The following is a 115,343-nucleotide window of genomic DNA, read 5'->3' as shown; positions in this document are numbered from 1 at the left end:
GGAGTCGATGTATTCCAGACGGAGGCCGACGACACTGCCACCCAGGACAGGAGATTCTCCCGGAAGAGATTCGAGAAAGTCCGTAGGCCAGGAGAGTTCCGCCGGCATGCACGTGCCGGGGTAGTCCTGCCCTACCGCGTCGGGCGCATCAGGAACCGTGGCACACCCCGTGAGCGTCACAGCTGCCGCGACGACGAGCAGACCGGCCGACGCACGCCGCCTCATCTGCAACCCCCTCGCCCACACTCGACACAGGAGCTTATCCCCGTCCTGATCTCCCGTCAGCGGGGACGCCAGGACCGGACGAGCGCACCGAACGCGTCCGGGCGTTCGAGAGGGAGAAGGTGCCCGCCTTCGAGCGTGACCATCCTCGCCCCGGGCACGGCGGCGGCGATCTCGGTGTGGAAGGAGGGAGGGCAGATCGCGTCGTCCGCGCCCGATACGACCAGCGTCGGCGCGGCGACGCGCGCGAGGCCGGGTCGGAGGTCGACCCGGGTGGTCTGCATCTGCAGCTGTGCGCGCAGCGCTGAGGCGCCGGTTTCGTCGCCCATCCTCAGCGTGCGCTCCACGAGGTCCGGCCGGGAGGCCGCGACGGCGGGCGTCAGGAGCGAGCCGATGATCTGCTTCTGGAGGTCGCGCGGTGCGGCGCCGCCGTCGAGCTGATCGAGCCACCCGTGCCACGATTCCTGCTGCAGGGCGGTGGGCGCCTTCGCATTCGTCGAGACGACGCAGAGGCCCGAGACCCGCTCCGGCGCCCGGGCGATGATGGCCATGGCGACGATGGCGCCGAGGGAAAGGCCACCGAGGACGAAGGTCGGCGGCAGCTCGGACAGCAGAAGGTCGACCTGCGCGTCGACGGATCTTGCGGTGAGCTGCGGGGTGATCGCATCGTCCACCCCGCAGCCCGCCCAGAGATCCGCCGTGCAGTTCATCCCGGCGAGGAGGACGAGCGGCTGCACCTCAGCCCTTCACGGCTCCGTCGCTGAGTCCCGCCACCAAGTACTTCTGCGCGATGAACGCGATCACCACCACGGGGATCGTCAGCAGCATCGATGCGGCGCCCGCCTGCTGCAGCATAGGCAGAGTCTGGCCCAGCTGGGTGGCGATGAACACCGGCACGGTTTTGGACGAGGTGTCCGTCAGCACCAGGGCGGTCAGGTACTCCTGGAAGGCGAAGAGGAAGACGAAGATTCCCGCGGTCAGGATGCCCGGCCCCATCAAGGGGATCATGACCCGGCGCAGCATCCCGATGCGGGTGCAGCCGTCGATCATCGCTGCTTCGTCGAGCTCCCGTGGGATCTCGGCGAAGAAATTGCGCAGCAGCCAGATCGTGAACGGCTGATTGATTGCGACGAGCGCGATCGCGAGGGCGAAAGTGGTGTCGTAGATCCCCAGAGCGCGACTGATGTCGTACATGGGCAGCACGACCGCGAATCGGGGGAGGGCGCGGAAGACGAGTGCGAGGACGAGCAGGAGTGCGGAGATATAGCTCGGGAAGCGGGACAGTGCATACGCCGCGGGGATCCCGATGATGAGCGCGAGGATCGTCGAGATCACCGCGACAGCAAGCGTGTTGACGACGTAATCCGAGAAGTAGGTGGTCTGCCACAGATCGACGAACGCCTGGAACGTCGGCTCATAGCCCCAGAGCACCGGGGGGTTGGCGAACGCGACATCCGTCGGCTTCGTGACGGACAGCGTCATCCAGATGAACGGGCTGAGCATCAGCAGGCACAGGAGCGTCAGCAGGATCCCGATGACGAGAGGCGCGCGGCGCCGGCTGCGCGTGCGGGGGTTCTTCCCCTCGATGTCACCCGTGGTGATGGCGCGGGTGGAGAGCTCGCCGCTGGTGAGGGTCATCGCAAGGCCTTCGCTTCCTTGAAGATCCCTCGGATGAAGGGAATGAGCATGATGAGGATGAGGATGATCGTGAGGACGTTGATGGCGCTGCCGAGCCCCAGCTCCTGGGCCCCGTTGGCGAAGGCGACCGAGTAGACGTACAGCATGATCGACTCGTTGCCGATGGACTCGGCCTGCGGTGACAACGGGATGAGGGCGTCGAAGATCCGGAGCACGTCCATGATCGAGATCAGGGTGACGAACCCGAGGACGCCCCGGATGGTCGGAATGATCACGCTGATGTGGGTCTGCCAAGCGTTCGCGCCATCGATGCGGGACGCTTCCCTCAACTCGACGGGCACGCCTTGCAGGCCGGCGAGGATGATCAGCATCGCGAACGGCAGCATCTGCCAGACGGTGTTGGCGATCACGAGGATCGCGTTGGGCACCTGGTCGGTGAACCACAAGACCTGGGTTCCTCCCAGGAGGCCGATCAGGCGGTTGACGACGCCGCCGAAGTTGTCGTCGAAGAGCCAGGAGAACGCCACTGCGCCGACCAGGCTCGGCAGCACGTAGGAAATGAGCATGATGCCCAGGACCAAGGGTCGCGACAAGCGCAACGTGTTGACGGCGGTGGCGATCAGATAGCCGAAGACGATCAGGATCGCGGTCGTGACCACCGTCACGATGACCGTGAACATGACGGCTCTGTGGAACCGGGGGTCGCTCAGAGCATCGGCGAAGTTCGCCAACCCGACGAAGGTGCCGGGGCTTCCGTAGCGGACGTTCTCAAAGCTCCACTGCACGGTCCTCGCCAGCGGGAGGACGAGCAGTGCGCTCATGACGAGCAGACTCGGTGCGAAAAGCAACCAGAATTCGCGTGCCTTCATCGTGGCGACTCCCTCTGATCGACTGTGGCCTGCACCACCGGGGCACAGGCCACAGTCGATCGGTTCACGGTGTGATGGGGTTGTGGCGGGCGTCAGCCCGCGATCTTCTCCGCGGCCGCCTGCATCTGAGCGAGACCGTCGTCGATCGAGACGTTGCCCGCGAGCACCTGCGCGAGGATCGGCGTGATCTCGTTGCTCACGGGGGCGAGTACCGGAGAGACGACGGGCGGCATGGCGCCGGCGATCGAGTCGTTCGCCGCCTGTCCGTAGGGCGAGTTCTCCGCCGTCATCATTCCCTCGCGGGCCGGGTACGCCGCCGGCACGGATGCCTTCGAGGCGTCCTCGCTGACAGCCGATGCCATCATCACGAAGAGCATGTCCGGGTCGAGCTTGGTGTTGAACGGAATGGACCAACCGTCGATCGAGAGCCGGTCGTAGAGGTACTCGGCATCGGCGGAGGCCTTCGGAGGTGCGGCGAACCCGAACGAATCCGAGAGCTTGCTGTTGGCTGCGTCGGTGAGGTCGCTCATCCGGCCGGAGAACATGATCGACATCGCGGCAGTGTTGTTGTACATCTGCTGCTGCACCTTGGGCTGATCGAACGTCGTGACCTGCGGGTCCATATACGGCTGGAGCTTCTGCATGGCCTCGAGAGCCTTCTTACCCTCCGGGGTGTCGATCGTGACCGTTCCGTCGTCGGTCGTGAAGTCCGCGCCGAACGAGTTCATGACCGCCTGGAAGCTCGTCGTGACGTCCGACGTCGCGAGCCACGGGAGCGCGATCGGGTAGTCCATCTTGCCGGCCGCTTTGATGGCCTCGGCGGCGGTGATCATGTCGTCGAACGTCTTCGGCACCTCGAGGCCCAGCTCGTCGAAGATGTCGGTGCGGTAGGCCATGACGAACATCTGCGCCTGCATCGGCAGCGCGTAGAGCTTGCCGTCGTACGACATGCCCTGGCGCATCGATTCGCTGATCGCGTTCAGGTCGTAGTCGTCGGCGTACTTCGCGAACAGGTCGTCCAGCGGCATGAGCTTCTCGTCGCTGGCCAGGCTCGGGATGATGTAGCCGTACGTCTCGACGATGTCGTAGCTGCCCGAATCGCCTGCGAGGGTCGCGGTGGTCTTGGTGACCTGGCCGCCGAAGTCGATCGGGTCGTGCTTGACGGTGACATCATCCTTCGTGCAGCTCTTCACCATCGTGTCGGTGAAGGGGTCGATCGCGGAGGAGTTGTAGGCGAGCACGTTCACTGTGGTCGCGGAGTCGGGGGCGGTGTAATCGCAGGTGACGTCGGTGGCATTCGCGTTGCCGGTGCGGCTTCCTGCGCCGCAACCGGAGAGAGCGAGTACACCGACGACAACGGCAGCCGCAAGGGCAAAGGCACGCTTCTTGGTGGTTGACATGGTCAGAGAGTATACGTATGCATGTCACTTAGGAAAGCCTAAGAAACCGACCAATATTGTTACACACGCGCAACATGAATACGTATACTGTGGAGTGCTGGCCCGATTGTATTCGCGCTGCGGTTATGCTCTCTCGATTCTCCCGCAGGTCGGGGCGATGCGCCAGGATGAGGGAGTGAGCACCCCCGACGCCGGCGAGTTCGTGCAGTCCTTCGCCCGCGGCCTCGCGGTGATCCGCTGCTTCGATGCCCAGCACCCGGAACTCACCCTCAGCGAGGTCGCCCGTCGGGCCGACATGACGCGCGCCGCCGCCCGCCGGTTCCTCCTCACGCTGGAGCACCTGGGCTACGTGCGCTCCGACGGCAGATCGTTCCGCCTCACGCCGCGCGTGCTCGAACTCGGCTTCTCCTACCTCTCCGCGCTCTCGCTCCCCGAGATCGCGCAGCCGCACCTGGAACGCCTCTCCCACGAGATCGGCGAGTCGGTGTCGGCGGCCATCCTCGACGGGCCCGATATCGTCTACGTGGCCCGCGTCCCCACGCGCCGCATCATGAGCGTGCGCATCACGATCGGCACGCGGTTCCCGGCCTACGCGACCAGCATGGGCCGCGTGCTGCTGGCGGGGATGACGGATGCCGCGGCGCAGGCCGTGCTCGCAGCATCCGCCCCCGCATCCTTGACCGAGCGCACCCTGACCGACCTCGACGACCTCGCCGCCGAACTCGCTCGGGTGCGCGCGCAGGGCTGGGCGCTCGTGGACGGGGAGCTCGAGCCGGGGCTGCGTTCCGTGGCCGCGCCCGTCCATGGCCGCGACGGCGGGGTCATCGCCGCGGTGAATGTGTCGACGAGCGCCACGCGCGACTCCGCCGAGCATGTGGAGAAGGCGTACCTCCCCGCGCTGCTGAGCATCGCCGACGCCATCGACCGCGAGCTGCGCCTGCTGTGATGCGGCGGGGCGGCCGCCGGTCACTCTCGCGCGAGGGACGGTGTCCGCGCATAGATGCGCTCGATGGGCGGCATCACCGATCGCCGCTGTACTGATGCGCGCGAGGGGTCTCTACTGGAAGTGTCCCGTCGACGACGGGGTCGTGCGCGCTTCCCGAGGAACGCGACACGCTCAGGCGATCTCGAGGGCGACGATGCCCTGAGGAGGTTCGATGACGAACGTCACCACTCACCACGACCAGACATCCATGCGCAGAGCCGGCGCATGGCAGGCGGCGCTGCTGCTCGCGGGCAGCTGTCTGCCTGTGCTCGGTTCCGTCCTGATCACCCCGGTCCTCCCTCAGCTCTCCGAGCATTTCGCCGACGTGGCGGGCTCCGAGGTGCTGGTGCCGATGATCGTGGCGATACCGGCCCTGATGATCGCGATCTTCGCGCCTTTCGCGGGACAGATCGTCGACCGCCTGGGACGCAAGCGGCTGCTCATCATCGCCATGTTCGCGTACGCCGTCGTCGGCACGGCCCCCGCATGGCTCGAGGGACTGACCGAGATCCTGGTCAGCCGGGTGCTCGTCGGCATCTGCGAAGCCGCCATCATGACGGTCTGCACGACGCTGATCATCGACTACTTCCACGAAGAGCACCGGCGGAACAAGTACCTCGGTCTGCAGACCGTGGCCACGACCCTCGCCGCCACGGTGTTCATCATCCTGGGCGGCGCACTCGGGGTCGGGGGCTGGCACGTGCCGTTCTGGGTCTACGCCGTCAGCATCGTCGTCGCAGTGCCGATGATCTTCTCGCTGTGGGAGCCCTCGGCCGCCGAGTCCGGCGGTCGACGGGATGCTTCGGCGGCGAAGGTGCCCATCCCGTGGCGGCGCATCGGGGTGCGACTGCTGGTCAGCCTGTTCGGCGGCTTCACGTTCTACGTGATCATCATCGAGGCGAGCTATCTCGTGGTGGGCACCGGCATCGCCGCCACCGACACGGCCACCATCGGACTCGTCGCCGCGGTCGCCTCCCTGGCCACCGCGATCGCCGGCTTCACCTTCGCCCGGCTCGCCAAGGGCCGCGCGGGCCGTCTGCTGCCGATCGCCTTCGGGCTGCAGGCCGTCGGGATGCTGGTCATCTGGGTGGTTCCGGGTCTCCCCGGCGTCATCGCGGGCGCGGTCATCGCCTCGTTCGGCTCGGGCCTGCTGCTGCCCTCGCTGGTCACGTGGGTCGTCGCGTCCACGCAGTTCGAGGAGCGCGGACGCGTCACCGGCTGGTGGACGGCCGCGTTCTTCCTCGGGCAGTTCCTCACGCCGATCCTGATGGGGATCATCGGAGCGGCAGCCGGAGGGCTGGCGACCGCTGTCGGCATCGTGGGTATCGCCTCCGCGGTGGTCGCCGTGCTGGTCGGCGTCGCGCTGCGACGGTCGGCTGCTCGTGAGAGCGCGTCGCCGGCGGCGTACTCGCGCTGAATCACGACGACGATGGCCGGGGCCCGATCGGGCCCCGGCCATCGTCGTGTCACCGCACCCGTACGGGTCCGTCGCACTTATGCGCAGATCAGTCTTACTTATGAATAAACAAGACCTAAGGCTGATAGCCTGAAGATGGCCACCGCCGCTGCACACGACGCTCGTGCACATGGGCGGCGGGGGCCCTGACAGAGGGTGAGCAACGATGCTTCTCGAGAGAGATCTGATCCAGGCCGTGGGTTTTCGCAACGTGGGAGACGGCGATGACGTCACCGGCTTCCAGCTGCGCGTGCGCATGCCGTCGTATCGGGGGATGGCGGCATCCCTCATCGACGGGATCGCCGTGCGTGTCGACGACCTCGTCGATGTCGGGCACGACGTTCCGCTCTGGACGTTCTCGGGCCGCACCTACACGCTGGCGCAGCTGTGGGACAGCGACGGCGTGCGCTGGCAGCTCGAGGATGCCGCGGTCATCACGGTGCCCTACCCCGGCGGACTGCCGGAAGGCGTGCACGAGGTCTCGATCGAGCTGCGGCTGCGCATGTCGTATGTGCCGGTCGAGCACCAGCCCTCGACCTACTCCGAGACCCGGCACATCACCCTCTCTTCCGGAGTGGACGGCGGCCCCTTCCAGTACGGCGTCTCGCTCTACAGCTTCATGACCGACTACGGCACGGTGCTCGATCTCGAGACCGCGCTGGCGGCCGTCGCCGACGTCGGAGCGACGGGCGTCGAGATCCTCGGCGAAGGTCACGTCGAGAACTACCCTTCGCCTTCGACCGCCTGGATCGACCGGTGGTTCGCTCTTCTGGAGAAGTACTCGCTCGAGCCGACCAACTACGGATCGTGGATCGACACGCGCCTGCACTCCAGCGGGGTGAACGCCCGCGATCTGACCGCCCTCGAAGGAGCGGCGATGCTGCAGCGCGACCTCCGGCTGGCAGCGACGCTCGGCTTCCGCTTCGTGCGCCCGAAGATCGGGGTGGTCACGAGCGACCTCGTGCCGCACCCCACGTGGACCGAGGCCGTCGAACGCAGTCTCGACCTCGCCGCCGACCTCGATGTCATCATCTGCCCCGAGATTCACTCGCCGACGCCGATCAAGCACGAGGTCGTCGACGACTACATCGGGCTCATCCAGCGCACGGGCACGAAGCACTTCGGCCTGCTGCTGGACACCGGCATCTTCCAGGACCGCCCCATCCCGCTGCGACCGGGTGAGCTGCCCGGTCGTCGGCCCGCGTTCCTCGACGGCATCGGCGTCGACCCGGCCGACATCGCCGGCATCGCGGAATACGTCGTCTTCATCCAGGCGAAGTTCCATGACATCGACGAGAACCTCGAAGACCAGCAGATCCCCTGGGTTCCCGTGCTGCGCGCACTTAAGGACTCCGGATACACCGGGTACCTCTCCAGCGAGTACGAGGGTGAACGCACACCCTGGCGCTCGATCGAGCAGGTGCGCCGCCAGCACTCCCTCATGAGACGGGTCGTCGGCGAGCTCGCCTGAGCCGCCGCATCCGCCCCCCATCGACGCACACGTCACCGAGAAGGACACGAAATGCCCAACGGCCTGATTCACCGAGACAGTCTCCGCAGCCACCCGGACGGACTTGCGCTCGTCCTCACGATCCCGTGGTACCGCAGCCTCTGGCTCTCGTCGGTGACCTCGCTCGAGCTCACGATCGACGGACACGCGGTCGACCAGGCCGATCTGCGGTTCGAGCTCGACGGCACCGCCTATGCGCTCGATGCGCTGCCCGAGCAGAGCGAGACGCTGTGGTTCCTGCAGCAGCACCCCTCACTGATCATCCGACGTGACGAGCCCGGGCCGCTGGGCGAGACCCATGACGTCCTACTGGTGGGGCAGCTCCGTCTGCCCTACATGCAGATCGCGCCCGGCGCCGACGGAGGACCGGGCATGTACGTGCCCAACTTCGTGCGCGACGCTCAGACACTGACGGTGACGGATCGGGATGCCGCGGCCCCCGCCCTCGTCTCGGATGTGCCTCCGCCCCCCGTCGCGACGGACGCCGATCCCTTCCAGCTCGGTCTCACCCTCTATTCGGCCAGCGCGGAGTTCCGCGCCGGATGGTTCGACTTCGACGGACTGCTCGATCGGGTCGCCGAGCTCGGAATCGGCCCGGGAATCGAGATCGTCGCCTCCCAGATGGTGCCGACCTACCCCGTCGTCTCGGACGAATTCGCACGCACGTGGCGCGACGCGTTCGACACGCACGGCTTCGACGCGAGCTCGTTCGGCGCCAACCTCGACATGGGTCGGCGCCGCGATCGCGACATGACGCCCGACGAGGAGTTCGAGTTCAGCGAGCTGATGTTCCGGGGTGCGAAGAAGCTCGGCTTCCCGCTCGTGCGCATCCAGTCGGCCAAGCCCGAGCTGCTGCGCCGTCTGCTGCCGATCGCCGAAGACCTCGAGCTGAAGCTCGCCTACGAGATCCATGCGCCGATGGGCCCCAACGCCGAGCCCATCCTCATGGTGCGCGACACCTACGCCGAGCTGGACTCGCCGCTCCTGGGCTTCGTCGCGGACTTCTCCTCGACGATGCACGCCATGTCGCCGACGCTGCTGCGCGCGGTGTCGCGGGCGGGCCTCGACACCGAGTCCGTCGAGCGTCTGCAGGCGATCTGGGCCACCGACGCGACGATGCAGGAGCGACAGCAGGAGTTCATCGGCTACCTGAAGGGCCGGGACTTCGATCCTGGTCGGCTCGGCTCGTTCGCGCACCTCGCCTTCAACATGCACGGGCATGTCGCCCCGCAGGAGTGGGCCGACATCATGCCGCAAATCCTGCACGTGCATGCGAAGTTCTACGACATCGACGAGAACGGCCAGGAGCCGGCCATCGACTACCCCGAGCTCGTGCGCGTCTTCGTCGAGGGCGGCTACCGGGGCTACTGGTCGAGCGAATGGGAGGGTCACGCCTTCGCCGAGCTCGGCGAGGTCGACCCGCTGCTGCTCGTGCGCAAGCAGCACGACCTCATCCGTCGCAGCATGCGGGCGCTGCAGCCCGCCTGACCGCTCAGACGGCGACGTGGGCGCCGGCGTCGACGAGCCGGCCTGCTTCCTCGAAGAGTGCGCGCATCCACGCGTGCTCGGGATCGCGATTGTGCACCGGATGCCACCACAGCGCGTTGCTGAGGGGGGTGGCGTCGAACGGCAGCTGTACGACACGGATCCCGCCGAGGCGCAGCGCGGCGGGGGCCAGAGCCTCCTGGATGAGACCGATGCGGTTGGAGCCGGCGACGAAGTGCGGGATGGAGAGGAAGCTCTCCACGACGACTTCGACGTGCGGCTCGACGCCGAGCTGCTGGATCTGACGAGCCGCCGAGGTGTACGCCGATCGCGACTGGTACGTCATCACCCACGGCAGCTCGGCAACGTCCTCCATGGTCAGGTCGTCTCCCACCGCGTCGTTGGACTCCGACACGACCGCGACCCAGCTGTCGTGCCAGAGATCGACGTACGGCAGGTCCGACATCGGACCGTGCGGAATCACCATGCCGTCGGCTGAACGCAGCCGATTCGCGGCATCCTCCACGATCCCCGGGTTGTGCAGCATGAAACGGAAGCGGACACCCGGCGCCCTCTCGGCGGCGATCTCCGAGACGATCTTGCCGACGGTGACGAACCCGTAGTCGCTGCCGTAGATCGCGAACTCGCGGACGGACTCCGTGGGCGCCCACGTGGCCTGGCTCTCGAACACCCGCCGGGTGGCCTCCAGTGCGGTCGTGGTGTGCTCGGCCAAGCGGAGGGCGAAGGGCGTCAGCTCGTAGGTGTTGCCACGACGGGCGAGGATCTGATCGTTGAAATGCGTCCGCAGACGGGCGAGCGAGGCGCTGAGCGCCGGCTGGCTCAAGTGCAGCCGCTCGGCCGCTCGGGTGACGCTGCGCTCCGTGAGGAGGGCGTCGAGCGCGACGAGCAGATTGAGATCGAGGCGCGAGAGCAGGGCGTGATCGGTCACGACGATGTGATCCTTCGGACGAGCGGCGGGTGGTGCCGACTCTATCAGCGCAATCTATGCAATTGCAGAACTTCATAGGTTGGCGCGATGACGTTCCACGGGGTGTTGGTGGGCGGGGACGTCGCCGCGGGGTGGCTTATGCCGTATATCGAAACTACTTATGTGCGTTTCCGGCACATCCCGGGGATACTGAGAACACAGCAGGCCGCTCGAGGAACGAGTGGCCGACAACGAAGTCAGAAAGGCTGGACATGACACAGCACCGTGGCTCTCGCGCAGCGCGGATCGGCCTCATCGCCGTCCCCATCGCGGGCGTTCTCATCCTCGCCGGTTGCAGCGGCAGCTCGTCGGGCGACAGCTCGTCGAGCGCCGACACCAAAGAGTTCTCGCTCACCTTCGCCACCTCCAACAACATCGAGAGCCCGTTCGAGGTGCTCGCGAAGAAGTACATGGAGGCGAACCCCGACATCAAGGTCACCCTCAACCCGCAGCCCAACGACACCTACGGCGACACCGTACGCACGCAGCTGCAGGCCGGCAACGCGTCCGACGTCATCGAGACCGAGGCGGGCAGCGGCCAGACGCGCAGCATCATCCCCCTCGCTGAAGCAGGCTTCCTCACGGCGCTCGACGATTCCGTGGCCGCGGGTATCCCCGCCGGCAGCGAGGCGCTCTTCGAGGTCGACGGCAAGGCCTACGGCCTGCCCCTGACGATCTCGTACGCCGGCATCGTCTACAACGAGACCGCCGCCGAGGCGGCAGGCATCACGGAGTTCGCCACCGACGCGAAGACGCTGGCCGAGCAGTGCAAGGCAGCGGCCGACAAGGGCAAGACCCTCTTCGTCCTGGCGGGCTCGACGGTGCCGAACGCCGGGATCACCGCCTCGGTCATCGCCGCGACGCGTGTCTACGCAGAGACGCCGGACTGGAACCAGCAGCGCCTCGACAAGAAGGTGACCTTCGCGGACAGCGACGGGTGGAAGGACACCCTGCAGACCGTCAAGGACCTCTACGACGAGGGCTGCTTCCAGGCCGGTGCCGAGGGCGCAGGCTTCGATGCCATCACCACCGGGATGAGCTCGGGCTCGACCGTGGGCTTCTTCGGTCCGCTGGGATCGGCAGCCGAGCTGCAGAAGGCCGCGCCCGACCAGAAGTTCGTGGCACAGGCGTTCCCGCCGGCGACCTCGAGCGACAAGCCGTTCGGCGTCGCCAGCCCGACGTATTCGCTGTCGATCAACAAGGCCTCGAAGAACAGTGCCGCAGCGAAGGCGTTCCTCGACTGGATCGCCGAGCCTGCGCAGGCCAGTATCTTCGCCGACGCCGCCGGCAGCCTGCCGATCGCGGGACTGGCCGACCTCGACCTGTCCGACACGATCTACTCGGCCGTCGCGGATCAGCTCAACAGTGGAGACTACGTGCCGCTCGCGAACTCGACCTGGCCGAACGCCTCGGTCTACGACGCGCTCGCGACCGGCGTGCAGGGTCTGCTGACCGGTCAGTCGACCGTCGACAGCGTCCTGACCGCGATGGACACCGCCTGGGATCAGTGAGTCCGTTCGGCGGCCACCGGATGCCCCTGGCTCCGGTGGCCGCCGAACCCTATCGAAGGATCGCAACACGATGACTGCAACGATGCATCAATCCGAGACCGAGCTGGTGGTCGTCCCCAAGAAGCGGGGTCCCCGGCAGCGCGCGGGACGTCGCCCCGGAGTTCTGAAGTTCGGCCACTGGTGGTGGGCGCTCCCCGGCATCGTCTTCGTCATCGCGATCCACTACGTCGCCACGGCGGCGGGCGGCATGTTCGCCTTCACGAACTGGAGCGGCATCGGGTCGTTCGACTGGGTCGGCTTCGACAACTTCCGCCGGATCTTCGCCGACCCGACGAAGATCGCGGCCCTGGCCAACACGCTCTTCCTGGCGTTCGGATCAGTCATCCTCTCGAACATCGCGGGCCTCGCGCTCGCGGTGGGACTCAACCGCATCCTCAAGACCCGCTACATCCTGCGGACGCTCTTCTTCATGCCGGTCGTGCTCAGTCCGCTCGCCACGTCGTACATCTGGAAGTTCATCTTCCAGTTCGACGGTCCCCTCAACACGATCCTCGGAGCCGTCGGCCTCGGCGGTCTCGCCCGCCCCTGGCTGGCGGACCCCACCTGGGCGATCTGGACCGTGCTCATCGTCGTGGTCTGGCAGTCCACCGGCTTCGCCATGGTGATCTACATGGCCGGGCTCGCCGGCGTGCCGGTCGAGATCGAAGAGGCGGCAGCGATCGACGGCTCCAACCTGTGGCAGCGCTTCTGGCACGTCACGCTGCCTTCCATCCGGCCCGCCGTCGCGATCGCGACCACTCTCGGACTCGTGCAGGGTCTGCGCATCTTCGACCAGATCATGGCGCTCACCGGCGGCGGCCCCGCGAATGCGACGGCCACCCTCGCCACCGAGGTCTACAAGCAGGCCTTCTCACTCGGCAACTTCGGATTCGGCGCCGCCCTGGCGCTGGTGCTGACCCTCATCATCCTGGTCTTCGCGCTCGTGCAGCAGCGCGTCACCCAGGGTCGGACCACGGGAGACTGACATGTTCCGCTACACGAAACTCAGCGCTCTCCGCGAGGTCATCTTCTGGATCGTGGCGCTCGTATACCTGGCGCCGTTCTACTTCCTCATCACCATCGCCCTCAAGGACGACACCGAGGTCTTCTCGACATCGAAGCTGGCGCTGCCCACGACGCCGACGCTCGACAACTTCGCCAAGGTGCTCACAGCCACCGGCCAGTCCAACGTGCTGCTGGGGCTGCTCAACAGCGTGCTGATCACCGGCGGCAGCATCGTCATGATGGTGCTGCTCGGCTCGCTCACCGGGTACGTCCTGGCCCGCAGCACACGGCGGTGGAGCACCGTCGTGTACTACCTCTTCCTCGTCGCGATCGTGCTGCCGACACAGCTCGGCACCGTCCCCCTCTACATCGGTGCGCGCGCCACGGGCCTCACCGGTTCGGTCTGGGGCATGATCATCCTCTTCAGCGGCATGCTCATGCCGTTGGCGATCTTCCTCTACGCCGGATTCTTCCGTGGGCTCGGCACCGAGTACGAAGAGGCCGCCGCGATCGACGGCGCCACGCGCACGCAGATCTTCTTCCGCATCGTCTTCCCCCTCATGGCGCCGGCCACGGGCACCGTCGCGATCCTCGCCGGGCTGATCGTCTGGAACGACTTCTTCACGTCGCTGATCTTCCTCGGCGGCTCGACCTCGCAGACGCTGCCGGTCGCGATGTACTACTACATCGGCTCCCTCGTGTCGGCGTGGAATCAGATCTTCGCGATCGTCATCATCTCGATGATTCCGATCCTGGCCTTCTACCTGTTCGCGCAGAAGCGCTTCATCCAGGGCTTCGCCGGCGGACTGAAGGGCTGAGCGATGACAGACAATCGTGCGGCATTCGAGCATTTCTGCGACCTGTTCTACACGCAGAAGCGCGTGGCGGATGCGTTCGCCTCGCTGGTCTCGGACGACTATCGCCAGCACAACCCGAACGTGCCCGATGGGCCCGACGCCGCGGTCGAGATGCTCACCCCGAAGTTCGACGGATCCCCGGATGCGCGCTTCGAGATCCAGCGCATGATCGTCGACGGCGACCTGGCGATGGTGCACGTGAAAGCCTCGCGACCCGGCGCACCCGATGCCGCCGTCGCGGACATCTACCGATTCGAGGACGGCCGGATCGTCGAGCACTGGGACGTGCTTCAGCAGGTCCCCGCGCATGCCGCCCACGACCATCCGATGTTCTGAACACGAAAGACGATCCATGTACCAGCTCGCACCCAATATCGAACTCCTCTTCACCGAAGCCGGCGACTACCACGACCGCGTGCGCGCGGCCGCGGCGGCCGGGTTCACGGCCGTCGAGATGTGGGGCCCGACCGGAGTCGACGCACCCGCCACCCCGAAGGACCTGCCGGCGCTGAAGGCCGCGCTCGATGAGACCGGCACGCAGATGACCGCGCAGCTCGGCGAGCCCCGCACGCAGTTCATGATCCCGCCGTGGGATCACTCCGAGTTCTTCCGCAAGCTCGATGAGGGCGTGGAGATCGCTCAGATGCTGGGGACGCCCCGGATCGTCGTGGGCAGCGGTACCGGCTTCGGCGGCTGGAAGCGCCAAGTGCAGCTCGACAAGCTCGTCGAGATCTACCAGAAGGCCATCGCGCAGATCGACGGCTCCGGCATCACGCTGGTGCTCGAGCCGGTCAACGTGCGCGTCGACCACCCGGGCTCGCTCCTGGATCGCACGAGCGAAGGCGTCTACGTCGCACGCGGCGTGGACTCCCCGTACTTCGGTGTCCTCTACGACATCTACCACTCAGCCGTGGAAGGCGAGGACATGCAGGCCGAGCTCGCGAACGGCGGTGACCTCATCCGCTACGTGCAGCTCGCGGATGCGCCCGGTCGCGGTGAACCCGGCGCCGGCGAGCTCGACTGGCCCGAACGCCTCGGATGGCTGCGCGCGTCCGGCTACGACGGCCCGATCGGCCTCGAGTACTACCCGACGGTCGAGTCGGCGCAGTCCGTCGAGTTCATCCGCAAGGTCGCCGCAGACGCATGAACGCCCGTTCCTACCCGGCATCCGTCGATGTCGCGATCGTCGGCAGCGGCCCGGCGGGGGCCGCGTACGCGCGCGTACTGAGCGAACGGGCACCGGATGCCACGATCGCCATGTTCGAGGTCGGGCCGACGGTGTCGCAGCCGCCCGGCGCGCACGTGAAGAACATCGCCGATGCTGATGAGCGCGCCCGCGCGCAGATGCAGTCGGAGGGGCCGACTCCCCGAGAGGCGGGCGACCGGGTCGGAGGCATCGTCAAGACGGCCGAGCGGCGGTCACGGCCCGGCACGTTCCTCCTGGAGGCGGGCTACCGGGTCGAGGGGGAGGACGGACTGCCTGTCGCCGCGATGTCGAGCAACGTCGGCGGGATGGCGGCGCACTGGACGGGTGCCTGTCCGCGCCCGAACGACGGTGAACGCATCGGGTTCCTCGACGACAGCGGCGAGCTCGACGAGCTGCTGACGGAAGGGGAGCGCCTGCTCGGTGTCACGAGCGATGCCTTCGACGCCTCACCCCACGCGCCACTCGTGCGGGGGCGCCTGGCCGCGGCCGTCGACGCCGGACGCGCCGAGCACGCCCGGGTCCAGCGGATGCCGCTGGCCGTGCACCGCCGTGACGACGGACGCCTGGTGTGGTCGGGGTCGGACGTGGTGCTCGGTGACGAGACGCGCGGCAACGAGAACTTCGCGCTGTACGACGAGTCGCTCGTCACACGCGTGCTGGTCGAAGACGGGCGTGCCGCCGGCGTCGTGGTCACCGACGTCCGGACGGGCGAGCGCCACGAAGTGAGAGCTCGTTTCGTCGTGGTGGCTGCCGACGCGCTGCGGACACCGCAGGTGCTCTGGGCCTCCGGCATTCGTCCCGACGCCCTGGGCCGGTACCTCAACGACCAGGCGCAGATCGTGTTCGCGGTCCGCATCCGGGATTTCGTCCCCAGCGAGGGGGCGGAGGGTGCGGCCAAGACCGGACTGAGCGAATACAGCGGGGTCACCTGGGTGCCCTACGTCGACGAGATGCCGTTCCACGGGCAGGTCATGCAGCTGGATGCGTCACCCGTGAAGCTCGCCGAGGACGATCCGGCGGCGCCGGGGTCGATCGTGGGGCTGGGGCTCTTCTGCGCGAAGGACTTGCAGGGTTCGGATCGGGTGGCGTTCTCCGACGACGAGGTCGACGGATACGGGATGCCCGCGATGACGCTCCATTACACTCTGAGCCCGCTCGACCACGAGGTGATCGACCGGGCGAAGGCGGAGATCGTGCGCCTCGGCGCGGCGATCGGGGAACCCCTCGACGACCGTCCGTTCATGATGCCGCTCGGCGCTTCCCTTCATTACCAGGGGAGCACTCGCATGGGTCAGGTCGACGACGGCGCCAGCGTGTGCTCGCCCGAGAGCGAGGTGTGGTCGGCGCCGGGCGTGTACGTCGCAGGCAACGGCGTCATCCCGGCCTCGACGGCCTGCAACCCCACGCTCACGAGCGTGGCGCTCGCGGTGAAAGGCGCGCGCCACATCGCCGAGCAGCTTGCCGGGTAGCCCATCCCGCTTGCTTATGTCGAAATCAGACATTAGACTGTAGAAAGAATGACAAAGACGTCCGGCCGACACCGTCGGCCACGAACCTGGAGGTTCTCGTGATCCCCGATCGCATCATCGAGCAGGGAACGCTCACGACCCACGGCCCTCGCGCCTCGGTCGAAGTCCGACTGCCGTGGTACCGCGCCCTGCCCGGGTCGTGCATCGCCGGAGCGAAGCTGAGCATCGACGGCGTAGAGGCGCCGGCCGAGTCGCTGCGCTGGGGGATGAACGGCCGCGAGTTCCGCTTCGACGAGCTCGTCGACGAGACGAGCGAGTGGTGGTTCCCGGTCGACTCCGCTGTGCTCTCGGGCGAGCTGCCGGTCGACGCGGACGGTGAACACGACGTGCGTGTCGACCTCACGCTGTACATCCCGTACATCATCATCTCGGACTCCGAGACGCTGCACATCGAAGAACACGACACCAAGAAGATGAAGGCGGTAGCGGCATGAGTGGTCTCGGCACGCCGATCCAGGGCGTCACGCTCTACAGCTTCACGCGGGCGTTCCACGGCCGCGAGTACGACCTCGAGCAGCTCATCCGCAAGGTCGCCGCCGAGGGCTACGGTCCGGGCCTGGAGATCATCGGGTTCTCGAGCTTCCGCGGGTTCCCGGCGATCGAGGATTCGTTCGCCGGCTGGTTCCGCGATCTCGTCGACGAGGTCGGTCTGGTCACGACATCCCTCGCCGTGAACGCTGACATAGGCATCCATCGCGATCGCCTTCTCACGCAGGACGAGCTCGTCGACTACATGACGTTGCAGATCAAGGCGGCGGCGAAGCTCGGCTTCCCCATCGCCCGCGTGCAGATCTCGATCGAGCCCGACTCGATGGAGCGGCTCGCTCCGATCGCCGAAGACCACGGCGTGACCCTTGCGCTCGAAGTGCACGCCGACCAGTACGCGTCGCACCCGCGGATCCTCGCGCTCCGCGACCGGTATGAGAAGGTCGCGTCCCCTTACCTCGGCTTCACGATGGACTGGGGCGCGACCGTGAGCGGCTTCGCACCGTCGCTCATCGAGGCCTATCGCCGCCGCGGTGCGTCGGAGGAGCTGCTCGCCAAGGTGGTCGACCTCTGGAACACGTACTACCAGGAAGGCCCTCCCGCCGATCAGGCCGTCCATGGTCGGCGCTTCGGTTCGTTCATCGGCCTGGCTGCGCAGAACGGCCGCCCCGACCTGGGCATCGACTTCGGCATCAACGGCACGGGACTGTTCGGTCCCGCCCGGGTCGATGACTGGCTCGAGATCATGCCGTGGGTGCGCCACGTGCACGGCAAGTTCTTCGGCATCGACGAGAACGGCGAAGAGCCGTCCGTGCCCGTCCGCGATCTCATCCGTCTCCTCGTCGAGAACGGCTACTCCGGAGCGGTCTCGAGCGAGTACGAGGGTTGGCACTGGAACCACTGGCAGAGCCCGTTCGAGATCATCGCCGGTGAGCAGGCCGTCCAGCGCTCCGCCGCGCAGGATGCCGGATCACGCATGATCACGGATGCCGCGGAGGCGCGAAGCATCTTCTCCACCCACCTCGCACAGCCCGTCCACGGCTGACTCGGAAGGATCGACATGACTGAAGACAACGGCATCGCCGGCACCGGCATCAAGCTCGGGACCACCCTCTACTCCATGACGAGCGAGTTCGCCGCGGGGCTCTACACGCCCGAGACGCTCATCAAGGCCGTCGCCGACGAGGGCATCGGTCCCGGCGTCGAGTTCAACATCGCGCAGCTGCTGCGGACCTATCCCGATGTCGATTCCGACTTCGTCAAGCTCTGGTTCGACAGCCTGGAGAAGTACGGGCTGGAAGCCAGCGCGGTCGGCACGAACCTCGACATGGGGCGCCGCAAGGACCGTGACATGACGCCCGACGAGGAGCACGACTTCCTCGCCCGCCAGCTGAAGACCGCTCACACGCTCGGCTTCAAGAGGGTCGTCATCCGCTCGCACGGCAAGGAGCTGCTGCGCAGCCTCCTCCCGCTCGCGGAGAAGTACGACCAGAAGCTGGGCTACGAGATCCACGCGCCGTCGGGCCCGAATGACCCCCAGGTGCTGCAGATGCGGGAGATGTACGACGAGCTGCAGTCCGATCGGCTCGGCTTCACCGCGGACTTCTCCTCGACGATGCACAGCCTGTCGCCCACTCTCATGCGCACCCTCGGGCAGATGGGCATGGACGAGAAGCACTTCCCCGTCATGGACGAGATCTGGCACGAGCCGACACCGATGTACGTGCGCAACCAGAAGTTCGAGGACTACCTGTCCGGCGAGGGTGTCGACTTCCTCCGCTTCGGACCGTTCACCCGCCTGGCATTCAACATGCACGGATTGGTGCCGCCGGAGGAGTGGCTGGATATCATGCCGCAGATCTTCCACGTGCACGCGAAGTTCTACGACATCGGCGCCGACGGCGAAGAACCCGCGATGGACATCCCGCGGATCGTCGAGCAGTTCGTCAAGGGCGGATACCAGGGCTACCTCTCGAGCGAGTGGGAGGGTCACGCGTTCTCCGACCTCGGCGAGTCCGACCCGATCGACCTCGTCAAGAAGCAGCACACGCTGATGCGTCGTGCGATCGAAGACACCGTCGCGCAGCGCCAGTCGGCCTGAGGGCCGCGAACCTTTTCACGATCATCGCCTGACCAAGGAGCCCGCAATGGCCACACACAATTCACTCTTCGCCGAGAAGGACGTCCGCCGGACGGATGACGGACTCGCCGTCTCCCTGCAGATCCCCTGGTACCGCAGCCTCTGGCTGTCCGCGGTCGACGGGGTCGCGGCATCCGTCAACGGCATCCCGGTGCCGGAGGAGAACCTCCGCTTCGTGCTCGAGGGCCACTCGTACGAGATCAGCGAGCTCCCCGAGCAGTCCGACACGCTCTGGTTCGTCGCGGAACGTCCCGATGTGGTGATCTCCCTCGAGAATCCACCGGCGCCCGGGGAGAAGTTCACCGTCGAGGTGGTGCTGACGATGCGGCTGCTCTACATGCAGATCATGCCCGGCACCGATGGCGGACCCGGGCGATATGTGACGAACCGCGTTCCCGTCGAGCGCGAAGTCGTCCTGGCATGACGCAGGACCGCCGCCCGCTGCGGGTGGCCATGATCGGCTACGGATTCATGGGTGCCACCCACTCCGTGGGGTGGCGTCAGGCGCCGCGGATGTTCGTGCTGCCCGCCGAGGTCGAGATGGCGGTCGTGGTCGGGCGCAACGCCGATGCGGTGGCGGATGCCGCAGCCACGTGGGGCTGGGCGGAATCGTCAACCGACTGGCGTGAAGTGATCGCGCGCGACGACATCGACGTCGTCGACATCGTGACGCCCGGCGATTCGCACGCCGAGATCGCGATCGCGGCGCTCGCCGCCGGCAAGCACGTCCTGTGCGAGAAGCCCCTGGCGAACACGGTCGCCGAGGCGGAGGCCATGGCGGACGCCGCCGCGAGGGCGGAGGCGAAGGGTGTGCGGTCGATGGTGGGCTTCACCTACCGCCGCGTTCCCGCCGTGACACTTTTGCGCGACCTGATCGCCGAGGGCGTCGTCGGCACCGTCCAGCAGGTGCGCGCGGCGTACCGGCAGGACTGGCTGGTCGACCCCGGCATGCCGCTCGCCTGGCGCCTGCAGAAGGAGCACGCGGGTTCAGGTGCCCTGGGCGACATCGGCGCGCACATCATCGACATGACCCAGTTCGTCACGGGCCAGAAGGTCGAGGCCGTCACCGGCGTGCTCGACACGATCGTGACGCAGCGTCCGCTGCAGGGGGCGGGATCCGGTCTCTCCGGCACTGCCGGGGAGGGTGTCGGCGACGTGACGGTCGACGATGTGGCGATCTTCACCGGTCGCCTGGCGGGCGGTGCGCTGGCCTCGTTCGAGGCGACACGATTCGCGACCGGCAGGAAGAACGCTCTCACCATCGAGGTCTCGGGCTCCGCGGGTGCACTGGCGTTCGACCTCGAAGACCTCAACAGTCTGCAGTTCTACGACCGGACGACGCCCGAGGACCGGCAGGGCTTCACGAAGATCCTCGTCACGGAGCCCGTGCACCCGTACGTCTCGGCATGGTGGCCGGCGGGTCACATGCTCGGGTACGAGCACGGGTTCACGCACCAGGTCGTCGACCTGGTGACCGCGATCGTCGACGGGACGTCGCCACATCCTTCCTTCGAAGATGGCCTGTCGGTGCAGCGTGTGCTGGCCGCGGTGGAAGAGTCGTCCGAGAATGATTCCACGTGGGTGCGCACCGAAGCCCCCGCGAAAGTCCGTTAGGAGAAACGACCATGGCGCGTCCGATCACTCTGTTCACCGGTCAATGGGCCGACCTCCCGTTCGAAGAAGTCGCACGGCTCGCCGGCGAGTGGGGCTACGACGGTCTCGAGATCGCCTGCTGGGGCGACCACATCGACGTCTCCCGCTGGGATGACGCCGACTACGTTCAGAGCAGGCTCGACATCCTCGAGCGCAACGGGCTGAAGGTCTATGCGATCTCGAACCACCTCACGGGGCAGGCGGTCTGCGACGACCCGATCGACGAGCGTCACCGCGACATCCTGTCCGACCGTGTGTGGGGCGACGGCGACCCCGAAGGTGTGCGTCAGCGCGCTGCGCAGGACCTCAAGGACACGGCCCGTTTCGCGGCGAAGCTCGGAGTCACCACCGTGAACGGTTTCAGCGGGTCATCGATCTGGAAGGCCGTCGCGATGTTCCCGCCGGCTTCCGACGAGTTCATCGCCCGTGGCTACCAGGACTTCGCCGATCGCTTCAACCCGATCCTCGACGTCTTCGAAGAGGTCGGCGTACGCTTCGCGCTCGAGGTGCACCCCAGCGAGATCGCCTACGACTACTGGACGGCGAAGGACACGCTCGCCGCGATCGGGCACCGCAAGAGCTTCGGATTCAACTTCGACCCATCGCACTTCGTCTGGCAGCAGCTCGACTACGTCGCATTCGTGCTGGACTTCGCCGACCACATCTTCCACGTGCACGTGAAGGAATCGATCACCAACCTCGACGGACGCAACGGCGTCCTGGGATCGCATCGACCGTGGGCGGACCCGCGCCGCGGGTGGACGTTCGTCTCGACCGGGCATGGTGCGGTCCGCTGGGAACCGCTGTTCCGTGCGCTCAATTCGATCGGCTACGAGGGTCCCACCAGCGTCGAATGGGAAGACGCGGGCATGGATCGCCTCGTGGGCGCACCGGAGGCGCTCGCCTTCGTACGCCGCCTGAACGAGATCACGCCGCCGGCGGCAGCATTCGACGCGGCTTTCAGCAGCAAGTGAGGCGTCTCAGCCCTCGTGGTTGTAGTACGGCCACGGGAGGAAGCGACGCTCGCCGCGGCGGTCGGGACCCCCGAGCGAGACCTCCCCGGTCGCAGCCCACTCGACACCGCGGGGGAACATCCGGATGAACTCGATGCGGCGGAACGTGTCGATGTCATGACCGATCGTGATGGTGAACGATCTGCCGGCCCCGTACTCGTTGACCCAGGCGATCGGCTGGTCGGTGTTCACGCCGGGCATCCCCGCCTTGCCCTCGTCGGGGATCATCACCGGGTAGTGCGACATCGGCCACACGGGTGCCGTCTCGTAGGACTCGAGATCGTCGAACGTCGTCAGCAGCAACTGTGCACCGGGGTACAGCTCGACGCCGACCAGGATGTCGTCGCCCGTCACCGTCCACGGCTTGGCGATGCCGTCGGTGATCGGATGGCCGGGCGCCGCGATGCTCAGCAGCGCTTCACCCCACGGCCGGGGACGCAGTCCCGTGGGCACGCTCAACTTCGCGCCACGCATGATGTTGTACTCCTCGGGGTAGCCCCAGTCGTCCTCCTGAACGGCCGACCCGTGGAACCAGACGATGCCCTTGCCCTCGTCGTGCACGAAGCGCAGCAGCGCGGCGTCGGTCTCGGCTCCGAACCCGGTGCCCTTCTCGTGGTAGCCGTCGCGGCCTTCGAAGACCACGACGATCGCGTCGTACTTGTCGATGATGTCGGCGGTGAGTCCGCGGGGATCCTCGGTGACGCGCACGCGGAACCGCCCGGTGTCTTCCAGAAGCGTTGTGAGCCACTGGTTGTGCTGGCGGAAGCTGCGGTGCTCGTTGTCGTGCTCCCGGGTCATGTGGCCCGAGAGGATGAGCACGTTCAGGACGTCGGTCATGGTCTTCCTGTCTGTGTGAGGGGGGTCATGCGAGAGGGCGTGAGCCCGCGGCGAGTGCTCCGCGAGCGAGGGCGAGATGTGCCCGCGTCATCTCCGAGGGGTCGGCATCGAGCCATTCGTGGCCGCCCCACTCGCTCGTGAGGGTTCCGGCGAACGCGGTCGGAGCGAGCAGCGCGCCCAGATCGCGGATGGGCTCGGAAACGCGGCCGTCCGCGTCGTCGAGATCCCAGAACTTCAGATGGAATGCCCCCACGAGCGGCAGGATGCTGCGCAGCACCGTGGCGTCGGATCGTCCGAACCGCACCAGCATGTCCATGTAGAGCGTGTGGATCTGCGGAGGAACGCCGCCGGAGCGGAGGAGGTCGACGATCGCCTCGACCGTCGCGGGGTCGCGCCACTCGTTCCGCAGCCGGGTGATCAGCTCGAGGGCCACGCCACCACGCTGCAGCTGCTCCAGGTAGCTCTCGGGCACGGACGGCATGAGCATGCTGACGTCGACGAGGAGCCTGATGTGCGGGTCGTCGATGAGTCCGATCGTGTCGATGGCCATGCCCGCGGACGCGCTCCCCGGCGTCTGCTGACCCTGGATCTCCTCGAAGAGCACCAGGTCGAGATCGTGCAGCAGGGGCCGCACCTTCCGCAGGAGAGGTTCGCCGGCCTGCCCGATCGGCAGGCGCACTCCGAGGGCTCCCATGCGTCTGGCGTCCTTCAGCTGCGGAACGAGGAACGCCAGCCGCTCCTCCTCATCGCGCCTCCGGCCACCGGGCAGCCAGTCGTCCAGGCTCGCCCCGACGATGCTCACCCGCCCGCCGAGGGCTTCGAGGGTTTCGCGCAGCGCCTCCACCTCGGCGGCGTCGGGCTCGGGGAACGACCGCCACAGCTGGCCCGGTTCGACCTCGATGGCCTCGGCGATGCCGTCCGCGACGATCCCCGCCGCGATGTCCGTGGCGGCGCGTTCGGCGAGGATCACCTCGGGCGTCCAGTTGAAGGCGCTCGCCGTCAAGGACCACGCAGCGGGCAGGTCCGGAGGGGTCGTGTCGTCTCGCGCAGACCCCCGCGGAGCGAGCACCGGCGGGCCGATGTGCCGGTCGACGACGGGGGAGAGCGGCGCAGCGGGCGCAGCATCCGTCACCAGCGTCCGCTCGACGCGGAAGGGCAGTGTCAGCGGGCCGTCCGGGCGGATCTGCAGGTAGGGGATGACGAGGTCGAACGACACGATGACCCGGTGCGCGCCCGCGCCGACCCCCCGGTCGCCGCGGACGATCAGGCGATCCTGCAGGAACCACCATGCGGCCTCGTCGGCGAGAGCGGATGCCTCGACCTGCCGCCCGTCGACGTCCACCTGCAGTGGCGTCACGGTATCGCCGTCGATCTCGACGTGGAGGCCCGCCAGTGATGCGATCGGGAGGGAGCGGATCCACGGGAGACCCAGACGCAGTGCGAATCCGTCGGCTGTCGCCGCGAGCGCGTCGTCGCGCAACGCCGTCAGTGTCATGGCACATCCTCGTGTCTCGATCACCGGTCGGTTCCGGCTTACGAGGAGAACCTACACGCTTAAGTAGGAATCAGGAAGAAGTATCCGTCGGACAGACGCTACGGCGCCGTCACACCGGCCTCCATGAGCCGGGGGTGCCCCTCGGCGAACCACCTCGGGAAGGTCGCCTCGAACAGCTGCTCGCGGGCGAGCTCGGCTCCGCCGCGCAGCGGCTCGCGAGGATCGTCGACGGACTGCACGATGCGGAGATCACGGGTGGCGAGCGGGAGCGAGAGCTCGTAGACGCGCTGACGCACCTCGGCGAGGAACACTTCGCCGGCGGAGACGACGGCACCGCCGAGGACGATGACGCCGGGGTTGAACATGTTGACCAACGCCGAGATCGCCTCACCGACGAGTCGTGCCGATCGCTGGATGAGGGTGATGGCCAGCGCATCGCCGTCCTCCGCGGAGCGCGCGATGCTCTCGGGGGTGGGTGCGATGCCCTCAGCGGCTTCGGCGGCCAGATAGCCCTGTGCGCCCTCGGCGATCGCGGCTTCCGCATCGCGTACCAGCGCCCACCCGCCGGCGACTGCTTCGAGGCATCCGGTCTTGCCGCAGCGGCACTGCGCGGTGGAATCGCCGACGCGAACGTGCCCGATGTCTCCGGCCGACCCGTTGGCTCCACGGTGGATGCGACCCTGCGAGAGCAGGCCGGCACCGATCCCCGACCCGATCTTGCAGTAGATGAGATCCGTGTGGGCGTCAGCGCGACGAGCACGTTCCCCGAGAGCGAGGAGGTTCACGTCGTTGTCGACCCAGACCGGCGCCTGGAACCGCTGTTCGAAGCGTCGGCGGACGTCGAAGCCGTTCCATCCCGGCATGATCGGCGGCGCGACGGGTCGACCCGAGGCGAAGTCGACGGGGCCGGGCACGCCGACGACGATCGCCCAGATGGGCACGTCTTCTCGGCGGCCGAGGACCTCGTCGATCATCTCCATGACGGCGTCGATCGTCTCCGCGGGTCCGCGCGAGATCTCCCACGCGCGATGGGTCTGATCGAGGATGTCGCCCTCGAGGGCCGCGACACCCACATGGATGTGCAGCGCGCCCAGCGCGCACACGATGATGTGCCCGCGCTCCGACCGGAAGCGGAGTGTGCGCGGGGCCCGGCCGCCGGATGAGGGGCCGTAGTCGGCGTCATCGAGGTACCCCATCGCGATCGCCTGGTCGACGCGCTGGGTCACGACGCCGCGCCCGAGTCCGGTGACCCGGCCGATCTCGGGCCGCGTCACCGCTTCGCCGGTACGCACCATGTTCACGATGCGCAGGAGACTTGTGACCTCGTCGGTCTGCGCGCCGAAGCGAAGCGTTGATTCGGTTGCCATGGTTGATTTTGACACAAGGTGCCGCACGAACGATGAATTCATCGCGGAGTATCGCCCTCCCGTCACTCACTTCAGTATGCTTTCGACGTAAGTGACACGAGGGAGTGATCGGATGCCACGAGGCGTAGGCGTCATCGGCGCAGGACCGGGGGTGTCCGCTCTGCACCTGCCCACCCTCGCGCGGCTCCCCGATCACTTCCGCGTGGTGCACGTCTCGGACGGCGGCAGCGGGCGGGCGGCCGACCTCGCGGCGCGGACGGCGGCGCGGTCCTCGTCGCACACCGCCGAGCTGCTGGCAGACCCCGAGGTCGAGGTCGTCGCCCTTTGCAGCCCTCCGGCCGGGCACGCGGAGATCATTCGGGCAGCGGTGGCCGCCGGCAAGCGCGCGATCCTCTGCGAGAAGCCGATCGCCACCACCCGCCCTGACGCCGACGCCGTGATCGAGGCCTGCCGCGCCGCCGGCACGACCCTCGTGGTCGGCACCAATCACCTCTACGACGCTGCGTGGGGCCGTGCGAAGCACTACCTGACCGCGATGGGCGGGCGGGTGCACACCGTATCGGTGACGGTCTCCCTTCCGCCGAATGGTCGCTACCACGAACTGGTGACGGATGCGGCGACGACGGGCGCGGCCCGGCCGCCGGGGCCGGGACCCGACTTCGGCAACCCCGAGGTCGCGGCATCCGTCGTGCGTCAGCTGCTGACCGGACTCGCGATCCACGACATCCCGCTCCTGCGCGACGTGGCCCCGAGATTCGACCGTGTCGAGTTCGCCCGCGCCATCCCGCCGATCGGATACCTCGTCGGCTACAGCGCGGGCGACGTGCTCGTGCGCCTCGCCGCGGTCATGCACGGCGGGGGAGCCGACACCCTGTGGCGCCTCTCGATCTCGACGGACAACGACCGGGTCGACGTCGACTTCCCCCCGCCTTTCGTGCATGCCGGCAGCGCCTCGGTGCGCGTCCGCGCCGACGAAGGACGATGGACCACCCACGCGGGCGAGGCATCGGATGGTTACGAGGACGAGTGGCGATCACTGGCCGCGATCCTCGACGACGGCGTACCCACGGAGTACGACGAGCTGCTCGCCGATGCGCACTATGCGATCGATATCGCGGATGCCGCGGCGGCACTGATCCGGACGGGGGAGGGGTCGTGACCCCGGGACGCACTCCGGCCGCCGTCCGCACCGACCGCGGCGACTACCGCGCTGCGCTGGCAGAGCTCACGAACGCCGCTGTCCGCACGGATTCCCCGTCGGGGGCGATCGTGGTGGTCGACGGGACGGGGCGATGGACCGAACGCGCGCTCAGTGCGGCGACGTCCGGCGCGGCCGCGCTGGTCGTCGCGGAGCCCGCTCCCGTGCCGGCCGCGGCGCTCGACGATCTCCGAGCGCAGGTCGGTGGGCTCCCGGTGATCGTGAGCCGCAGCGCCCTCCGCCCCGATGTCATCGAGGACGCCCTGCGCGGCCGCCGCGACGCCGGCGCGCTCGACATCCTCCTCGTCGATGCGATGTGCACGGTGACCACGCGGCCCGACGTCGTGCGCGACGCGATCGGATGGATGCGCGCCGTCGGCGGAGGCGGCGTCCGGATGCTCTCTTCGGCCGTCCAGCGCGGCAGCGTGCTCGCCCATCTCGAATCGGTCCCCCCGTCGGGCCGGGCCCTCCCGTGCAGTCTCTCGCTCGCCGTGGCGGCCGGCGGCTGGCGGGGATCGCTCCTGCGGGTGTCGGGGCTCGGGGCGGTGCGCACGGAGGTGCTCATCGATTCCGAGGCGCGCATCCGCACGGTCGACACGCTCGACGAGCGCGGCTCGCTGCGCGCACCCGACAGGTTCGAGGAGACGGCGCGCGGGGCACTGCGGCGGGCGCTGGATGTGCTCGCCGGCGACAGCTCCGCCACTGATCTGGCCGACCTCGCAGCGGACGCCCGCGTTGCGGACGCTGTTCTGCAGGCAGTGCCTGCGCATAAATGAACCCGATGACGGGGATAGGCGATATGCCGTTGCCTGATATGTCGATGGCAGGCGAAAGTGGTCTTGGGACCACCCGCACGCTCCACCGAAAGGATCGAAGATGATCAAACTGCTCTCCCACCTGTCCTACGTTGCCATCACGTCTCCCGACGTCGAGGCATCCGTGAAGTTCTATGAGGACAAGGTCGGCCTCACCGTCGTCGATCGCGTCGACGGGGCCGTCTACCTGCGCTGCTGGGGCGACTACTACGCGTATTCGCTGGTCGTCCTGCCCGGAGACGAGCCGACGCTCGCCACCATGGCGTGGCGCACCTCCAGCGCCGAGGCGCTCGAGGCCGCGGCGAAGGCCGTGCAGGACGCGGGCATCGAGGGCGAGTGGCTCGACGATGTGCCGCATATCGGCCGCGCCTACCGCTTCATCGGCCCGTGGGGCCACAGCATGACGCTGCACTGGGACGTCACCCGCCATCAGGCCGCCGGACACGTCGCGTCGATCTATCCCGATCGCCCCGAGAAGCGCAGCACGGTCGCCGGAGCTCCGCGCCAGCTCGACCACGTCACGATCGCCACCAGCGATGTCGACGCGTTCGCCGCCTGGTACAACGAGGTGCTCGGCTTCCGCATCATGGCCAAGACGGTGCTCGACGAGGCGCCCATCTCGGTGTTCTCCGTCCTCACCACGAACGAGAAGTCGCACGACCTCGGTGTCGTGCTCGACGGCTCGACCCGCGCCGGGCGCGTGAACCATTACGCCTTCTGGGTCGACACCCGCGAAGAGCTGCTGATCGCGGCCGACGTGCTCATGGAGCAGGGCTACCCGATCGAGTACGGCCCGTCGATCCACGGCATCGGCGAGCAGACGTTCCTCTACTACCGCGAGCCCTCGAGCATGCGCATCGAGCTGAACACCGGCGGGTACCGCAACTACGTGCCTGACTGGGAACCCAACACCTGGAAGCCGTCGCTCGGCTCGAGCAACTTCTACCGCAACGGCGCCATGCCGATGTCGATGACGGAGTCGTTCCCTGCGGCCGACGGCCCGAGCGCGACCGAAGAGGGTGTTCCCGACGAGATTAAGGAAGCGCTCTTCAACCCCTACACCAAGCACGGATAGGGCTGACAGCCTTACGGGGGTCGCCTACGCGGCCCCCGGACGAGGCATCCTGAATCCACCACCGCAACGACGCGAGGAGATCGCACCCCCATGACTTCGACCGGACTGACCGCCCCCTTCGCGCTCGCCCGATTCCGGGAGGGCGCCGACGTGCGCCTCGGCCTGGTCGCCGGCGACCGCATCCGCCCGCTCGGTGCCGACGACCTCGGCGCCGCGGACCTCAACGCATTCCTCGCCGCACCCGACTGGGATCGTCTGGGCGAGCTCGCGGACGCCGGCGACGACGAATGGATGCCGCTGGCCGACGTCGTGCTGACGGCTCCGGTGCAGCCGCGGCAGGTGCTCCAGGCGGGCGCGAACTACCGCACCCACGTCATCGACCTCGTCGTGGCCGGCCGGCAGAAGACCGATCCCCGCCCCGTCGAGGAGCTGCGCGAGTGGGCGGGCAAGATGATGGACGAGCGCCAGGCGAACGGCGAGCCGTACTTCTTCATCGGGCTGCCGGCGGCCGTCGTCGGCGATGACGTCGAACTCGTGCTGCCGTCGTACAGCGACCAGCACGATTGGGAGCTCGAGCTGGCCGTCGTGATCGGTCGCGAAGCCTTCCAGGTCGGTCGCGACGAGGCCATGGACCACGTGGCGGGGTACACGATCGTGAACGACATCACGACGCGCGACCTCGTCTTCCGTCAGGACATGAAGGAGATCGGCACCGACTGGTACCGGGGCAAGAACGCGCCGGGCTTCCTCCCCACCGGGCCCTTCCTCGTGCCGGCATCGTTCGTCGACCCGCATCGACTCGAGGTGCGCCTCGAGCTCGGCGACCAGGTCATGCAGGACGCCTCGACGGACGACCTGCTGTTCGACATCCCCGCACTGGTCTCCACGGCGTCCCAGAACATGCCCCTCCTGCCCGGGGACCTGCTCCTCACCGGCAGCCCCGCCGGGAACGGTGCCCATTGGGGCCGGCTTCTGCGCGACGGCGACGTCATGACGGGAACGATCGAGGGACTCGGCACCCAGGTGGTGCGCTGCGTCGCGCCGGAGGCCGTGCGTTGAGCGGGCCCTCGGAGAACCCGGCCGACCTCGACCGGGCGAACCCCGAAGCGGAGATCGGCGCCCGCGCGGAGGCGTTCCGCAACTGGGGCCGCTGGGGTGAGGACGACGTGCTGGGCACGCTCAACTTCATCGATGCGGCCAAACGTGTCGAAGCGGCGTCCCTCGTCCATGACGGCACGGTCATCTCGCTCGCCCAGGCGTTCGACACCGACGGGCCCCAGAAGGGCTGGCGTCGACGCACGAACCCCGTGCACACCATGACCGACACCGGCGTCGACGCCGAGCGGGGCAACCAGGGCTTCCCCCACGGGATCGGCGGCGCCGATGACGTCATCGCCATGCCGCTCCAGTGCTCCACGCAGTGGGACGGCCTGGGCCACATCTTCGACCACGGCTTCGCCTGGAACGGCAGACGCGCCGGAGACGTCGTGACGAGCGAGGGCGATCTCGTGACGGGCATCGAGCACGCGGCATCCGTCGTCGTCTCCCGCGGAGTGCTGCTCGACATCGGCCGCCACCGGCAGCCCGACACCGGCGAGCTCGCCGACGGCTACGCGATCACGACGGCCGACCTCGAGTCCTGCGCCGCGGCGCAGGACGTCACGGTCGGTCGGGGCGACATCGTTCTGGTGCGCACGGGACAGTACGCCCGCACACGCCGCAACGGGTGGGGCGACTACGCCGGCGGGCCCGCCCCCGGCCTCTCGCTCACCACGGCGGCGTGGCTGCATCGCACCGAGATCGCCGCGATCGCCACCGACACCTGGGGCTTCGAGGTGCGGCCTAACGAATTCGATGCGGCCGCCTTCCAGCCGCTGCATCAGGTCGTCATCCCCAACATGGGCCTCACGATCGGTGAGATGTGGAACCTGGACGCACTCGCCGAGGCGTGTGCGACCCGCGGACGCTGGGACTTCCTGCTCTCGGCTCCGCCGCTTCCGATCACCGGAGCCGTCGGCTCGCCCATCAACCCCGTCGCGATCTTCTGACGCGCATCCCCTGGAACAGAGAGGTTCTGACATGACCGCAGTGAACAAGGTCGCCATCGCCGGCAGCGGGGTCGCGGGTCTCGCGTCCGCCATCCAGCTCGCCAAGGCGGGCGTCGCCGTCGACGTCTTCGAGCTCAAGCCCGCGCTGAGCACGCGTGGCTCCGGCATCTCGCTGCAGGGCAACGCGCTGCGGGTGTTCGACGCGCTCGGCGCGTGGGACGACATCCGCGCCGCCGGCTACCCGTTCGAGGGACTGAACCTGCGCGCACCGGGGCCCGATGCGCCGATCGTCGCCGAGCTGCCCGACGTCAAGACCGGCGGTCCGGACTACCCCGCCGCGATGGGGATGCCGCGTGTCGAACTCGCCACCATCCTGCTGGAGCATGCCCGCGCGGCGGGAGCCCGCGTGCACTTCGACTCGAAGGTGACGAGCATCGATGCCCGCGCGGACGACGGCGTCGAGGTCTTCGTGAACGGTGACAGCGCAGGTGTGTACGACCTGCTGATCGGCGCGGACGGCCTCAACTCGGGTGTGCGCGACCTCATCGGCATCGACACCAAGCCCGAGCGGAACGGCATGGGCATCTGGCGCACGTTCGTCTCCCGCCCCGCCGATGTCGTGCGCAGCGAGCTCTACTACGGCGGTCCCGTCTACATCGCCGGCTACACGCCGACCGGTGAGGACTCGATGTACGCGTTCCTCGTCGAGAAGGCCGAGGACCGCATCGGCATCAGCGACGAAGAGGCCACCCGCATCATGCTCGACGAGTCGCGCGCGTACGGCGGACCGTGGAACGACATCCGCGCCGACCTCGAAGCGGGCGCGCACGCGAACTACACGTGGTTCACGAAGCACGTCGTTCCGGCGCCCTGGAACCGCGGCCGGGTCGTCATCATCGGCGACGCCGCGCACTCCTGCCCTCCGACGATCGCCCAGGGCGCCGCCCAGGGGCTGGAGGACGCTTTCGTGCTGACCGAGCTCCTCACCACGCGCGACCACGTCGATGAGAGTCTGTGGGAGGAGTTCCACGCGCGTCGGCTGCCCCGAGCGCAGGCGGTGGTCGAGGCATCCAGCCAGCTGGCGCAGTGGCAGATCGACGGCAACCGCGAGGCCGACGCCGGCGGGCTCATCTTCGGCATCGCACAGAAGATGGCGCAGCCGGCATGAGTGGGAACGACGAGCGGATGCCGGTGACCGACGTCCACGCCCATCTGCTGCTGCCCGCGATGCACGCCGAGGTCGAGCGCCGCGCGCCCGAGCTCGTCGCCGAGGCCGCCGACCTGGAGCGACGCCGCAACGGCGTTCCGAGCCTCCAGGCCTCGGGGGCGATGGTCGGTGCCCGCATCCCGAAGCTCACCGACGTCTCGGTGCGCCTGGCCGCGATGGACGCGCAGGGTGTGGATCGCCAGTGGGTCAGCGTCTCGCCCAACCACTTCTACCCGTGGGCGCCGGAGGGACTCGCCGTCTGGGTCGCCGGCGAGACGAACCGCCTCGTCGCCGAGCACGTCGCGCAGGCTCCTGATCGTCTGACCGGGCTCGGAGTCGTTCCGCTGCAGCATCCGGAGCGCATCGTCGAGTACCTCGACGACGCCGTCCTCGGTCGCGGACTCGCCGGCGTCGAGATCTCCTCCTTCGCCGGGGACGTCGAGCTGTCCGATCCCCGCCTCGAACCCTTCTGGGCGCGCGCGGCGGAATTGGGCTGCGTCGTGTTCCTGCACCCGTTCGGGTGCAGCCTCGACGAGCGGCTCGACCGGTTCTACCTCTCGAACACGGTGGGTCAGCCCGCGGAGAACGCCGTCGCGCTGTCGCACGTGATCTTCGCCGGTGTCCTGGACCGGCATCCGGGGCTGAAGCTGCTCGCCGCGCACGGTGGGGGCTACCTGCCGTTCGCGATCGGGCGCTCCGACCGCGCGTGGCGCGTGCGCCCCGAGGCGCACGGATGCGCCCACGAGCCGTCGAGCTATCTGCGCAAGCTGTGGTTCGACACGGTCGTGCACGACGAGGCGGCGGTGCGCCACCTCGTCGCGGTGGCAGGGCCGGAGCGGGTGCTGCTGGGCAGCGACTTCCCGTTCGACATGGGGCTGGACGATCCGGTCGGCGAGATCCGCGCGGCCGGTCTCTCCGAAGACATCACCGACGTCATCCTCGGCGGCAACGCCGCGGAGCTGCTGCGCACCCGGGTGCGCACGTGAGGATCGCGCGGTGGGCGGACGGCGCCGACGTCGGTGAAGGCTTCGTCGTCGACGATCTCGTCGTGCCGTTCCCCGACGGGCTGACGGTCGCGCAGGTTCTGCATCAGGGACTGGATGCCGCGCACGCCCTCTATGCCCGGACGGACGGCGACACGGGTGTCGCCCTGTCCGACGTGCGCCTCCTGACGCCCGTCGTGCCGGCATCGGTGCGCGACTTCGTGGCTTTCGAGGAGCACGTCGAGGGTGTTTCGGCGGGAGTGGAGGGCAAGAGCGAGGTGGTGCCGGAGTGGTACCAGGCTCCGACGTTCTACTTCACGAATCCGCACACGATCCTCGGTCCCGGTGATCCGGTCGCGCCCCCCGAGACCGCTCGGCTCGACTTCGAACTCGAGGTCGCCGTGGTCATCGGAGCGGTGGCGGGATCGGACGGAACGAACCTCCCGGCCGATGCCGCGGCATCCCACATCTTCGGCTACACCGTGATGAACGACTGGTCGGCCCGCGACCTGCAGGCGCGCGAGATGAAGGTGCGGTTGGGGCCGGCGAAGGGCAAGGACTTCGGCATGTCGTTGGGACCGTGGATCGTCACCGCCGACGAGCTCGAGCCCTTTCTCGATGACGACGGGTTCCTGGCCGTGCGCGCCGAGGTCTTCGTGAACGGCGAGCTGATCGGGCACGACCTGGTCTCGAACATGGGCTGGCCCTTCGGCGAGCTCGTCGCCTACGCGTCCCGCAATTCCCGGGTCGTGCCGGGCGACGTCCTCGGATCGGGCACAGTCGGCAACGGCGGATGCCTCGGCGAGCTGTGGGGCCGCAACGGCGGACTGACCCCGCCGCCGCTGGCTGAGGGCGACGAGGTGCGCATGGTCGTCGAGGGCATCGGCGAGCTCGTGGGCAGCGTCGGTGCGATCGTGCCGGCTCCCGCCCTGCCGGCGGCGCGCACGCGGTCCCGGGCGCGCGCGCGGGCGTGAACGGTTGAGCCGTCGCACTTATGTTGCTTTGATACTAAAGACCGACTAGAATAGACCTGACGCCGGGATCCCCGGATCCGTTCCTGCGCGTGATGTTGCGCACAGGGCACACACCGTCGCGTCGACGGCCCGATCTTTCGGGTGGACCGCCACCATGCCGCTCACTCCTTGGAGACTCCGTCTCCTCATCATCTCGCTGCTGACCGTCTCCTTCCTCGGAGCCCTCGACCACACGATCGTGGCCACATCGCTGGCGACCATCACGGGAGAGCTCGGCGCCGTCGAGCAGATGAGCTGGGTCATCGTGTCGTACACGCTCGCCAGCACCGTGCTGCTGCCCGTGCTCGGAAAACTCGCCGATCTCATCGGAGCGCGCTTCGTGTTCCTCGCGAGCATGGCGCTGTTCATCGTCGCCTCGCTCTTCTGCGGGGTGGCACAGGACATCGGGCAGCTCGCGATCGCCCGTGTTGCGCAGGGCATGGCGTCGGCGGGCCTCCACCTCATGCCGCAGACGATCGTCGGCGAGGTCACCTCACCCCGCGAACGTCCCCGGGTGCTCTCGCTCATCGGCGCGGCGTTCCCCATCGCGATCCTCGTCGGCCCGCTGGCCGGTGGACTCATCACCGACGCCTGGGGATGGCGGTGGGTGTTCTGGATCAACATCCCCGTGGGCCTCGTGGCACTCGCGCTCGCCGCGATCGCAGTACCGCACATCGCCGGGCGGGCCGCACGACGGTTCGACATCGCCGGTGCGGTGGTGCTGGGCATCACGGTCACGGCTCTCGTCCTGGCCGCGAGCTGGGCCAGCACGCACGAACCGGGAAGCGGCATCCCGCTCCTCATCGCGGCGCTCGTGGCCGTCGTCGGACTCGTGTCGTTCGTGGTGATCGAGCTGCGCGCCCCCGAACCCCTCGTGCCGCTGCGCCTGCTCGGCAACCGCACGATCCTCATCAGCATCGTGCTCTCGGCGGTCATCGGCATGGGCCTCTTCTCGGTCGTGTCCTACGTGCCGACCTACATCCAGATGGCCTACCGCACATCGGCGACCGTCTCGGGGCTCGTGCCCATCGCGACCGTGTTCGGGATGCTGGTCAGCACGCTGGTCACCGGATCCCTCGCGAGCCGCACCGGGCGGTACCGCGTCTTCCCGATCTTCGGCACCGCGACCGCCGCCGTCGGACTGCTGGTGATGGCGCTGCTGCCGGCGGGGATGCCCCTCTGGGTGCCGATGCTGGCGATGGGCCTGGTCGGGATCGGCACCGGCTCTTTCATGAACATCATCGTCGCGATCGCGCAGAGCGCCGCGACCCGGGCCGACACCGGCAGCGTCACCGCCACGGTGAGCCTCGTCCGTCAGGTCGGGTCGACCACGGCCACGGCGATCGTGGGCGGACTGATCGGCGCGGGGGTCGCGGCGGGACTGCCGTCGACGCTGGATGCCGCCACTCTGACGCCGCAGATCGTGCACGGCGCGTCCGCCGCCGTCCAGGCCCAGGTCGCGGCGCTCTACTCCGGCATCATGGCGCCGATCTTCGTCGGGCTGGCGATCGTCTACGCGATCGGGATCGTAGCGGCGATCCTGCTGCCGAACGGACGACTGTCGGACGAGCGCGCGACGGCCGCCGCGGCCGTCAGCGAGGCGGCGACGGCATGAGCGCGGGCTCAGGGCGCAGCATCCGTCCGTTGTCCGTCCCCCGGCGCCGCGACCGTCACGCCCGTACCCGTACCCGTCCGACCCGCACCTGCACTCGCACTCGAAGGAGAGTCTCATGACCACCGAATCCTCCGCCCACGCCGGCCCCACGATCGCGGTCGTCGGCAGCGGGCCGATCGGCGCGACGTATGCGCGCACGCTGCTCGAGGAGCTCCCCGACGTCCGGGTGATCATGTTCGAGGCAGGTCCGCAGATCACGGAGCGGCCGGGACAGAGCGTCCGCAACATCGAAGACCCCGACGAGAAGGCCCGCGCGCGGGAGATGTCGCAGGGTCCGCAGGCCGGCGACCTGCGCGAGTCGCTCGGCATCCCGTCGGCGACGGTCGTGGAAGGCATGTTCACCGCCCGGCAGGGCACGCATCTGTTCGACTTCGGCGGCGAAGGGTCCGCGCACGCGCCGACGTTCGCCGCGGCCGCCGGCGCCACCAACGTCGGGGGGCAGGGGTCGCATTGGACGGCCGCGACGCCGTCGCCCTCGTTCAGCGAGCGGCTGCCCTTCATCGGCGACGCCGAGTGGGACGAGCTCCTGGCCACGGCGAAGGATCTGCTGCACGTGCAGGACGCGGCCTTCGCGGACTCCGCCGTCGGCGGCGCGATCCGGTCGCTGCTGGCGGAGAAGTTCGCCGGTCAGCTCCCGGACGGCTACGGCGTCAGCACGCTGCCCGTCTCGGGGGAGCCGCAGCCGGACGGCTCGATGCGCTGGGGCGGCACCGACCTCGTGCTCGGCCCGCTCATCGACGACGGCGATCCGCTGGCGGAGCGGTTCGAACTCCGCGATCTGTCGCTCGTGCGTCGCGTGGAGCGCGACGGCGATCGGGTGACCGGCGTCACGGTCGAAGACCTGCGCACGCGCCGGACGTCCTTCGTGGCGGCCGACCTCGTGGTGGTCGCCGCGGACGCGTTCCGGTCTCCGCAACTGCTGTGGGCGTCGGGCATCCGTCCCGCGGCGCTCGGCCGTTACCTCACGGAGCATCCGGTCGTCATCACGACGGTCGCCCTCGAGGCCGACAAGATGAGCCGCTTCGCCACCGAGGAGCAGCTGGACGCCGAACTCGCCCAGCGCGCGAAGCACGCCGCCGATCCGGTTGCCGCGGTCAACCGCATCCCGTTCTCCGAGCCGGGCCACCCGTTCTCGCTGCAGGTGATGTATTCCGAGAGCACGCCGTTCCCGCTGCCCGAAGACAGCCCGTTCCTCGGAAACCGGTGGGGATTCGTCAACATGGGCAACGGGCTGCGCAAGCGCCCGCGCGTCGAGGACGGCTTGACGTTCACCGACGACGAGCTGGACTACCGGGGATTCCCGAACTTCACGGTCGACTACGAGCTGACCGATGCCGAGCTCGGCGAGATCGAGGCGGCCACCGCCGATCTGCGCCAGGTCGGCGAGGCGCTGGGAGTGTTCGTCGCCGAACCGCGGCTCATGCCGAACGGATCGAGCCTGCACTACATGGGCACGACCCGCATCGGCGAGACCGACGACGGCACCTCGGTCGCCGACCCCTGGTCGCGCGTGTGGGGAGTCGATGGGCTGCTCATCGGCGGCAACGGGACCATCCCGACGGCGAACACGATGAACCCGACGCTCACGAGCGTGGCGATCGCGGTACGCGGCGCCCGCAAGGCGGCCGAGAGGCTCCGCGCGGAGCGCTGATCGCGGGAGGTGCGGGGGTCCGGTGCCGTTACCCGCGGGCGATGCGGTCCGACATCACCTTGACGCCGGCCGAGGATGTCGATCCTCCGTCGACGGGGATCTCGGCGCCCGAGACGTAGGCCGCAGCATCCGAGAGCAGGAAGACGACCACCCGGGCGACCTCATCGGCGTTCCCGAAACGCTCGAGGGGGGTCAGGTCGAGCTGCGCCTCACGCATCGCGGCAGGTGCGTTCGCGGTCATCGGGGTCTCGATGAAACCGGGGTGGACGATGTTGACCCGGATGCCGCGCGGTCCGTATTCCGTCGCGGCGACGTGCGTCAGCCCGCGAAGCCCCCACTTGCTCGACGTGTACGCGACCGGGTAGTGCGCGGTGAGCGCCGCCGACGAGCCGACGTTCACGATCGACGAGTCCCTGGCCATCAGTGGGGCGAGAGCCTGGATGCCGAGCATCGGGCCGGTCAGGTTGACCGCGAGGACGCGATCCCAGTCGGTGCGCGCGGTCTGACCGAGCCGTGTGCGGTGAGTGATCCCGGCGTTGTTGACCAGGCCGCGCAGAGGCGTACCCGCCAGATCGGTCGCGAGGAACTCGGCCAGCGCCTCCCACCCCGCCTCGTCGGAGACGTCCAGCTGCCGGTACACGACGCGCGTGTCCGCCAGCGCCGGAGCAGCGTCGACGATGTCGGTGGCGATCACCCGCGCACCCGCCTCATCCAGCAGGAGCGCGGCAGCCAGTCCCTGACCTCCGGCGGCGCCGGTGACGACGATCGTGCGGCCGTCGAGTCCTTCGTTCGTCATGACGACTCCCTGCATCGGCGGCGACGTCTTCGCGCACGCTTCGACGCTAGCCGCGGCAGCCGCTCGGGGGAACTCCGGTTCGGTGATGACGGGCATCACGTCTGCCGAGGGCGATCGACGTGGTCGCGCGGGAGGATGGAGCCATGGATCTCGCGCCCTCGGCTCTCTTCTCGTGTGCGGGACAGGTCGCCATCGTCACCGGGGCGGGCACCGGAATCGGCCGCGCGTGCGCCGAGGCGCTCGCGTGGGCGGGATCGCGAGTGGTACTCGCGGGGCTGCCCGCTTCGCAGCCCGCGGTCGCCGCGGCCGAGTTGGTCGGGCGGGGTCTCGAGGCCATCGGCGTCGACTGCGATGTGACGGATGCCGCGGACCTCCGCGACCTCGTCGACACCACCGTGCAGCGGTGGGGGCGCATGGACACGGTCGTCGCGAATGCGGGAGCGGCGCTGGACGGCTTTTCGGGGGATGAGGATGAGGCCCTGGATCGGATGCTGTCGCTGCACGTGCGCTCCGTCTCGCGGCTCGCCGAGCTCGCGCTGCCCGTGATGGCGTCGGCGGGAGGCGGTTCGTTCATCGTGATGTCGAGCATCGCCGGGCTGCGTGGCAATCGGGTGATCTCGGGATACGGCGTCACGAAGGCGGCGAACGCTCAGATCGCTCGAAACATCGCGGTGCAGTGGGGCGGTCGCGGGGTGCGGGCGAACGCGATCTCGCCGGGTGTGATCGCGACTGATTTCGCCGCGCCGATCACGGCCGATCCCGAAACCGCCGCCGCGCGTCTGGCCCGGACTCCCCTCGGACGCTTCGGACGACCGGAGGAGGTCGCCGGGGCGGTGGTGTGGCTCGCGTCGCGTGCCGGCGCGTTCGTCAGCGGCCAGAACATCGTGATCGACGGCGGGACGATGATCTCGGACTGAGGTCATCGTGCGGGTGGGCTGCCGGGGGTGGGCTGTCGGGCGGCCTGGCTGTGGGGCTGTCTGGCTCGGTCTGTGTTTCCGGCTGTAGCGCTCCGCTCCTCCACAGGCGGGCGGATGGGGGTGGATCCGACAGAGATTAAAAAGCGACTGACCTGGGATGTTTCCGCTCGCGGCAATGTCGGGGGTCACCCCTCGGGTACTCCGCGTGGAGCGCGGAGTACCCGAGGTGCGCGGCCCCCACTGGTGGAACCCTCACCCCACCTGGCGACCCGTCACGAAATCGCCGGTGCGCATGCGCGAGCGACTGGCTTCTTCGCGGACCTGATGCCGTCTATGCCACGCCGCAAAGAGGAGGGGATGATGGTCGCCCCGGGGCGGCGTGTGGCGCCGCCTCACGACTCAGAGTCCGCGCGCGTCGCGCACCAGTCCGGCGTACACGCCCGCGCTGGGCTTCGCCGTGCGCTCGAAGGTCTCGCGATCCACCTCGTGCAGTCCCAGCTTCGGCGTGTAGCCGAAGATCCACTCGAAGTTGTCCATCAGCGTCCAGTGGCAGTAGCCGAGCACCGGAACCCCACCGGCGATCGCCTGCGCGAGGCCGTCGAGCGACGGTGACAGGAAGTCCGCGCGAATGCTGTCATCCGGCGTGCTCACCCCGTGCTCGCTGACCAGGATCGGCACTCCGCTGATCTCGTATGCGTACTCGACCGCACCGCGCAGGGACGCCGGATCGACGGCGGTACCCATGCCGTTCACCACCGCGCCCGGCTCCGCGGGCAGCAGACCGTCCGGACCGTAGTAAAGCCGCTCGTAGTTCTGCACGCCGACGAAGTCGTCCTCGCGAGCCAGCCGCAGCCAGTAGTCGTAGACCTCCGCGCGCTTGCGGTCCCGCACCTCCTCGCCACCGGGCGCCGCGACGTCGTCGCACATCGCGAGGGACAGGCCCACGCGAAGGTCCGCGCGGCGGTCCTTGATCGCGGCCTTCCCGGCGGTGTGAGCAGCCGTCATTCCCGCGCGCATCCCGGCGAAGTCTTCGTGCAGCATCACGTTGCCCGCGCGATAGCGCTCGGCACCCGTCGCGAGCTCGGCCGCCTCGAGGGTCTGACGCTCGAGGTCGGCGATGAAGTCGGGCAGCTCCGCCCACGTCAGCATCTCGGGCAGATCGGGTTCATTGAATGTCACGGCGAGGGCGATCCGATCGCCGAAGCGATCCATCACCACTCCGCAGTATCGCGCGAACAGCGACGCGGACTCGGGGTTCAGCCAGGCGCCTCGCGCGGCGAACCAGTGCGGCGACGTGAAGTGGTTGAACGTCACGATCGGCGCGAGACCGCGGGCGAGGCATCCGTCCACCAGCGCCTCGTAGTGCGCGAGGGCCTCCTCCGAGAACTGGCCCTCGACGGGCTCGATGCGCGCCCATTCGACCGAGAAGCGATAGGCGTTGAGGTCCATTCCTGCGACCAGATCCAGGTCGGACTCCCACAGCTCCCATCCGTTGGCGGCCTTGCCCGAGCGGTCTTGGAAGATCGTCGGCGTCACGTTCTCGAGGAACCAGGTGTCGCTGTCGACATTGTCTCCCTCGTTCTGGTGTCCGGCGGTGGCGACCCCCCAGAGGAAGTCGGCGGGGAAGGATGCTGCGGGCATGAGTGGTCCTCTCTGAACTCTCCTTCATCCTCGCATACTTGTTCATTCTATGAAAGCGTGTTTCACTGTGAGCAGTGAGGCGAATGACCATCGTTAGGCGCTCGCTAACAAAGGACCGAGCGAATCCGAATGGCCAAACCCGGCCGGGGCGGGTCACTCTGTACCAAAGGTCGCCCCCGATGCGACCGCCGACACCGAAGTCCGCAGTACACCGATCACAGGAGATCTGATGTCTCGCCTCACCACAGCACGCGGAGCCGCCGTCATTGCGGCGATCGCCGCATCCGCCCTCGCCCTCACCGCCTGCACCGGTTCGGGAGGAGGCTCCAGCAGCGGAGGTGGCGCCGACACCTCGAAGCTGGTCATCGGACTCGATGCCGACCAGGCCCCGCTCGGGTACGACCCGCTCCGATACTCCTCCGGTCAGCGGATGTTCTTCGAGGGCATCTACGACGCGCTGTTCGTCCTGGACAAGGATGGCAACGTCGCTCCCGACCTCGCGACCACGGCGACGTACAGTGCCGACCAGACCCAGCTGACCCTCGACCTCGACACCAGTAAGACGTTCGCGGACGGCTCGACGGTGAGCGCCGCGCTCGTCAAGGAGAACCTCGACGATCGGCAGGACGCCGACCTGTCCGCCTACAGCGGCTTCGCCACCGGTGGCGAGAACGAGATCACCGACGTGACGGTCGTCGACGAGGACACGGTGACGCTGACATTCGCTGCGGCCAAACCGGGGTTCGAAGCCAACCTGGTGTTCCCCGCCGGCGCGATCGTGGGCCCGACGGGGATCGCAGACCGCTCGAGCCTCGACTCGGCTGCCGACGGCTCCGGTCCCCTTGAGGTCGACGAGTCGGCGACGGTGAAGGGCAACTCCTACCTTCTGGTGAAGAAGGCCGATGCCGCCGCCGCGAAGGACTATCCCTTCGACTCGTACGAGTTCAAGCCGATCCTCGATCCGCAGGCACGCGTGAACGCGGCGATCTCGGGCGAGGTCGACATGGCGATCATCACCGCGGACACGCAGGCGCAGGTCGAATCCTCCGGCACGGGTCTCGTGGCGAACGGCGGCACGATCCAGAACATCATCGCGTTCGACAAGGCGGGCGCGACGGCGCCGCAGTGGAGCGACCCCCGTGTCTTCCAGGCGCTGTCGATGGCAATCGACCGCAAGACCTTCGTGAGCGCCGTGCACGCAGGTGAGGTGCCGACCGCCAACGCCCTCCCCGCCGACAGCCCGGGATACCTGCCCGAGCTCGAGACGCAGTACGCCTATGACCCGGATGCGGCGAAGGCGCTCCTAGCCGAGGCCGGCTACCCCGACGGATTCTCGTTCGACTTCACCATCACGGCGCAGAGCCAGCGCGACCTCGAGGCGCTGCAGCCGTACTGGGCGGCGATCGGCGTCACGGTCAACCTGAAGAACGCGTCCTCGACGGAGGAGGCCTTCGCGGTGGTGCAGACCGAGCCGCTCGGCGGACCGATCGCGCTCACCTGGACGAACCCGCTCGGCAACGTGTTCGGCGTCCTCTTCGGTTTCGCGAACTTCCACAAGGCCGAGAACGCAGACATCCAGGCCGCAGCCGGCGCGATCGGGGCCGCTCAGGGCGACGAGGAAGCGCAGGCCACGGCGCTCCAGGACCTCAACCGCTCGATCGTGGACGCGGGATGGCTCATCCCGCTGTTCGAGCAGCTGGCGCCGTGGGCGTACAACACGGCGAAGGTGGCCACGCCCACTTTCCCGGGTGCCGAGCCGTTCCCCCTCCTCGCGTCGGTCACGCCCGCGTCCTGAACACCTTGCCGGTGCCACCGGGAGTGACGATGCTCATCTTCATACTCAAGCGGGTCGCTTTCGCGGTCCTCACCCTGCTCGTCGCGTCGTGGATCGCCTTCATGCTCGTGCACCTCTCGGGTTCCACCCCCGGCGGAGTGGCCCTCGGCCAGTCCGCCACGCCGGAGCAGGTCACCGCCTACAACACGGAGATCGGCTGGTACGACCCCTGGGTCGCCCAGTTCGCAAACTGGGTGGGCCAGGTGCTGCAGGGCAACCTCGGGGTCTCCCTCATCGACGGCCGAGAGATCGGACCGGACATCGCCAAGCGACTGCCCGTCACCGCGGCCCTGGCACTCGGCGGCACCGTCCTGAGCGCCGTGATCGGCATCGCCCTCGGCGTCGCGGCCGCGGTCCGCGGCGGAACAGTGGACCGGGTGATCACCGCCGTCACCGGCATTCTGCTCTCCCTCCCCGCCTTCTGGGTCGGCGTGCTCCTCGTCTACTTCCTCGCGGTGCAGCTACGGCTCCTTCCGGCAACCGGTTTCGTTCCGTTCGAGGTGAGTCCCGACAAGTGGTTCCGATCGCTCGTCCTGCCCGTCCTCACGATCGCGATCACGTCGGCCGGCTTCATCGCGCGGCAGACGCGCGCGTCGATGGCCGAAGCGCTCGCACAGGAGCACATCCGCACCCTCCGCGCCGTCGGCACCCCGACCTGGCGCATCGTCTACGTGCACGCCCTGCGCAGCGCCAGCCTTCCGATCCTTGCGAGCGTCGCCGTGCAGTTCATCGTGCTCTTCGGCGGATCCGTGATGATCGAGCTCCTTTTCGCCCTGCCGGGCATCGGTCAGGCCATGCAGGCGGCGGTCGGATCCGCCGATCTCCCGTTCGTGCAGGCGCTCGTCCTCGTCGCCACGCTCGTGGTGGTCATCGTCAATCTCCTGCTGGAAACCCTCAACCGCACCCTCGACCCGAAACTGCGCACATCATGACGGTCTCCACCACCGCGATCCTCACGATCCGCCGCGCCGAACGCAAGCGCAGCTTCCGGATCCTCCGTTCACCTCTCGCAGTCATCTCCCTGATCTGGCTGATCGGCCTGATCGTGGCATCCGTCACGTCACCGCTGTGGCTGCGCTACGGGCCTCTCGAGCAGGACCTCACCGCGGTCCTCCAGGGCCCGACCACCGCGCACCTCCTCGGCACCGACGAGCTCGGTCGCGATCTGCTCTCCCGCATCGTGGCGGCCGCCGCGTCGACACTCGCACTGGCCTGCGTCACGCCCATCGTCGCCGTGGCGATCACTGTGCCGGTCACCCTGTGGGCCGTGCGCTCGTCGCGCGGAGAGGCGGTCATGAACCGCGTGAGCGAGATCGTGATGTCGCTGCCTGGAACGGTGATCATCCTCGCCTTCATCGCCGCGGTCGGCACCAACATGCCACTCGTCATGGTGCTCTTCGGCGTGCTGCTCTTCGGTGCGCTCTACCGCATCCTGTTCGGCCAGGCGAAGTCGCTCCAGAAGCAGCTCTTCGTCGAAGCGGCCACGGTGGACGGCGTGCGCCCGTTCGTCACCAGCTTCCGCCACGTGCTTCCGAACATGTCCACCACCGTGATCGTTCAGTTCGTCCTGTTCTTCGGGGTCGGGATCATGCTGCAGGCCGGTCTCGCGTTCATCGGCCTCGGCCCGCAGCCCCCCGAGCCGACGTGGGGTGGCATGATCCAGACCGCCTCGCGCTTCATCTTCCAACAGCCCTGGATGATGGTGCCCACCGGCGTCGTCCTCGCGCTCACGATCATCGCGGCGAACTCCATCGCCGACGTGCTCGCCGGCGGAGCCGCCACTCCTCCGCCGCTCGTCGCCCTGAGGCGGACGCGCGCGAAGAAGAAGCAGGCTCCGGATGCTGCGACCCTGCGCGTCTCGACGACCGCGCCGGTCGCGGAGCAGGCGCGCGCTGCCGCATCCGTTCCGCTCGAGGCGACCGCCCTGATCCCCGCGGAGCCGGTCGAGGAGGCCGGAGAGCTCGTCGCGATCCCGGGCGATTCACCGACGACCTTCGGCGCCGACCGCACCGGCCTGGCCGCCCGTGGCGCGTCGGCAGCCGACGGCGAGCTCATCGTCGAAGATCTGGTGCTGGGCGTCGACGGGGGGCCGGCGCTGGTCACCGGAGTGTCGATGCGCGTGCGGCCGGGGCGGGTGATGGGACTCGTGGGCGAGTCCGGCTGCGGCAAGAGTGTGACGTCGTACGCGTTCCTGGGCCTTCTCTCGCCCGGACTGTCGGTGCGATCGGGTCGCATCCAGTGGGGCGACGTGGACTTGGCGCAGGCCGACGAGCAAATACTCGCGAAGGTGCGTGGCCACGACATCGCCTTCATCTCCCAGGAGCCGAGTCGTGCGCTCGATCCGATGTTCACGATCGGCTGGCAGTTGGCGGCGACCGTCAAGCGCCTCCGCCGTGTCGGCGCGGGGGAGGCCAAGCGCATCTCCCGGCAGCTGCTCGTCGACGTCGGCATCGTCGACGCTCCGCGTGTGCTGAAGAGCTATCCGCACCAGATCTCGGGGGGTATGGCGCAGCGCGTCGCGATCGCCCTCGCCCTCGCGGGGTCGCCGCGCCTCCTCGTCGCCGATGAACCGACGACCGCGCTGGACGTCACGATCCAGGCCGAGATCCTGGGTCTGCTGCGCGGATTGATCGCGGAGCGGGGCATGTCGATCATCCTCGTGACCCATGACCTCGGTGTCGTCGCCGATCTGTGCGATGACGTGTCGGTGATGTACGCGGGGCAGATCGTCGAGACGGGCACGGTGCGCGACGTGCTCGTGCGGCCGGAGCATCCGTACACGATGGCCCTCCTGGCGGCAGACCCGCACGCGATCATCGATTTCGAGGGGACGAGCCGTCTGGCCTCGATCCCCGGCCAGGTGCCGCTGCCTGGTTCGTGGACGAGCGGATGCCGGTTCGCGCAGCGATGCCGGTTCGCGACGCAGGCGTGCCTGACCACGATCCCCCTCGATCCCCGCGCCGAGGGCGTCGGGGGAGTGCGATGCGTCCGCCGCGACGAGGTGCGCGGGCGGCAAGAGGAGTGGCGGCAGCCCGTCGCCGTCGGAGGAGACCTGTGATGAGCCAGCCCACGAGCCGGGAGCCGGATGCCTCCACCCCGCTGCTGGAGGTGCGCAACCTCGTCGTTCGCTTCGGAAAGAAGGCCGCGGTCGATGATGTGTCCTTCACGATCGGCCGCGGGGAGACTCTGGGCCTGGTCGGAGAGTCCGGTTCGGGCAAGACGACCATCGGCCGGGCGATCCTCGGCCTGCAGCCGGTCACGAGCGGTCAGATCCTGTTCGAAGGGCGCGACATCACGAAGGCCGGTCCCCGCGCGCGCCGCTCCCTCCAGGGCGATCTGCGCGCGGTGTTCCAGGACCCCTTCTCGTCGCTCAACCCCCGCCGCCCGATCGGCGACGCGATCACCGAGCCGCTGCGGGTGGCCGGAGTCTCCCGCTCCGACCGCGATCGGCGCGCGCAGGAGGTGCTCGCTGCCGTGGGCCTCGCCCCCGGTTCCGAGAACCGCTTCCCGCGGCAGTTCTCCGGCGGCCAGCGCCAGCGCATCGCCATCGCCCGCGCCCTGGTCACCGACCCGCGTCTGGTGGTCTGCGACGAAGCGGTGAGCGCGCTGGACCTCTCGACGCAGGCGCAGGTGCTGAACCTCCTCGCCGACCTTCGGGTGGGCAAGGATCTCGGGTACCTCTTCATCGCCCACGACATGGCTGTCGTGGAGTTCCTCGCGCAACGTGTGGTCGTCCTCAACCGTGGCAAGATCGTCGAGGTCGGCGAGACCGCCGAGGTGATGCGCAACCCGCAGGCGCACTACACGCAGGTGCTGATGGCCGCGTCGCCGGTACCCGATCCTGATGAGCAGGCGGCACGGCGCGAAGCATGGAAGGCGCTGAAGGCGGCTGCCCCCACGGCGTGAAGGCTCCTCCCGGCGCACGCGCGCGAGGAGCATCGGCCTTAGTCGGTTCCTATCGTCCCGGGTGCTCAGTGGAAGGTGGCGTCCACGAGCGGGGACAGCGCCTGCGCCGTCTCGCGGAACGCGTGGACCATCGGGTTGCGGGCATCGCTCAGGCTGCACAGGAGGATCGTCGCGGGCTCGATGTCGAACACGGGGATGAACGCGAGCTCGTCGCGACGGTACTGACGGGAGGCCGACTGGCCCGCGATGTTGACGCCCGCACCCGCGGCCACGAGTTCGAAGAGTCCGTCGACGCTGTCAGCCGTCGGTCCGCGCTTCGGCCGCGTACCGTCGGGGCGGGGGTCGACGATCCACCAGTCGACGACTTCGGGCACGCCGCCTGCGACCGCGACGAACACCTCGTCGTTGGTCTCGACGATCGACACCGACTCTCGGTCGGCGAGCGGGTGGCCGGCCGGAACGACGAGCACGCGCGGTTCGCGCCAGAGCGGTTCGAGGCGTACGCGCGCCGGGAGAGGCATCGGCGCGGGGGCGAAGACCACGTCGACACGACCGGACTCGAGTTCAGCAGCGACGTCGAAGAATCCGAGACGGCGCATCTCGATCCGCGCGTCGGGCATCGCCTGCATCGTCGAGGCGATCGCCGCCGTCGTCAGAGCCCCCGCCCCGGCCGCGACCACGCCGACCCGGAGCACCGGCGCGTCGCGGTCCCGCTGCATGGACCGTCCCCAGCTCAGAAGCTGATCGTGGTCGTCCTGCACGCGGCGGGCCAGGGGGAGCAGTTCGCGTCCGTAGACGGTGAGTTCGACTTTGCGAGGGCTCCGGTCGAAGAGCTTCAGGTCGAGCTGCTGCTCGAGCCGACTGATCTGCTGGCTGAGCGAGGGGGGCGTGATGCTCAGCCGCTGGGCGGCGCGACCGAAGTGCAGCTCTTCGGCGAGAACGCAGAAATAGCGAATGACGTGGATCGGCACATCCATGCGCCGATCTTAGCCTGAGGCTAACGCCGCGTAGGGAGCTCGAACTTCCTTCGCCGGCGACTTGTCATGAGACTGGACACAGCCGGAGCGAGCGGTCGGAATGAGCCGACCGTTCTTCAGTGCTCCGCCGCCGCGCACTTACAAGGAGGTAAGCATGACCACTTTTCCCGTAGACGACGCTGACAAGGTCGCGTTCACCGGCATCCTCCCCGGTGCTCCGAAGCCGTTCGTGCTGGGCAACGGCGAGGGCGAGAAGTCGCTCGTGTTCGACCAGCTCTTCACGGTGCTGCTCTCAGCGGATGAAACCGACGACCAGTACGGCGCGTTCACGATGCAGGGGAGAGCAGGCGACCGCATCCCCGGCCACAAGCACCTGAAGACCCATGAGATCTTCTACGTCGTGGACGGCGAGATCTCGGTGTGGATGGATGACGAGGCCGACTATCACAGCAAGACGACCCTCGTGACGGGAGACTTCGCGTTTGTTCCGGCGGGCATCGTTCACGCCTTCCAGATCCACAACTCGACCAAGGTGTTCGGCACCGGTACGGCGGGATTCGAGCGGTTCTTCCATGCGATCGGCGAGAAGACGGAGGCCACCGAGCCGCAGGGCGTCTACGTGCCCGACTTCTCGGTCATGCGCGCCGCCGGCGAGAAGTACGCCACGGTGTTCATGCCCCAGTTCACGTTCCGCGACTGACACGGCCACGCCATGTCAGCGATCCTCGAGATCGACGTCGCGCAGCCGATCGGATTCCGCCCGTTGTCGATGGATCTTCGGGTCCCGGATGCCGCGACCCACGATCACCCGCCCGTCGTGGTGTTCCTGCACGGCGGGGGATGGATGCGCGGCAGCCGCCGGGTCTTCACGCCCGGCATCAGTGACGAGAGATCCTTCGACCGGATCGTGGCGGCCGGCTTCGCCGTGGCCTCCTGCGAGTATCGGCTGAGCGGCGAGGCCACTTTCCCCGCGCAACTCAGCGATGTGGACGCGTCCATCGACTGGCTGCATGAACACGGTCACGAGTACGGGGTGGATGCCTCGCGGATCGCACTCTGGGGGGTTTCGGCCGGAGCGACACTCGCGGCGCTGACGGGACTGCAGCGCCGCGACGTGCGCGGAGTCGTCGACTGGTTCGGCCCTGCCGACCTCTTCGCGATGGCCGCGCACGAGACGGGAGAGCCGCCCGAAGAGACCCGGGAGGCCCGGTGGATCGGCGCGCCCGCAGCCGAGCGGCCGGACAGCGCACGCGCCGCCAGTCCGGTCCATCAGGTGCACCCGGGTGCTCCTCCGTTCCACATCTCGCACGGTACAGCCGACTCCCACGTGCCGATCACCCAGAGCGAGGCGCTCGCCGATGCGCTCCGTGCCGCCGGCGGCGAGGTCGAGTTCCACCGGGTTCCGGGCGGCGAGCATTTCTGGCGAGGGCTCGAGGACACCGCGACGGTGTTCGACCGGGCGATCGATTTCCTGCAGCGCGTCTCCGGCTCCATGGCTGGGCGCGTCACCGGCTCGACGACACACAGAACGAACGGACCGACATCGTGACAGTCACATCCTTCACCGCGGGTTGGACGCACCGCGCCCCTACGGGGCCCTTCGCGAGCGCCGACCGCGAGCAGGTTCCCCCCGTCGTCGTGCGCCTGCCTCATGATGCGCTGCGGGACGAGTCTCGCCGACCGGACGTTCCAGGGAGAGGGGCCGGCGCCTACTACCCACCGATCGCACGAACGTACTCGAAGACGTTCGACGTGCCCGCGGGGTGGGAGGGGCGCATCGTCCGGCTCGAGGTGCAGGGCGCCTACCGTCGCGCCCAGGTCTTCGTGAACAACGAATTCGCGGGCAATCGTGCCGACGGTTACGCGCGGTTCTTCGTCGACATGACGCCGTTCCTGCGCTTCGGCCAGCCGAACGAAGTGCGCATCGAGGTACGCGCCGGCGAGGACTCCCGCTGGTACGCGGGCGCCGGCATCCACCGCCCCGTCCTTCTGCACGTCGACGAACCCGTACACATCGCGCCGGACGGGGTCACCGTCACCACGGTGCGGATCGAGCACGATCAAGCTGTCGTGGATGTCGTGACGAAGATAGCGAACCGCGGGCTGATCACGCGGACGGTGAGGGTGGCCACGCGAATCTCGGATGAGCACGGAGCACAGGTCGAAGGCGATGAGAGCCCCGCGACGGTGCCGCCCGGCGACGTCATCCTCGTCCGCCAGCGGCTTTACATCCCGCAACCCGCGCTGTGGTCGCCGAGCTCGCCCGCGCTGCACACGGCCGACGTCTCGCTCGCGGGTTCGGATGACGTGACCGTCACCTTCGGCATCCGCACCGTCACCGTCGATCCGCGCAAGGGACTGCGTATCAATGGCGAAGCCGTTCTGCTTCGAGGCGCGTGCATCCACTCCGACAACGGTCCGCTCGGCGCCGCGGCCATCGGCCGCGCGGACGAGCGACGCATCGAGTTGCTCAAGGCTGCCGGGTTCAACGCGATTCGCGCTGCCCACAACCCCGCCTCCATCGCCCTCCTGGATGCATGCGACAAGCACGGGATGCTGGTGATGGACGAGGCGTTCGATATGTGGACCCGTTTCAAGACTGCGAACGATTACGCGGCGGACTTCCCGCAGTGGTGGGCAGCTGATCTCGCATCCATGGTGACGAAGGACCGCAATCACCCCAGCGTCATCATGTACTCCCTCGGCAACGAGATCGTCGAGGTGGGCAGCGGGCACGGAGCTGGTTGGGCCCGCCGGATGGCCGAGCATGTGCGCGACCTCGACCCGACCCGCTTGATCACGAACGGAATCAACACGTTCCTGGCCGTCGTCGATGAGCTCCCGTCGATCCTCGAGGCGGGAGGTGGCGCGCTGAATGAGGCGATGGCGAACCCCGAGGAGGGCTTCAACGCGATCTCCGTCAGCGATGCCGTGACCACCCGCATCGAGGAGTCCAGTGCCACGCTGGACGTCCTCGGCCTGAACTACGCGGATGCGCGCTATGCGGTCGACCGTGAGCAGCTCCCGCATCGGATCATCGTCGGGTCGGAGACGATGCCGTCGGCCATCGGCCGGCTCTGGCCCATGGTCATCGAGAACCCCCACGTCATCGGGGACTTCACCTGGACCGGCTGGGATTACCTGGGCGAGGTCGGGATCGGCGCGACGGCGTACGCAGAAGACCCGGACGCGGTGCCCGGGCTCGAGCGCGAGTACCCGTATCTCACGGCATGGTGCGGTGACCTCGACATCACAGGCTGGCGCCGGCCGCTGTCCTTCTATCGCGAGATCGTGTTCGGATTGCGCGCCGAGCCGTACATCGCGGTGCAGCGTCCGGAGCATCATGACCACACGATCGCGGGCCGCGCGCCGTGGGGGTGGAGCGACAGCATTTCGTCGTGGGCGTGGCCCGGCTACGAGGGGCGTCCCGTCACCGTGGAGGTCTACGCGGACGCCGACCTGGTCGCGCTGCTGCTCGACGGGGACGAGATCGCCCGGGCTCAGATCGGAACGGATCGGCCGATGATCGCCGTGCTCGAAACGGAGTATCGACCGGGTGTGCTCGAGGCCGTCGCCTTCACGGATGGTGTCGAAACCGCCCGCACGACGTTGGCCACTCCGGCTGAGGGTGTCGCGCTCAGCGCCCGCGTCGATCGATCGGTGATCCGCGACACGGACGCCGATCTCGCCTATGTCGAAATCGAGCTGCACGATCCCGCGGACCGACTCGTCACCTCCGCCGACCGAGCCGTGACCGTCGAGGTGAGCGGCGCGGGACAGCTCGTGGGCATGTGCAGCGCGAATCCCCGAACCGAGGAGCGTTTCGACTCGTCGACCTGGCGCACTTTCGACGGCCGCGCGCTCGCGGTCGTGCGTCCGACCGGCGTCGGTGCGATCACGGTGGCAGTGTCCGCGGATGGTCTCGCAGGACTGTCGCTCCACATCGATGTCGCCGCGCAATGAACACCCCACCGGCGAAGATGATCGCGCCCGTCCACCCCACCGAGGCGGCCCCGCTCCTACGCCACGAGTTCGCGCTCGACGAGGGGCACGGGATGGTGACCCGAGCGATCCTGCGCACGAGCGCATTGGGCGTCGTCGAAGCGTGGATCAACGGCGTTCCGAGCTCCGACGAGCTGCTGGCACCGGGATGGACCACCTATGAGTGTCGCGTGCGCCTCATCGAGCACGACGTCACCGATGCGGTGGCTCCGTCCTCGACGGCAGTGATCGGGCTCCGTCTCGGGAACGGGTGGTACCGCGGCCACCTCGGGTTCACGGGTGCGCGCGCGGTCTACGGAGACGAGCGTGCCGGCTACGCGGAGTTGGACATCCACTTCGCCGACGGACACGTCCAGCGTGCGGTCTCCGACGGGTCGTGGCGCGCAGCATCCGGAGCAGTGCTCGCCGATGACCTCTACAACGGCGAGACGATCGATGCCCGCCTCCGCGACGACTCATGGCTTCGCCCGGGGTTCGACGAATCCGGGTGGGGCGACGTGCGGGTCGTCGAGTTCGATCTCGACCTGCTCGTGCCCCGAGTGTCGCCGCCGGTACGCCGGCTGTCCGAGCGAGCCGTCGAGCATGTGTGGAGCTCACCGTCGGGTAAGACCCTCGTGGACTTCGGGCAGAACCTCGTCGGTTTCGTGCGTGTACAGGTCAGCGGCCCCGCGGGCACCGAGATCGTCCTCCGGCACGCCGAAGTGCTCGAGCATGCGGAGCTGGGGGTGCGGCCTCTCCGGCGTGCCGAGGCGACCGACCGGTTCATCCTGAGCGGCGGCGATGACGTGTTCGAGCCGACGCTGACCTTCCACGGGTTCCGTTACGCCGAAGTCAGTGGCTGGCCGGGGGAACTGGATCCTGCCGCGCTGACCGCGGTCGTCGTGGGTTCCGACATCCGCCCCATCGGTTCGTTCGCCTGTTCCGATCCGCTGCTGAACCGGCTGCACAGCAACGTGGTGTGGGGGATGCGCGGGAACTTCCTCAGTGTGCCGACCGACTGTCCGCAACGGGACGAACGCCTCGGCTGGACCGGCGACCTCGCGGTCTTCGCACCCACTGCGGCCTTCCTGGGCGATGTCGAGCCGTTCCTGGCCGATTGGCTGACCGATGTCGAGCTCGAGCGGCAGGGCACCCCGCACGGCTCCGTCCCGGTCGTCGTCCCCAACGTCATGAAGTACCTCGACACCGGGTTCCCCGAGCCTGGGGCGACAGCGATCTGGGGTGACGCGGCTGTGTGGGTGCCCTGGGCGCTGTGGACCGCGTACGGGAACGAGCAGACGCTGCGCGACGCGTATCCCCTGATGACGGCGCACACCCGATCGGTCGCGGCGCTCCTCTCGCCCGACGGGCTGTGGGACAGCGGGTTCCAGTTCGGGGACTGGCTCGATCCGGATGCCCCGGCCGACGATCCCGGCAAGTCCAAGGCCCCGGCGGCCGTCGTGGCGACGGCATCCGCCTACCGCACGGCCGCGCTCGCAACCGAGGCCGCGCGGGTGCTGGGGGAGCGGGACGACGCGGAGGAGTTCGCGCATCTCCGCGACGCCATCGGCGAGGGTTTCCGCGCGCGGTACGTCGAGGGCGGACGTATCCTCAGCGACAGCGCCACCGTCTACGCCCTCGCGATCGCCTTCGACGTGCTCGGCGGCGACGATCGGCAGCGCGCGGGAGACCGGCTCGCCGAGGTGGTGCGCGAGGCCGAGTACCGGATCAGCACGGGCTTCGCCGGCACACCGTTCGTGACCGATGCGCTCACCGCGACCGGTCACATCGACGACGCGTACGCCCTGCTCCTGCGGCGAGAAGCGCCCTCATGGCTGTACGCGGTCACGATGGGCGCGACCACCGTGTGGGAGCGCTGGGATTCGATGCTCCCGGACGGATCCATCAATCCCGGTGAGATGACGTCGTTCAATCACTATGCGCTCGGTGCGGTCGCCGACTGGATGCACCGCACGGTCGCGGGCCTGGCGCCGCTCGCGGCAGGGTATCGCCGCATCCTCATCGCCCCGCAGCCCGGCGGAGGGCTGACGTGGGCGCGGGCCTCGCTCGAGACGCCGCAAGGACGGGCGTCGGTCCGGTGGGACCTCGAGGGCACCGATCTTCGTGTCGAGGTCACCGTGCCCGCCGGGACCGAAGCCGTGCTGCGGCTCCCCGGCCGCGAGGAGGAGACGGTCGGTGAGGGCACGCACGTCCGATGACGCGAGCCCCACACAGGGATCAGGTCGCGCGCAGCAGCCGGGAGATGTCGTCCGCCGTCTTCTGCAGCCGCGTCAAGAGCGGCCCGCGCAGGGCGGCGACGTCGTGACGGGACGAGGCGACGGCGATGTTGATCGCCGCCGCGGGCCGGTACGGATCGCGTCCGAAGACGGGCACCGACACCGACCGCAGCCCCGCCGCGACCTCCTGGTCCTGCAGCGAGTACCCCTGTTCGCGGATCAGCGCCAGTCTCTCGCGCAGTTCGTCGAGCGAACGGGCCGCGTTGGGTCCGGCATCCGTCGCGAAGTCATGACCTGCCAGGGCCGCGGCGAGTCCCGCGTCGGGCAGGTAGGCCAGCAGCAGCTTGCCCATCGACGTGTAGGCGGCCGGCAGCGTCGAGCCCACCTGGATGTTCGCGGTCACGAGGTCGGAGTTGCGCAGGCGCGCGAGATAGAGCACCTGATCGCCCACCAGCACACCGAGGTTGACGGTTTCGCCCGACTCCTCCGCGAGATGGCGCAGGGGCTGCTCGCTCAGCTGCACGATGCTCGATCCGCGCAGTGCCGCCGAACCGAGAAGCAGCACGGCGACACCGGGACGGATGCTCCCATCGGGCAGGCGCTCGAGATAGCCCCCCTCCTCGAGGGTGGCGACGACGCGGAACGCGGTCGGCATCGGGATGCCCGTGCGGTCGCAGATCTCCCGGAGCTTCAGCGACGTGACCGATTCGTCGAACAGGCGCAGGACGTCGAGCCCCTTGGCGAGCGCCTCGATGCGGTACCGGCTGCCGGTCTTCGCGGAATCGGCGGGCGCAGCCTCTTCGTCAGCTTTCATGGAGTGAAACCGTATCTCCTGACGACAACAGGTGCAATCTCACCGGACACGGAACACCCGCAGCTGCAGCGCCAGTGTCGCGTAGTAGCCCACGAGGGCCGTCAGCTCGAACACCCCGTCGACGCCGAGAAGAGCGGATGCCGCATCCCACTCGTCGTCGGAGAGGTCTCCGTCCAGCAATGCGACGACGGCTCTCCCGACCACCGCCTCACGACCGGCGAACGCCGAGACATCGAACGACCGGATAGCGGAGAGCTCGTCGTCCTCGAACCCGAGAGCCCGCGCGACCGCTTCGTGCGACTCCCGTTCGAAGTCGCTGTCCTCGTGGGCGGCGACCAGCAGGATCGCGAGTTCCCGCTCACGGTCGGCGAGCTTCGTCCGGTAGCGAATGGATGCACCGAGCTCCTGCTGCGCCGTTCCGAGGGCAGGCGAGCGCAGCATGATGTCGAACGGTCCCCGGAGCGACCCATCTGCTGCGGTGAGCGCGAAATGCTGCGGCCCCTGCGCCCGGGGCCCACCCACGATCGCGGCGTAGAGCAGGGCCTGGTCGGCGTCGAGCTCGGCGGGTGTGAGTGGTCTGATGCGGGGCGCCATCGATCCCGTCTCCTTCGTCGTCGTGAGTCCTGCGCTCGCCGGCGGTGTGGCTCGAGTTCAGCTGGCAAAAGTAGCTTTCTTTCAGTAAACCACGCCACAATGATCCGTACATGCGGAGTTCGAAGGAGATCTCATGTCGAAGACGACCGACCACACACTGCACGCCCATGGTTTCGACTTCGGGGTGCGGGTCTACCCGGCCACCGAGCCGAACGGCTCGGTGCTGGTCTGGCTGCACGGCGGAGCCTTCATGTTCGGCACGATCGACATGCCTGAAGCCGACGAAGTGGGCCGCCGGTTGAGTGCGGAGGGGACGACCGTGGTCTCGGTCGACTACACGCTCGCTCCCCTCGATGGCCTCGCGGGGCTGCCTGCGCCCGGCGAGAACACACCCGGCCCGAGCTCGGAGGAATTCGCCGCCGAGATCGCGGCGGCGGGTCTGCGCTCGCCCTACCCGACGGCGTCGCTGCAGACGGCCGCCGCGTTCACCTGGGCCCGCGACCACGCGACGCAATGGGGAGGCGACCCGGATCGGGTGTCGCTGGGGGGTGCCAGTGCGGGAGGAAACCTCTCGGCGGGCGCCGCCGTCAGGTTGCGGGATGCTGCGGGACCGGCGCCCGCCGCGCTGATGCTCGTCTACCCGGTGCTGCACTCTCCGCTACCGGAGGCCGACGTCGAGCTGCTCTCCCTCATGGAGGGGCTGCCGGCCGCGCTCACCTTCCCGCCCGAAGCGACCCGCGCGATCAACTCGGGCTACCTCGGCGGCGCCTCCGCCGACGAGGTGTACGCGTTTCCCGGCGGACACGACATGCGAGGGATGCCCCGCACGCTCATCGTCACCGCCGAACGCGACCGGCTGCGCACGTCGGGAGAAGCGTTCGCCGCCGATCTCGCGCTCGCCGGGGTCGACGTCACCCTCGTGAAGGAGCGCGGGGCGCTGCACGGATATCTTAACGAGATCGGCGACCCCGCCGCGGAGCACACACTTGCTCTGATGGCAGCCGGCCTCTCGGATTGACATCCCCGATCCGCTGCCGATAGATTCATACAGCGAAAGCAACTTTTGCTGGATGAAGACCAAGCGAATGGCAAGGAGGCGTCGATGTCGATCACGCCTGTGACCTCGGGCACTCCCGAGACCGGCTCCGCTGCGCTCGTGTCGGACGACTGGCTCGGGCTGCGCGGCGCGCGTGTGCTGATCGCCGGCGCCGGCGGCATCGGTGGCGCCTGCGCTCTCGCGTATGCCGGAGCCGGGGCATCCGTCGCCGTCGTCGATCGCGACCAGCGGGCCCTGGACGCCCTCGGTGCACAGTTCGAGGCGCTCGGCACGCGCCACGCGCTGATACCGGCCGACCTCACCGAGCACGGCTCGGGCCCGCGCGTCGTCGCCGAAGCGGTCGCCCAGCTCGGGGGCCTCGATGTGCTGCTGCACGCGGTGGGCATCAACGACCGGCGCCCCATCCTCGAATTCACCGAGGAGGAGTGGGACCACATCCTGCGGGTGAACCTCTCGACGCTCTTCGGTCTCGCCCAGGCGGCGGGTCGTCACATGGTCGCGCAGGGGTCGGGCCGAGTGCTCGCGCTCTCCAGCGTGTCAGGCCTGCTCGCACATCATTCCCATGGTCCGTACGCGGCGTCCAAGGGCGGCATCAATCAGCTGCTGCGCGTGATGGCCCGGGAATGGGCGGCGTCGGGAGTGACCGTCAATGCTCTGGCCCCCGGTTACATCGAGACACCGCTCACCGCCGGCGAGCTCGCCAAGCCGGGTAAGCGCGAGAACCTCGAGAGTCTCGTGCCGGCCGGACGACTCGGCACCCCCGACGAACTGACCGGACCGGCGCTGTTCCTGTCGTCACGTCACGCCGGCTTCATCACCGGCCACGTGATGTACATCGACGGCGGACGCACGCTGGTCTGAAACCACGCACCACAGAAGGAGAGCACGCATGACTCAGATCTTTCCCCGGTTCGCCGGCAAGACCGTCCTCGTCACCGGTGCCGGCACCGGGTTCGGCGCCGAGATCGCGGTCCGCGCCGCGCAGGAGGGTGCCACCGTGGCGGTGCACTACCGCTCGTCGAAGGCCGGCGCCGAGGCCACGCTCGAGCGCATCCGCGAGGCGGGCAGCGACGGCATCCTCGTGCAGGCCGACATCGGTTCGTGGGAGGCGATAAAGAGAATGGCCGACGAGGTTTTCGCGGCTTTCGGGACGCTCGACGTGCTGGTCAATAACGTCGGCGACGTCTCGAGCGAGCAGATGGCCTGGGACCAGCTGACCCAGGAGGCGCTCGATGCGGTGATCGACATCGACGTGAAGGGCACCCTGCTCATGACGCACGAGTTCGGCGAGCGGATGCTCGCTCAGGGGCACGGCAACATCGTCCAGGTGGGCTCGACCGTCATCGTCCGAGGGTCTGCCCGCGCTCCGCAGTACGCCGCCGCCAAGTACGCGATCCTCGGGATAACGAAGTCCTACGCCAAGGCCTTCGCACCGGCCGTGCGGGTCAACACCTTCGCCCCCGGCTTCATGGAGACCGAGCGGCTGCTGAACCGCGAGGACTGGAAGGGCGGCCGCCGCGAAGTGCTGCTCTCACAGACGCCGATGGGCGTCATCCCGCCCCCCGAGTTCGTCGCCGGCGCCTGCCTGTGGCTCGCCACCGACGAGGCCGCACATCTGACGGGCGGATACATGCTGGCCGATGGCGGCTTCAACATGGTCGGCGCTTAAGCGCTCATCACACCCCCGAACCAAGGAGAATCATGAAACTCATCACCTTCGACGGCGGCCGCGTGGGCCGCCTGGAACTCGAAGAGAACACCGTCATCGAACTCGACGTGCCCTCTACTCGCGAGTACTTCGAGCGTGGAGGCGACGTGCGGGAGACGGGCGAGCGTCTGCGGTACGCGGACGTCACTCTCGAGGCGCCCATCCGCCCCAAGAAGTTCTTCCACACGGCGGGCAACTTCGCCGACCACCACAAGGAGCTCACGGCGGTCGACTGGTCGCACCCGGTGCACAAAGGCATCGTGTTCTTCCAGAACGTCGACGCGATCATCGGCCCCGAAGACGAGATCGTCTACCCCGAGGGGCTGACGAAGGAGCTCGACTACGAGCTGGAGCTCGCGATCATCATCGGAAAGTCGGGCAAGTTCTCGGACCCGACGAAGCCGATGACTACATCGCCGGATTCACGGTGTTCAACGACATCACCGCCCGCGACATCCAGCGCAAGGAGATGGAGTCGGGGGTGTTCTCCTTCAGCAAGGGCATCGACACCTTCAACCCGATCGGTCCGTGGATCGTCACACGCGACGAAGTTCCCGACATGCACGAGCTTCCGATGCAGCTGCGCGTGAACGGCGAAGTCCGTCAGCAGGGCAACACGAATCAGACGCGCATCAGATTCCCCCACCTGGTCGCGTATCACTCGCCGCAGATCTACAGCGCAGGCGACATCATCACCACCGGAACGATCTCCGGCGTGGCCGCCGTTCAGCCCGACCCGTTCGAGTTCTACCTGAAACCCGGCGATCAGATCGAGGCCGAGATCACGGGCATCGGCACGCTGCGCAACAAGGTCATCGGCTGGGAGGAGCGCTACGGCGAGCCCGCCCCGCAGCGCGTGGACTGGTAGGACGACATCGTGAAGATCGCGAATCTGGATGGTCGGGCCCTCCTGATCCCGAAGGGCGCGGCGACGCATACCGGTGCCGTCGACGTGCAGCAGGCCTCCGACGGGCGCTTCGGTCCCGATCCGCAGACGCTCTTCGATGACTGGCCCGCGTTCTCACGGTGGGCGCAGGAATTCGAGGCGACGGATGCCGCAGCATCCGTCGCCCGGGTGCCGTTTGACGTCGAGGCGCTCGACGCGCCCGTCCCGCGCCCGCGCCAGGTGTTCGCGATCGGCCTCAACTACGCCGAGCATGCGGCGGAGGCGGGCTATCCGCCGGACGGCATGCCCGTGACCTTCACCAAGTTCCCGTCGTCGATCGTCGGCCCCCGCGCGGTCGTCGAACTGCCGGAGGGTCACGTCGACTGGGAGGTCGAGCTCGTCGTGGTCATCGGCCGCGAAGCGTTCCACCTCGATCGCGAGAGCGCGTGGGAACACGTCGCGGGTCTCACGATCGGTCAGGACCTCTCGGAGCGCATCACGCAGATGCAGGGCGCGGCTCCGCAGTTCAGCCTGGCCAAGTCGTTCCCCGGCTTCGGCCCGACCGGCCCGTGGCTGGTGACGCCCGACGAGGTGCACGGAAAAGACGACCTTTCGATCGCCTGCAGCCTGTCGGACGAGGGGATGCAGTCCTCGCGCACGTCGATGATGCTCTACGACGTGCCGGAGCTGCTGGTGCGCCTCTCGGCCGTCTGCACTCTGCTGCCGGGCGACATGATCTTCTCGGGGACACCGTCGGGCATCGGCAACCGGCGCACCCCGCAGCGGTTCATCGGCCCCGACGACGTGCTCGTCAGCGAGATCGAGGGTCTCGGCACCCTCACGACCCGGTTCACCGCCGCGCGCTGAGACGGTCGCACCATGATGAACCCGCGCACTGCGCGCGATCTGCGCGTCGAGTACCTGAGCCGGCCGATCGCCGTGGCGACGCGTGTGCCGCGGTTCTCGTGGATCGTCGATCACGCGCAAGAAGCGTTCGAACTCGAGGTGGCGACCGTCACCGGCCGTATCGTCTGGGCCTCCGGCCATCGGTACAGCGCCGAGACGTCGCTCCTCGAGTACGGCGGCGAACCGCTGCGTTCCGACACCGACTACACCTGGCGTGTGCGCAGCTGCGCCGAGGGCGCGTGGACGCCGTGGGCGTCGTCCTCCTTCGGCACGGGACTGTGGGATGCCGCGGACTGGGTCGCCTCCTGGGTCGAACCGGTCCAGCAGGATGCGGTGGTCGAGCGATGGAGCATCGTCGACTGGATCCGCGGAGGTGGTCCGGAGTCGCCGCCTGAGGACCGACTTCGCCCGCCACAGCTGCTGCGACAGCCCTTCGTCGTGCGGGAAGAGCTGGTGCGCGCGCGCCTCTACGCGACGGCACGGGGTGTCTACTCGGCTTCCGTGAACGGCCGCCGCGCCGACGACCAGGTGCTCGCGCCCGGGGCCGACGCGTACGAGCGTCGCATCTCCGTGCAGGCGTACGACATCTCCGCCGCCCTCGTCGAAGGCGAGAACGTCCTCGGCATCGCGTTGGCCGACGGCTGGTGGGCCGGACGCCTCGGCCTCACCGGATCGAGCGCCCAGTTCGGCACCCGGGTCTCGGCGATCTGGCAGCTGCATCTCGAATACGTCGACGGCACCACCGAGGTCGTGGCATCGGGACCCGACGTCCGCAGCGCACCCGGCCCGTGGGCGTACGCCGACCTCTTCGTCGGCGAGCGCTACGACCGCCGACGGGTGCCGGCGGGGTGGGATCTCGCGGGTTTCGACGATGGGGGATGGATGCCGGTGGCCGCGCTCGACGGCGATCATGACGTCCTCCGTCCCTTCGCGGGCGAACCGATGAGGCGCGTGCTCGAACTCCCCGCCGTGAGCGCCGACGACACGGCGGACGGGACGATCGTCGACTTCGGCCAGGTGATCGCCGGCCGGGTACGACTGCGCGTGCAGGGCGCCGAGCCGGGGCAGCAGATCACGATCGAGCACACCGAGACGCTCGCCGCCGAAGGGACGTGGTTCACGAACATCGCGGGCATCAACAAAGAGCAGACGGACGTGTTCATCGCGGCCGGTGGGGACGAGCAGTGGGAGCCGGAGTTCACGTTCCACGGATTCCGCTACGCCCGGGTGAGCGGTCTGCGGGGGCCTCTCGTGCTCGCAGACATCGTGGCGGTGGTGATCGCGAGCGATCTTGCGCAGACCGGGTCGTTCGCGGCATCCGATGCCCGCCTCGACCGACTGCATCAGAACGTGGTGTGGAGCCAGCGCGGCAACTTCCTCTCCGTGCCGATGGACTGCCCGCAACGTGAACGCGCCGGCTGGACGGGGGACATCCAGGCGTTCGCCGGAGCCGCGACCAACAACGCGCAGATCGCTCCTTTCCTCTCGCGCTGGCTCGAGAACCTGCGCGCCGACCAGCTGGACGACGGCCGGGTGCCGATCTTCTCCCCCCGGTCGCCCTTCGATGCCGAGGCGGCCGCGAACGCGCAGGGGATCGGCGCGATCGTGGCCGCCGCGGGCTGGAGCGACGCGATCGCCTTCGTGCCGTGGACGCTCTACGAGCGGTACGGCGACCGGCGGGTGCTCGAGGAGAACGTCGACGCGATGCTGCGGTGGATCGGATTCCAGCGTGCGGTGGCCGCGGCGGAGCTTCCCGCACGGCTCGCCGACGAAGAACTCGAGGACGACCGACGCCGTGCACAGGCCCTGCTCTTCAACACCGGCGACCACTTCGGCGACTGGCTCACCCCGTCCACGATGGCAGGGCGCCCGATCCACGAGGCCATCGGCATCGCCCCGGCCCTGACGAGCGAGTACGTGGCCCCGATGTTCCAGGCGCAGACCCTCACGGTCGCCGCGTCTGTGGCGACCGTCCTCGATCGCCACGCGCATGCCGCGGAGCTGCGCGACGATGCGGCGGCCGTGCGCGCGGCCTTCGCCGCCGAATACGTCGACGCGGAGGGCGATCTGCCCGTGCGACTGCAGGGCGTGTACGTGCTGGCGCTGGCGTTCGACATGGTGCCGCCGGCCCTGCGCCCCCGCACGGCGGCGCGTCTCGCGCAGCTCGTCCGCGAGAACGGCCACCGCCTGGACACGGGGTTCCTCTCCACCCCGTACCTGCTGGACGTGCTCTGGGAGGCCGGATACGCAGACCTCGCCCGCTCGATACTGTGGCAGCGCGAGATGCCGTCCTGGCTCTACGAAGTGGACCACGGTGCGACGACCATCTGGGAGGCATGGGATGCGATCGGCCCGGACGGCGAGATCCGGGCGATGTCCTTCAACCACTACGCGCCGGGCAGCGTCGACGACTGGCTCTACCGTCGGGTCGCCGGCATCCGCTCGACCTCGCCGGGATTCCGCTCCGCCGTCATCGAGCCCGACTTCGCGTGCGGGGTCGACGACGTGCGCGCGCACGTCGGCACACCGTACGGCGAACTGGCCGTGCACTGGCATCGGACGGCGGATGCGGCATCGGTCGTCGTCGCCGTGCCTTTCGGTGTTGCGGCATCACTCGTCACGGCATTCGGGACCGTGGACCTCGCTCCCGGGCGCTCCACGCACGAGGTGGATCTCAGCTGAGCACCTGGGGTGCTACCGCACCCCACTCACCGGGGCTCCGCCCCAGACCCCCTGGGGTGCTACCGCACCCCACTCACCGGGGCTCCGCCCCAGACCCCCTGGGGTGCTACCGCACCCCACTCACCGGGGCTCCGCCCCAGACCCCCTGGGGTGCTACCGCACCCCACGCATCAGGGCCAGCACCGGCTTCGTCGCCAGCAGCAGCGCGATGCCGATCCCGATGGCGATGAACCCGAGCACCGTGAAGTAGGGCACCTCGTTCTCGGTGTCGTAGAACTGCGCGAGCCAGCCCGCGATGCTCGTGCCGAGGGCCACGGACAGGAAGAACAGCGCCACCATCTGCGTGTGGAAGTGCGCCGGGGCGAGCTTCGTCGTCACCGACAGACCGACCGGCGAGACGAGCAGTTCGGCGATCGTGAAGACGAACAGGATGCCGACGATCGCCAGCAGCGGAGTCGAGTTGGGTCCGCCGCCCGCCCAGGGCAGGAACAGCAGGAACGCGAGACCCATGATGATCGTCCCGACGCCGAACTTGACGGGCGTCGAGGGCTGACGCGAGCTCATCTTGGTCCAGACGGCGGCGAACACCCCCGACAGGATGATGATGAAGACGGGGTTGATCGACTGCACCCAGGAGACCGGCATCTCCCACCCGAACAGCGAGCGGTCCAGCTTCTTGTCGGAGTAGATCGTCAGCACCGTGAACTGCTGCTGGTACAGCGACCAGAAGCCGACGCTCACGATGAACAGCGGGATGAATCCCAGCACCCGCGAGCGCTCGGTACCGGTGATCTGCCGCGACGCGATGATCACGATGAAGTAGGCGATCGCCGCACCGAGCGTGAAGAGGATGACGACGCCCGCCAGGTTGTCGGCTCGGATCACGCCGACGAGGACCAGCACCACGATCAAGGCGATACCGGCGAGCCCGATCCCGATCATGAGCGGATAGCGGCTCCGCGGCAACGGGTTCGGGATGATGCGCGACGTCGAAGGCAGCGACCGCCGCCCGAACGAGTACTGCACCAGTCCGATCGCCATGCCCACGGCGGCCAGGCCGAAGCCCCAGTGGAAGCCGACGGTGGTCTGCAGCAGCCCGGTCAGCAGCGGCCCGAAGAACGCCCCGAGGTTGATGCCCAGGTAGAAGAGCGAGAAGCCCGCATCACGGCGGGGGTCCTCGGGCGAATAGAGCGTGCCGACCACCGAGGTCGCGTTGGCCTTGAGTCCCCCCGAGCCGATCGCGATCAGCACGAGCCCGACCCCCACGCCGCCGACCCCGGGAATGAGGGCGAGCGCGAGGTGCCCTGCCATGATCACGATCGCGCTGAAGAACAGCACGCGCTCCGACCCGAGCAGCCGGTCGGCCAGCCACGCTCCGAGGATTGTGGCGAGGTAGACCGCTCCGCCGTATGCGCCGACGATCCCGGTGGCGACCCCTTCGTCGATGCCGAGACCGCCCTCGGCGGCGGAGTAGTAGAGGTAGATGAGCAGGATGCCCTGCATGCCGTAGAAGCTGAATCGCTCCCACATCTCCACGCCGAACACATGGGCGAGCGCGAACGGCTGACCGAAGAACCGCGTGTCGGAGTCGCCCTTGTTCTCGGCGTAGAGCGTGGCCGAATCGGTGCTCACGGCCGCGGCATCCTTCCCGCTCGCTGCCGACACGTCGCGTGGGTCGTCGTGGCTCATGGCGTCAGAGTAGCGCTCCGCGCCCACCGGGTGGGGTGACACGAGACGCCGGATGCCGCGGCATCCGGTGTCTCAGCGCGTCGGCGGATCCCGCCTGCTGTCTTCGGGCAGGGACGGGTGCCGCTCGTGCGGATCACGGGCGCGGGGGATGAACAGGGCCACGACGAACGCGATCGCCGCGGCGCCGAGACCGAGCACGAACGACATCGTGAAGGCGGTGGTCGTCGGAACCTGGACGCCGTCGAGGGTGGTCGAGTACGACGCGAGCACCGCGCCGATGACCGCCGCCGCGGTCGAGGTGCCCAACGACCGGAAGAGCGCGTTGAGGCCGTTGGACGCACCGGTCTCGGACGGCGGCACCGAGCGCATGATGAGCATGGGCATCGCGGCATAGCCGAACCCGATGCCCACGCCGATGATGATGTTCGCGACCAGGATGTGCCACACCTCCGACGAGAACGCCAGGGTGAACGCGTACGCCGCGACGAGCGAGATGGCACCCAGCACCAGGAGGAGTCTGGGTCCGACCGTGCGCGCCATGCGGCCCGAAAAGGGCGAGAGCACCATCATCACGAGGCCCGACGGCATGATGATCAGGCTGGCCGCGACCAGCGACAGCCCGAAGCCCGCGCCGGTCGAGACGGGCAGCTCGAGCATCTGCGGGTACGCGACGTTCGAGGCGAACAGCGAGAAGCCCATGGCGATCGACGCGATGTTCGTCAGCAGCACCGGTCGGCGCGCGGCGACGCGGAGATCGAGCAGCGGCTCGGCGATCCGCAGCTCGAACCAGCCCCACGCCAGCAGCACGACCACGCCGCCGACCCCGCACACCAGCACCGCAGGCGAGGTCCAGCCCCACTCGTTGCCTCGCGAGATCGCGAGCAGCAGACCGACGAGTCCGACGGTGAGCCCGGCGGCGCCGACGAAGTCGAACCGGCCGGCGGTGCGCAGCACGCTCACCGGGACGATCCACAGCACGAGCACGAAGACCACCGCCCCGAGGCCCGCCGCCATCCAGAACAGCACGTGCCAGTCGCTGTATTCGGTGATGACGGCGCTGATCGGCAGGCCGAGCGCGCCTCCCACGCCCAGCGTCGCGCTGATCAGCGCGATCGCGGAGTCGACGCGCTCCTCGTGCAGCACATCGCGCAGGATGGCGATGCCGAGCGGGATCACGCCGGTGATCGCCCCCTGCAGCGCGCGGCCGACGATCACTCCGATGATGCCCGGCGACAGGGCGGCGATGACCGATCCGAGCACCATCACCGCCACGAGCACCAGCACGATCCGCCGCTTGCCGTACATGTCGCCGAGGCGCCCCGAGATCGGTGTCACGACCGCGGCCGCGAGCAGCGTCGCGGTCACGACCCAGGCCGTGTCCTCGCGGCTCGCGTGCAGCAACTCGGGCAGCTTCGACTGGATCGGCACCATGAGCGTGAACATGAACGACGACGCGAGCCCCGCGATCGCGAGCACGGCGATCACCGCGCCCTGGCGGGGCATCCGGGTCAGATTTCTACGATCGTCACGCCCGGAGCCCATCACTTCAGGCTATCGGCGGAGTGATGCCTCCCGGGCCGAGGCGCGGAAGGCCCCGTCGACCGCCTCGATCCACCGGCGCAGACTCGCCCGGGCTTCGGGTGTGTCAGGGTAGCGAACCCGCAGATGCAGCCCGCTCCCGTTCACGATGAACCACACCATCACCCCGTCGGTCGGGATCACCGCTGACACGTGCTGCACGCGGAGCGCGTCATCCAGCTGCACCGGCAGCCGTCGCGCGTCGAGCCAGGAGAGCGCGAACATCCCCGGCCCCGCGGGCATGCCGCTCGGACCGAAGATCGGCGCCAGCGGGTAGGACCCGAGCGCGAGGGACTGCTTCACGGCCGCCGCGCACGCGGCGGGGTCGGGGTCGTCGCACTCCAGCACCGCGTTCGTGATGAACCAGCCGACCGCCCCGTGCCAGCTCTCGTCGTGCCGGCTGTGCACCGGGAAAACCGCGCGCAGAGCGGACGCCGCGACCTCGGCCGTCACCGTCGTCAGCAGCGACACCGACAGCGAGATGAGGCGCACCCCCGCCGCGGCCGCCCGTGCCTCGAAGGCGTCGAGCTCGGCCGCGTCGAGCAGATCGTGCACCTCCACGACTTCGGGTCGCCGTTGCGACAGGTCGCCCAGCGGCATCGGGAACACCGGCATCGATCCGTCGCCGCGGGCGAGCACCCCCGCCCACTGCTGCTGAACCTCGGCGGGCGCCGGCCCGGCGGCGGCCAGCTGCGCGGTGTGGACGGCGAAGGGGGTCGCCGGCTCGAGCGCCGCGCCCGGATCCCGCCCCCCGCGCACGTCATCCAGGCACGTGACGAGGTCGCGGACGAGTACCTGCAGCGACCACATGTCGACGTGGGAGTGGTCGGAGCCGATCAATACGACGGGTCGGGGATCGATGGCGGACTCGGCGTTACCCCCGTTCTCGGCCCCGGGCGGGGGCTCGACGACGATCAGCCGGTGCGACGGACGCGCGAACGGCCGGCAGTGGGCATCGAACACCCGCCGGACGATCCGGCGTGCCTCCTCGCCGTCGTCGGCGGCGGAATGCTCCTGCCACCGCCCGGGGCCGAGGGGGATCTCATGCAGGCGCACGGCGTCGCCGCCGGCTCCGGCCTCGTCACCTCCGCCGGGCGAGAAGGCCGTGCGCAGCGTTCCGTGCCGGGCGACGACGGCGTCCCACGCCGTCGCGAGCTCGGCGCGTAGGCGGGCGCTCGGATCCGTCACCGGCCCGCGGGGGGTCGCGGCCGCCTCCGGCACACGGAAGGCGATCGCCATCCAGGATCCGGGTCGATCGCCCTCACCCACGTGACGCCCCTGATCGAACGAGACGGGCACGGATGCCGCATCCGCCCCCGCCTCATCGAAGCCGTAGCTCATCACCCGGCCCGGAGGCAGGGAGATGAGGGCGACGTTGGTGAGGCGCATGGCGCCGTAGTCTAAATGGACGACGTTTCGACTCTGCGACATCCCGCCCGTTCCGCATCCCCGGAGGACCGTTGCCCACTCTCGAGGTCCGCGGCGCCGTGCTGGACTACGACATCGCCGGCGAGACCGGTCCGCTGGTGGTGCAGCTGCACGGCCTCACGTCCTCGCGCGACCGCGACGCGCAGCTCGGACTCGACCTGTCGCGTGCGTTGCGCGGCCATCGCGTGCTGCGGTACGACGCCCGTGGGCACGGCAACTCGACGGGGACGAGGGATGCCGCGGACTACCGCTGGGATCGCCTGGCGGGTGACCTGCTCGCTCTGCTCGAGCACGTCGCCCCTGACGAGCGCGTGCACGGCGTCGGGCCGTCGATGGGCACCGGCACGCTGCTGCACGCAGCGGTGCGGCGTCCCAAGAGGTTCGCGAGCCTCACCTTCGTGACCCCGCCGACGGCCTGGAAGACGCGCCGCGCCCAGGCCGCGCGCTACCTCGACAACGCGCGGCTCGTCGAGCGCCTCGGGCTGAGCGCGTTCGTGGAGCAGGGGAGCACCGCACCCGTTCCGCCGGCCCTGGCCTACGCGCCGGAGACGCGTCCGCGGGTGGACGAGGCGCTGCTGCCGACCGTGATGCGCGGCGCCGCCTCGACAGATCTGCCCCCGCGCAAGCAGATCGCGCGCATCCAGGCGCCGACGCTCATCCTCGCGTGGACGCGAGACCAGGCCCACCCGATGAAGACCGCCAACAGGCTGCACGAGACGATCGACTCGAGCCGCCTCGTCGTGGCCCGCAGCCCGTACGGCATCATGGCCTGGCCCGGGCTGTTCGCCGAGCATGTCACGACGACGCGCTGAACCCCGCGCGCCGCCCTGATCTCCGCTGCCCCTCCGCGCGAACGTTCGCGACGCGCCGTATGCAGCGTATGCGCCGTCGTCGTGACGGCATGTCGCGACCGTTCGCGGCGAACGGGAGGGGTTCGCGGTGAACGGGAGGCGAACGAGGGAACGGGGCGGGAACGCGACGCCGGGGGAGGGCGACGGCCGCGACCGGGTGCCAGACTGACGGGATGGCAGACCACGAACCCTCCTCCGCCCTCGAGATCCGCGAGCTCGCCACCGTCGCGCAGGTCTTCGAGGCATCCGCGGTCCTCGGCGAGGTCTGGGGCGGAGACCGCTCGGGAATGCCGCCGAACCTGCTGCGCGCGCTCGCCCATGCCGGCAACTACGCGGTCGGGCTCTACGACGGCGACACGATGGTCGGGGCATCCGTCGCCTTCTTCGCCGCACCCGCAGCCCGCTCGATGCACTCGCACATCACCGGAGTGCTGCCGGGTCTGCAGAGCCAGGGACTCGGGCGCCTGATCAAGCAGCATCAGCGGGAATGGGCGTTCGCGCGAGACGTCGGACACATCACCTGGACGTTCGATCCGCTCGTCTCCCGCAATGCGCACTTCAACTTCCGGGTGCTGGGGGTGCGCGCGACCGAGTACCTCGTCAACCAGTACGGCCCGATGGACGACGGAGTGAACCGCGGCGACGAGTCCGATCGCATCATGGTGTCGTGGGCGCTCGCCGCCCCGCCGGTGCCCACTCCCACGGGTGACCGGGTCGTCGCCACCGTCGAGGTGCCGCACGACATCGCCGCTCTCCGCGACGAGTCGCCATCGGATGCCGCGGCCTGGCGCATCCGCGTCCGCGAGGCCGTGCTCGGTCATCTCGCGGACGGGCTCGTCATCGGCGGCTTCGACGATGAGCGCGGGTACCTGTTCATCCGGCCGTGATGATCGATCTGAACACCGATGTATCACGGAGCCATCCGATCGCTCCTCGTCTCCGAAGAACAAGCGCGAGCGGCCGCAGGGTCGCCGTCACGGACACGGGAGATGGACATGCGGGCATACCTGGAGCGGGCCACGCGCCGCATGCATCCGTCGAACCCGGGTTCCGCTGTTCCACGGCAGTCGGTGAGTCGCAGCGCGAAGGCCCTCCAGCCGCGCGCCGCGCGCACCACCTTCGTGCCGGTCCGCGACCTGGCCGCCTTCTGAGGCGCTGAGGGAGCCGCCCGAGGCCGGGCATCCGTCGACACCTGGGGAGGAATCGACGGACCAGCCCGGCCTCCGGGCGCACATCGCTGCTTCCTCCGGGTCACGGGACTCGCCGGAAGCCGGGCATCTGCCGAAGTCCGGGGGGATTCGGCGGATCGGCCCGGCTTCCGGCGCATCTCCGACGCCCGGTCCCCGGCCCCACTAGCCTGAGCCCATGCCCATCGCCCGGCCTGCCGCATCCGTCTCCCTCGAAGGATTCGAGCTGCGCGTGCTCCGGATCCCCCTCGTCGCACCCTTCACCACGAGCTTCGGCACCGAAGAGGTGCGCGAAGCGATCGTCGTGCGCGCGCTGACGACCGACGGCGAGGGATGGGGCGAGATCGTCACCGCGGCGGCGCCGCTCTATTCGAGCGAGTACACGCAGGGAGCATGGGATGTTGCGCGTCGATTCCTCGTGCCCGCACTGCTCGCGCAGGGCACGGTCGCGCCGGAGGAGGTGTCCGGAGTACTCGCGCCGTTCGTGGGACACCGCATGGCGAAGGCGGGGATCGAACTCGCCGTGCTCGACGCGGGACTCCGCGCCGAAGGCCGGGTGCTCGGCGAATACCTGGGTGCGGTGCACGACCGGGTCCCGAGCGGGGTGAGCGTCGGCATCCAGCGCGATCCGGCGGCGCTCGTCGACGTCGTCGGCGGATATCTGGACGAAGGCTACGTGCGCATCAAGATCAAGATCAAGCCGGGCCGCGACATCGCCGAGACGGCCGCGCTGCGCGAGGCATTCGGCGGCATCCCGCTGCAGGTCGACGCGAACTCGGCCTACACGCTCGCCGACATCGACACCCTGGCCGAGCTCGACCGATTCGATCTCCTCCTGATCGAGCAGCCGCTGCAGGAGGACGACATCGTCGACCACGCCACCCTCGCCCGGGCGCTGCGCACCCCGGTGTGCCTGGACGAATCGATCGTGTCGCGCAAGGCCGCTGCCGACGCGCTGGCCCTGGCGGCGGCATCCGTCGTCAACATCAAGGCCGGACGGGTCGGCGGCTATCTCGAGGCGGTCGCGATCCACGATCTGTGTCGGGATGCCGCGATCCCGGTGTGGTGCGGAGGCATGCTCGAGACCGGTATCGGCCGCGCGGCCAACGCCGCCCTCGCCGCACTTCCCGGCTTCACGCTGCCGGGGGACGTGTCGGCCTCGAGTCGCTTCTACGCCCGCGACATCGTCACCGAACCGGCGGTGCTCGAAGACGGACACGTCCGCGTGCCGACCGGGCACGGGATCGGGGTCCAGATCGACGAGATCGCCCTGGAGGACTTCACCGTGGCCCGCGAGACCGTCCGGCGCTGAGCAGGCGCGCCCGACGGGGTTTGGTCAGAGCCCTGCGAGCGCCTCGTCGAGGTCGGTGATGAGGTCGTCGACGCTCTCGATCCCGACCGACAGGCGCGCGAGCTCCTCGGGGACGGCGAGTTCGGTGCCCCGCACCGATGCGTGCGTCATCGCGTCGGGGTAGTTCATGAGCGATTCCACGCCACCGAGCGACTCGGCCAGCTGGAAGAGCCGGGTGGACTCCGCGAAGCGCCGGGCGGTGGCGCCGTCGGCGAGCTCCACCGACACGATTCCGCCGAAGCGGGACATCTGCGCCGCCGCCAGATCGTGGCCGGGGTGGGACGTCAGGCCGGGGTAATGCACCCGCGCGACGCGGTCGTGCCCCGAGAGGAACTCCGCGATCGCCTGCGCGTTCTCGCTGTGACGCTGCATGCGCACGCCGAGGGTCTTGATGCCGCGCGTGGTGAGCCAGGCGTCGAGCGGGCCCGAGACGGCGCCCGCCGCGAACTGCAGGAACTTCGCCTGCTCGGCGAGGGCGTCATCGTTGGTCACGAGGGCGCCACCGACCACGTCGGAGTGGCCGCCGAGGTACTTGGTGGTGGAATGCACGACGACGTCGGCCCCCAGGGCGAGCGGGTTCTGCAGAGCCGGGGAGGCGAAGGTGTTGTCCACGACGACGAGGGCGCCCGCCTGATGGCCGAGCCGGGCGAGTCCGGCGATGTCGGTGATCCGCAGCAGCGGGTTGCTCGGCGTCTCGACCCAGACGATGCGCGCCGGCCGCTCCTCGAGCGCGGCCGCGACGGCGCTCAGGTCGCTCATGTCGACGATCCGCAGCCCCACGCCCCAGGGGGCGAGCACGCGGGCGAGCAGGCGGTACGTGCCGCCGTAGACGTCGTTGCTGAGCAGCACCTCATCACCCGGCGTGAGCACCGCGCGCAGCAGTGCGTCCTCCGCGGCGAGGCCAGACGCGAACGACAGCCCGTGGGCGCCGCCTTCGATCGCCGCGAGCTGCTCCTCGAGCGCCGTGCGCGTCGGGTTGCCGCTTCGGCCGTACTCGTACCCGGCGTGCAGGCCGCCGATGCCGTCCTGGGCATACGTCGTCGAGAAGTGCACCGGCGGGATGACGGCCCCGGTCGTGGGGTCGAACTCCTGACCCGCGTGCACCGCCCGGGTGTCGAAGCCGCGGGGGGTGGCGGACGAGGACTGGCTCATGCGTGTTCTCCTTCGTGAGAGATGTGGGGGACGGATGCCGCGGGGTGGCGGTCTCCGTGGGCGGCGACGTCGTAGCCGTGGTCACGCATCCAGTCGTCGTCGAAGATCTTGGTGAGGTAGCTGCGTCCGTGGTCGGGGAGGAGGACGACCACGACGGCATCGCCGGGCAGGTCGCGGGCGGCGCGGAGGGCGCCCACCACGGCCATGCCGCTGGACCCGCCCACGAGGAGTCCCTCCTCACGCGCCAGGCGTCGCGTCATCGCGAACGACTCCGCATCCGAGACGCGGTGGAACTCGTCCACCACGGTCGGGTCGAAGGTCGCGGGCCAGAAGTCCTCTCCGACACCCTCGACGTCGTACCCGTGCACGGGGCCACCGGAATACAGCGAGCCCTCCGGCTCGACCCCGACGATCCGCACCGTCTGCGCCGAGGCATCCCGCAAGTAACGTCCGGTACCGGTGATGGTGCCCCCGGTGCCGACGCCCGCCACGAAGTGCGTCACCCGGCCGTCGGTGTCGCGCCAGATCTCGGGCCCGGTGCTGTCGTAATGGCCGCGGGGGCCGTTCTGGTTCGCGAACTGGTCTGGTTTGAACGCCCCCGGGATCTCGCGGGCCAGGCGGTCGGACACGCTGTAGTAGGAACGGGGGTCTTCGGGCGGCACCCGGGTGTCGGTGACGACCACCTCGGCGCCGTAGGCCCGCAGTACCGCGACCTTCTCGCCCGCGAACTTGTCGGGGACGACGAAGACCATGCGGTAGCCGCGCTGCAGGGCGATCAGCGCGAGGCCGACACCGGTGTTGCCGCTCGTCGGCTCGACGATCGTGCCGCCGGGCTTCAGGAGGCCGTCGCGTTCGGCGGCGTCGATGATGGTGCGGGCGATGCGATCCTTCGACGAGCCGCCGGGGTTGAAGTACTCGACTTTGGCGAGGACCGTCGCTGCGATGCCGTCGGTGACGCGATCGAGCCGGACGAGAGGAGTGTTGCCGACGAGGTCGGCCACGCTGGAGGCGTAACGCACGAGAGGAATCCTTGGGTGTTGCCGCGCAGGGGCGGAAGGTGTCGGGGTCGCGGGAGGGGTGCCGGAGGCACTCAGCGACAACAACGACAGGTCAACACGCAGACGAGCATACCGGCATCGCCGCCTCGAGCGCCCGGAGTCATCGCCCGAATCCCAGCCGACGCATAGGCTGAGCACATGTCAGCCCGGCCGCGCCGCAGCACCACGGCGACACCCACGTCCCGCCCCCGTCGAGGTCTTGCCCTGCTCACCGCGGGGATGACGATGGCGCTCGCGCTGAGTGCCTGCACCGCCGGAACCGACGACAACGGCGGAAGCGATCGAGGCGACTTCGCCGACGACGGCTGCACGAGCGTGGTCGTCGCGACGTCATCGGAGAAGGTCAACATGCTCGACGCGCTCGCGGCGGCCTTCAAGGAGTCACCCGAGGCGAAGGCGCTCGACACCTGTGCGACCGTCCGCCCCATCAACGTGTCGTCCGGCGATGCCACCCGCAACCTGACCGCCGGCGGCGACTGGCCCGACGCCGACAACCGTCGGTGGCCCACGATGTGGTCGCCGGCCTCGACCGTGTGGACCGAGCGTGTGGCCGCCGCCGCGTCGCCTGCACTCGTCGGCGAGCCCGCGTCCTTCACTCACACGCCCGTCGTGTTCGGCGTGCCCGAGACCATGGCGCGGGCCCTCGGTTGGCCCGGCACACCGATCGGGATCGCCGATCTCGAGCGACTCTGTTCCGACCCCGAGGGTTGGGGCAGTGTCGGAAAGTCCATTTGGGGATCGTTCAAGATCTCCAAGACGAACCCGAACACCTCCACCACGGGACTCTCGGCCATCCTGATGCAGTCGTACGAAGCATCCGGAAAGACATCGGACCTGACGACGGCCGATGTCGCGGCGGCGGCCGAGTTCTCGCGGGTGTTCGAGGAATGCGTCATCCACTACGGCGACACCACGGGCAAGGTGCTGACGACCCTGGCCGAGGAGTCGCAGAACGGCGCCGGCGGATCGGGCTACGTCTCGGCTGTGGCGCTCGAGGAGACGTCGCTGCTGAACTACAACCAGGGCAACCCCGACTCGCACACCGTGCAGCCGGGTGAGACCCTGACCCCGCCGAAGGAGAAGCTCGTCGCGGTCTACCCGAAGGGTGGCTCGATGTGGTCGGACAACCCGATCACCGTGCTCGGTGCGTCGTGGGTCACCGACGAGCAGCGCACCGCAGGGGCCGCCTTCGCGGCGTTCGTCCAAACCGCGGACGCGCAGAAGATCCTGCCCGGCTTCGGCTTCCGCCCGCTGGACGAATCGGTGCCGCTCGGCGAGCTGTTCACCACCGATTACGGCGTCGACCCGGCGCAGCCCGCGATCACCCTGCCGCGTCCCGGCGTCGACGTGGTGTCTGCCGCGATCGACCAGTGGACGCAGATCCGCAAGCCCTCGTCCGTACTCGAAGTGATCGACATCTCGGGGTCGATGGACGACTCGATCGGCGATGGCCGCTCCAAGCTCGACGGCGCGATCGAGGGCGCGCAGTCCACCCTCGACCACTTCCGCCCAAGCGACGACGTCGGCGTGTGGGCGTTCACGACGGGTATCTCCTCGGCGGCGGGCAACGGAATCGGTGTCATCCGCGACGTCACGCCGCTGGCATCCGATCTCGAGTCCCTGAGCTCGTCGCTCGATGATCTGCGCTTCGCCGACCGGCAGGGCACCCCGCTGTACGACGCGATCTCGGCCGCCTACGACGAGATGACCGCGCGGGCCGAGCCCGGCCGCATCAACGCGATCGTGGTGCTGTCGGACGGCCAGGACACCGACTCGGCGATCTCGCTTGATTCGCTGGTCGCCAAGATCGGCACCGCGTCGCGCGAAGGCGGCGACGACGCACCGGTGCGCATCTTCCCGATCGCGTACGGCGAAGGCGCCGACACCGGAGCGCTGCAGCGCATCGCCGAAGCGACCGGCGGCCAATGGTTCGACGCGTCCGACGCGAAGAAGATCGATCTCGTCTTCGCGTCCGTCATCAACAACTTCTGACGAGCGCAGCATGGGATTCGTGTTCACCGACGCCGGCGGCTATGTCGATGATGCGGTCGATGGGCTCGCGCAGGGGCACGTCTTCGTCTCTTCCGAGGTCGACGGCGCCGCTGCGCTGACCTCGTCCCTGCAGCAGCAGATCTCGGATGCCTCGATCGGCGTCGCCGTCTTCTCGGACAACGCCGCGCTCGAGGCATCCGGACCCGAGATCGTGTCGCAGCTCGCCGAACGCACCGGGTACGACACCATCATCGTCGCGGTGGGTGGCGACCTGTCCGCGGGTTCGCGCGTGATCGAGCCGGCCGGTGAGGCCATGCGCATGGCCAATCAGGCCGAAGGGTCTGCCACTTCCGTCGGCCAAGCGCTGACCGAGACGATCCAGAGCGTGGTCGCGGCCTCCGATCAGCCATCGCCGGCGGCTGGGTCGGACGGCGGACCCCTCATCGGGGTCGTGCTCGTGGTCGTCGCCCTCGTCGCGGTGGTCGGGGTGACGTGGGGCGTCGTGCGCGGCCGACGATCGCGGGCCGATGGGGCCGGGCGCGGCCTGCCTGACGAGATGCGCGCTCACGTCGCGGCGCTTCGGGCGCTCAGCGGCGAATACGACGCCGTCGGCGCGCGCGGCAATGGGATCGCTGCGCAGACCGGCGCTGAGATCGCCGTGATCGCGGCGAACGTGACCGAACTCTTCGCCCGGCTCGGCAGGCGGAACGACGAACAGAGCGGCATCGCCGCCACCGAATACGACGACAAGCTCCGCAAACTCACGGCTGCGCTCGACCGGGATTACCTCCTCGACATCCTGACCCACCCGAACCTCTGGGACGATCCCGGAGGCCGCATCGACGAGGTCCGCGGCGCCGTCACCGCGGTCTCAGAGGAACTGGTCGAGAACATCAAGCAGGTCAACGCCCGCCGCGGCCTGCAGTTCCAGGTTTCTCTGGACGGGCTTATCGGCGGACGGAAAGAGCTGCGCGACTGGGAGCGCCAGTTCGACGACGCGTCGGGCGACGGCCCCGCGAACTGAGGGCGATGTCGCACTCGCGCCGCGCCGTCAGCCGCGACGCCAGTCGTCGCTCTCGAGGTGCGATCCCGCCTGCGGTCCCATCAGCAGCATTCCGCCGTCGACGACCCAGCTGGCGCCGCTGACGTAGCTCGCGGCCGGGGAGGCGAGGAAGGCGACGACTCCGGCGATCTCTTCGGCGCGGCCGGGGCGGGCCAGCGGGATGCCGGGGCGCCGCGTCTGTTCGGCCTCTTCCGAGGTCATGTCGTTGAGCGGTGTGGCGATCTCACCGGGAGCGACCGCGTTGACCGTGATGCCCTGCGCACCCAGCTCGAGCGCCATCGTCTTGATGAGCCCGCCCAGGCCGTGCTTGGCGGCGACGTAGGCCGCGGATCCCGCCCGCGGGGCGTGCTCGTGCACGCTGCTCACGGCGATCAGTCGCCCGCCTGCGTCGGCCTTCGACATGTGCCGTGCGGCGGCCTGCAGCCCCACGAAGGCGCCGTCGAGGTTGAGCGCGACATCCGCCCGCCAATCCTCCACCGAGAGGTCGAGGAACGCGCCGCCCGAGCCGCCGCCGGCGTTGTTGACGAACACGTCGAGGCCGCCCAGGTCGTCGATGAGCCCGTCGATGACGGCCGCCGCCCCGTCGAGGTCGGTCGCGTCGAACTGCACGACGAACGCCTTCCGGCCGCGGGAGCGCACCCCCTCCGCCGTCTCCTCGGCGCCCTCCTTGTCGCTGTGCCACGTGACACCGACGTCCATTCCGGCGTCCGCCAGGGCCAGGGCGGTGGCACGGCCGATGCCGGAATCGGAGGCGGTGACGATGGCGCGGTGCGGTGCGAATACAGAGGACGTGGAAGTCATGTCCTCGACGCTAGACGCGGGGTGCGACACCGGCGCGGGGGTTTACAGGGCCGCGGCGAGACGTTAGGCGGGGCGCGTGCTGCGGCGGAGGCGGGGGGATGCCGCGGGGGCGCCGCGTACCCGGCGCTGACGGCCGGATACGATGCTGATCGTGCGGAGCTTCGACGAACCACTCGGATTCCGCCCTCGGAGGGTCGTGGTCGCCGGTGTGTCCGGTACGGGCAAGACGACGCTCGCCGCGCGGATCGCCGTCGCGCTCGACGCTCCCCACACCGAGATCGACGCGCTGTTCCACGGTCCGGGCTGGACTCCTCGGGAGGAGTTCCAGAGCGACGTGCGCGCCCTGGTCGCGGGGGAGGCGTGGACGACGGAGTGGCAGTACTCCACCGCGCGGCCGCTGCTCTCGGAGCGCGCCGACCTGATCGTCTGGCTCGACCCGCCGTTCCTCACGGTCACGCTGCCGCGTGTCGTCCGGCGCACCCTCCGGCGGCGCGTCCGCCGGGAGGTGCTCTGGAACGGCAACATCGAACCGCCGCTGTGGACCTTCTTCACCGACCCCGAGCACATCGTGCGCTGGGCGTTCGCCACGAGGAAGAAGTACGCCCGGCAGGTGCCGCAGCTGGAGGCCGAGCATCCGCACCTCACCGTCGTGCGGCTCCGCTCGCAGCGCGAGATCGAGGAGTGGCTCCGGGGACCGCTCGCCGAGGCGATGAGGCTGCGGGGCTAGAGGACCCGGAGCGGCGCGAGGCTCAGAAGTCGCCGCGGACGTCTCGGACGAATCCCTCGACGTGCTTCCGCAGTGCGTCGATGCGCCGATCGCGGGCCGCTTCGCGGTCGAAGCCGAGGTAGGCGCTCGGGGGCAGAATGCGCACGTTCCGCGAGCATTCGAAGTTCTCGCAGATCAGCGTGCCCACCGTGTCGCCGCGCCGGCCGGCGTCACCTGCCCGTTTCGTCGTGTAGAACACCACGTCGTTGGGCAGCTGGACGTCGGCGCACCAGGAGCACTGCGGCCGGCTGCGGGCGCGCGAATCGGTCTGACGCAGGAGCAGCCCGACAGGCTCATCGTCGATATCGGCCACGATGTAGCTGACGTTCGGGAGCTTGGGGTCCCGCCAGCCGAGATAGTCTCGCGTGCCGAAGTCGAGCTCGTCGAAGTCTGCGGGCAGCGCGATGTTCTTGCGTTCGCTGCGGGACGCGTTGAGGAAGGATGCCCGGACCTGGGCCTCGGTGAAGATACGCATGCGCGTGCTTTCTGTGCGGTCGCCGCGTGGCGACGTTCGTGAGGGAGGGGTGCCCGAAGGCGGGTGCCGGCCGGAGCGCGGACACGCTCGGCGGGCGTCGTGGCGGATGAGCCTCAGGCTCGCTCGCCTGTCGACGCGGTGCGCGTCGACGACCTCCCCACGCCCGAAGGCCGCACACGAGTGTTCACGCGCCCGAGTGTACGCCCGGCCCGGTCTGTGGGTGGCTCAGTGGGCGGCGGGCATCACGACGACCTTGCCGTGGAGGTTCCCCGTCGCCGCTTCCACATGGATCTTCGGAAGCTCGCTCAGGGGGACGCGCTGAGCCACGTCGACGACGAGCTCGCCGCTGTCGATCAGGCCGACCAGTCGTGCCAGTTCGTCGACGTCCGGTTGTACGAACACGCTCGCCGTCCGGACTCCCCGTGCGGCGTCGCCGGGGGTGTCCATCCAGGCCGTGGTGGCCACGACGATCCCGCCGTCGCGAACGAGCGGAACCAACGCCTCGAACTCCCCGGGGCTGAGGGGCGCGAGGTTGAGCAGCAGATCCACGGGTTCACTGACCGACTCGGGAATGGTGCTTCGCGTGTGATCGATGATCTCGGCCGCGCCGGCTGCCGTCACGGCATCGCGGCTGCGCGGGCTCGCGGTGGCGATGACGTACGCCCCGGCGTGCGCAGCGAGTTGGACGGCATATCCGCCGACCGATCCGCCGGCGCCGGCGATCAGCACCCGCTGACCGCTCGTGAGGCCGCCCAGATCGAACAGCGCCTGCCAAGCCGTGAGTGCGACCGACGGGAATGCCGCGGCGTCAGCGAGGTCGATGCTGGTGGGGGCCTTCACGAGGACGTCGGCCGGGGCGACGACGTACTCGGCGGCGGACCCGTCCGCTCCCATCGGAAGGAAGCCCACCACGGCGTCTCCGACCGCGAGGTCGTTCACGCCCTCACCGAGAGCCTCGATGGTTCCCGAGACGTCGTAGCCGGGCACGTGGGGCAGCGCCACCGGGAAGGGCAGCGTACCGCTGCGGATACCGGAATCGGCCGGGTTGAACGCCGACCCGGCGACGCGGATCAGCACCTGCCCTGCGCCCGCGACAGGTCGGTCGGCGTCTTCGTAGCGGAGAACCTCGGGGCCCCCGAATTCGTGGAAACGCACTGCCTTCATCATGATGTTCTCTTTTCGTTCCAGAAGTGCTTCGAATGTGAAGCAACAAGGAGGAATGTATCACTGCTTCAGATTCGAAGCAAGTGCTTTGAGTTCGTAACACGCCGTAGGCTGTCGGCATGCCCGAAGAGTCCCGTTCCCTCGATCCCACGGAGTTGGGCGCGTACTTCTCGCTCATCGAGGTGAGCAGCCTGCTCAGGCACGCGGTCGAGCAGCAGCTGCGGGACGCCGGCGATCTCAGCTATGTGCAGTTCCAGCTGCTGGCCCGGCTGGGTGACTCGGCGGACGGCAGTCACCGCATGACGGACCTGGCCGACGGGGTCGTCTACAGCCGAAGCGGCCTCACCTATCAGGCTCAGACGCTGGAACAACGAGGGCTGGTCACGCGGACTCCGTCGTCGGACGACGAACGCAGCACCACCGTCACCATCACCGACTCCGGCCGGAGGATCCTGGCGCAGGTGTTCCCGGGACACATCGCCCTTCTCGATGAGATGCTCTTCGCACCTCTCGCGCGCGGCGATGTCGAGCGGCTCGCCGAGGTGCTCGGTCGAGCACGCGATCACATGCGAGCGGCCCCTCCACGCTCGGCCGCGCCCCGCAGGCGCCGCTCGTCCACCTGAAGCGCGTCGGACGTGCTCCCGGCCGCTCCCCGTCTGCTCCCCGTCGATCGACCCGGGCCGCCTCGGTGGAGACGAGACTTGGGGTATGTCCCGACGTAAAGACGGAAGACCTCGCACACTCTCGCGAATGGCGGACGAGCCGCCCATCGACCGTGCTCCGCGCGCGGCCGACACGCGGGACGACGCGCCCGCGAGCGACAAGGAGAACTCCGCCGCCGACGCGCAGTGACCGTGCGCTCGCCCACGGAAGGGCGATGCCGGTTCGACGCGCGTTCGTTCGTGTCATTCCGCGGGCGGCGTGGGGTTCATTGCGACACCGACCGGACCCGGGGAAGAGCCCCTTCTCAACTAGAATCGACGGATGCCGCGGCATCCGTCCGTTGTCGGGTGAACGCGCGCACACCCCCTCCACGCACGCAACCCGACCATTGGAGCCACCATGGCCGAACAGTCCCGCCTCGATAAGGTCATCGCCCTCGCCCGACACCGGGGGTTCGTGTTCCAAGCGGGTGAGATCTACGGTGGATCCCGGTCCGCGTGGGACTACGGCCCGCTCGGCACGGAGCTGAAGGAGAACATCCGCCGGCAGTGGTGGCAGACCTTCGTCCGCGGCCGCGGCGACATGGTGGGACTGGATTCCTCGGTCATCCTCCCCAAGCGGGTGTGGGAGGCGTCGGGCCACGTCGCCACCTTCACCGATCCGCTCGTGGAATGCCTCAACTGCCACAAGCGGTTCCGCGCCGACAACCTCATCGAGGACTTCGAAGCCCGCAAGGGTCGCGTCGCGGAGAACGGCCTCGCCGACATCCCCTGCCCGAACTGCGGGGTCAAGGGCGACTACACCGAGCCCAAGGCGTTCTCGGGCCTCATGAAGACCTATCTCGGCGTCGTCGACGACGAATCCGCGGTCAACTTCCTGCGACCGGAGACCGCCCAAGGCATCTTCGTGAACTTCGGCAACGTGCTCACCTCCTCGCGGAAGAAGCCGCCGTTCGGGGTCGGCCAGGTCGGCAAAGCGTTCCGCAATGAGATCACGCCCGGAAACTTCATCTTCCGCACACGAGAATTCGAGCAGATGGAGATCGAGTTCTTCGCGCCGCCCGCCGAGGCGCAGCAGTGGTTCGAGCACTGGGTGGAGGCCTGCTGGGACTGGTTCATCGACCTCGGCATCGACCCCGCGCACCTCCGGCGCATCGACGTGCCCGAAGAGGACCGCGCCCACTACTCCGCTGGCACGATCGACGTCGAGTACGAATTCGGGTTCGCGGGCAAGCAGTGGGGCGAGCTCATGGGCGTCGCCAACCGTACCGACTTCGACCTCACCAACCACTCCGAGGCATCCGGCACGAACCTCACCTACTTCGATCAGGCCAGCGGCGAGCGCTACACGCCCTACGTGATCGAACCGTCGTTCGGCCTGACGCGCGCCATGATGGCGTTCCTCGTCGACGCCTACCACGAGGAGGAGGCGCCCAACGCGAAGGGCGGCACCGACGTCCGCACCGTCCTCAAGCTCGATCCGCGACTGGCCCCGGTGAAGGTCGCGGTGCTGCCGCTCTCGCGCAACGAGCAGCTCTCGCCGATCGCCCGCGAACTGGCCGCCGACCTGCGCGGGCACTGGAACATCGACTTCGACGACGCCGGCGCCATCGGCCGACGCTACCGCCGACAGGACGAAGTGGGCACCCCGTTCTGCGTGACGATCGACTTCGACTCCCTCGAAGACCGCGCGGTGACCGTCCGCGACCGCGACACCATGGGCCAGGAGCGCGTACCGCTCGAGGGTCTGCGCGCCTACCTCGCGGAGCGGTTGAAGGGCGCCTGAGCCGTGTTCACGTACACGGCCGGCGGGGAGGACGCCGGATTCGCGTTGATCGCCGATCATGTCGTCGTCCTGATCGACCGGTCCGCGGGCGTGGACTTCGTGACGGCCCTGTACCGGCAGCTGCAGGACGAGGACGGCGGGCTGGATGCTGCGCTCGACGCGATCGCGGGTGCCGATGTCGGCGCGGCCGTCGCGGTCGTCGAGCTCCGGCAGGCGCGCGAGCGCACGCTCCGCGCCGCCGTGCGCGGCGCGTTCTCCGTGGAGATGGGCGGCGGCGGGTCGACGAGGCTCGGCGGTCCGAGCAGACCCGACTGGAGCATGACCGAGGCGAGCGGCGTGCACCGCTTCACCCTGCGTGCCCCCGATGCCCCCGACCTCGACGCACTGCCGCTGCGCAGCGGGGTCGTGCGTGCAACGCGCGTCGACTTCGCGATCGATGACGGCGTGCCCCCGCGGCCGGGACTTCTCCCCGAGGACGAGACCACACGGCAGATGCCGATCCTGCGGCGCGAATCCGCCCGTCGCCCGGACCCGCAGCCGACGCAGGAGCGCGTCTCACGGCTCCTCCCGGCCGAACCGGTCCCGGCCGAACCGGCGACGGACGTACCGGTGACGGACGTGCCCGTGACGGGCGAGTCCGCACCGGCAGCGACTGACCCCGCCGCGCCCACTCCGGAGCAGTCCCCAGCGGGTCGCCCGACGGCACCGTTCCCCGCACCGCTCCCGATTCGCGCCTCGGCGCACGCTGCCGCAGACATACTCGGTGCCGCGCGCGGCCGCGACGATGACGGCGGAGTAGGCGGTCATGGCGCGGCCGACACCGGAACGGGTGGCCGCGGAACGGGTGGCCACGGAACAAGCGACCGCGGGGCAGGCGACCACGGAACCGGCGACCGCGGCGGCGATCACGCACTCGTCTCCGACACGCTCGCCCCCGCGGCATCCGGTCCTGCCGGTTGGATCTTCGGCCTGCCCGACGGCAGCGAGCTCGACGATCGGGCGCCCATCGTGTTCGGCCGGAAGCCGTGGCACCGACGTGGCCGTCTGGACGACGCCGTCCACGTCGTGGTCCCGTCGCCCCGGCGTGAGATCTCGGGCGAGCACCTCGAGATCAGGATCAGCGGATCCTCGGCCACCGCCCGCGATCTGGGCTCGACGAACGGCACCCTGCTCTTCTCCGGCGACGGCGCCCCCCGCCTCGTGCACGCGGGCGTCGAGGTTCCTCTCAGCCGCGGCGATATCCTTGACCTCGGGGAAGGTTTCTGCGTCACGGTAGGCGCACGACGACCGGCGTTCGCGCGTGCTGATGCCGCGGGCGCCCCGAGCTGATCTGCGAACGGAGCACTGCCGCGTGGCCAAACGTCTCATCGCGCCGCCGCCGACGCTGCCGGGCTACAGCTACGTGCGACCGCTCGGGTCGGGCGGCTTCGCCGACGTGTACCTCTTCGACCAGGATCTGCCGCGCCGTGTCGTCGCCGCGAAGGTGCTCACGAGCGATGTGGCCACTCCGGACGTGCTGCGCACGTTCAACGCCGAAGCCGACGTCCTCGCGCGGCTGAGCTCGCACCCCGCCGTCGTCACGATCTATCAGGCCAGCATCGCGGCCGACGGCCGACCGTATTTCATCATGGAGTACTGCCCCGACACGATGAGCGCCCGCTACCGCCGCGGCCCGCTCGCCATCGCCGACGTGCTCGACATCGGTGTCCGCATCGGCGGGGCGCTCGAGACCGCGCACCGCGCGGGACTCCTGCACCGCGACATCAAGCCGTCGAACATCCTCGTCACGAGCCTCGGCTCACCCGTGCTCGCCGACTTCGGCATCGCCGCCGCACTCGCGGCCGACGGTGACGACCTGATCGCGATGTCGGTGCCCTGGTCGGCACCCGAAGTGCTCGAGGAGCGCATCAGCGGTTCGGTCCCCAGCGAGGTGTGGAGCCTCGCCGCGACCCTGTACACGCTCCTCGCCGGACGCAGCCCCTTCGAGGCCGACCGCCGCGATCTCAATTCCCGCGATCAGATCACGGCGCGCATCATCAAGGCGAAGTACACGCCCACCGGACGTGCCGATGTCCCCGACCGCCTCGAGCAGGCCCTGGCGATCGCGATGTCGAAGGATCCGGACCGTCGTTTCCCGACAGTCCATTCCTTCGCCGAAGAACTGCGCTGGGTGCAGTACGAGCTCGGAGTGCCGCCCACCAACCTCGACGTCGCCGCCACCGAATGGGTGCGCGCCGCGGGACCGCTGGCGCTCGACGACGTCGAGCGTCGTGGACCCGCCGTGACGGTCGTCAACGCCCACTCCCGTCGTGCGGTGCGGGCCGAGAAGGCCGCCGCCGAAGCCCAGCGCGACCGCGACGGCCTCGTCATCCGAGAGCGCCGACGTGGACCGAGTCCGCTGGTCGCCGCGCTCATCGGAGCGGGTGTCGCGATCGTCGCGATGGTCGGCATCGGGATCGCCCTCCTCACCTCGGGAGTGCTCTGATGGCCATCACCGCCCGCCGCCGGGTCGCGCTGAAAGTCACGGCGATCATCGCCGCGGCCGCGGCGGTCGTCACGGTGGCCGTCGTCGCCAACGGCTACGACGCGCAGGAGGTCGACAAGCTCGAGACCTCGGTCTGGGTGACGCGGTCGGCGGGACAATACGCCCGCGTCGACACCAATCTGCGGCAGATCGACACGGTGCGCGACGCCGAGGATCCGTCCTGGGTCGCCCAGTCCGGGTCGGCGGCGGTCGTGTTCACCGACGGGCTGCAGAAGATCTGGAACGTCGACCCCGCAGACCCGAAGGCCATGATCGGGTCGTCGGATGCGGCGTCCGAGTCCGGTGGGGCATCCGTCGCCGAAGGCACCACGACCCCCGCCGGAACCCGCGACGTCGTGGCATCCGGCGACTGGACCGTGTACCTGACCGACACCGGCAAGGTGTTCGTGTCGCAGGTCTCGGCGGTGGGCGCCAGCGCCAGGCCCGTGCAGATCGACCCCCTGCGTGAAACGGCGAAGGAGGGGGACACGCCCTACGACGCGACGGCGGTCGCGGTCGCCGACGACGGCACGATCGTGATGTACTCCGCGGCCGAGCAGGCGGTCCGCCGCTACAACGCCCGCACGTCGACCTTCGCGGATGAGCGCACGGTCCTCGCCTCGCCCCCCGCCGAGGACGCCACGCTCGTGCTCACCGTCGTCGGCGGCCGCTGGGTGCTGGGCGAGACGGGCGGGGATCGCGTGTGGATCGACGGACATGAGGGCCCGGTCGACGTCGGTCTGGCGGCCGGCGCGGTCGCCCAGCGCGGGTCGTCCGACAGCGGCCGAGCGTACTTCGCCGACGAGACGGGTCTGGTCTCGGTCGACATCGAGCGCGGCACGGCGGAGCGGGTGCAGGCCGGGACCGGCACACCGGCGGCACCCACCCGTGTCGACGGGAAGCTCTATGCGGCGTGGCTCGACACGACCGCCGGCACGCTGTGGACCGAGGGCGGCGACCAGGTCACGCTGGAGGTGCCGGGGGGCGCGCTCGACCAGGTGCAGCAGCCCGAGCTGGTGATCGCCTCGAACGGGCGGCGCGCCGTGCTGAACGAGACCACGACCGGACTGCTGTGGTCGATGCCCGACGGAGAGCCCATCCCACTCTCGCAGTGGCAGGCCGACGAGCAGGAGACGCAGGAGACCGGCACGGTCGAGGTGACGGATGTCGCGCAGGAGGAGCCTCCCGTGGCAGAGTCCGACGCCTTCGGCGTGCGCTCGGGCGGTGTCGCGGTGCTTCCGGTGCTGCTCAACGACCACGACCCCAACAAGAAGGACGTGCTGACCGTCGAGGCGTCCTCGATCTCCGGTGGTCTCAGCGATCCCGCCTTCGGCGAGCTGACGCTCTCCAACGACAACCAGCAGATCCTCGTGCGCGTGCGTGCCGAGAGCGGATCGGCGACGTTCTCCTACGCGGTGACGGACGGTCAGCAGCAGTCGCCGCCCACGACCGTGACGCTCACCGTCGCCGCGGACGACGCCGACACGGCGCCGGTGTGGTGCGGCGTCGAGGGGTGCCTGCAGGACTGGCCGACCGTCGAGATCGCCCCCGGCGGCACCGTCAGCGTGCCTGTGCTCACCGGCTGGGTCGATCCGGAGGGCGACCCGATGATCCTCGCGTCCGCCGTCAAAGACGACCCGAACGCTCCGCTCACCGTCGTCCCCACCGCCGACGGCCGCGTCGCCATCCGTCACACCGACCCGAATGCGGCCGGGGCCACGCTGTCGGTCGTCGTCACGGTGACCGATGACCACGGAGCATCCGCCACCAAGATCCTCAAGGTCGCGGTCACCGCCAACCCCGCGCTCGTCGCCGACCCGGTCGTGGCGGTCGCGGGCGTCGACCAGGAGCGCACGGTGGCGATCAGTCCGGTCGTCAGCGGAGGTTCGGGGTCCTACCGTCTCGTCGATGCGGTCGCCTCGTCCGGTCAGGACCAGGTCAACGTCGTGCCGAACGTGGCAGCGGGCACGGTGCAGCTCAGCGCGTCCTCCGCGGGCGAGTACATCATCGGCTACACCGTCCAGGATGCGCAGACGGAGGCGCAGCAGAACGGCATCCTGCGCTTCAGCGTGGTCGGGGGGTCGGGAGCCCTCAGCATGCCGCCGCTCACCGCCTTCGTCCGCTCCGACGAGGACACGACGCTCGAAGTGCTCGACGCCGTGCAGAACACCACCGGCCACGTGCTCGCGCTGGCGTCGGCGACCTCTTCCGACGCCCAGCTCTCGGTCGGCATCGTCGACGGCGCGAAGCTGCGCGTGTCGGGGACGACGCCGGACGGCCAGCCCGGCCGGGTGGGGACCGCGTCCATCACCGTGACCGACGGCGCGGGTTCGAGCGTGAGCTCCACCGTCACCGTGTTCCAGACCGCCCCGGCATTCGGCGTGGGACCCATCGCGGTGCCCGATGCGATCTCGGTGCGCGCCGGCGCGCAGGTGAACATCCCGGTCACGGAGAACGACATCGCCCCGCGCGGCGAGCAGGTGCTCGTGCATCCCGACATCGAGCCGTCCGGGGCAGACGGCGAACTGGCGTTCGTCGCCGGAACGGTCGTCCGGTACCTCGCACCGCCGACTCCGGGCGTGTACACGCTGCGCTATTCGGACTACCTCGACGGCGACCCCGCACGGCTGGACTCCGCCGCCATCACGGTCACCGTGCTTCCCGCGGGCGAGAACCACACCCCCGAGCCGACGGTCCTGTCCGCCCGGGTGGCGGCCGGCCAGACGGTCCGCATCCCGGTGCCCGCCAGCGGCATGGACCCCGACGGCGACCCCACGTCGCTCGTCGCGATCACGCAGCCTGCGCCGGGCCTCGGCTCCGTCGTCATCAACGCCGACGGGTCCGCCATCCGGTACACCGCCCCCGCCGGAGGTGTGCCCGACGGGCAGCTGCAGTTCTCATACACGCTCCGGGACGATCAGGGCGCGGAGGGGACCGGGACCGTCCGCATCGCCGTCCTCGGCGGAGAGCTCGCCGACGTCACCCCGGTCACGTACACCGACGGGGTGCGCGCGGTCACCGGAACGTCGGCTCCCCTCACCGTTCAGCCTCTCCTCAACGACCGCGATCCCGCGGGCGGCGCCCTGCAGCTCGTGTCGCTCGTGCCCAACGCCCCGGACGTCGAGGGCAACACCGAGTACGCGCGCCTCGACGCGCTGATCGACGACGCCACAGATCTCGAGAAGGGGATCGTGTCGCTCCGCGCGGGCACCGTGCAGGGCGTCCAGTCCTACGTCTACACGGTGCGTTCCTCGGCGACCTCGAGCACGGCACAAGGTCTGATCGTGGTCACCGTGGCCGGAGAGCCTGCGCCCGACAATCCGGTGATCTCCGACACCGTGCTGACGATCGCCGACCGGTCGACCCTCGCGTCCGGCGTCGACGTCATCACCGGCAAGACCGTGTGGGCTTCCGGCGACATCAGCGCGCTGACGCTCGCCGTGTGGGGCGATGCCGCATCCGGCTACGTCGCGACCGGCAACAAGATCTCGGGCCGCGCTCCCGTCGAGGGGGCTCTCGTTCCGTTCTCGCTCACGGGGGAGGACTCCGCCGGAAAACCGGTCGCGGCGTACGGGTTCCTCCGCATCCCGGCGCTCGACGCCATGCGCGTGCAGCTCAGGGGCGGCATCACCGCCGCCCAGGTGAACGAGGACGAGTCCGTGCGCATCGCGCTCGGAGATTCCATCCAGCTCGGCGACGGCGACCGGCTCGAAGTGCGCGAGGGCGGATCTTTCCCGGTGCAGCGCGGCAACGCGTCGTGCACGGCCTCGGGCGCGGCTTCCGTCACCTACACCGCCGGTCGCAACGCCCCCTGGACCGACAGCTGCACGGTGGAGGTGCGCATCGCCGGTCAGGACACCTGGACGCAGCTGCCGATCCCGGTCGTCATCCAGCCCAAGAGCCCCCAGGCGATCCTGAGCTCGATCAGCCGGACCGTCGCCCCCGGCGCCAGCCAGAGCATCGACCTCTACGCCGACCTCACGACCTGGGAGGGCGGACGCGTCGGCGATCGATCGTCGCTCGACTACCGAGTGGCCTTCACCGGCGGCGATTTCGTCGTCGAGCAGAACGGCTCGGCGCTCACCGTCACCGCCCGTGCCGACGCTCGCCCCGGCGCCCGCCAGAACGCCACGGTCACCGTGACGTCGTTCGGTGGCCTGTCGGCCACACTGTCGCTCATCGTCGGGGCGGCGCCGACCGACGCCCCGCGCGGCGCGACGTTCACCGCCGCCTGCGCGGTGAGCGCCGGCGCGAGCTGCACGATCCCCGTCGTCGGGATCGCCGGCGAATACGACCCGTTCGCCGGGACGCCCGGCGCGGGACTGACGCTCGCCGGCATCTCCGTGCCGGGTTGCGCGGTCGCGGGCATCTCGGCCTCCGGGACGACGTCGGTGACGGCGACGTGGCCGACGAGCGCCAAACCCTCCGGCGGCACCTGCATCGTGCCCTTCACCGTGGTGGACGCCCAGGGTCGCACCGGCGTGGGCACGCTCACGATCGACGTGCAGGGCTACCCCGCGCCGCCCAGCTCGATCACCACGACCGCCTTCACGGGCTCGTCGGTGACGATGCTGGTCACCCTCGGCGAGGCCGCGAATGCGATCCCCGGTGTGACGGGCGCGGCCATCTACGAGAACGGGGTCCAGGTTCCGGCATCCTGCGTCCCCGGCGCCGGCGGCACCTTCTCGTGCACGGTGCCCGACCTCGTGAACGGCCAGCGTCACACGTACACGGCGCGTGCCGTCAACCCGGTGGGGGAGTCGCTCGACACCACACCCGTGGTGACCTGGGCTTACAACCCGCCCGCCGTGCTGGCCTTCACCGCCGCGCCCGTCTTCGTCGACGGGCAGACCTCGACCTCGCGCGGCGGGGCCGAGCTCAGCATCGAGACCGGCGACGACGTCGCGACGCTGCAGATCGCCGCCGACAGCGGCGAGACCGTCGAGATCCCGCGCACCGGGCCCGCGACGCTCTACACGCTGACCCTCCCCGTCGGCGCCCGGCAGCTGACGGTCGTCCCGGTCAGCCAGTTCCAGCCACCGCTCGGCACCGGCAGCAGCGGCTCGCAGGCCGCCGCCGCAGTGCAGGTCGCCGGCAGCCCGTACATCGATGCGAACGGTGCCCTCTCGCCCACCTCCAACACCTCCCTGGAGATCTCGGGGGTGCAGCCCAACGGCAACTTCAGCGCGCAACCGCTCTCCGTGCTGTACGCGGCGTGGGCCGAGGGGCAGAGCGAGCCGGCGTGCAGCGCCGACGCGTCCGGAGCGGCGGTCATGCCCGGCGGACAGGCGGGGACCACCTTCACCGGCCTGCCGAGCTACACCCGATTCTTCGCGAAGGCGTGCGTGTCGAACGGCTTCGGTGCGGCCGGCTCGGCACCGGTCAGCAACTACACGTTCGCGACGTCGCCCGCGGCGCCCGGCGGACTGACGTACACGGTCGACACCACGCCCGACCTCGTCCGCGACCGCTCCTACGTCGTGGAGGCGAACTTCACCGATTACACGGTCGCAGACGTGCCGTCGGCGGGGACCGGGTTCTCGACGCGAATCTCGTCGAACTACGGCACCGGCGACCGGCTGCAGCTCTCGGCCGACCAGCTGCCGGGCACCGTCACCGCCCGCTACTGCTGGCTGCTCACCGACGCGTGCGGCACGCCGTCGACGATCGCCCCGAAGACCGCCCCGACGACCGTCACGGTCGCCGTGACGTCGGCGTGCACCGCTGAGCCGAAGGACACCGATCTGCGCTTCAGCAAGGCCGTGGACTTCGATTCGTATCGCACGGTCACCGTGACGCCGGATGCCGAGACGGAGGTCGTGACGTATCGCGTCGTGTTCCGGGGCGAATTCGCGTCGCTCCCCGCGGTCGAGCTGACGCGCTGCTTCACGCCGCCGCCACCCGAGCCGACGGTACCCGATTCCCCCGCCGACCCCACCGACCCCTGACGATCCCTTCCCAACGCACGCCCCACACCGGCACCAGGAGCCCCTCCCCATGACAATGACACCCGAGCAGAACGCGTGGTTCACCGACACCTTCGGCCTGCTCGCCGACAACGTCGAACAGGCGATCCTCGGAAAGCGCCACGTCATCGAGCTCGTGCTGGCCGCGATGGTCAGCGAGGGACACGTGCTGTTGGAGGACGTGCCCGGAACAGGCAAGACGGCCTTGGCGCGCGCACTCGGCCAGACCATCAAGGGCACGAGCACCCGAATCCAGTTCACCCCCGACCTCCTCCCCGGCGACGTCACCGGCATCACGGTCTACGACCAGAAGCGCGGCCAATTCGAATTCCACGCCGGTCCGGTGTTCGCCAACGTGGTGCTCGCCGACGAGATCAACCGGGCGAGCCCCAAGACCCAGTCCGCACTCCTGGAGGTCATGGAGGAGGGGCAGGTCACGATCGACGGCGTCACCCGCTCGGTGGGCGTGCCGTTCGTCGTGCTCGCGACGCAGAACCCCGTGGAGCAGGCGGGTACCTATCGCCTGCCCGAGGCCCAGCTGGATCGCTTCATGATCAAGACGTCCATCGGCTATCCCGATGACGCGTCGGCGCTCCGCATCCTGCAGGGGGCGCAGCATCCCCGGCGCGAGGTGTCGGGCATCATCGACACCACCATGCTCGCGACGATGAGCGAGCTGGTCCGCGAGGTGTACACGAACCCGCTCGTCCTGGACTACATCATGCGGCTCGTCAGCGCGACGCGTCGCGCCGAAGAGGTGCGCCTGGGCGTCAGCGTCCGCGGGGCGCTGTCGCTGGCCCGCTTGGCGATGACGTGGGCGGCGGCGCACGGCCGCAGCTACGTCACTCCCGACGACGTGCGCGACCTGGCCGTGCCGACGCTGTCGCACCGACTCGTCCTCCGGCCCGACGCGGAGTTCGACGGCGTCACGGCCGAGTCGGTCATCGGCCAGATCCTGCTCGACGTCGCCGCGCCCACCGAGAACGGGGCGGCCTGAGCATCGGATGAGCGATTTCGAGACCACCGGCTCCCGCCTCGGGCGCACGGCATCGGTCACCAGCACGCGCACCCGCGCGTCGACGGTGACGAGTGTGACGCGCGCCAACACGGGTGTCGTCAGCGAGGGGGTGTTCCGCAGCCGCAGCGCGTTCGCCGCCGTCATGTCGGCCGTGCGCACGGCCGCCCGCTGGCTGGCCGAGACGGTCACCCCCGCCGGGTGGCTGGTGGTCGGAGTGCTCGTGGTCGGACTCGCGATGGGCATCGTCGCCGGGTGGAGCCTCGGATGGATGCTGGGCGTCGCGGCGTTCGCCGTGCTGGTGTTCTGCGTCCCCTTCCTGCTGGGTGGCCACGATTACCGCGTGCACCTCGAGCTGGAGCACGACAGGGTGGTTGCGGGCACGGACGTGCAGGGCCGCCTGGAGGTGCGCAACGCCGCCAGCCGTCCCGCGCTGCCGGGTGTCGTGGATGTGCCGGTCGGCGACGGACTCGTGGAAGCACACGTCCCCTTCCTGTTCGCCGATCACACGCACGTCGAGCAGATCTCGATCGCCGCGCGCCGCCGCGGCGTGATCGACATCGGACCCCTGTCGGTCGCCCGTGCAGACCCGATCGGCATCCTGCGGCGTGAAGTGGTGTGGCCGGCGGTGCAGACGATCCACGTGCACCCGGCGACCACCCCCATCCCCTCGACCAGCGCCGGCCTGATCCGCGATCTCGAGGGGCTGCCCACGAGCAGCATCGTCGATTCCGATCTCGCGTTCCACGCGATCCGGCAGTACCTTCCCGGCGACTCCTACCGACAGGTGCACTGGAAGTCGACGGCCAAGACCGGCAAGCTCATGGTGCGCCAGTACGAAGAGACGCGCCAGTCGCGGATCGCGGTGCTGATCGGCACGGACGCCGTCGGGGAGTACGCGTCGGACGACGAGTTCGAACTCGCCGTCGGCGTCGCGGCCTCGCTGGGAGCGCAGGCCGTGCGCGACGGGCGCGAACTCGTGGTGACCACCGGGGCGGAGCGACCCGAAGTCGCCCGTGGCGAGGTGGTCGCCGTCCGCGACATCCCGACCCGCAGCATGCGGTCGATGCTCGACGGCTTCGCCGAGATCGAACAGGGGGAGCGGGTCAGCCGTCTCGAGGATGTCGCCCGGCTCACCGCGCAGGCCAACGCGCGCCTCTCGGTGGTCTTCCTCGTGACCGGTTCGCAGATGCCGCTCGACCGGCTGCGCGCTGCCGTCTTCGCGTTCGGCCCAGACACCGCCGGCGTCGTCGTGCGCTGCGAGCTCGACGCCGATCCCGTCATGAGGCAGGCGGGCCCCCTCCGTGTCATGACGGTCGGCGCGCTGAGCGACCTCGGACAGCTGATCGCCCGGGGAGCGCTGCAATGAGCGCGGGAGGTCGCGCAGCGCGTCCCCGACAGCGTCCGAGAGCGGATGCCGGCTGGCGGCAGCGTCTGCTCGCCGTCGCATACGTCCTGGTCGGGCTCGCGCTGACCACGGCTCTCGCCTGGCCGCTCTTCCAGACGCCGCGGTTGATCGTGATCGCCGTCGTCGCCGGACTCAGCGGGGCGGGGGTCGCGGTGACCGGGCAGCGCCGCCGCTGGCCCCTGTGGAAGCGTGCCGCGCTCCTCGCGGGCGTGTACGTCGTCGAGGTCGTTCCGCTCGCCGTACCGTCGGGACTCGCGTCGTTCCCCGCGTTCTTCGGAGCGTTGCGTGACGGACTGATCGGCATCATCATCGGCTGGAAGCAGCTGCTCACCCTCGAGCCTCCTCTCGGCGACTATCAGGCCGTGCTCGTGCCGTTCTTCGCGATCGCCCTGCTCGGCACGGCGCTGGCGACCGGTGTCGCCCTCATCCCGACCCGCCGGGCGGGGTTCGCCGTGCCGCTCGTGCTGGTGAGTGGGGCGTTCGGCGTCGCATTCGGCCTGACCGACCCCGGGCCGTCGGCGACGGTGCTCGGCCTCACGATCGATGCGCCGCGCGAGGTGCTGCTCAGCACCCTCCTCGTCGCCGCGTCCCTCATCTGGCTGACCTGGCGCACGCGCCTCGAGCGCAGCGCCGCCCTGGCCAAGGCGACGTCGACGACGGCGACCCTGCGCACCGACACCGTGGCATCGGTCGCCGCGGCCGCGCGCCGGCGTGTGCTGGCCGGGGCCATGGTGGTCGCCGCCCTCGTCATCGGCCTCGTCGCCGTCCCCGCGTTCGCCGACGTCTCGCCGCGGACCACCCTTCGGACGGGGGTCGAGCCCCTGCTCGTCATCCGCAACGTCAGCAGCCCGCTCGCGGACTACCGTGGAGCCTTTGCCGGCGATCGTTACGAAGCCGCGATGTTCACCATCTCCGGCGACCTCGACGGCATCGACCGCCTGGCCATGGCCACGCTCGACCGCTGGGACGGCCAGCGGTTCTCGGTGTCGTCCGACGGTCGCGACGCGACGCGCTTCACCCGTCTGCCGGGAGGCGACCCCGCCCCCGGGGCGCAGACGGTCAGCGTCACGATCGGGAGCGGATACTCGGGCATCTGGATGCCTCTTCCCGCGGGCGTGCAGTCCACCCCGGTGTTCGAGGGCGAGCGCGCGGGGGCGCTCACCGACTCCTTCTACATAGACCGCTCCAGCGGTGCGGGCATAGACATCGCGGGCTCGGGGTCGGCGCGGGGCCTCCGCGAGGGGGACGGATACCGTGTCGACGCGCCGCCGACGACCGCGGTCGCCCTCGGCGCGCCCAGCGCGACGAGCTCCATCGACCTTCAGTCCTACCCGCAGCTCGACGCATGGATGCAGGCGCAGGAGCAGCCTCGGTCGGCGGACGGCTTCACCGAGCTGATCTCCCGGCTCCGCGAGCGCGGCTACCTGAGCCATTCGCTGGCGGCGGATGAGGCATCCGCGCAGTGGATCTCCGATCTGCAGGGCGACGCGCCGTACACCTTCCAGTCCAGCTATGCCGGGCACTCCACCGCGCGCGTGGAGGAGATGTTCCAGCGACTGGTCGACCAGCAGAACCGCGTCGGCCCGAACGCCGCGGAGTCGCTCCTGATCGCCGCGGTCGGTGACGACGAGCAGTTCGCGGCGGCCGGCGCGCTGCTCGCGCGCGCGATGGGCTACGACTCCCGCGTCGTGGTCGGGGTGAAGCTCGTCGACGACCCTGCGGACGGAGTGCTCGCGTGCGACGGGGAATGCCGGGGGTCGAACCTGTCGGCGTGGATCGAAGTGCGCTCGCCCGGTGCCGGCGAGTGGACGACCGTCGACGTCGCTCCGCAGTTCCGCCAGCAGCCCGTGCTGGTGAACATCGGCCAGCAGCTGCCCGAGAATCCGACCGTGCCCGAGCAGGCCGACGTCGACATATCGCAGCCGCCGGCCGTGCAGCGCGACGACGGCACGACGACCACCACGACGGATGCGCCGGCGCCCACGTGGTGGGATGCCGTGCTGCCGTACCTCCGCATCGGTGCTCTGACGCTCGGCACTCTGCTGCTGCTGGCGCTGCCGTTCCTCGTGATCGTGATCGCGAAGGTGCTCCGGCGGCGCGCGCGCCGGGACGCCCGCGTGCCCGAGGTCGCCCTGGTGGGTGCGTGGGAGGAACTCTCCGACACGTGGGCCGACGCCGGCATCGAAGCGGTGGGTGGCACACGGCTGGAGCGCGCGCGGTCTGCGCAGTCGGCTCCCGCCGAGCACCTGGCGCGGGTCGTCGATCACGCCGTCTTCGCGCAGCATCCGCCGACGCGTGATGCGGTCGCCGATGCCTGGCGGATCTGCGACGACGAGCGCCATCGGGTAACCTCCGAGCGCGGGGTGTGGCGGCGTCTGCTGATCGCGATCACCCCCCGCTCGTTCCTCCGCTCGCTGCGACTGCCGGATGCCCGCCGGTTCGCGCCTCGGGCGCCCCGTCGGAAGAAGGCCGCGTGATGGATGCTTCGACACAGGCCGTGACGGTGTTCGTGATCATCGGCTCGCTGCTCTGGGTGCTCGTCGGCGTGCTGCTGTGGGCCTGGTACGCGGTGGCCCTCTCGGGGGTCTTCGCGCGTCTCGGAGTGCCGACGTGGCGCGCATGGGTGCCGTTCCTCAACGAGGCCGAGATCCTGCGTCTCGGTGGTCACTCTCCCTGGCTCGTGCTCCTCTACCTGGTGCCGATCGCGAACGTCTACGCGATCTATCTGCGCGTGCGGTCGGTGCATCGTATCGACGAAGGTTTCGGCCGCGGTGTCGGGACGACCGTGCTCGGGATGCTGCTCCCCCCGGTGTGGGCCACGATCCTGGCGGTCAGGTCGGAGGCGACCGACAGCGAACCCGGTCGCCGCATGGCCGCCGGGCCGAGCACCGCACCGGTGACGGGCCCGCTGGCGGCTCTTCAGGGCCTGGCGGGAGAACGGCCGGACGCGGCGCCGGTCACCCCGGCGGTTCCCGCGCCGGTGATATCCGCGCCCGCGATGTCCGTGCCCGTGCAGCCCGCGCCCGCGCTGCCCTCCTGGCGGCCGGCACCGCCGCTGCCCGTACCGGGGAGGCCCGCGCCGCTGGGCGCCGTTCGCCCGGTGTCGGCACCGCCGCCCGCCCCGCCCGCCCCGGCCGTCCCGGCCTTCGTGGTCGATCCACGGGCTGCGGCGCCGTCGGTTCGCCCGCCGGCGCCGGTGGTCGCGCCGGCCGCGCCTTCCGTGTCGGCGGTGTCCCACCCCGCGTTCGCGCCCACGGCCGCCGCATCGGCGCAGAACGCGCTCGTCCCGCCGACCGGAGACGCGCCGATCCTGGTGCACCGGCCGGGCGCAGCATCCGATCTCCTGCCCGAGACCCATGCGCAGGAGACCCACGCGCAGGAGCAGCCCGGCGAGCACGACCCCGACCACGACACCGCGACCGCGGTGGTCGACCGCCGTCCGCGCGTGCGCTGGGAGCTCGTGATCGACGACGGCCGCAGCTATGAACTCTCCGCACCCGTCGTGGTGCTCGGCCGCCGTCCGGTCGGTGCGGAGCCCGGCGTGCAGTACCTCGCCGTCGCCGACACCTCCCGGTCGGTGTCGAAGGAGCACGCGCGACTCACCCTCGAGGGGGAGCGGTGGGCGATCACCGACCTCGGCTCGACCAACGGCGTCTTCGTGCTCGACGACAGCGGCGCCGAACGCGAGCTCACGGCGCACGAGAAGGTCGCGGTCGCCGAGCGCGCGTCGCTCGGCGACGTCGGCTTCCGGCTGCGCCGACGGGAAGTGGCCTGATGGGCGGCGTCGACGCGGTCGATCTGGCCTTCGGGGTGACCACCGACGTCGGGCTGCGCCGCAAGGTGAACGAGGACTCCGCGCTGGTCGTGCGCCCCGCCTTCGTCGTGGCCGACGGCATGGGCGGTTACGAGGCGGGCGACCTCGCCAGCCGCGCGGTGGTGGACGCCTTCCGCGATCATGTCTGCACCGGGGAGCCGGTGCGCCTGGTCGACGTGAGCGATGCGCTGGCCGAGGCGGAACGGCGCGTGACGACCATCGCCGCGGCCACGCGCCGGGGGGCCGGAAGCACGCTCACGGGGGTCGTTCTCCTGGAGTACGAGGGCCGACCGCACTGGCTCGTCGTCAACGTGGGCGACTCGCGCGTCTACCGTCACTTCGGAGCCGAGCTCGAGCAGCTGACGATCGATCACTCGCTCGCGCAGGAGCTCATGGACGCCGGGCAGCTCACCGAGCAGGAACGGCGTACCTTCGACGAGCGCAACGTCATCACGCGGGCGATCGGCGCCCCCGACGCCCGCGCCGACAGCTGGCTCATGCCGGTGACGAACGGCGAACGTCTGCTGGTGTGCTCCGACGGGCTGCACGGTGAACTGATGGACGAGCAGATCCGCGCGATCCTGACGATGAGCGGTCGACCCGCGGCAGCGGCGTCAGCACTCGTGGATGCCGCCAAGCGCACCGGCGGGCGGGACAACATCACCGCGATCGTGGTCGACGTGCGCTCCGGCGGCACCGATCCGGCCGGTGATTCGTCGATGTCGAGCTCGCTCATCGGCTCGCGACGCGAGGACACCGGGGCTGATACGACGGTCGACCGCGCCGGCACGGTGCCCCGATGAGCGCGGTGCCCCGATGACCACGGATGAGCGCGACCTCGACCTCGACCTGGACGCGGACGACCTGGACGAGGATGACCTCGACAGCACCGTCCTGGTGGACCGCACGGGCGGGGCGCGCGGTGACGACGGGTCGGAGAGCACGATCGTGGTCGATCGCGCGGAACGTGCCCACCGGGTGTCCGACCCGGGCGACGACGACGACCTCGACACTCCTGGGCCCGACGACCTCGACAGCCCCGGTCCCGACAGCCACGACGACACCGGGCCTGACAGCGATGACGACCCCGGGAGCACGATCGTCGTCGATCGCGCCGGCTCTCGGGCGCCCCACCCGGCGCCGACGGAGGAGGCGACGATCCTCGGTCCACGTCGGACGCGGCGGGCGAACGCCGAGTCCGCCGTCGAGGCGCCGCAGCCCGAGCCGGCGGGTGCCTCTGAGGCGGAGTCCGGACACGCGCGGTCGGACGGACGAGCAGGCGAGGCATCCGCCGCCCTCCTCCTCGCCGACGGTGTGCAGCCGTTCGAGGCGCCGCACCGTCCGATCGCTCCGCATCGGCCCCGGTCCCATCGCGCGAAGCGGACGCGCATCATCCTTCCGCCCTCCACCGAGGCCTCGACGCGGGCGGTGGTGGGTGTCGGCCCCGGTGCCGTCGAGCCGTACGCCCCGCGCGACGTGCCCCCGCCGCCGGTGGCTGCGATGGAGCTCGCGGAGGGGCCGGAGGCGAGCCGCGCGGATGCTCCGCAGATGCCCTCGGTGCGGCGGGCCAGTGCCCGCGGGAGCGCGATCGCCCTTGCCAGCGTCGCCGGAGCGTGCGTCGTGTCGGTGGCGGGCCTGGCGTGGATCGCCGTCAGCGTGTTCGGCGGCTGAACCCCGGCCCTGGCCCTTACGGCGCTCCGGGCTCCTCGTCGCGGTACAGACCCGCACCGCGGCGCTGCGGAGGCGCATCGACCGCCGCGGCCAGCGCACGTCGGCGGCTGCGCATGACGACGAGGGCACCGATGACACCCAGCAGCATCGCTGCGACCACCGCGCCCAACACGCCCAGCTGCAGGGCCCGGCCGTTCGGCGGCGGCTGACTGGTGATCGTCACCGCGGACTCGGAGGCATCCGGTGCGGGGGTCGCCCCCGCACCCGGGAACGGGCTGACCGGCCCGCGGATACCCGGCCCCGGAACCATGACGATCGCGTCGTACGGCTGCACGATGCCCCAGCCGCTGACGTCGTCGCGCGCGTCGGGGTCGGCGCGCACGGCCGTCGCCTCGAGCCGATACGCCCACTGCGCAGGAGTCTCGTCGGGGTGCGCGGCGGCCACGAGGGCGGCCGCCGCGGCGACGTAGGCGGCCGCGTAGCTCGTCGCGGGTACATCGCCCGCGAGGGCGCAGTCGCCGCCCGTCGCCGACGTCGTCAGGATCTGAGCTCCCGGCGCGCTCAGCGCGATGTGCGGACCGTGGATGCTGGCTTCCGTGACGACACCGGTCGCGTCCGTCGCGGCGACCCCCAGCGCTCCGTCGTCGCCCGCCGGGTAGCGGATGCCGTCGTCGGCCGCCTCCTCGAAACTGAGGGTGGAGTCGCGGTTGCCGCCGCTCGCGATCACGAGGCTGCCGCGATCCCGGGCATAGGCGACGGCATCCGCGAGTTCGGGAGAGGGCGCCGCGGTGCTCATCGACACGGTGATGACCTGCGCGCGCTCATCGGCGGCGTAGCGGATGCCGGCTGCCAGCCGTGCGACGGTCGGACCGGACCCGGCGTCGATCTGACTGTCGTCGATCCCGGCGTACACCCGCACCGACAGGATGCGCGCTTCGGGCGCGAGGCCGATGATGCCCGATCCGTCGATCTCGCGCGCGGCGATCTGCCCCGCGATCGCGGTCCCGTGCCCGAATGTATCGGTGAAAGCACCGCCGCCGTCTCCGACGAGATCGGTGCCCCCGGCGATGGCTCCCGAGAAGTGGGGACCATCAGCCATGACGCCCGAGTCGACGATCGCGACCGCGACGCCGGCACCGCGCGTCACCCCCCATGCGAGCCGGCTCTGCAGGCTGTCCAGGGCGGGAGGGGGGTCGGTGATGCGCGTCGAGGCCGTGCACTCGCCGTCGACCGCCGTGTTCGCCGACGGCGCCGCGATCGACGACCTCGCCGAGATCGGGACATCGGACTCTGCGGCGGTCGCGGATGTCGCACTCAGCCCGAGGAGGAGAGCCCCCCCGGCCGCTCCGCCGGCCACAGTGCGGAGGATGTCTGCGCGCCGGCTCGCGGCCGGGGAGCGTCGTGCGCGGGCAGAGGGGCGGGTCATCACTGCGCCGCAGTGCCGGGCGTCGTGCCCGCGGCCGCCTCGGTCAGCGCGGGGCCGGTGGCGAGCAGGGCGATCCAGTCCTGACCGGCAGACCCGACGTCCGCATCCGGGTCGTATCCGAGGCGCTTGATCGTCTCCTCTGTGGCGCCGGGCAAGGCGTACGCGGTGCCCGTCGCATCGACCAAGGTCAGCATCGCCGTCGATTGGTCGCCGCGACCGCCCGCGGCCACCAGGGCCCCGTGACCGGCCTGCACGCGCACGCCGGCGGTCGCGGCATCCGTCGTCGGCTGCGTGGCGAGCACCGTGTGCGCGCCCTGGGCGTCATGCGTGAGCAGCGCGCACGCCCGCGTCGTCGTGTCGATCGAGGTGAAACCGGCACGAGGCCAATCGGCGCCGCCCGCCGGCTGTCGGGCGGTCGGCAGCGCGCGGGCCTCGGCCGCCGTGACCTCGCTGACCGTCCCCGTGTTCTGCCCGCTGCCGAGCTGATACAGCTGCCACGCCAGAGGAGTCAGCTCGGCGAGCGTGCCGTCATCGAGGATGACGTAGCGGACGTCTTCGGGATCGCCGCCGATGTGCACGACGTCGCCGATCGAGAGGGCGCTGCCCTCGAGGGGCAGTCCGGCGTTCGTCACGACGATCGGCGAGAGGTCGGCGCCGGGGGTGAAGAGGTTGAGCCACGACGCCGACACCGGGGCGGGGTCGAGCGAAGTGATCCCGGCCGCGCGCAGCACCGCGTCGCTCTGCGTGGGGTCGACCGCGAACCGCTGCTCGCCCGCGACGACGAACAGAGCGCCGGATGCCTCGACCACCGCGGCATCGCGAGTGGCGGAAGCCGCGGCATCCGTGGCGATCCGCACGTCGGTCCCGGCATCGTCGGCGACGCACGCGGTCCAGCCGTCCCCGATGAGGTTCGAGGGGGAGGGGAGGGAGTCGGGGGCCCCGACGATGCCGAGCGTGGAGTCCAGGGGCACGCCGGCGAGGGTGTTCTGGTCGGTCGAGATGACGGCGAAGTCGCTCGAGGGGATCAGGAGTCGGGCGCTGGCGGTGTTGATGACCGGGTGCAGCGCCCCCTCGATGGAGACGTAGCGCGCGCCGGTGTCCTTTGCGAGGACGAGCCGGCCGTTCTGCCAGCCGTTCGGCAGCCCCGGCTGGATGAGGCCCCAGAACACCCCGACCAGAAGCACGGCCGCGGTGAGCGCGATCGCGGCGAACACCGCGCGCAGCGGCGCTGCGGGCTCGAGTTCCTTGCCGCCCGGCGCGCCGCTCACGAACGCGGTGAGCAGACGGCGCCGCGAGAAGTTCTGCGCCTCGATGAGGTCGTTTTTGGTGGCCATCGACGGCTACGCGAGTCCTGCCGCGATCACTCCGAGCGGCAGCAGGACGGCCAGGATCACGACCTCGGCCAGGTCGGCCAGGCGGGTCAGGCGCATCCGGGCCTTCGGGGCGAGCAGAGTCACGGTCACGACGATGGCGGTCGCGACGATCAGCATGATCAGCAGCGTGAGTCGCAGCCCGGGCTGGGCGATCGACGCCGTGACGCCGGCCACGGCGAGCCCGGCGGTGCCGAGGGCCATGAGGGCGAGCACGTTGCTGCGTGCGTAGCTCTGCCGCGAGGGGAACATCATGCCGAGGAACGCGAGCGCGCACAGGGCCGCGCCTGCGGCGTTGCCGGCCGCGACGAGCGGAGTGCCCGCGAGGACGGCGAGGCCCATCGCGACGCGCAGCGCGACGAGCGTGCGGTGCCCTGCGGCTGCGCGGCGCTTGACATCGTCGGCGTCGATCGGTGCGGGGGTCGCGAAGACCTCGGCGTCGGTCTGGGGTGAGATCACCCGGATGCGCGTCGAGCTGAGCACCATCCACGGGAGTCCGTTGCCGAGCGTCGCGACCACGGCGACCATGATCGCGTAGGCGGGGAGGGGGCCGGTCGGCAGGATGGCGGCGATCGATGCCGTGAGGCCGAGCGCGGCGCCGAAGGCCATCGGGATGAGCTGCAGCTCAGGACGCTCCCGGATGAGCGCGTACGCTGCGCCGCCGAACACGAGTGCGCCCAGCCCCGCAGCGGCGAGCGGCCACCCCCACAGCTCGCTTCCCACAGGAACGGCGAGGTATCCGGCGACCGCGCCGAACGCGGCCGATGCGAGCCCGAGCCCGCGGCCCGCTTCGGGCTGGCCGAGCCGGGTCACGACCGCGGCGACCGCGATGAGGACGACCGCTCCGGCTCCGGCGATGAGCGCTCCGACGCCCAGGCTCGGACCGGCCGCGACCAGCAGCACGGCGCAGATGCCGAGGAGGGTGAGGCTCGCCGCCAGGGCGGTGCGCGCATTGTCCTTCGCGGTCCACGGGCGGTGCTGCTCGGCGGTCGCGTCGAGCACCGCCTCGACGATGTCGTCGTACACGCGCGGCTGGGCCAGCAGCCCGCCGCGCGCGAGCGTCAACAGCTCCCCCTCGCGGACGCCTTGCTCGCCGGCACCGCGGCTGACGTCCAGGACCGTGCCGTCGGCGCGCTGCAGCGCATATCCCGCGTGGGTCATGGTGGGGTCGAGCACGCCGAGGCTGCGGGCGAAGCCCGGCATCAGCTCCACGAGCGGCAGCTGGGCGGGAACGCCGATGTCGAGCCGTCGGCCTTCGCTCTGCACGGAGATCCGCAGCAGCGCCCGCGATGCGCTGACGGTCTGACTCACGTGGTGATTCCCCCTGGTGCGGCGTCGGACGGACCGGCGCGGATGTGGCGTAGCCAGAAGTCTACTGATGCCCCTGCGCCGCACCGATTAGCATCGAGGCATGAGCGACTTCTTCTCTGCGGACATCGACGCCGATCTCGCGATCGAGCGGGTGCAGCAGCAGATCGCCGACGCGCAGGCGCGAGCGGCGAAGGCGCAGGCCATGCGCAGCGACATCGAGGCGGTGCGCGGCGTCGCATCGTCCCCGCGCCGCGAAGTCACGATCACGGTCGACGCCTCGGGACGTCTCGCGGGTGTCGAGCTCGCCGACTCCGCATACGACCTGTCGGCACGCGAGCTGGGCCGTCTCATCGTCGAGACGTCCAACGACGCGCAGCGCAAGGCCGGCGAACAGGCCCTCGCGCTCGCCGCCGAGGCCTTCGGCGAGGACTCGTCGGTGGTCGACCACCTCCGTGCCGAGCTCGACAAGGAACCGCCGTCGGCGGAACCCGAGCTGCGCCACTGAGCCCGCACGACATCGAACGACAGCGACAGGAGACGACATGGCCGATCGCATCGCCCTGGACCAGGACCTGATCATCGCGCACGCGGCGCGCGTGCAGCAGGTCGCCTCCGACATCCAGGTGGCGAGGGATGCCGCGACCTCGACGTCGATGGGAGGGGGTGCCTTCGGCATCCTCTGCTCCTTCCTCGTCGCTCCCGCCACGATCGCCGCGTCGATGGCGGGGACAGCGATCTCTTCGGCCGAGGGGATGGTGCGCCGCAGCGCCACCGAGGTCAAGGGCGTCGCGACCGACATGGCGGCCTTCGAAGACGATCTCGTGGCGGCGATCGGACAGATCGAGTCGACGCTCGGCTGATCCGCGGTACCACCCCGGGCGGGGACCTGTCCACGGAAATCTCTTATGTTGCTCCTGTCGCAGGGAGCGCTTACCGTAGGGGGAGTCGGGGGACTCGCGTCACGGGTGTGATCTGAGCGCCCGACTCCATGTCAAAAAACCGATGGAGGATGTCGTGGCAGATCTGATCTCCGCAGAAGAGGGCGCGCTCAAGCGCGGTGCTCAGGCGGTGAACTCGGCGAAGGCCGGGATCGACCAGCAGGTGAAGTTCGTGCGCGGCGAGATCGAGCAGGTGCGTGGTTTCTGGACCGGCGCCGCCGCCATCTCGTACACGCAGCTGATGGCGCGTTGGGACGACGAGACCCGCAAGCTCAACGAGGTTCTCGTGACGCTCGAGGACGCCCTGTCGGGCACCGAGCGCGACCAGGCCGCCACCGAAGATTCCCACCAGCAGACCATCAGTGGTCTCGGCTCGATGATGGGTGCCTGAGCCTTCGGGCACAGGCCAGAGAAAGGTTTCGACATGCAGTCAATGTCCGTTCGTCCGGAGCAGGTCATCGCGCTCGCCGGTCAGATCAAGACGGGTGCCAGCGGCATCAAGAGCCAGCTCGACACGCTCGAGTCCGAGGTCGGCAAGCTCCGCGCCTCGTGGGACGGCTCCGCGCAGGCCGCGTACGACGAGGCCCAGCGCAAGTGGACCCAGTCGCTGAACGCGCTCAACGCACTCCTCGAGCAGATCTCGACCAAGACGCAGGACATGTCCCAGGGATACGTCTCGCAGGACAAGTCCTCCGCGGGACGCTTCGTCTGATCCACCCTCGCCCCGCGGGCCGGCTGTCGGATGATGCATCCGTCGTCGGCCCGCGGTGCGTCCTGCCCTGCCAGAGGAGGCACCCATCGTGGGCTACCGCATCGCGATCGATGACGGCGTCGCGCAGTCGCAGCACGCCAAGCTGACCGAAGGTCAGAACCTCGTCCCCGCCGGCGACATCATCGAGCTCGTCCACGGCGACGGCGCTGAGCCGGCGTCTCTCGAGTTCCTGCAGAGACTGAAGGATGCTGCGGCCCTGATCGGTCAGCACACCGACGCGGTGCGCGCCGCCGTCCAGCAGAACGCCGATGCTCTGAAGGCCGCGGCCGAGGCACTTGCCGAGACCGACGCGGCCTCGGCATCCGACCTCGGCACGATGACCGAGGTCATCGATCAGACCGCCGCCGACACGACGCACACCGACGTGCAGGCGAGCAACGAGTTCCTCGAGGCCGAGGCGGCCGAGGAGGCGGCTGAGCCCGTCAGCCCGGCGCCATCCGGTCCTTCCTCATCCGGTGGTCCCGTAGCCGGTGGATCGGGTCCGCTCTGATGCAGACCTCTCACGGCCGTCGCAGACGCGGCGGCATCGCCGTGCTCGCCGTGGTCGTGGCCGCGCTGATAGCACCCGTGGGCGCCGCTCACGCGGATGCCGTCGCCGACGGCAATTGGTGGTACTCCGCGTTCGGTGCGGACGAGGTGCACGGCGAAGGCTGGACCGGCGAGGGGATCAAGGTCGCGGTCGTCGATCAGCAGATCAATGACACGTTGCCGGTGTTCGAGGGCACGAATCTCACGGTGTCGCCACGACCGCTCTGCGGCGACGATACGGATGACGTCGTGACGACCGATCTCACGGAGGGATCGCTCCACGGATCGGGTATGACGGCCCTTCTCATCGGCAACGGTGAGGGCAACGGCGCCGTCAGAGGCATCGCGCCCGGGGCCGACGTCACCTTCTACGGCTACGGATCGGAGCTCTGCGTGATCTCGGCCGACGGCAACGGGAACCTCACCGGCGGATACTCCGAGGCCATCCGCACGGCCGTCGCGGATGGCAACGAGATCATCACCACGTCGGTCGCCTTCGACGAAGCGCGTCCCGACGAAGTGTCCGCCGTCGCCGAGGCCCTCGCCCAGGGGGTGATCATCGTCGCCGCGACGCCGAACTCGACGACGGACACCTCGAGCTACCCGTCACAGCTCAACGGCGTGGTGTCGGTGAACGCGTTCGACGCGAACGGGATGCTCAACGCCGATGAAGTGACCGGGGCTCCGAACATCTGGCCGGAGGTCACGGTGATCGCGCCGGGTGTCGATGTCGCCTCCGTGAACTGGGACGCCGAGAAGCTCGAGTCCGGATCGTCGAACGCGGCACCGCTGGTCGCGGGCATCCTCGCGGCCGCCTGGCAGAAATACCCGGACGCCACGTCGAATCAACTCATCCAGTCACTCATCCACAACACCACACCGGACGATCACCCGCTCAGTCGCAACATGGAGAACGGGGCAGGGTACGGTCCCGTGTCGCTGCGGCACATGCTCGCTGTGGACCCGGCACAGTACCCGGATGAGAATCCGCTGATGGATAAGGCGTCCGGTCAGCCGACGGCGGCGCAGGTCGCGGACGCGGGGGCCCAGGACGGCGCCACGCCTGCGCCTGCGGCGTCCGACGCGCCGGCGACGGCAGAGTCGGCGCCCGACGCGATGCCACTGGTCGTCGGCGGCATCGGCGTGCTGGTGCTCGTGACCGCGCTGGTCTTCACGATCGTGCGCGTGCGCAGAGGCAGAAATGGTCCAACCCAAGGAGAGAACCGATGAGCGGTGCGTGGGAGACGCGACTCGACAACCTCGCCAACGGAGGGCGCGACTGGGCGCTCCCGTCGCATGAGGAGCTGACATCCTCGCTGGACGCGCTCACCGGTGTCCTGCGAACGGCGGCTTCCGAACCGGGCGTCACGGGGTCGTCCGGGGATGCGGCCACCGTCGTGCTGGACACGGCCGCGGTCCGCGCCACGAGGATCGTGGCGGTGGCCGATGCCGTCAAGAGGGCGACCGACAAGGCCAACGTCGTGCGAAGCGATGCGCAGGCGGCGCAATCCGCACTGCCCTCCGGTGAGCTCTCGTTCGGCGAGCAGGCGCTCATCGCGGGCGCCACCGCCGGTGCGACGATCTTCCTCGGTCCGTTCGCGATCGTGGCCGGTGCTGCCGCGGCATCGAATGCGGCGTCGGCGAAAGCCGCCGTTCGCGAGAGCGAGGCGAAGAAGGCGGTTCAGAGCGCGAGTGCCCGGCTGGGGGCCATTCCCCTTCCGCAGGACATCGACGCACCGACGACCGACTACGCGACGCCCCCCGTTCCCGGCGACCCGCCCGGGTCGGACGGATCCGGTGGCTCGGGGGGTTCGGGCGGTGCGGGGGGTTCGGATGGTGCGGGCGGCGGCCGGGGAAGCCACGACGGTGGGTTCTCCTCCTACCCGGACGCGCACATCGAACCCGTCGAGCAGGTCGGAGCGCTGCCGGGGGTCACGTATGTGCCGGGTGGTCACACCTCGATCCCATCGGGCGCGATCCAGATCCCCGTGGAGGGATATCCCACGCTCCCCGGAGTGCTGACCCCGGACGGACCCACGGCGGGTGGCTCGACCGGCTTCCCTGGGACGGACGGACCGGCCGGTCTCGGACATCCGGGCGGCTCGGGCGGCCTGCTGGGCGGATCGAATGCAGGCATGGCCGCGGGTATCGGCGGTGCGGCTCTGCTCGGCGCAGGATCTCGCGTCGCGGCAAGCGGTCTCGGCGGGCTGGCGGGCACGCGACCCGGTGTCGTCGGCTCTTCAGGTGCCGGCGCGAAGGGCGTGGGCGGCCTGATGGGGGGCCCGAAGGGCGCCGCGGGTGCAGCCGGCGCGAACACCGCCGCGGGGCGTCCCGGGGGCGGCGGCATGATGGGCGCTGCGGGCACGACCAAGGGTCCCGCGGCGGGGCGTACAGGCGGCCTCCTCGGCAAAGGCGGGAGCCCGAACGGCGCCGTCGGTCGACCCGGTTCGCCCGTGGCGGGCGCCGCCGGAACGCGCGGCGGGTCCGCCGGCGCGGGCGGACGTGGCGGCAGCGCGGGGGCAGGCGGTCGCGCGGGCGTCGTCGGGGCCGGTGGACGCGGAGCCGGTACAGGAGCGGGTTCCGGGACAGCAGGTCGCGGTGCCGCGGGTGCGGGCGGTCGCGGTGCGTCCGGTGTCGGTGCGGCCGGCGGACGCGGGGTGAACGCTGCGACCGGCGGACGCGGGGTGAATGCCGTAGGCGCCGGCACACCAGGCCGCGCCGGCGCGGTCGCGGGCGGACGCGGAGCGAACGGTACCGGTGCTGCCGGTGGACGGGGCTCGACCGGTATCGGCGCAGCCGGCGGCCGGAATGCGGGCGGCGGCACCCTGGCGGGCGCGGTTCCCGGTCGCGGACCGGCTGGAGCGAACGGCGACGGCGCACCCGCCGGCAGGCGCTCCGCGGCGGGCTCCGCGGGCGGTTCGGGCGCGGGCGGGCGCGGCGGTTCGGGAACGAGCGGCGCAGGAACGAACAGTGTCATGGGCGCCGGCGGTCGCGGGGCGAAAGACGACCGCACGCGCACGCGGGGCCGCGGCCTCGGCGGTCCGATCGCTCCCCATCTCGAAGACGAGGCCGAGTTCGGGCCCCGGTCCGAGGCGGCGGGCGCCGGTGAACGTGAGTAGGCGTCCCGCCGCAGCATCCACGTGCGGCATATCGACCAGGAACCGATCGACCGTGATCGAGAGGGAGCAGTCATGATCGAGAAGATCTCCGCCACCGAGGGTGCGCTGCGGCGCGGAGCCGAGGCCGTCATCGGCGCGCACGGCGACATCACCGCCAGCCTCGGGCGGGTGCGCACGCAGCTCGAGGAGCTCTCGGCCGCGTGGGAGGGCGACGCCGCGACGTCGTACGCCCACATGCTCACGACCTGGCGCGAAGACGCCGGCCGACTCAACCGCATCCTGGTGCATCTGGAGGACGCTCTGCGCGGAACGGAGCGCGACCAGGCAGCGACGGAAGACGAGCACCGGGCCACGATCGGCGGGCTCGGTTCGATGATGGGGGCGAGCTGACATGTCGGACCTCAAGGTCACTCCCGAGTCGCTGCACGCCGGTGCCGCCGAGCTGCGGTCCGAGAGCGCGCACATCGCCGGCGTTCTCGCCGGCCTCGAGCAGGAGGTCGGCCGCTTACGCGCGCAGTGGGACGGCGGAGCTCAACAGGCCTACGACCAGGCGCAGCGCTCGTGGTCACGCACCTTCGACGAGATGAAGACCCTGCTCGCTCGGGTCGCGGACGCAACAGACCGCATGGCCGAGGAGTACGTCACCCAGGACAAGAACTCGGCGGGTCGCTTCACCGCGGTCTGACGGGAAGGAAGCCATTCGAATGTCGCCTTCAGGATTGCTGTCATGACCGATTCCCGCGCCCCCCGGAGTTCTCCCGCATCGACGGAGCGGTTGCGCCTGCCGGGTGTCGCGGTCGTGTTCTTCGTGCTTTCGGTGCTCCTGCTGCTGCTCGGGGGCTTGACGCTGCTCGGCACCTCGAGCCGCTCGTTCTTCGAGAACGCCCCCACCCAGGCGAGCATCGGCGCGCTCCTGCTGCTGATCGGCGCGGGGGCGCTGATCGCCGGGCTGGTGCTGGTCGGCGTGCGTTCGCTCGCACAGCAGCACCTCGATGCGACCTTGCATCACCGAGCGCGGCCCCGCTGAGGATCGCGCTCGCACGTCACGGATACAGGGACGCGATGACCGCGTCCCAGGGGGAGAAGCACGTTCATGGCTGACTACGCAGACCTGTCGGGCATCGTCGGGCAGATGAAGCGCGCCGCGATCGACTGCTGGATGGCCGACCAGGGCTTCTACCCGAACTGGGGCGACGACCAGCTCTACGCCAAATGGGGCTGGATGCTCAACTTCTACGACCGCCCCGCGGAGGACGGTTCCGGCGGAGGCGACGGCAACGGCGTGGAGGACTCGGTGGCCGAGGAGTTCGCCGAGATCCGGGCCGTGATCGACTCGCGGGTCTCATCGTGGCTCGACCTGCCGGACGGCTCCCTGTGCGGGGCGCCGCGCGGTGCGGCGAATGCGACGACGGCCCTGCTGGGCGGATCGGCGACGAGCCCGACGGTGCAGGGCGGCGGCGAGATCGCCACCGCGAACGACACGGTGCACGAGGTCGTCGTGAACAATCTGCGCGGAAGCTTCCGCGCACCGTTTCTGGACAAGTACTACACGCAGTTCTCGAAGGTCGCCCACGGCCTCGGGGACGCCTGCATCATCCTCGAGGCGAATTACGCCGGCGAGCAGGCGATGTGGCCGGCGGCGCGCACGGACGTCGCGACCATCTGCGACGCCGCACGGGCGGCGTGGGCGAAGCAGGCGGAGGATGCCTCCGCCGCGAACGGCACGCTCGCGCTGACGGTCGTCGCCGCCGTCGCCGGTGCGGTCTCGGGCGTCGTCACCGCGGGCGCCGGCACGGTTGCGGCGGTTGCCGCCCTGGGAAGCATCGCCACGCTGGCCAGCAGCGCCGTCGCCGCGATCACCGCCGAGACGGCGGTCAGCGGCGGATCGTACCTCGAGATCCTCGAGTCGCTCACGAGTGCGCTCGAGACGCTCGATGAGACCCTGACAGATCAGGAGGACGCACTGGTGACGATGTTGAACGGCGCGAGCAGCACGATGAGGGGCGACCTGGCGAGCTACAACCTCGACGCCTTCGCGATGGGGGACTACCCGCTCGATGACACGATGACGATGGACCGGTCCGACACCTCGATCGTCTCCACGAACATGGGGCGGGTCGAGACGGCGCTCGCGACCGCGTCCACGACGCTGGGCGCCCCGCCGACGGCGAATCCGACTCCCCGCGGCGCCGACGTCGGCCTCGGCTCCGCCGGCACACACGACGCCGCCACCGATCTCTACGAGGTCACCGCACGCTGCCTCGAGTTGACGGCGGGTGAGTACGTGCGCGGTCATGCGCTCTTCGACGCCGTCGTGGAGGACTACTTCAGCGCAGACGCGGCGGCGCGCCACACCGTCGAGACACTGCGCGCCGACGAGGCCCTCAGCTCCGAGCTGGGGGTGTGACGTGATGGAGAGCCGCCATCTGGGACCGATCGTGCTCGACGGAGGGCTCGGCGGCGGGGCTGTCGAGGCGGTCGTCAGGGCGCTCGGAGCGCAGATCGATGTGCGCGTGGAGATCGACTACCCGGCGCGGTTCGACGAGTCGGTCGTCCGCGACATCGACATGGTGCTGGACCGCCTCGACTTCGTCGATGGGCTGGCTCGCCAGACGATCGCACGCGGCATACGTCGCGACGACACCTCGGCCGCGCAGTTGTTCACCGCCTGGAGGAAGGCCACGGGCGACGAAGACGGACCGGAGGACGACTTCCTGGAGGCTCTGCGTCCCGCACGCATCACGATCACTCCCGACGGCGGCCGGGTCAATCGCGACCGCGTCATCATGACGTACGCGCTCCCGGATGTCGACGTCGAAGGCCGGGTGAGCGTCCGCTTCGTCGAGCCCACCGGTCCCGAGCTCGTCTCGCCGACGCGCGTCCGCACGCACTGACGGGTACGCAGTGCTCTGACCGTGACCGCGGCAGGGCCCGTGGAAGGATGGGGTCATGGTGGCAGCCGAGATCGCGGAGCGGCGGCGCATCGCCGTTCTCGACGGCGGGAGCCGCTACGAACTGGCCCTCGCGCCCGACGTGCTGATCGCCGAAGCGCTCTCCGGTTTCGGGATCGAACTCGAACCCGGACACCGGGTGCTCCTCGAACGCAGCGGCCATGAGGTGCGCGCCGACGTGCGCGCACAGGACCTGGCCGACGGCGCCGTCCTGGCCCTCGTCGACCTCACCGAGCCGCCCCCGGTCACCGACGCTGAGCGGACGCGAACGGTTCAGACGGATGCCGCGGCGTCGGTCTGGTGGATGCTCGGCGCCTTCGGACTGCTCTTGGCGAGCATCGCGCTCGCTCTTCCGACCTCGATCGGCGAGGGGACGCGGGTCGTGCTGGCCGTCGCGGCCGCCGCCGGAGCGGTGGCGAGCGCCGCGGTCTGGGTGCTGCGGGCGCGCACCGATCGTCCGCTCGGAGCGGCGGCGGCATCCGGTCCTCTCACGCTCGCCTTCGCGGCCGGTGTCGTCTCGGTTCCGCCGTTACCCGCGAGCACCGCGACACTCGCCGTCCTGGCCGGGCTCTGCGCGGCGGCCGTGCTGGCAGCACTCCTCGGTCTGCTCGCGCGCACCGGTGTCATGCGCGCCGAACTCGGCACCACCACCGTCATCCTGCTCGGGCTCGTCGCGGTGTGGGCGCTCGCCGTGGCGATGGCCGTTCCCGCGAGCGCTCCGGCGGCCGTCGCTCTGGGGGCGGTCCCCGTCGCCCTCCGGGCGCTTCCGTCGACACTGCTCGATGTCCCACCCGGGATGTTCATCGACTTCGGCCGCTTCCAGACGTCGCGCTGGGCCGTGCGTCAGCACGTGCCCGCCGAGGGCGGGCCGATCGCCTCGAACGCGGCCCGCGATCTCGTCGGACGCTCCTCCTCGCGCCTGCTCGTCGGGACGGCCCTGCTCAGCGCCGTCGCGGCCGCCAGCGCGCCGTTCGCCGTGCCCGACGTCACCGCCGCAGACCCGCTCGTCTTCGCGGGCCGCATCGCGCTGATCTGCTGCGCCGCACTGGCGCTGCTCCTCGGTGCGCGACGGTCCTCCGCGCCGATCCTGCGCTGGATGCCGCGGCTGGCTGCTCTCGTCGTGATCGTCGTGGCACTCGCCGCGGCGATACGTGCGGCCGGTCCGCTCTGGCTGACCGTCGCCGCCGGCGGGCTGCTGGTCGCCGGCCTGGCGTTGGCGTTCCTCGTCGTGCCGGTCGGTCGCGGTGCCCGCTCGCTCGCCTGGTCGCGGTTCGGCGACGTCCTGGAATGGCTGGCGGTCGTGCTCGCGTTGCCCGCGGGCCTGCTCGCCGCCGATGTCATCGACCTCCTGCGTGGGATGATGGGGGCATGAGTCCGGCACCATCGACACCGGCGGCACCGGGCTCGACGACCTGCTGCAATTGCGGCCAGGAGATCCCCGCGGGCACGCCCCGCTGCCTGTTCTGCGGCGTACCGCAGGATGCGCAGAGCGCCCGTCTGGTCGTCGCGCCGCACGGTGTGCTCGGCGCTCCGCCGCCGTTGCTCGCACCCCCGTCGGCCACTGCTCCGGGGGCGCCCTCCCTCGCGCCGCGCGGCGGGTCGGCGGCGGACACCACCACCCCGTGGAACGCTTCGCCGCTGGGCGCCGCCTTCTCCGGAGCCCCCGCCGGCGCCGGGTCGCGGCTTCTCGCTCTCACCATCGACGTGCTGGCGGTGTCGGTCGTCGTCCTCGCCGTCGGTCTCCTGACGGGATCCGCAGCCTTGGCGGTGGTCGTGGCGGCAGAACTGCTGATCGGGCTCTGGGTTCTGCAGGCGCGCACCGGCCTCGGTCTCGGCAAGCTGCTGCTGCGCCTGCGCGTCTCGCGCATCGAGGAGCCGTTCTCACCGGGTGTGGACCGCGCATTCGTCCGCGGAGCCGTCACTGCGGCCGGGGCGCTGGTGCTCCTCGCCGGAGCCTGGGCGGTCGAGGCATCCGCCGCCTGGGACCGCAGCGGGCTCCGTCGTTCCTGGGCCGACCGGGCGGCGGGGACGGTGGTGGTGGCCCTACCGCCGCGCGTGCCCGGCCTGCCCCGGCGCGTGCGCGTCGCCTCGCGGCGGGCATCGCCCGCTGAGGACGCCACGCACGGCGCTCCGTCGATCGCTCCGCCCCAGGTCTCGATCCCGGTCCCGGCGCCGTCACCCGACGTCGTGGCGGCCGGTGTCGGGTTCGGCCGCGCGGCCGACTCGATCACCGGCCGGGCGACGGCGTCCGCCCTCGGGCCCGGTGGCCGCGAGCCCGCCGCCGTGTCCGACGCCGAGGCTCCGGAGCCGACGCATCAGGACGCCGTTCTCGCGCGTGCAGCCGAGGCACCACCCACCGAGGCCCCCGGCATCCCTCCCCTCGACGTCCCCGCGGTGCCGCCGCTTCCGCCCGAAGCACTCACCGCGCCCGCTACCGGCACCGACATCGGCACCGGGCGTCCTGCGCCCGCCGATCCTGCTGCGGCGCAGCCTGCGCCGGGACCTCGGCGCTCCTCTCGTCCCGCGGCTCCTGACGCAGCGCCGACCCCGCCTCCGCTCACCCCGCCCCCGCTCACTCCGCCTCCGCCTCCGCTGTCGCTCGGCGAGCCGCAGCGTCGCTCGACCCCGCCGCGCGTCGATCGCGCCGGCGGCTCGGTCACAGGCGCCCCGGGCCCGCGCCGTTCGGCCGCGGTCCCGCTCGACGGCGAGGCGGACGCCCCCGGGCCGCGGCGGCGTCGGTCGTCCGCCGTCCCGAACGAGGATGCCCTCGAGCCGAGCGCGCACGACGGGCTGCTGCTCCTGGTGTTCGACACCGGGCAGCGCGAGCAGCTGCCGATCCCGGTCGCGGCGAATCTGGGGCGCAACCCCGCGGCATCCGAGCCGTCGGATCTGCTCATCCCGGTGCGCGACCCCGACTCCACGGTCTCCAAGACCCACCTCCGCCTGGAGCACTCGCGCTCGGGCACATGGGTGACGGACGCCGGGTCGACCAACGGCACCGACCTCCTGGATGAGGAGGGGCGGATCACGCCACTCGCGTCGGGAGTGCGTACGCTCGTCGAAGACGGTGTGCGGGTGCGACTGGGCAACCGCGTCTTCACCGTCAACCGGCTGATCGGAGCCTCGTGAGTCAGGGTCCGCGCCTCGCGCCGCCGCGCATGCCGAGCGGCAAGATCATGGTGCAGCCGCCACCGGAGCTCGTGCCCAACGACGGCTCGGGCGGCATGCTCACGTCGCTGCTGCCGATGCTCGGCAGCATCGGGTCGATCGTGATGATCTCCTTCACGAACGCGGGGCCCACGGGCTTCATCACCGGCGGCATGTTCCTGCTGTCCTCGCTGGGCTTCGTCGCCGTCAACGGCTGGCGGCAGCGCGCGCAGCGCACCTCCGCGGTGCTCGGCAACCGGCGCGAGTACCTCGCCTATCTCTCCGAGCTGCGCGAGACGGTGCGCGTCGCTGCCCGTCAGCAGCGTCGACACGACAACTGGATCAATCCCGCGCCGGCGGCGCTGCCGTTCATCGCCGAAGAGCGCACCCGGGTCTGGGAACGCTCTGCGACCGACGAGAACTTCCTCCTGACCCGCGTCGGGCTCGCCGACCAGCCGCTCTGCGTGACACTCGAGGCGCCCGAGCTGCCGCCGCTCGCCCAGCTCGACCCGGTGGCCGCCTCCGCTGCGCACCGCTTCATGCTCACGCACGAGATCCAGCCGGCGCTGCCGGTGGGGATCCGCCTGAACGACTACGCCCGGATCGAGATCACCGGCTCAGACGAGGCATCCGTCCGCTCGCTCGCCCGTGCGATGGTGGCGGGCGCTGCGACGATGCACGATCCCGAGAGCGTGCAGATCGCGATCCTCGCGGGCGAGGCGCAGCTGCCCCAGTGGGAGTGGGCGAAGTGGCTTCCGCACACGCAGTCCACCCGGGCGCAGGACCGCCTGGGCGCGGCGCGCCTCATCGGCTCGTCGCTCGGCGACCTCGAAGACCTGCTGCCCGCGGGGCTGCGGGAACGGTCCCGCTTCGGTCGCGGCGGTGAGGCGGCTCCGCACATCGTGCTCGTCGTCGACGGCGTGCGTCTGCCCATGGGCGACCCGATCGTGGGCGGCGACGGCATGATGGGCGTCACGGTCATCGAGCTGCCCGAACGGTGGGGCGAACTGGCTGACCGTGAGACGCTGCGCATCGCCCTGCCCTCCGGCGTCGGCGGCGGCGCCGAGATCGCCGAGCTCATCGACCTCAGCCGGGCGTCCGAGTCGTTCGTCCCCGATCAGATCTCCCTCGCCGAGGCCGAGGCGACCGCTCGGCGCCTCCTGCCCCTGCATTCCGTCACGACGGTCGCGGGCACCACGAGCGGCTCGGCGTCGCAGACCCAGATGGAGCTGGTCGACCTGCTCGGCCTGCCCGACGTGCGCGAGATCGACTTCGACCAGTCGTGGGCAGGGCGTCTCGAACGAGACCGCCTGCGCGTTCCGATCGGCCAGGACACGACCGGTGCGCCGATCGTGCTCGACCTGAAGGAGGCCGCGCAGCAGGGCATGGGCCCGCACGGCGTCATGATCGGCGCGACCGGGTCGGGTAAGTCCGAGGTGCTGCGGACCCTGGTGCTGGCCCTCGCCCTCACTCACTCGCCCGAACAGCTCAACTTCGTCCTCGTCGACTTCAAGGGCGGCGCCACGTTCGCCGGCATGGCGGGAATGCCGCACGTCTCGGCCATCATCACGAACCTCGGCAGCGAGATCGCGCTCGTCGACCGCTTCCAGGACGCCCTGCAGGGCGAAGTCGTGCGCCGACAGGAACTGCTGCGCTCGGCCGGCAACTTCGCGAACGTGTCGGACTACGAGAAGGCCCGCAAGAACGGCCGCGACGATCTCGAACCGCTCCCGGCGCTCTTGATCGTCGCCGACGAGTTCTCCGAGCTTCTGGCCGCCAAGCCCGAGTTCGTCGAGAGCTTCGTCAACATAGGCCGTGTCGGCCGGTCGCTCCAGGTGCACCTCCTGCTCGCCTCGCAGCGACTCGAAGAGGGCAAGCTCCGCGGACTCGACACCTATCTGTCGTACCGCGTCGGCTTGCGGACCTTCTCGGCCGCCGAATCGCGCACCGTCCTCGGCGTCCCGGACGCCTACACCTTGCCGCAGCAGCCGGGTGTCGGGTTCCTCAAGGCCGACACCGAGAACCTCACGCAATTCCGGGCCGCGTACGTCTCGGGTCCGCCCAAGACCCGTCGCCGCGCGGTCGGC

98 protein-coding genes and 1 pseudogene (2 of these 99 only partly in view) are annotated in these 115,343 nt (G+C 69.7%); 74 read left to right on the top strand and 25 right to left on the bottom strand.

Annotated elements, in window-relative coordinates; all coding sequences use genetic code 11:
• The 5 genes from ACFXOO_RS12095 to ACFXOO_RS12075 form a co-directional block, all read right to left on the bottom strand.
• Positions 1-225, bottom strand: the 5' end (the start) of a protein-coding gene (locus ACFXOO_RS12095; protein ID WP_394563721.1) for a hypothetical protein. Its footprint begins 321 nt before the window's first position; the window shows 225 of its 546 coding nt (coding positions 1-225); the start codon lies at positions 223-225; the stop codon falls past the left edge of the window.
• Positions 226-281: 56 nt separating this feature from the next.
• Positions 282-959, bottom strand: coding sequence for an alpha/beta fold hydrolase (locus ACFXOO_RS12090; protein ID WP_394563720.1), 678 nt, complete (start codon positions 957-959; stop codon positions 282-284).
• A gap of 1 nt (position 960) precedes the next feature.
• Positions 961-1,860 (bottom strand): carbohydrate ABC transporter permease, encoded by a 900-nt coding sequence (locus tag ACFXOO_RS12085; protein WP_378843062.1) that lies wholly within the window; start codon positions 1,858-1,860, stop codon positions 961-963.
• Positions 1,857-2,729: a carbohydrate ABC transporter permease gene (locus ACFXOO_RS12080; protein WP_378843064.1), complete on the bottom strand. Its 873-nt coding sequence runs from the start codon at positions 2,727-2,729 to the stop codon at positions 1,857-1,859. The genes ACFXOO_RS12085 and ACFXOO_RS12080 overlap by 4 nt, the downstream gene beginning before the upstream one ends.
• A gap of 92 nt (positions 2,730-2,821) precedes the next feature.
• Positions 2,822-3,925 (bottom strand): extracellular solute-binding protein, encoded by a 1,104-nt coding sequence (locus ACFXOO_RS12075; protein ID WP_378843614.1) that lies wholly within the window; start codon positions 3,923-3,925, stop codon positions 2,822-2,824.
• 361 nt (positions 3,926-4,286) lie between these two features.
• On the opposite strand from ACFXOO_RS12075, the gene ACFXOO_RS12070 reads away from it, so the two are divergent.
• The 4 genes from ACFXOO_RS12070 (at position 4,287) to ACFXOO_RS12055 (ending at position 9,568) form a co-directional block, all read left to right on the top strand.
• Complete coding sequence (locus ACFXOO_RS12070) at positions 4,287-5,075, top strand: IclR family transcriptional regulator C-terminal domain-containing protein (protein WP_378843066.1); 789 nt, start codon at positions 4,287-4,289, stop codon at positions 5,073-5,075.
• Between the two features lie 211 nt (positions 5,076-5,286).
• A complete protein-coding gene (locus ACFXOO_RS12065; RefSeq protein WP_394563719.1) occupies positions 5,287-6,531 on the top strand; it encodes an MFS transporter in 1,245 nt (414 codons plus the stop codon).
• A 205-nt stretch (positions 6,532-6,736) separates the two neighbouring features.
• The gene (locus ACFXOO_RS12060; protein WP_394563718.1) at positions 6,737-8,041 is read left to right on the top strand and encodes a DUF6379 domain-containing protein; all 1,305 of its coding nucleotides are present in this window, start codon (positions 6,737-6,739) and stop codon (positions 8,039-8,041) included.
• 51 nt (positions 8,042-8,092) lie between these two features.
• Complete coding sequence (locus ACFXOO_RS12055; RefSeq protein WP_394563717.1) at positions 8,093-9,568, top strand: DUF6379 domain-containing protein; 1,476 nt, start codon at positions 8,093-8,095, stop codon at positions 9,566-9,568.
• Positions 9,569-9,572: 4 nt separating this feature from the next.
• On the opposite strand, the gene ACFXOO_RS12050 is transcribed toward ACFXOO_RS12055, so the two are convergent.
• The gene (locus ACFXOO_RS12050; protein ID WP_378843074.1) at positions 9,573-10,514 is read right to left on the bottom strand and encodes a LysR family transcriptional regulator; all 942 of its coding nucleotides are present in this window, start codon (positions 10,512-10,514) and stop codon (positions 9,573-9,575) included.
• A 251-nt stretch (positions 10,515-10,765) separates the two neighbouring features.
• Here ACFXOO_RS12050 and ACFXOO_RS12045 point away from each other — a divergent pair, with 251 nt between their 5' ends.
• The 12 genes from ACFXOO_RS12045 (at position 10,766) to ACFXOO_RS11990 (ending at position 21,954) form a co-directional block, all read left to right on the top strand.
• Complete coding sequence (locus tag ACFXOO_RS12045) at positions 10,766-12,064, top strand: ABC transporter substrate-binding protein (RefSeq protein WP_378843076.1); 1,299 nt, start codon at positions 10,766-10,768, stop codon at positions 12,062-12,064.
• Positions 12,065-12,134: 70 nt separating this feature from the next.
• On the top strand, positions 12,135-13,088 hold the full coding sequence (locus ACFXOO_RS12040; protein ID WP_378843078.1) for a carbohydrate ABC transporter permease: 954 nt from the start codon (positions 12,135-12,137) through the stop codon (positions 13,086-13,088).
• A 1-nt stretch (position 13,089) separates the two neighbouring features.
• Entirely contained in the window at positions 13,090-13,926 is an 837-nt protein-coding gene (locus ACFXOO_RS12035) for a carbohydrate ABC transporter permease (RefSeq protein WP_378843080.1), read from the top strand.
• Positions 13,927-13,929: 3 nt separating this feature from the next.
• Complete coding sequence (locus tag ACFXOO_RS12030; RefSeq protein ID WP_378843082.1) at positions 13,930-14,301, top strand: nuclear transport factor 2 family protein; 372 nt, start codon at positions 13,930-13,932, stop codon at positions 14,299-14,301.
• A gap of 16 nt (positions 14,302-14,317) precedes the next feature.
• Positions 14,318-15,112: a TIM barrel protein gene (locus tag ACFXOO_RS12025; protein WP_394563715.1), complete on the top strand. Its 795-nt coding sequence runs from the start codon at positions 14,318-14,320 to the stop codon at positions 15,110-15,112.
• The gene (locus ACFXOO_RS12020) at positions 15,109-16,641 is read left to right on the top strand and encodes a GMC oxidoreductase (RefSeq protein WP_394563713.1); all 1,533 of its coding nucleotides are present in this window, start codon (positions 15,109-15,111) and stop codon (positions 16,639-16,641) included. The genes ACFXOO_RS12025 and ACFXOO_RS12020 overlap by 4 nt, the downstream gene beginning before the upstream one ends.
• A gap of 98 nt (positions 16,642-16,739) precedes the next feature.
• Positions 16,740-17,135: a DUF6379 domain-containing protein gene (locus ACFXOO_RS12015; RefSeq protein WP_378843087.1), complete on the top strand. Its 396-nt coding sequence runs from the start codon at positions 16,740-16,742 to the stop codon at positions 17,133-17,135.
• Complete coding sequence (locus tag ACFXOO_RS12010; RefSeq protein ID WP_378853020.1) at positions 17,132-18,232, top strand: sugar phosphate isomerase/epimerase family protein; 1,101 nt, start codon at positions 17,132-17,134, stop codon at positions 18,230-18,232. Before ACFXOO_RS12015 ends, ACFXOO_RS12010 begins: the two co-directional genes overlap by 4 nt.
• A gap of 15 nt (positions 18,233-18,247) precedes the next feature.
• Positions 18,248-19,288: a sugar phosphate isomerase/epimerase family protein gene (locus ACFXOO_RS12005; RefSeq protein ID WP_378843091.1), complete on the top strand. Its 1,041-nt coding sequence runs from the start codon at positions 18,248-18,250 to the stop codon at positions 19,286-19,288.
• Between the two features lie 46 nt (positions 19,289-19,334).
• A complete protein-coding gene (locus ACFXOO_RS12000) occupies positions 19,335-19,751 on the top strand; it encodes a DUF6379 domain-containing protein (RefSeq protein ID WP_378843092.1) in 417 nt (138 codons plus the stop codon).
• Positions 19,752-19,780: 29 nt separating this feature from the next.
• On the top strand, positions 19,781-20,941 hold the full coding sequence (locus ACFXOO_RS11995; protein ID WP_394563811.1) for a Gfo/Idh/MocA family protein: 1,161 nt from the start codon (positions 19,781-19,783) through the stop codon (positions 20,939-20,941).
• 11 nt (positions 20,942-20,952) lie between these two features.
• Positions 20,953-21,954 (top strand): sugar phosphate isomerase/epimerase family protein, encoded by a 1,002-nt coding sequence (locus ACFXOO_RS11990; RefSeq protein WP_378843096.1) that lies wholly within the window; start codon positions 20,953-20,955, stop codon positions 21,952-21,954.
• A gap of 6 nt (positions 21,955-21,960) precedes the next feature.
• On the opposite strand, the gene ACFXOO_RS11985 is transcribed toward ACFXOO_RS11990, so the two are convergent.
• From ACFXOO_RS11985 to ACFXOO_RS11975, 3 genes are all read right to left on the bottom strand, one after another.
• Complete coding sequence (locus ACFXOO_RS11985) at positions 21,961-22,830, bottom strand: ThuA domain-containing protein (protein WP_394563711.1); 870 nt, start codon at positions 22,828-22,830, stop codon at positions 21,961-21,963.
• A gap of 25 nt (positions 22,831-22,855) precedes the next feature.
• A complete protein-coding gene (locus tag ACFXOO_RS11980; protein ID WP_394563710.1) occupies positions 22,856-24,325 on the bottom strand; it encodes a hypothetical protein in 1,470 nt (489 codons plus the stop codon).
• A 98-nt stretch (positions 24,326-24,423) separates the two neighbouring features.
• Positions 24,424-25,692 carry an ROK family protein gene (locus tag ACFXOO_RS11975; RefSeq protein ID WP_378843102.1) on the bottom strand — a complete coding sequence of 423 codons (1,269 nt, stop codon included), beginning with the start codon at positions 25,690-25,692 and terminating at the stop codon, positions 24,424-24,426.
• 112 nt (positions 25,693-25,804) lie between these two features.
• Between ACFXOO_RS11975 and ACFXOO_RS11970 the strand changes: the two genes are divergently transcribed.
• From ACFXOO_RS11970 to ACFXOO_RS11925, 10 genes are all read left to right on the top strand, one after another.
• Complete coding sequence (locus tag ACFXOO_RS11970; protein WP_394563709.1) at positions 25,805-26,851, top strand: Gfo/Idh/MocA family protein; 1,047 nt, start codon at positions 25,805-25,807, stop codon at positions 26,849-26,851.
• Complete coding sequence (locus ACFXOO_RS11965) at positions 26,848-27,666, top strand: hypothetical protein (protein ID WP_394563708.1); 819 nt, start codon at positions 26,848-26,850, stop codon at positions 27,664-27,666. The genes ACFXOO_RS11970 and ACFXOO_RS11965 overlap by 4 nt, the downstream gene beginning before the upstream one ends.
• A 100-nt stretch (positions 27,667-27,766) precedes the next feature.
• Positions 27,767-28,780 (top strand): VOC family protein, encoded by a 1,014-nt coding sequence (locus ACFXOO_RS11960; RefSeq protein ID WP_378843108.1) that lies wholly within the window; start codon positions 27,767-27,769, stop codon positions 28,778-28,780.
• Between the two features lie 90 nt (positions 28,781-28,870).
• Positions 28,871-29,839 (top strand): fumarylacetoacetate hydrolase family protein, encoded by a 969-nt coding sequence (locus ACFXOO_RS11955; protein WP_394563707.1) that lies wholly within the window; start codon positions 28,871-28,873, stop codon positions 29,837-29,839.
• Entirely contained in the window at positions 29,836-30,828 is a 993-nt protein-coding gene (locus ACFXOO_RS11950) for a cyclase family protein (RefSeq protein ID WP_378843112.1), read from the top strand. Before ACFXOO_RS11955 ends, ACFXOO_RS11950 begins: the two co-directional genes overlap by 4 nt.
• A 31-nt stretch (positions 30,829-30,859) precedes the next feature.
• Entirely contained in the window at positions 30,860-31,996 is a 1,137-nt protein-coding gene (locus tag ACFXOO_RS11945; protein WP_378843114.1) for an FAD-dependent monooxygenase, read from the top strand.
• A complete protein-coding gene (locus ACFXOO_RS11940) occupies positions 31,993-33,021 on the top strand; it encodes an amidohydrolase family protein (protein ID WP_394563706.1) in 1,029 nt (342 codons plus the stop codon). The genes ACFXOO_RS11945 and ACFXOO_RS11940 overlap by 4 nt, the downstream gene beginning before the upstream one ends.
• Positions 33,018-33,992, top strand: coding sequence for a fumarylacetoacetate hydrolase family protein (locus ACFXOO_RS11935; RefSeq protein WP_394563705.1), 975 nt, complete (start codon positions 33,018-33,020; stop codon positions 33,990-33,992). The genes ACFXOO_RS11940 and ACFXOO_RS11935 overlap by 4 nt, the downstream gene beginning before the upstream one ends.
• 154 nt (positions 33,993-34,146) lie before the next feature.
• Positions 34,147-35,646: an MFS transporter gene (locus tag ACFXOO_RS11930; RefSeq protein WP_394563704.1), complete on the top strand. Its 1,500-nt coding sequence runs from the start codon at positions 34,147-34,149 to the stop codon at positions 35,644-35,646.
• Positions 35,647-35,761: 115 nt separating this feature from the next.
• Positions 35,762-37,357, top strand: coding sequence for a GMC oxidoreductase (locus ACFXOO_RS11925; protein WP_394563703.1), 1,596 nt, complete (start codon positions 35,762-35,764; stop codon positions 37,355-37,357).
• Between the two features lie 28 nt (positions 37,358-37,385).
• Here ACFXOO_RS11925 and ACFXOO_RS11920 read toward each other — a convergent pair whose 3' ends face one another.
• Complete coding sequence (locus tag ACFXOO_RS11920; RefSeq protein WP_394563702.1) at positions 37,386-38,153, bottom strand: SDR family NAD(P)-dependent oxidoreductase; 768 nt, start codon at positions 38,151-38,153, stop codon at positions 37,386-37,388.
• Positions 38,154-38,296: 143 nt separating this feature from the next.
• Here ACFXOO_RS11920 and ACFXOO_RS11915 point away from each other — a divergent pair, with 143 nt between their 5' ends.
• Positions 38,297-39,070, top strand: a complete 774-nt coding sequence (locus ACFXOO_RS11915; RefSeq protein ID WP_394563701.1) for an SDR family NAD(P)-dependent oxidoreductase — start codon at positions 38,297-38,299, stop codon at positions 39,068-39,070.
• A gap of 399 nt (positions 39,071-39,469) precedes the next feature.
• Here the strand turns inward: ACFXOO_RS11915 and ACFXOO_RS11910 are convergent, their stop codons facing one another.
• Entirely contained in the window at positions 39,470-40,711 is a 1,242-nt protein-coding gene (locus ACFXOO_RS11910) for a glycoside hydrolase family 1 protein (protein ID WP_378843128.1), read from the bottom strand.
• Positions 40,712-40,940: 229 nt separating this feature from the next.
• Between ACFXOO_RS11910 and ACFXOO_RS11905 the strand changes: the two genes are divergently transcribed.
• The 4 genes from ACFXOO_RS11905 to ACFXOO_RS11890 are packed head-to-tail and all read left to right on the top strand — an operon-like array spanning position 40,941 to position 46,451.
• Positions 40,941-42,506 carry an ABC transporter substrate-binding protein gene (locus tag ACFXOO_RS11905; RefSeq protein ID WP_394563700.1) on the top strand — a complete coding sequence of 522 codons (1,566 nt, stop codon included), beginning with the start codon at positions 40,941-40,943 and terminating at the stop codon, positions 42,504-42,506.
• 29 nt (positions 42,507-42,535) lie between these two features.
• Positions 42,536-43,477, top strand: a complete 942-nt coding sequence (locus tag ACFXOO_RS11900; protein ID WP_378843132.1) for an ABC transporter permease — start codon at positions 42,536-42,538, stop codon at positions 43,475-43,477.
• Positions 43,474-45,603 carry an oligopeptide/dipeptide ABC transporter ATP-binding protein gene (locus ACFXOO_RS11895; protein ID WP_394563699.1) on the top strand — a complete coding sequence of 710 codons (2,130 nt, stop codon included), beginning with the start codon at positions 43,474-43,476 and terminating at the stop codon, positions 45,601-45,603. Before ACFXOO_RS11900 ends, ACFXOO_RS11895 begins: the two co-directional genes overlap by 4 nt.
• Entirely contained in the window at positions 45,603-46,451 is an 849-nt protein-coding gene (locus tag ACFXOO_RS11890; RefSeq protein ID WP_378843136.1) for an ATP-binding cassette domain-containing protein, read from the top strand. The genes ACFXOO_RS11895 and ACFXOO_RS11890 overlap by 1 nt, the downstream gene beginning before the upstream one ends.
• Before the next feature lie 65 nt (positions 46,452-46,516).
• On the opposite strand, the gene ACFXOO_RS11885 is transcribed toward ACFXOO_RS11890, so the two are convergent.
• Complete coding sequence (locus ACFXOO_RS11885; RefSeq protein ID WP_394563698.1) at positions 46,517-47,428, bottom strand: LysR family transcriptional regulator; 912 nt, start codon at positions 47,426-47,428, stop codon at positions 46,517-46,519.
• Positions 47,429-47,582: 154 nt separating this feature from the next.
• Between ACFXOO_RS11885 and ACFXOO_RS11880 the strand changes: the two genes are divergently transcribed.
• From ACFXOO_RS11880 to ACFXOO_RS11865, 4 genes are read left to right on the top strand one after another with little or no spacing between them, the layout of a single operon-like run.
• On the top strand, positions 47,583-48,128 hold the full coding sequence (locus tag ACFXOO_RS11880) for a quercetin 2,3-dioxygenase (protein ID WP_378843140.1): 546 nt from the start codon (positions 47,583-47,585) through the stop codon (positions 48,126-48,128).
• 12 nt (positions 48,129-48,140) lie between these two features.
• A complete protein-coding gene (locus ACFXOO_RS11875; RefSeq protein ID WP_378843142.1) occupies positions 48,141-48,977 on the top strand; it encodes an alpha/beta hydrolase fold domain-containing protein in 837 nt (278 codons plus the stop codon).
• Positions 48,974-51,391: a glycoside hydrolase family 2 TIM barrel-domain containing protein gene (locus ACFXOO_RS11870; RefSeq protein WP_394563697.1), complete on the top strand. Its 2,418-nt coding sequence runs from the start codon at positions 48,974-48,976 to the stop codon at positions 51,389-51,391. Before ACFXOO_RS11875 ends, ACFXOO_RS11870 begins: the two co-directional genes overlap by 4 nt.
• Positions 51,388-53,628, top strand: coding sequence for a family 78 glycoside hydrolase catalytic domain (locus ACFXOO_RS11865; RefSeq protein ID WP_394563696.1), 2,241 nt, complete (start codon positions 51,388-51,390; stop codon positions 53,626-53,628). The genes ACFXOO_RS11870 and ACFXOO_RS11865 overlap by 4 nt, the downstream gene beginning before the upstream one ends.
• Before the next feature lie 19 nt (positions 53,629-53,647).
• On the opposite strand, the gene ACFXOO_RS11860 is transcribed toward ACFXOO_RS11865, so the two are convergent.
• Both ACFXOO_RS11860 and ACFXOO_RS11855 read right to left on the bottom strand, forming a co-directional pair.
• On the bottom strand, positions 53,648-54,460 hold the full coding sequence (locus tag ACFXOO_RS11860; RefSeq protein ID WP_394563695.1) for an IclR family transcriptional regulator: 813 nt from the start codon (positions 54,458-54,460) through the stop codon (positions 53,648-53,650).
• Positions 54,461-54,499: 39 nt separating this feature from the next.
• Complete coding sequence (locus ACFXOO_RS11855) at positions 54,500-55,054, bottom strand: carboxymuconolactone decarboxylase family protein (protein ID WP_394563694.1); 555 nt, start codon at positions 55,052-55,054, stop codon at positions 54,500-54,502.
• A 133-nt stretch (positions 55,055-55,187) separates the two neighbouring features.
• Here ACFXOO_RS11855 and ACFXOO_RS11850 point away from each other — a divergent pair, with 133 nt between their 5' ends.
• From ACFXOO_RS11850 to ACFXOO_RS11825, 6 genes and pseudogenes are all read left to right on the top strand, one after another.
• The gene (locus ACFXOO_RS11850; protein ID WP_394563693.1) at positions 55,188-56,072 is read left to right on the top strand and encodes an alpha/beta hydrolase; all 885 of its coding nucleotides are present in this window, start codon (positions 55,188-55,190) and stop codon (positions 56,070-56,072) included.
• A gap of 84 nt (positions 56,073-56,156) precedes the next feature.
• The gene (locus tag ACFXOO_RS11845; protein WP_394563692.1) at positions 56,157-56,972 is read left to right on the top strand and encodes an SDR family NAD(P)-dependent oxidoreductase; all 816 of its coding nucleotides are present in this window, start codon (positions 56,157-56,159) and stop codon (positions 56,970-56,972) included.
• 28 nt (positions 56,973-57,000) lie between these two features.
• Positions 57,001-57,780, top strand: a complete 780-nt coding sequence (locus ACFXOO_RS11840; RefSeq protein WP_378843156.1) for an SDR family NAD(P)-dependent oxidoreductase — start codon at positions 57,001-57,003, stop codon at positions 57,778-57,780.
• A gap of 32 nt (positions 57,781-57,812) precedes the next feature.
• Positions 57,813-58,687: pseudogene (locus ACFXOO_RS11835) on the top strand (fumarylacetoacetate hydrolase family protein).
• Positions 58,688-58,696: 9 nt separating this feature from the next.
• On the top strand, positions 58,697-59,572 hold the full coding sequence (locus ACFXOO_RS11830) for a fumarylacetoacetate hydrolase family protein (protein ID WP_394563691.1): 876 nt from the start codon (positions 58,697-58,699) through the stop codon (positions 59,570-59,572).
• Between the two features lie 12 nt (positions 59,573-59,584).
• On the top strand, positions 59,585-62,293 hold the full coding sequence (locus tag ACFXOO_RS11825; RefSeq protein WP_394563690.1) for a family 78 glycoside hydrolase catalytic domain: 2,709 nt from the start codon (positions 59,585-59,587) through the stop codon (positions 62,291-62,293).
• A gap of 153 nt (positions 62,294-62,446) precedes the next feature.
• On the opposite strand, the gene ACFXOO_RS11820 is transcribed toward ACFXOO_RS11825, so the two are convergent.
• From ACFXOO_RS11820 to ACFXOO_RS11810, 3 genes are all read right to left on the bottom strand, one after another.
• A complete protein-coding gene (locus tag ACFXOO_RS11820) occupies positions 62,447-63,982 on the bottom strand; it encodes a peptide MFS transporter (RefSeq protein WP_378843163.1) in 1,536 nt (511 codons plus the stop codon).
• A 72-nt stretch (positions 63,983-64,054) separates the two neighbouring features.
• A complete protein-coding gene (locus ACFXOO_RS11815) occupies positions 64,055-65,485 on the bottom strand; it encodes an MFS transporter (RefSeq protein ID WP_394563689.1) in 1,431 nt (476 codons plus the stop codon).
• Positions 65,486-65,533: 48 nt separating this feature from the next.
• On the bottom strand, positions 65,534-66,949 hold the full coding sequence (locus ACFXOO_RS11810; protein ID WP_394563688.1) for a peptide synthetase: 1,416 nt from the start codon (positions 66,947-66,949) through the stop codon (positions 65,534-65,536).
• A 71-nt stretch (positions 66,950-67,020) separates the two neighbouring features.
• Between ACFXOO_RS11810 and ACFXOO_RS11805 the strand changes: the two genes are divergently transcribed.
• The 4 genes from ACFXOO_RS11805 to menC all read left to right on the top strand — a co-directional run bounded on the left by ACFXOO_RS11805 (position 67,021) and on the right by menC (position 70,338).
• A complete protein-coding gene (locus tag ACFXOO_RS11805; RefSeq protein WP_378843169.1) occupies positions 67,021-67,800 on the top strand; it encodes an alpha/beta fold hydrolase in 780 nt (259 codons plus the stop codon).
• A 212-nt stretch (positions 67,801-68,012) separates the two neighbouring features.
• The gene (locus tag ACFXOO_RS11800; protein ID WP_378843171.1) at positions 68,013-68,726 is read left to right on the top strand and encodes a GNAT family N-acetyltransferase; all 714 of its coding nucleotides are present in this window, start codon (positions 68,013-68,015) and stop codon (positions 68,724-68,726) included.
• Between the two features lie 108 nt (positions 68,727-68,834).
• The gene (locus tag ACFXOO_RS11795) at positions 68,835-68,990 is read left to right on the top strand and encodes a hypothetical protein (protein WP_378843173.1); all 156 of its coding nucleotides are present in this window, start codon (positions 68,835-68,837) and stop codon (positions 68,988-68,990) included.
• Between the two features lie 214 nt (positions 68,991-69,204).
• Positions 69,205-70,338 carry an o-succinylbenzoate synthase gene (gene menC / locus ACFXOO_RS11790; protein WP_394563687.1) on the top strand — a complete coding sequence of 378 codons (1,134 nt, stop codon included), beginning with the start codon at positions 69,205-69,207 and terminating at the stop codon, positions 70,336-70,338.
• Positions 70,339-70,362: 24 nt separating this feature from the next.
• On the opposite strand, the gene ACFXOO_RS11785 is transcribed toward menC, so the two are convergent.
• Together ACFXOO_RS11785 and ACFXOO_RS11780 are read right to left on the bottom strand one after the other, a co-directional pair.
• A complete protein-coding gene (locus ACFXOO_RS11785; RefSeq protein ID WP_394563686.1) occupies positions 70,363-71,529 on the bottom strand; it encodes a cystathionine gamma-synthase in 1,167 nt (388 codons plus the stop codon).
• A complete protein-coding gene (locus tag ACFXOO_RS11780; protein ID WP_394563685.1) occupies positions 71,526-72,548 on the bottom strand; it encodes a pyridoxal-phosphate dependent enzyme in 1,023 nt (340 codons plus the stop codon). The genes ACFXOO_RS11785 and ACFXOO_RS11780 overlap by 4 nt, the downstream gene beginning before the upstream one ends.
• Before the next feature lie 177 nt (positions 72,549-72,725).
• Here ACFXOO_RS11780 and ACFXOO_RS11775 point away from each other — a divergent pair, with 177 nt between their 5' ends.
• Entirely contained in the window at positions 72,726-74,579 is a 1,854-nt protein-coding gene (locus ACFXOO_RS11775; RefSeq protein WP_378843181.1) for a substrate-binding domain-containing protein, read from the top strand.
• A gap of 10 nt (positions 74,580-74,589) precedes the next feature.
• A complete protein-coding gene (locus tag ACFXOO_RS11770; protein ID WP_394563684.1) occupies positions 74,590-75,603 on the top strand; it encodes a hypothetical protein in 1,014 nt (337 codons plus the stop codon).
• Between the two features lie 27 nt (positions 75,604-75,630).
• Here ACFXOO_RS11770 and ACFXOO_RS11765 read toward each other — a convergent pair whose 3' ends face one another.
• A complete protein-coding gene (locus tag ACFXOO_RS11765; protein WP_394563683.1) occupies positions 75,631-76,443 on the bottom strand; it encodes an SDR family oxidoreductase in 813 nt (270 codons plus the stop codon).
• 151 nt (positions 76,444-76,594) lie between these two features.
• On the opposite strand from ACFXOO_RS11765, the gene ACFXOO_RS11760 reads away from it, so the two are divergent.
• Positions 76,595-77,170 (top strand): AAA family ATPase, encoded by a 576-nt coding sequence (locus ACFXOO_RS11760; protein WP_378853086.1) that lies wholly within the window; start codon positions 76,595-76,597, stop codon positions 77,168-77,170.
• Positions 77,171-77,192: 22 nt separating this feature from the next.
• Here the strand turns inward: ACFXOO_RS11760 and ACFXOO_RS11755 are convergent, their stop codons facing one another.
• Together ACFXOO_RS11755 and ACFXOO_RS11750 are read right to left on the bottom strand one after the other, a co-directional pair.
• A complete protein-coding gene (locus ACFXOO_RS11755) occupies positions 77,193-77,684 on the bottom strand; it encodes an FBP domain-containing protein (RefSeq protein WP_378843189.1) in 492 nt (163 codons plus the stop codon).
• A gap of 225 nt (positions 77,685-77,909) precedes the next feature.
• Positions 77,910-78,848 (bottom strand): NADP-dependent oxidoreductase, encoded by a 939-nt coding sequence (locus ACFXOO_RS11750; RefSeq protein ID WP_394563810.1) that lies wholly within the window; start codon positions 78,846-78,848, stop codon positions 77,910-77,912.
• Between the two features lie 119 nt (positions 78,849-78,967).
• On the opposite strand from ACFXOO_RS11750, the gene ACFXOO_RS11745 reads away from it, so the two are divergent.
• From ACFXOO_RS11745 to ACFXOO_RS11695, 11 genes are all read left to right on the top strand, one after another.
• Complete coding sequence (locus tag ACFXOO_RS11745) at positions 78,968-79,471, top strand: MarR family winged helix-turn-helix transcriptional regulator (protein WP_394563682.1); 504 nt, start codon at positions 78,968-78,970, stop codon at positions 79,469-79,471.
• 439 nt (positions 79,472-79,910) lie between these two features.
• Positions 79,911-81,296, top strand: coding sequence for a glycine--tRNA ligase (locus ACFXOO_RS11740; protein WP_378843193.1), 1,386 nt, complete (start codon positions 79,911-79,913; stop codon positions 81,294-81,296).
• A 3-nt stretch (positions 81,297-81,299) separates the two neighbouring features.
• On the top strand, positions 81,300-82,625 hold the full coding sequence (locus ACFXOO_RS11735; RefSeq protein ID WP_394563681.1) for an FHA domain-containing protein: 1,326 nt from the start codon (positions 81,300-81,302) through the stop codon (positions 82,623-82,625).
• A gap of 22 nt (positions 82,626-82,647) precedes the next feature.
• On the top strand, positions 82,648-83,781 hold the full coding sequence (locus ACFXOO_RS11730) for a serine/threonine-protein kinase (RefSeq protein ID WP_378843197.1): 1,134 nt from the start codon (positions 82,648-82,650) through the stop codon (positions 83,779-83,781).
• Complete coding sequence (locus tag ACFXOO_RS11725; RefSeq protein ID WP_394563680.1) at positions 83,781-89,768, top strand: Ig-like domain-containing protein; 5,988 nt, start codon at positions 83,781-83,783, stop codon at positions 89,766-89,768. The genes ACFXOO_RS11730 and ACFXOO_RS11725 overlap by 1 nt, the downstream gene beginning before the upstream one ends.
• A gap of 49 nt (positions 89,769-89,817) precedes the next feature.
• Positions 89,818-90,783, top strand: a complete 966-nt coding sequence (locus ACFXOO_RS11720) for an AAA family ATPase (RefSeq protein ID WP_378843201.1) — start codon at positions 89,818-89,820, stop codon at positions 90,781-90,783.
• Between the two features lie 7 nt (positions 90,784-90,790).
• Entirely contained in the window at positions 90,791-92,170 is a 1,380-nt protein-coding gene (locus ACFXOO_RS11715; protein ID WP_394563679.1) for a DUF58 domain-containing protein, read from the top strand.
• Positions 92,167-94,686: a transglutaminase domain-containing protein gene (locus ACFXOO_RS11710; RefSeq protein WP_394563678.1), complete on the top strand. Its 2,520-nt coding sequence runs from the start codon at positions 92,167-92,169 to the stop codon at positions 94,684-94,686. The genes ACFXOO_RS11715 and ACFXOO_RS11710 overlap by 4 nt, the downstream gene beginning before the upstream one ends.
• Positions 94,686-95,984: a DUF5684 domain-containing protein gene (locus tag ACFXOO_RS11705; protein ID WP_394563677.1), complete on the top strand. Its 1,299-nt coding sequence runs from the start codon at positions 94,686-94,688 to the stop codon at positions 95,982-95,984. The genes ACFXOO_RS11710 and ACFXOO_RS11705 overlap by 1 nt, the downstream gene beginning before the upstream one ends.
• Complete coding sequence (locus tag ACFXOO_RS11700) at positions 95,984-96,826, top strand: PP2C family protein-serine/threonine phosphatase (RefSeq protein ID WP_378843209.1); 843 nt, start codon at positions 95,984-95,986, stop codon at positions 96,824-96,826. The genes ACFXOO_RS11705 and ACFXOO_RS11700 overlap by 1 nt, the downstream gene beginning before the upstream one ends.
• A gap of 13 nt (positions 96,827-96,839) precedes the next feature.
• Positions 96,840-97,694: a hypothetical protein gene (locus ACFXOO_RS11695; protein ID WP_394563676.1), complete on the top strand. Its 855-nt coding sequence runs from the start codon at positions 96,840-96,842 to the stop codon at positions 97,692-97,694.
• 16 nt (positions 97,695-97,710) lie between these two features.
• Here ACFXOO_RS11695 and ACFXOO_RS11690 read toward each other — a convergent pair whose 3' ends face one another.
• Genes ACFXOO_RS11690 through eccD form a run of 3 tightly spaced genes read right to left on the bottom strand, consistent with a single transcriptional unit; the run spans position 97,711 to position 101,801 of the window.
• Positions 97,711-99,120: a S8 family serine peptidase gene (locus tag ACFXOO_RS11690; protein ID WP_394563675.1), complete on the bottom strand. Its 1,410-nt coding sequence runs from the start codon at positions 99,118-99,120 to the stop codon at positions 97,711-97,713.
• Positions 99,120-100,454, bottom strand: a complete 1,335-nt coding sequence (gene eccB, locus ACFXOO_RS11685; RefSeq protein ID WP_394563674.1) for a type VII secretion protein EccB — start codon at positions 100,452-100,454, stop codon at positions 99,120-99,122. The genes ACFXOO_RS11690 and eccB overlap by 1 nt, the downstream gene beginning before the upstream one ends.
• Before the next feature lie 6 nt (positions 100,455-100,460).
• On the bottom strand, positions 100,461-101,801 hold the full coding sequence (eccD, locus tag ACFXOO_RS11680; protein ID WP_378843217.1) for a type VII secretion integral membrane protein EccD: 1,341 nt from the start codon (positions 101,799-101,801) through the stop codon (positions 100,461-100,463).
• A gap of 100 nt (positions 101,802-101,901) precedes the next feature.
• On the opposite strand from eccD, the gene ACFXOO_RS11675 reads away from it, so the two are divergent.
• The 15 genes from ACFXOO_RS11675 to eccCa all read left to right on the top strand — a co-directional run.
• Positions 101,902-102,306, top strand: a complete 405-nt coding sequence (locus tag ACFXOO_RS11675; protein WP_378843219.1) for a YbaB/EbfC family nucleoid-associated protein — start codon at positions 101,902-101,904, stop codon at positions 102,304-102,306.
• Positions 102,307-102,343: 37 nt separating this feature from the next.
• Positions 102,344-102,661 (top strand): hypothetical protein, encoded by a 318-nt coding sequence (locus ACFXOO_RS11670; RefSeq protein WP_378843221.1) that lies wholly within the window; start codon positions 102,344-102,346, stop codon positions 102,659-102,661.
• A 154-nt stretch (positions 102,662-102,815) separates the two neighbouring features.
• Positions 102,816-103,130: a WXG100 family type VII secretion target gene (locus ACFXOO_RS11665; protein WP_378843223.1), complete on the top strand. Its 315-nt coding sequence runs from the start codon at positions 102,816-102,818 to the stop codon at positions 103,128-103,130.
• 33 nt (positions 103,131-103,163) lie between these two features.
• The gene (locus ACFXOO_RS11660; RefSeq protein WP_378843225.1) at positions 103,164-103,451 is read left to right on the top strand and encodes a WXG100 family type VII secretion target; all 288 of its coding nucleotides are present in this window, start codon (positions 103,164-103,166) and stop codon (positions 103,449-103,451) included.
• An 88-nt stretch (positions 103,452-103,539) separates the two neighbouring features.
• Positions 103,540-104,001, top strand: a complete 462-nt coding sequence (locus tag ACFXOO_RS11655; protein ID WP_378843227.1) for a hypothetical protein — start codon at positions 103,540-103,542, stop codon at positions 103,999-104,001.
• A complete protein-coding gene (locus ACFXOO_RS11650; protein ID WP_394563673.1) occupies positions 104,001-105,269 on the top strand; it encodes a S8 family peptidase in 1,269 nt (422 codons plus the stop codon). The genes ACFXOO_RS11655 and ACFXOO_RS11650 overlap by 1 nt, the downstream gene beginning before the upstream one ends.
• Positions 105,266-107,158, top strand: a complete 1,893-nt coding sequence (locus tag ACFXOO_RS11645; protein ID WP_394563672.1) for a hypothetical protein — start codon at positions 105,266-105,268, stop codon at positions 107,156-107,158. The genes ACFXOO_RS11650 and ACFXOO_RS11645 overlap by 4 nt, the downstream gene beginning before the upstream one ends.
• A gap of 72 nt (positions 107,159-107,230) precedes the next feature.
• Entirely contained in the window at positions 107,231-107,548 is a 318-nt protein-coding gene (locus tag ACFXOO_RS11640; RefSeq protein WP_394563671.1) for a WXG100 family type VII secretion target, read from the top strand.
• Between the two features lies 1 nt (position 107,549).
• Entirely contained in the window at positions 107,550-107,843 is a 294-nt protein-coding gene (locus ACFXOO_RS11635; RefSeq protein WP_378843235.1) for a WXG100 family type VII secretion target, read from the top strand.
• A gap of 42 nt (positions 107,844-107,885) precedes the next feature.
• Positions 107,886-108,185: a hypothetical protein gene (locus tag ACFXOO_RS11630; RefSeq protein ID WP_378843237.1), complete on the top strand. Its 300-nt coding sequence runs from the start codon at positions 107,886-107,888 to the stop codon at positions 108,183-108,185.
• A 66-nt stretch (positions 108,186-108,251) separates the two neighbouring features.
• Entirely contained in the window at positions 108,252-109,565 is a 1,314-nt protein-coding gene (locus tag ACFXOO_RS11625) for a hypothetical protein (RefSeq protein WP_394563670.1), read from the top strand.
• Position 109,566: 1 nt separating this feature from the next.
• Positions 109,567-110,052, top strand: coding sequence for a hypothetical protein (locus ACFXOO_RS11620; RefSeq protein ID WP_394563669.1), 486 nt, complete (start codon positions 109,567-109,569; stop codon positions 110,050-110,052).
• A 55-nt stretch (positions 110,053-110,107) separates the two neighbouring features.
• On the top strand, positions 110,108-111,481 hold the full coding sequence (locus tag ACFXOO_RS11615; RefSeq protein ID WP_394563668.1) for a hypothetical protein: 1,374 nt from the start codon (positions 110,108-110,110) through the stop codon (positions 111,479-111,481).
• A complete protein-coding gene (locus ACFXOO_RS11610; RefSeq protein ID WP_394563666.1) occupies positions 111,478-113,238 on the top strand; it encodes an RDD family protein in 1,761 nt (586 codons plus the stop codon). The genes ACFXOO_RS11615 and ACFXOO_RS11610 overlap by 4 nt, the downstream gene beginning before the upstream one ends.
• A protein-coding gene (eccCa, locus tag ACFXOO_RS11605) for a type VII secretion protein EccCa (protein WP_394563663.1) crosses the window boundary here: on the top strand, positions 113,235-115,343 show its 5' portion. Its footprint extends 1,872 nt past the window's final position; only the first 2,109 of its 3,981 coding nucleotides appear in the window; the start codon lies at positions 113,235-113,237; its stop codon lies off the right edge, out of view. The genes ACFXOO_RS11610 and eccCa overlap by 4 nt, the downstream gene beginning before the upstream one ends.

Source organism: Microbacterium sp. P03 (genome assembly GCF_043556235.1).
In the GTDB taxonomy this organism is placed as follows: Bacteria; Actinomycetota; Actinomycetes; order Actinomycetales; family Microbacteriaceae; genus Microbacterium.
Note: the sequence above shows the minus strand (reverse complement) of the source record. Positions and strands in the feature narration are given on the sequence as shown.

Coding starts and splice junctions, on each gene's coding strand:
- ACFXOO_RS12085 (WP_378843062.1), bottom strand. CDS start 1,860: ATGACCCTCACCAGCGGCGAGCTCTCCACCCGCGCCATCACCACGGGT.
- ACFXOO_RS12080 (WP_378843064.1), bottom strand. CDS start 2,729: ATGAAGGCACGCGAATTCTGGTTGCTTTTCGCACCGAGTCTGCTCGTC.
- ACFXOO_RS12075 (WP_378843614.1), bottom strand. CDS start 3,925: ATGGTGAAGAGCTGCACGAAGGATGATGTCACCGTCAAGCACGACCCG.
- ACFXOO_RS12070 (WP_378843066.1), top strand. CDS start 4,287: ATGCGCCAGGATGAGGGAGTGAGCACCCCCGACGCCGGCGAGTTCGTG.
- ACFXOO_RS12065 (WP_394563719.1), top strand. CDS start 5,287: ATGACGAACGTCACCACTCACCACGACCAGACATCCATGCGCAGAGCC.
- ACFXOO_RS12060 (WP_394563718.1), top strand. CDS start 6,737: ATGCTTCTCGAGAGAGATCTGATCCAGGCCGTGGGTTTTCGCAACGTG.
- ACFXOO_RS12055 (WP_394563717.1), top strand. CDS start 8,093: ATGCCCAACGGCCTGATTCACCGAGACAGTCTCCGCAGCCACCCGGAC.
- ACFXOO_RS12045 (WP_378843076.1), top strand. CDS start 10,766: ATGACACAGCACCGTGGCTCTCGCGCAGCGCGGATCGGCCTCATCGCC.
- ACFXOO_RS12040 (WP_378843078.1), top strand. CDS start 12,135: ATGACTGCAACGATGCATCAATCCGAGACCGAGCTGGTGGTCGTCCCC.
- ACFXOO_RS12035 (WP_378843080.1), top strand. CDS start 13,090: ATGTTCCGCTACACGAAACTCAGCGCTCTCCGCGAGGTCATCTTCTGG.
- ACFXOO_RS12030 (WP_378843082.1), top strand. CDS start 13,930: ATGACAGACAATCGTGCGGCATTCGAGCATTTCTGCGACCTGTTCTAC.
- ACFXOO_RS12025 (WP_394563715.1), top strand. CDS start 14,318: ATGTACCAGCTCGCACCCAATATCGAACTCCTCTTCACCGAAGCCGGC.
- ACFXOO_RS12020 (WP_394563713.1), top strand. CDS start 15,109: ATGAACGCCCGTTCCTACCCGGCATCCGTCGATGTCGCGATCGTCGGC.
- ACFXOO_RS12010 (WP_378853020.1), top strand. CDS start 17,132: ATGAGTGGTCTCGGCACGCCGATCCAGGGCGTCACGCTCTACAGCTTC.
- ACFXOO_RS12005 (WP_378843091.1), top strand. CDS start 18,248: ATGACTGAAGACAACGGCATCGCCGGCACCGGCATCAAGCTCGGGACC.
- ACFXOO_RS12000 (WP_378843092.1), top strand. CDS start 19,335: ATGGCCACACACAATTCACTCTTCGCCGAGAAGGACGTCCGCCGGACG.
- ACFXOO_RS11995 (WP_394563811.1), top strand. CDS start 19,781: ATGATCGGCTACGGATTCATGGGTGCCACCCACTCCGTGGGGTGGCGT.
- ACFXOO_RS11990 (WP_378843096.1), top strand. CDS start 20,953: ATGGCGCGTCCGATCACTCTGTTCACCGGTCAATGGGCCGACCTCCCG.
- ACFXOO_RS11985 (WP_394563711.1), bottom strand. CDS start 22,830: ATGACCGACGTCCTGAACGTGCTCATCCTCTCGGGCCACATGACCCGG.
- ACFXOO_RS11980 (WP_394563710.1), bottom strand. CDS start 24,325: ATGACACTGACGGCGTTGCGCGACGACGCGCTCGCGGCGACAGCCGAC.
- ACFXOO_RS11975 (WP_378843102.1), bottom strand. CDS start 25,692: ATGGCAACCGAATCAACGCTTCGCTTCGGCGCGCAGACCGACGAGGTC.
- ACFXOO_RS11970 (WP_394563709.1), top strand. CDS start 25,805: ATGCCACGAGGCGTAGGCGTCATCGGCGCAGGACCGGGGGTGTCCGCT.
- ACFXOO_RS11960 (WP_378843108.1), top strand. CDS start 27,767: ATGATCAAACTGCTCTCCCACCTGTCCTACGTTGCCATCACGTCTCCC.
- ACFXOO_RS11955 (WP_394563707.1), top strand. CDS start 28,871: ATGACTTCGACCGGACTGACCGCCCCCTTCGCGCTCGCCCGATTCCGG.
- ACFXOO_RS11945 (WP_378843114.1), top strand. CDS start 30,860: ATGACCGCAGTGAACAAGGTCGCCATCGCCGGCAGCGGGGTCGCGGGT.
- ACFXOO_RS11940 (WP_394563706.1), top strand. CDS start 31,993: ATGAGTGGGAACGACGAGCGGATGCCGGTGACCGACGTCCACGCCCAT.
- ACFXOO_RS11930 (WP_394563704.1), top strand. CDS start 34,147: ATGCCGCTCACTCCTTGGAGACTCCGTCTCCTCATCATCTCGCTGCTG.
- ACFXOO_RS11925 (WP_394563703.1), top strand. CDS start 35,762: ATGACCACCGAATCCTCCGCCCACGCCGGCCCCACGATCGCGGTCGTC.
- ACFXOO_RS11920 (WP_394563702.1), bottom strand. CDS start 38,153: ATGACGAACGAAGGACTCGACGGCCGCACGATCGTCGTCACCGGCGCC.
- ACFXOO_RS11915 (WP_394563701.1), top strand. CDS start 38,297: ATGGATCTCGCGCCCTCGGCTCTCTTCTCGTGTGCGGGACAGGTCGCC.
- ACFXOO_RS11910 (WP_378843128.1), bottom strand. CDS start 40,711: ATGCCCGCAGCATCCTTCCCCGCCGACTTCCTCTGGGGGGTCGCCACC.
- ACFXOO_RS11905 (WP_394563700.1), top strand. CDS start 40,941: ATGTCTCGCCTCACCACAGCACGCGGAGCCGCCGTCATTGCGGCGATC.
- ACFXOO_RS11900 (WP_378843132.1), top strand. CDS start 42,536: ATGCTCATCTTCATACTCAAGCGGGTCGCTTTCGCGGTCCTCACCCTG.
- ACFXOO_RS11895 (WP_394563699.1), top strand. CDS start 43,474: ATGACGGTCTCCACCACCGCGATCCTCACGATCCGCCGCGCCGAACGC.
- ACFXOO_RS11890 (WP_378843136.1), top strand. CDS start 45,603: ATGAGCCAGCCCACGAGCCGGGAGCCGGATGCCTCCACCCCGCTGCTG.
- ACFXOO_RS11885 (WP_394563698.1), bottom strand. CDS start 47,428: ATGGATGTGCCGATCCACGTCATTCGCTATTTCTGCGTTCTCGCCGAA.
- ACFXOO_RS11880 (WP_378843140.1), top strand. CDS start 47,583: ATGACCACTTTTCCCGTAGACGACGCTGACAAGGTCGCGTTCACCGGC.
- ACFXOO_RS11875 (WP_378843142.1), top strand. CDS start 48,141: ATGTCAGCGATCCTCGAGATCGACGTCGCGCAGCCGATCGGATTCCGC.
- ACFXOO_RS11865 (WP_394563696.1), top strand. CDS start 51,388: ATGAACACCCCACCGGCGAAGATGATCGCGCCCGTCCACCCCACCGAG.
- ACFXOO_RS11860 (WP_394563695.1), bottom strand. CDS start 54,460: ATGAAAGCTGACGAAGAGGCTGCGCCCGCCGATTCCGCGAAGACCGGC.
- ACFXOO_RS11855 (WP_394563694.1), bottom strand. CDS start 55,054: ATGGCGCCCCGCATCAGACCACTCACACCCGCCGAGCTCGACGCCGAC.
- ACFXOO_RS11850 (WP_394563693.1), top strand. CDS start 55,188: ATGTCGAAGACGACCGACCACACACTGCACGCCCATGGTTTCGACTTC.
- ACFXOO_RS11845 (WP_394563692.1), top strand. CDS start 56,157: ATGTCGATCACGCCTGTGACCTCGGGCACTCCCGAGACCGGCTCCGCT.
- ACFXOO_RS11840 (WP_378843156.1), top strand. CDS start 57,001: ATGACTCAGATCTTTCCCCGGTTCGCCGGCAAGACCGTCCTCGTCACC.
- ACFXOO_RS11825 (WP_394563690.1), top strand. CDS start 59,585: ATGATGAACCCGCGCACTGCGCGCGATCTGCGCGTCGAGTACCTGAGC.
- ACFXOO_RS11820 (WP_378843163.1), bottom strand. CDS start 63,982: ATGAGCCACGACGACCCACGCGACGTGTCGGCAGCGAGCGGGAAGGAT.
- ACFXOO_RS11815 (WP_394563689.1), bottom strand. CDS start 65,485: ATGCCCCGCCAGGGCGCGGTGATCGCCGTGCTCGCGATCGCGGGGCTC.
- ACFXOO_RS11810 (WP_394563688.1), bottom strand. CDS start 66,949: ATGCGCCTCACCAACGTCGCCCTCATCTCCCTGCCTCCGGGCCGGGTG.
- ACFXOO_RS11800 (WP_378843171.1), top strand. CDS start 68,013: ATGGCAGACCACGAACCCTCCTCCGCCCTCGAGATCCGCGAGCTCGCC.
- ACFXOO_RS11795 (WP_378843173.1), top strand. CDS start 68,835: ATGCGGGCATACCTGGAGCGGGCCACGCGCCGCATGCATCCGTCGAAC.
- menC (WP_394563687.1), top strand. CDS start 69,205: ATGCCCATCGCCCGGCCTGCCGCATCCGTCTCCCTCGAAGGATTCGAG.
- ACFXOO_RS11785 (WP_394563686.1), bottom strand. CDS start 71,529: ATGAGCCAGTCCTCGTCCGCCACCCCCCGCGGCTTCGACACCCGGGCG.
- ACFXOO_RS11775 (WP_378843181.1), top strand. CDS start 72,726: ATGTCAGCCCGGCCGCGCCGCAGCACCACGGCGACACCCACGTCCCGC.
- ACFXOO_RS11770 (WP_394563684.1), top strand. CDS start 74,590: ATGGGATTCGTGTTCACCGACGCCGGCGGCTATGTCGATGATGCGGTC.
- ACFXOO_RS11765 (WP_394563683.1), bottom strand. CDS start 76,443: ATGACTTCCACGTCCTCTGTATTCGCACCGCACCGCGCCATCGTCACC.
- ACFXOO_RS11755 (WP_378843189.1), bottom strand. CDS start 77,684: ATGCGTATCTTCACCGAGGCCCAGGTCCGGGCATCCTTCCTCAACGCG.
- ACFXOO_RS11750 (WP_394563810.1), bottom strand. CDS start 78,848: ATGAAGGCAGTGCGTTTCCACGAATTCGGGGGCCCCGAGGTTCTCCGC.
- ACFXOO_RS11745 (WP_394563682.1), top strand. CDS start 78,968: ATGCCCGAAGAGTCCCGTTCCCTCGATCCCACGGAGTTGGGCGCGTAC.
- ACFXOO_RS11740 (WP_378843193.1), top strand. CDS start 79,911: ATGGCCGAACAGTCCCGCCTCGATAAGGTCATCGCCCTCGCCCGACAC.
- ACFXOO_RS11725 (WP_394563680.1), top strand. CDS start 83,781: ATGGCCATCACCGCCCGCCGCCGGGTCGCGCTGAAAGTCACGGCGATC.
- ACFXOO_RS11720 (WP_378843201.1), top strand. CDS start 89,818: ATGACAATGACACCCGAGCAGAACGCGTGGTTCACCGACACCTTCGGC.
- ACFXOO_RS11715 (WP_394563679.1), top strand. CDS start 90,791: ATGAGCGATTTCGAGACCACCGGCTCCCGCCTCGGGCGCACGGCATCG.
- ACFXOO_RS11710 (WP_394563678.1), top strand. CDS start 92,167: ATGAGCGCGGGAGGTCGCGCAGCGCGTCCCCGACAGCGTCCGAGAGCG.
- ACFXOO_RS11705 (WP_394563677.1), top strand. CDS start 94,686: ATGGATGCTTCGACACAGGCCGTGACGGTGTTCGTGATCATCGGCTCG.
- ACFXOO_RS11700 (WP_378843209.1), top strand. CDS start 95,984: ATGGGCGGCGTCGACGCGGTCGATCTGGCCTTCGGGGTGACCACCGAC.
- ACFXOO_RS11695 (WP_394563676.1), top strand. CDS start 96,840: ATGACCACGGATGAGCGCGACCTCGACCTCGACCTGGACGCGGACGAC.
- ACFXOO_RS11690 (WP_394563675.1), bottom strand. CDS start 99,120: ATGACCCGCCCCTCTGCCCGCGCACGACGCTCCCCGGCCGCGAGCCGG.
- eccB (WP_394563674.1), bottom strand. CDS start 100,454: ATGGCCACCAAAAACGACCTCATCGAGGCGCAGAACTTCTCGCGGCGC.
- ACFXOO_RS11675 (WP_378843219.1), top strand. CDS start 101,902: ATGAGCGACTTCTTCTCTGCGGACATCGACGCCGATCTCGCGATCGAG.
- ACFXOO_RS11670 (WP_378843221.1), top strand. CDS start 102,344: ATGGCCGATCGCATCGCCCTGGACCAGGACCTGATCATCGCGCACGCG.
- ACFXOO_RS11660 (WP_378843225.1), top strand. CDS start 103,164: ATGCAGTCAATGTCCGTTCGTCCGGAGCAGGTCATCGCGCTCGCCGGT.
- ACFXOO_RS11650 (WP_394563673.1), top strand. CDS start 104,001: ATGCAGACCTCTCACGGCCGTCGCAGACGCGGCGGCATCGCCGTGCTC.
- ACFXOO_RS11645 (WP_394563672.1), top strand. CDS start 105,266: ATGAGCGGTGCGTGGGAGACGCGACTCGACAACCTCGCCAACGGAGGG.
- ACFXOO_RS11640 (WP_394563671.1), top strand. CDS start 107,231: ATGATCGAGAAGATCTCCGCCACCGAGGGTGCGCTGCGGCGCGGAGCC.
- ACFXOO_RS11635 (WP_378843235.1), top strand. CDS start 107,550: ATGTCGGACCTCAAGGTCACTCCCGAGTCGCTGCACGCCGGTGCCGCC.
- ACFXOO_RS11630 (WP_378843237.1), top strand. CDS start 107,886: ATGACCGATTCCCGCGCCCCCCGGAGTTCTCCCGCATCGACGGAGCGG.
- ACFXOO_RS11625 (WP_394563670.1), top strand. CDS start 108,252: ATGGCTGACTACGCAGACCTGTCGGGCATCGTCGGGCAGATGAAGCGC.
- ACFXOO_RS11615 (WP_394563668.1), top strand. CDS start 110,108: ATGGTGGCAGCCGAGATCGCGGAGCGGCGGCGCATCGCCGTTCTCGAC.
- ACFXOO_RS11610 (WP_394563666.1), top strand. CDS start 111,478: ATGAGTCCGGCACCATCGACACCGGCGGCACCGGGCTCGACGACCTGC.